Source organism: Micromonospora sagamiensis, assembly GCF_014680085.1.
In the GTDB taxonomy this organism is placed as follows: domain Bacteria; phylum Actinomycetota; class Actinomycetes; order Mycobacteriales; family Micromonosporaceae; genus Micromonospora; species Micromonospora inyonensis.
This window is the reverse complement of the sequence record NZ_AP023438.1, coordinates 5,440,172-5,555,514: the sequence shown is the minus strand read 5'-3', so window position 1 is coordinate 5,555,514 and position 115,343 is coordinate 5,440,172. Positions and strand designations below refer to the sequence as shown.

Annotated in this window: 95 protein-coding genes (2 of these 95 running past the window's edge); 34 read left to right on the top strand and 61 right to left on the bottom strand. The window is 74.3% G+C overall.

What is annotated here, in order from left to right; genetic code table 11:
• Together IGA62_RS24510 and IGA62_RS24505 are read left to right on the top strand one after the other, a co-directional pair.
• Window positions 1–499 carry the final stretch of an FtsK/SpoIIIE domain-containing protein gene (locus IGA62_RS24510; RefSeq protein WP_145818670.1) on the top strand. It extends 2,186 nt beyond the left edge of the window, so only the last 499 of its 2,685 coding nucleotides appear in the window; its start codon lies off the left edge, out of view; its stop codon occupies window positions 497–499.
• Window positions 496–1,161, top strand: a complete 666-nt coding sequence (locus IGA62_RS24505; protein ID WP_145818671.1) for a hypothetical protein — start codon at window positions 496–498, stop codon at window positions 1,159–1,161. The genes IGA62_RS24510 and IGA62_RS24505 overlap by 4 nt, the downstream gene beginning before the upstream one ends.
• A gap of 96 nt (window positions 1,162–1,257) precedes the next feature.
• On the opposite strand, the gene IGA62_RS24500 is transcribed toward IGA62_RS24505, so the two are convergent.
• The 11 genes from IGA62_RS24500 to IGA62_RS24450 form a co-directional block, all read right to left on the bottom strand.
• Window positions 1,258–2,532: a cupin domain-containing protein gene (locus IGA62_RS24500; RefSeq protein WP_145818672.1), complete on the bottom strand. Its 1,275-nt coding sequence runs from the start codon at window positions 2,530–2,532 to the stop codon at window positions 1,258–1,260.
• Window positions 2,533–2,538: 6 nt separating this feature from the next.
• Complete coding sequence (locus IGA62_RS24495; protein WP_091462515.1) at window positions 2,539–2,844, bottom strand: hypothetical protein; 306 nt, start codon at window positions 2,842–2,844, stop codon at window positions 2,539–2,541.
• A 209-nt stretch (window positions 2,845–3,053) separates the two neighbouring features.
• A complete protein-coding gene (locus IGA62_RS24490; RefSeq protein ID WP_145818673.1) occupies window positions 3,054–3,482 on the bottom strand; it encodes a DUF2267 domain-containing protein in 429 nt (142 codons plus the stop codon).
• Between the two features lie 166 nt (window positions 3,483–3,648).
• Window positions 3,649–4,521 carry a DUF72 domain-containing protein gene (locus IGA62_RS24485; protein ID WP_145822028.1) on the bottom strand — a complete coding sequence of 291 codons (873 nt, stop codon included), beginning with the start codon at window positions 4,519–4,521 and terminating at the stop codon, window positions 3,649–3,651.
• A 58-nt stretch (window positions 4,522–4,579) separates the two neighbouring features.
• A complete protein-coding gene (locus IGA62_RS24480) occupies window positions 4,580–4,978 on the bottom strand; it encodes a TraR/DksA family transcriptional regulator (protein ID WP_145818674.1) in 399 nt (132 codons plus the stop codon).
• 219 nt (window positions 4,979–5,197) lie between these two features.
• Window positions 5,198–5,836 carry a nucleoside/nucleotide kinase family protein gene (locus IGA62_RS24475; RefSeq protein ID WP_145818675.1) on the bottom strand — a complete coding sequence of 213 codons (639 nt, stop codon included), beginning with the start codon at window positions 5,834–5,836 and terminating at the stop codon, window positions 5,198–5,200.
• A 62-nt stretch (window positions 5,837–5,898) separates the two neighbouring features.
• The gene (locus tag IGA62_RS24470) at window positions 5,899–6,507 is read right to left on the bottom strand and encodes a winged helix-turn-helix domain-containing protein (protein WP_145818676.1); all 609 of its coding nucleotides are present in this window, start codon (window positions 6,505–6,507) and stop codon (window positions 5,899–5,901) included.
• Between the two features lie 262 nt (window positions 6,508–6,769).
• Window positions 6,770–7,255 carry a winged helix-turn-helix domain-containing protein gene (locus tag IGA62_RS30655; protein ID WP_332838477.1) on the bottom strand — a complete coding sequence of 162 codons (486 nt, stop codon included), beginning with the start codon at window positions 7,253–7,255 and terminating at the stop codon, window positions 6,770–6,772.
• A gap of 120 nt (window positions 7,256–7,375) precedes the next feature.
• Window positions 7,376–7,894 carry a rhodanese-like domain-containing protein gene (locus IGA62_RS24460; protein WP_145818678.1) on the bottom strand — a complete coding sequence of 173 codons (519 nt, stop codon included), beginning with the start codon at window positions 7,892–7,894 and terminating at the stop codon, window positions 7,376–7,378.
• Window positions 7,895–7,953: 59 nt separating this feature from the next.
• Complete coding sequence (locus IGA62_RS24455; RefSeq protein WP_145818679.1) at window positions 7,954–8,397, bottom strand: cysteine dioxygenase; 444 nt, start codon at window positions 8,395–8,397, stop codon at window positions 7,954–7,956.
• Window positions 8,398–8,509: 112 nt separating this feature from the next.
• Window positions 8,510–8,887 carry a cupin domain-containing protein gene (locus tag IGA62_RS24450; protein WP_145818680.1) on the bottom strand — a complete coding sequence of 126 codons (378 nt, stop codon included), beginning with the start codon at window positions 8,885–8,887 and terminating at the stop codon, window positions 8,510–8,512.
• 59 nt (window positions 8,888–8,946) lie between these two features.
• Here IGA62_RS24450 and IGA62_RS24445 point away from each other — a divergent pair, with 59 nt between their 5' ends.
• Together IGA62_RS24445 and IGA62_RS24440 are read left to right on the top strand one after the other, a co-directional pair.
• Window positions 8,947–9,339: an ankyrin repeat domain-containing protein gene (locus tag IGA62_RS24445; RefSeq protein WP_145818681.1), complete on the top strand. Its 393-nt coding sequence runs from the start codon at window positions 8,947–8,949 to the stop codon at window positions 9,337–9,339.
• A gap of 50 nt (window positions 9,340–9,389) precedes the next feature.
• Window positions 9,390–10,346: a DUF3500 domain-containing protein gene (locus tag IGA62_RS24440; RefSeq protein WP_186499895.1), complete on the top strand. Its 957-nt coding sequence runs from the start codon at window positions 9,390–9,392 to the stop codon at window positions 10,344–10,346.
• Between the two features lie 18 nt (window positions 10,347–10,364).
• Here IGA62_RS24440 and IGA62_RS24435 read toward each other — a convergent pair whose 3' ends face one another.
• From IGA62_RS24435 to IGA62_RS24405, 7 genes are all read right to left on the bottom strand, one after another.
• Window positions 10,365–11,117 (bottom strand): class I SAM-dependent methyltransferase, encoded by a 753-nt coding sequence (locus tag IGA62_RS24435; RefSeq protein ID WP_232625133.1) that lies wholly within the window; start codon window positions 11,115–11,117, stop codon window positions 10,365–10,367.
• 135 nt (window positions 11,118–11,252) lie between these two features.
• Window positions 11,253–11,768 (bottom strand): DUF2231 domain-containing protein, encoded by a 516-nt coding sequence (locus IGA62_RS24430; RefSeq protein ID WP_145818683.1) that lies wholly within the window; start codon window positions 11,766–11,768, stop codon window positions 11,253–11,255.
• Window positions 11,769–11,831: 63 nt separating this feature from the next.
• Complete coding sequence (locus tag IGA62_RS24425) at window positions 11,832–12,572, bottom strand: GAF and ANTAR domain-containing protein (RefSeq protein WP_145822030.1); 741 nt, start codon at window positions 12,570–12,572, stop codon at window positions 11,832–11,834.
• Window positions 12,573–12,781: 209 nt separating this feature from the next.
• Entirely contained in the window at window positions 12,782–15,076 is a 2,295-nt protein-coding gene (gene secA2 / locus IGA62_RS24420) for an accessory Sec system translocase SecA2 (protein ID WP_145818684.1), read from the bottom strand.
• A gap of 117 nt (window positions 15,077–15,193) precedes the next feature.
• A complete protein-coding gene (locus IGA62_RS24415; RefSeq protein WP_186499897.1) occupies window positions 15,194–17,086 on the bottom strand; it encodes an ABC transporter ATP-binding protein in 1,893 nt (630 codons plus the stop codon).
• A 200-nt stretch (window positions 17,087–17,286) separates the two neighbouring features.
• Window positions 17,287–18,375 carry a zinc-dependent alcohol dehydrogenase gene (locus IGA62_RS24410; RefSeq protein WP_145818686.1) on the bottom strand — a complete coding sequence of 363 codons (1,089 nt, stop codon included), beginning with the start codon at window positions 18,373–18,375 and terminating at the stop codon, window positions 17,287–17,289.
• Entirely contained in the window at window positions 18,368–19,363 is a 996-nt protein-coding gene (locus IGA62_RS24405) for a Gfo/Idh/MocA family protein (protein ID WP_145818687.1), read from the bottom strand. The genes IGA62_RS24410 and IGA62_RS24405 overlap by 8 nt, the downstream gene beginning before the upstream one ends.
• Before the next feature lie 206 nt (window positions 19,364–19,569).
• Here IGA62_RS24405 and IGA62_RS24400 point away from each other — a divergent pair, with 206 nt between their 5' ends.
• The 4 genes from IGA62_RS24400 to ctaD all read left to right on the top strand — a co-directional run bounded on the left by IGA62_RS24400 (window position 19,570) and on the right by ctaD (window position 24,729).
• Window positions 19,570–20,586: a glucosyl-3-phosphoglycerate synthase gene (locus IGA62_RS24400; protein WP_145818688.1), complete on the top strand. Its 1,017-nt coding sequence runs from the start codon at window positions 19,570–19,572 to the stop codon at window positions 20,584–20,586.
• Window positions 20,587–20,623: 37 nt separating this feature from the next.
• Window positions 20,624–21,778: a glycosyltransferase gene (locus tag IGA62_RS24395; protein WP_145818689.1), complete on the top strand. Its 1,155-nt coding sequence runs from the start codon at window positions 20,624–20,626 to the stop codon at window positions 21,776–21,778.
• 120 nt (window positions 21,779–21,898) lie between these two features.
• Window positions 21,899–22,627 (top strand): ATP-binding protein, encoded by a 729-nt coding sequence (locus IGA62_RS24390; protein ID WP_145818690.1) that lies wholly within the window; start codon window positions 21,899–21,901, stop codon window positions 22,625–22,627.
• A gap of 98 nt (window positions 22,628–22,725) precedes the next feature.
• Window positions 22,726–24,729, top strand: a complete 2,004-nt coding sequence (ctaD, locus tag IGA62_RS24385) for an aa3-type cytochrome oxidase subunit I (RefSeq protein ID WP_145818691.1) — start codon at window positions 22,726–22,728, stop codon at window positions 24,727–24,729.
• 95 nt (window positions 24,730–24,824) lie between these two features.
• Here the strand turns inward: ctaD and IGA62_RS24380 are convergent, their stop codons facing one another.
• Window positions 24,825–25,967 carry a SigB/SigF/SigG family RNA polymerase sigma factor gene (locus IGA62_RS24380; RefSeq protein WP_145818692.1) on the bottom strand — a complete coding sequence of 381 codons (1,143 nt, stop codon included), beginning with the start codon at window positions 25,965–25,967 and terminating at the stop codon, window positions 24,825–24,827.
• Between the two features lie 329 nt (window positions 25,968–26,296).
• Complete coding sequence (locus tag IGA62_RS24375) at window positions 26,297–27,688, bottom strand: hypothetical protein (protein ID WP_145822031.1); 1,392 nt, start codon at window positions 27,686–27,688, stop codon at window positions 26,297–26,299.
• Between the two features lie 229 nt (window positions 27,689–27,917).
• Here IGA62_RS24375 and IGA62_RS24370 point away from each other — a divergent pair, with 229 nt between their 5' ends.
• Window positions 27,918–28,136, top strand: coding sequence for a CDGSH iron-sulfur domain-containing protein (locus tag IGA62_RS24370; RefSeq protein WP_145818693.1), 219 nt, complete (start codon window positions 27,918–27,920; stop codon window positions 28,134–28,136).
• 99 nt (window positions 28,137–28,235) lie between these two features.
• Here IGA62_RS24370 and IGA62_RS24365 read toward each other — a convergent pair whose 3' ends face one another.
• A complete protein-coding gene (locus IGA62_RS24365; RefSeq protein WP_145818694.1) occupies window positions 28,236–29,279 on the bottom strand; it encodes an iron-containing redox enzyme family protein in 1,044 nt (347 codons plus the stop codon).
• A 154-nt stretch (window positions 29,280–29,433) separates the two neighbouring features.
• Complete coding sequence (locus IGA62_RS24360) at window positions 29,434–30,558, bottom strand: baeRF2 domain-containing protein (RefSeq protein WP_145818695.1); 1,125 nt, start codon at window positions 30,556–30,558, stop codon at window positions 29,434–29,436.
• Between the two features lie 153 nt (window positions 30,559–30,711).
• Here IGA62_RS24360 and IGA62_RS24355 point away from each other — a divergent pair, with 153 nt between their 5' ends.
• Window positions 30,712–31,263 (top strand): hypothetical protein, encoded by a 552-nt coding sequence (locus IGA62_RS24355; protein ID WP_186499899.1) that lies wholly within the window; start codon window positions 30,712–30,714, stop codon window positions 31,261–31,263.
• Window positions 31,264–31,389: 126 nt separating this feature from the next.
• Here the strand turns inward: IGA62_RS24355 and IGA62_RS30265 are convergent, their stop codons facing one another.
• Window positions 31,390–31,728, bottom strand: a complete 339-nt coding sequence (locus IGA62_RS30265) for a DUF3817 domain-containing protein (RefSeq protein ID WP_232624760.1) — start codon at window positions 31,726–31,728, stop codon at window positions 31,390–31,392.
• Between the two features lie 184 nt (window positions 31,729–31,912).
• Here IGA62_RS30265 and IGA62_RS24345 point away from each other — a divergent pair, with 184 nt between their 5' ends.
• On the top strand, window positions 31,913–33,391 hold the full coding sequence (locus tag IGA62_RS24345; protein WP_145818698.1) for a glutamate--cysteine ligase family protein: 1,479 nt from the start codon (window positions 31,913–31,915) through the stop codon (window positions 33,389–33,391).
• Window positions 33,392–33,469: 78 nt separating this feature from the next.
• Here IGA62_RS24345 and IGA62_RS24340 read toward each other — a convergent pair whose 3' ends face one another.
• From IGA62_RS24340 to glgX, 5 genes are read right to left on the bottom strand one after another with little or no spacing between them, the layout of a single operon-like run.
• Window positions 33,470–34,078: a GNAT family N-acetyltransferase gene (locus IGA62_RS24340; RefSeq protein ID WP_232624759.1), complete on the bottom strand. Its 609-nt coding sequence runs from the start codon at window positions 34,076–34,078 to the stop codon at window positions 33,470–33,472.
• A complete protein-coding gene (locus IGA62_RS30650) occupies window positions 34,075–34,200 on the bottom strand; it encodes a hypothetical protein (RefSeq protein ID WP_269780462.1) in 126 nt (41 codons plus the stop codon). The genes IGA62_RS24340 and IGA62_RS30650 overlap by 4 nt, the downstream gene beginning before the upstream one ends.
• Entirely contained in the window at window positions 34,197–35,930 is a 1,734-nt protein-coding gene (treZ, locus tag IGA62_RS24335; protein WP_145818699.1) for a malto-oligosyltrehalose trehalohydrolase, read from the bottom strand. Before treZ ends, IGA62_RS30650 begins: the two co-directional genes overlap by 4 nt.
• Window positions 35,930–38,272: a malto-oligosyltrehalose synthase gene (gene treY / locus IGA62_RS24330; RefSeq protein WP_145818700.1), complete on the bottom strand. Its 2,343-nt coding sequence runs from the start codon at window positions 38,270–38,272 to the stop codon at window positions 35,930–35,932. Before treY ends, treZ begins: the two co-directional genes overlap by 1 nt.
• Window positions 38,272–40,389 (bottom strand): glycogen debranching protein GlgX, encoded by a 2,118-nt coding sequence (gene glgX / locus IGA62_RS24325; RefSeq protein WP_145818701.1) that lies wholly within the window; start codon window positions 40,387–40,389, stop codon window positions 38,272–38,274. Before glgX ends, treY begins: the two co-directional genes overlap by 1 nt.
• A 322-nt stretch (window positions 40,390–40,711) precedes the next feature.
• Here glgX and IGA62_RS24320 point away from each other — a divergent pair, with 322 nt between their 5' ends.
• Complete coding sequence (locus IGA62_RS24320) at window positions 40,712–42,109, top strand: glycosyltransferase family 4 protein (RefSeq protein ID WP_145818702.1); 1,398 nt, start codon at window positions 40,712–40,714, stop codon at window positions 42,107–42,109.
• Between the two features lie 191 nt (window positions 42,110–42,300).
• On the opposite strand, the gene IGA62_RS24315 is transcribed toward IGA62_RS24320, so the two are convergent.
• The 4 genes from IGA62_RS24315 to IGA62_RS24300 form a co-directional block, all read right to left on the bottom strand.
• On the bottom strand, window positions 42,301–43,584 hold the full coding sequence (locus tag IGA62_RS24315) for a citrate synthase (RefSeq protein WP_145818703.1): 1,284 nt from the start codon (window positions 43,582–43,584) through the stop codon (window positions 42,301–42,303).
• A gap of 425 nt (window positions 43,585–44,009) precedes the next feature.
• Entirely contained in the window at window positions 44,010–46,037 is a 2,028-nt protein-coding gene (locus IGA62_RS24310) for a sulfatase-like hydrolase/transferase (protein WP_232625132.1), read from the bottom strand.
• Between the two features lie 7 nt (window positions 46,038–46,044).
• The gene (locus IGA62_RS24305) at window positions 46,045–47,460 is read right to left on the bottom strand and encodes a class I SAM-dependent methyltransferase (protein WP_145818705.1); all 1,416 of its coding nucleotides are present in this window, start codon (window positions 47,458–47,460) and stop codon (window positions 46,045–46,047) included.
• 5 nt (window positions 47,461–47,465) lie between these two features.
• Entirely contained in the window at window positions 47,466–47,615 is a 150-nt protein-coding gene (locus IGA62_RS24300; protein WP_176738118.1) for a hypothetical protein, read from the bottom strand.
• Window positions 47,616–47,877: 262 nt separating this feature from the next.
• Between IGA62_RS24300 and IGA62_RS24295 the strand changes: the two genes are divergently transcribed.
• Window positions 47,878–48,291, top strand: coding sequence for a VOC family protein (locus IGA62_RS24295; RefSeq protein WP_145818706.1), 414 nt, complete (start codon window positions 47,878–47,880; stop codon window positions 48,289–48,291).
• A gap of 22 nt (window positions 48,292–48,313) precedes the next feature.
• Here the strand turns inward: IGA62_RS24295 and IGA62_RS24290 are convergent, their stop codons facing one another.
• The 4 genes from IGA62_RS24290 to IGA62_RS24275 are packed head-to-tail and all read right to left on the bottom strand — an operon-like array spanning window position 48,314 to window position 53,992.
• A complete protein-coding gene (locus tag IGA62_RS24290; protein ID WP_145822033.1) occupies window positions 48,314–49,540 on the bottom strand; it encodes a dolichyl-phosphate beta-glucosyltransferase in 1,227 nt (408 codons plus the stop codon).
• Window positions 49,537–51,720 (bottom strand): glycosyltransferase family 39 protein, encoded by a 2,184-nt coding sequence (locus tag IGA62_RS24285; RefSeq protein ID WP_198501105.1) that lies wholly within the window; start codon window positions 51,718–51,720, stop codon window positions 49,537–49,539. Before IGA62_RS24285 ends, IGA62_RS24290 begins: the two co-directional genes overlap by 4 nt.
• A 45-nt stretch (window positions 51,721–51,765) precedes the next feature.
• Entirely contained in the window at window positions 51,766–53,268 is a 1,503-nt protein-coding gene (locus IGA62_RS24280) for a sensor histidine kinase (protein ID WP_145818707.1), read from the bottom strand.
• Window positions 53,246–53,992: a response regulator transcription factor gene (locus IGA62_RS24275; RefSeq protein WP_145818708.1), complete on the bottom strand. Its 747-nt coding sequence runs from the start codon at window positions 53,990–53,992 to the stop codon at window positions 53,246–53,248. Before IGA62_RS24275 ends, IGA62_RS24280 begins: the two co-directional genes overlap by 23 nt.
• Before the next feature lie 388 nt (window positions 53,993–54,380).
• Between IGA62_RS24275 and IGA62_RS24270 the strand changes: the two genes are divergently transcribed.
• The 6 genes from IGA62_RS24270 (at window position 54,381) to IGA62_RS24245 (ending at window position 60,204) form a co-directional block, all read left to right on the top strand.
• Complete coding sequence (locus tag IGA62_RS24270) at window positions 54,381–55,154, top strand: methyltransferase domain-containing protein (RefSeq protein ID WP_145818709.1); 774 nt, start codon at window positions 54,381–54,383, stop codon at window positions 55,152–55,154.
• 274 nt (window positions 55,155–55,428) lie between these two features.
• The gene (locus IGA62_RS24265; protein ID WP_232625131.1) at window positions 55,429–56,301 is read left to right on the top strand and encodes an FAD:protein FMN transferase; all 873 of its coding nucleotides are present in this window, start codon (window positions 55,429–55,431) and stop codon (window positions 56,299–56,301) included.
• A 76-nt stretch (window positions 56,302–56,377) separates the two neighbouring features.
• Window positions 56,378–57,328 carry an SDR family oxidoreductase gene (locus IGA62_RS24260; protein ID WP_145818711.1) on the top strand — a complete coding sequence of 317 codons (951 nt, stop codon included), beginning with the start codon at window positions 56,378–56,380 and terminating at the stop codon, window positions 57,326–57,328.
• Between the two features lie 185 nt (window positions 57,329–57,513).
• Window positions 57,514–58,464 carry a serine/threonine-protein kinase gene (locus tag IGA62_RS24255; RefSeq protein ID WP_145818712.1) on the top strand — a complete coding sequence of 317 codons (951 nt, stop codon included), beginning with the start codon at window positions 57,514–57,516 and terminating at the stop codon, window positions 58,462–58,464.
• A 187-nt stretch (window positions 58,465–58,651) separates the two neighbouring features.
• Entirely contained in the window at window positions 58,652–59,077 is a 426-nt protein-coding gene (locus tag IGA62_RS24250; protein ID WP_091462556.1) for an OsmC family protein, read from the top strand.
• A 296-nt stretch (window positions 59,078–59,373) separates the two neighbouring features.
• Entirely contained in the window at window positions 59,374–60,204 is an 831-nt protein-coding gene (locus IGA62_RS24245; protein WP_186499910.1) for a hypothetical protein, read from the top strand.
• 43 nt (window positions 60,205–60,247) lie between these two features.
• Here IGA62_RS24245 and IGA62_RS24240 read toward each other — a convergent pair whose 3' ends face one another.
• From IGA62_RS24240 to IGA62_RS24225, 4 genes are all read right to left on the bottom strand, one after another.
• The gene (locus IGA62_RS24240; RefSeq protein ID WP_145818713.1) at window positions 60,248–60,694 is read right to left on the bottom strand and encodes a response regulator; all 447 of its coding nucleotides are present in this window, start codon (window positions 60,692–60,694) and stop codon (window positions 60,248–60,250) included.
• Between the two features lie 70 nt (window positions 60,695–60,764).
• Window positions 60,765–61,109, bottom strand: coding sequence for an STAS domain-containing protein (locus IGA62_RS24235; RefSeq protein ID WP_145818714.1), 345 nt, complete (start codon window positions 61,107–61,109; stop codon window positions 60,765–60,767).
• An 87-nt stretch (window positions 61,110–61,196) separates the two neighbouring features.
• Window positions 61,197–62,246, bottom strand: coding sequence for a cobalamin B12-binding domain-containing protein (locus tag IGA62_RS24230; RefSeq protein ID WP_232624758.1), 1,050 nt, complete (start codon window positions 62,244–62,246; stop codon window positions 61,197–61,199).
• A 5-nt stretch (window positions 62,247–62,251) separates the two neighbouring features.
• Window positions 62,252–64,045: a SpoIIE family protein phosphatase gene (locus IGA62_RS24225; protein ID WP_145818716.1), complete on the bottom strand. Its 1,794-nt coding sequence runs from the start codon at window positions 64,043–64,045 to the stop codon at window positions 62,252–62,254.
• A gap of 239 nt (window positions 64,046–64,284) precedes the next feature.
• Here IGA62_RS24225 and IGA62_RS24220 point away from each other — a divergent pair, with 239 nt between their 5' ends.
• Window positions 64,285–64,623, top strand: a complete 339-nt coding sequence (locus IGA62_RS24220; protein ID WP_186499913.1) for an STAS domain-containing protein — start codon at window positions 64,285–64,287, stop codon at window positions 64,621–64,623.
• 49 nt (window positions 64,624–64,672) lie between these two features.
• Complete coding sequence (locus IGA62_RS24215; RefSeq protein ID WP_145818717.1) at window positions 64,673–65,044, top strand: STAS domain-containing protein; 372 nt, start codon at window positions 64,673–64,675, stop codon at window positions 65,042–65,044.
• Between the two features lie 21 nt (window positions 65,045–65,065).
• On the opposite strand, the gene IGA62_RS24210 is transcribed toward IGA62_RS24215, so the two are convergent.
• Complete coding sequence (locus IGA62_RS24210) at window positions 65,066–65,374, bottom strand: hypothetical protein (RefSeq protein ID WP_145818718.1); 309 nt, start codon at window positions 65,372–65,374, stop codon at window positions 65,066–65,068.
• Between the two features lie 197 nt (window positions 65,375–65,571).
• Here IGA62_RS24210 and IGA62_RS24205 point away from each other — a divergent pair, with 197 nt between their 5' ends.
• The 3 genes from IGA62_RS24205 to IGA62_RS24195 all read left to right on the top strand — a co-directional run bounded on the left by IGA62_RS24205 (window position 65,572) and on the right by IGA62_RS24195 (window position 68,493).
• On the top strand, window positions 65,572–66,546 hold the full coding sequence (locus IGA62_RS24205; RefSeq protein ID WP_145818719.1) for a DUF2267 domain-containing protein: 975 nt from the start codon (window positions 65,572–65,574) through the stop codon (window positions 66,544–66,546).
• An 80-nt stretch (window positions 66,547–66,626) separates the two neighbouring features.
• Complete coding sequence (locus IGA62_RS24200) at window positions 66,627–67,400, top strand: spermidine synthase (protein ID WP_145818720.1); 774 nt, start codon at window positions 66,627–66,629, stop codon at window positions 67,398–67,400.
• 43 nt (window positions 67,401–67,443) lie between these two features.
• A complete protein-coding gene (locus IGA62_RS24195; RefSeq protein ID WP_145818721.1) occupies window positions 67,444–68,493 on the top strand; it encodes an AI-2E family transporter in 1,050 nt (349 codons plus the stop codon).
• Between the two features lie 79 nt (window positions 68,494–68,572).
• Here the strand turns inward: IGA62_RS24195 and IGA62_RS24190 are convergent, their stop codons facing one another.
• Window positions 68,573–69,877: an NAD(P)/FAD-dependent oxidoreductase gene (locus IGA62_RS24190; protein WP_145818722.1), complete on the bottom strand. Its 1,305-nt coding sequence runs from the start codon at window positions 69,875–69,877 to the stop codon at window positions 68,573–68,575.
• A gap of 335 nt (window positions 69,878–70,212) precedes the next feature.
• Between IGA62_RS24190 and IGA62_RS24185 the strand changes: the two genes are divergently transcribed.
• The 4 genes from IGA62_RS24185 to IGA62_RS24170 all read left to right on the top strand — a co-directional run bounded on the left by IGA62_RS24185 (window position 70,213) and on the right by IGA62_RS24170 (window position 75,540).
• A complete protein-coding gene (locus IGA62_RS24185) occupies window positions 70,213–71,700 on the top strand; it encodes a glycosyltransferase family 2 protein (protein WP_190289305.1) in 1,488 nt (495 codons plus the stop codon).
• Window positions 71,701–71,829: 129 nt separating this feature from the next.
• Window positions 71,830–72,330, top strand: a complete 501-nt coding sequence (gene smpB, locus IGA62_RS24180) for an SsrA-binding protein SmpB (RefSeq protein ID WP_145818723.1) — start codon at window positions 71,830–71,832, stop codon at window positions 72,328–72,330.
• Between the two features lie 91 nt (window positions 72,331–72,421).
• A complete protein-coding gene (mtnA, locus tag IGA62_RS24175; RefSeq protein ID WP_145818724.1) occupies window positions 72,422–73,435 on the top strand; it encodes an S-methyl-5-thioribose-1-phosphate isomerase in 1,014 nt (337 codons plus the stop codon).
• A 137-nt stretch (window positions 73,436–73,572) separates the two neighbouring features.
• A complete protein-coding gene (locus IGA62_RS24170; protein WP_145818725.1) occupies window positions 73,573–75,540 on the top strand; it encodes a bifunctional aldolase/short-chain dehydrogenase in 1,968 nt (655 codons plus the stop codon).
• Window positions 75,541–75,587: 47 nt separating this feature from the next.
• Here IGA62_RS24170 and IGA62_RS24165 read toward each other — a convergent pair whose 3' ends face one another.
• The 3 genes from IGA62_RS24165 to IGA62_RS24155 form a co-directional block, all read right to left on the bottom strand.
• Entirely contained in the window at window positions 75,588–76,607 is a 1,020-nt protein-coding gene (locus IGA62_RS24165; RefSeq protein WP_145818726.1) for a TerC family protein, read from the bottom strand.
• Between the two features lie 138 nt (window positions 76,608–76,745).
• On the bottom strand, window positions 76,746–77,777 hold the full coding sequence (locus IGA62_RS24160; RefSeq protein ID WP_145818727.1) for a glycosyltransferase family 9 protein: 1,032 nt from the start codon (window positions 77,775–77,777) through the stop codon (window positions 76,746–76,748).
• On the bottom strand, window positions 77,770–78,960 hold the full coding sequence (locus IGA62_RS24155; protein ID WP_190289207.1) for a glycosyltransferase: 1,191 nt from the start codon (window positions 78,958–78,960) through the stop codon (window positions 77,770–77,772). Before IGA62_RS24155 ends, IGA62_RS24160 begins: the two co-directional genes overlap by 8 nt.
• Window positions 78,961–79,277: 317 nt before the next feature.
• Here IGA62_RS24155 and IGA62_RS24150 point away from each other — a divergent pair, with 317 nt between their 5' ends.
• The gene (locus IGA62_RS24150) at window positions 79,278–80,447 is read left to right on the top strand and encodes a CaiB/BaiF CoA transferase family protein (protein ID WP_145818730.1); all 1,170 of its coding nucleotides are present in this window, start codon (window positions 79,278–79,280) and stop codon (window positions 80,445–80,447) included.
• A 107-nt stretch (window positions 80,448–80,554) separates the two neighbouring features.
• On the opposite strand, the gene IGA62_RS24145 is transcribed toward IGA62_RS24150, so the two are convergent.
• Window positions 80,555–80,965, bottom strand: coding sequence for a DUF2267 domain-containing protein (locus IGA62_RS24145; RefSeq protein WP_145818731.1), 411 nt, complete (start codon window positions 80,963–80,965; stop codon window positions 80,555–80,557).
• A 227-nt stretch (window positions 80,966–81,192) separates the two neighbouring features.
• On the opposite strand from IGA62_RS24145, the gene IGA62_RS24140 reads away from it, so the two are divergent.
• Window positions 81,193–81,462, top strand: coding sequence for a DUF2795 domain-containing protein (locus IGA62_RS24140; RefSeq protein WP_145818732.1), 270 nt, complete (start codon window positions 81,193–81,195; stop codon window positions 81,460–81,462).
• Between the two features lie 51 nt (window positions 81,463–81,513).
• On the top strand, window positions 81,514–82,167 hold the full coding sequence (locus tag IGA62_RS24135) for a DUF1345 domain-containing protein (protein WP_145818733.1): 654 nt from the start codon (window positions 81,514–81,516) through the stop codon (window positions 82,165–82,167).
• A 290-nt stretch (window positions 82,168–82,457) separates the two neighbouring features.
• Here IGA62_RS24135 and IGA62_RS24130 read toward each other — a convergent pair whose 3' ends face one another.
• Complete coding sequence (locus IGA62_RS24130; RefSeq protein ID WP_145818734.1) at window positions 82,458–83,123, bottom strand: hypothetical protein; 666 nt, start codon at window positions 83,121–83,123, stop codon at window positions 82,458–82,460.
• A 53-nt stretch (window positions 83,124–83,176) separates the two neighbouring features.
• A complete protein-coding gene (locus IGA62_RS24125) occupies window positions 83,177–84,142 on the bottom strand; it encodes a pirin family protein (protein ID WP_145818735.1) in 966 nt (321 codons plus the stop codon).
• 142 nt (window positions 84,143–84,284) lie between these two features.
• Between IGA62_RS24125 and IGA62_RS24120 the strand changes: the two genes are divergently transcribed.
• On the top strand, window positions 84,285–85,595 hold the full coding sequence (locus tag IGA62_RS24120) for a sulfite oxidase (RefSeq protein ID WP_145818736.1): 1,311 nt from the start codon (window positions 84,285–84,287) through the stop codon (window positions 85,593–85,595).
• Window positions 85,596–85,681: 86 nt separating this feature from the next.
• Here the strand turns inward: IGA62_RS24120 and IGA62_RS24115 are convergent, their stop codons facing one another.
• Window positions 85,682–86,287: a hypothetical protein gene (locus tag IGA62_RS24115; RefSeq protein ID WP_145818737.1), complete on the bottom strand. Its 606-nt coding sequence runs from the start codon at window positions 86,285–86,287 to the stop codon at window positions 85,682–85,684.
• Window positions 86,288–86,655: 368 nt separating this feature from the next.
• On the opposite strand from IGA62_RS24115, the gene IGA62_RS24110 reads away from it, so the two are divergent.
• Window positions 86,656–87,564 carry an MOSC domain-containing protein gene (locus IGA62_RS24110; RefSeq protein ID WP_232624757.1) on the top strand — a complete coding sequence of 303 codons (909 nt, stop codon included), beginning with the start codon at window positions 86,656–86,658 and terminating at the stop codon, window positions 87,562–87,564.
• A gap of 18 nt (window positions 87,565–87,582) precedes the next feature.
• Here the strand turns inward: IGA62_RS24110 and IGA62_RS24105 are convergent, their stop codons facing one another.
• From IGA62_RS24105 to IGA62_RS24090, 4 genes are all read right to left on the bottom strand, one after another.
• A complete protein-coding gene (locus IGA62_RS24105) occupies window positions 87,583–89,130 on the bottom strand; it encodes a serine/threonine-protein kinase (protein WP_190289206.1) in 1,548 nt (515 codons plus the stop codon).
• 145 nt (window positions 89,131–89,275) lie between these two features.
• Entirely contained in the window at window positions 89,276–90,106 is an 831-nt protein-coding gene (locus tag IGA62_RS24100; RefSeq protein WP_232624756.1) for an SAM-dependent methyltransferase, read from the bottom strand.
• Window positions 90,107–90,251: 145 nt separating this feature from the next.
• Window positions 90,252–91,139, bottom strand: a complete 888-nt coding sequence (locus IGA62_RS24095; RefSeq protein WP_145818739.1) for a helix-turn-helix domain-containing protein — start codon at window positions 91,137–91,139, stop codon at window positions 90,252–90,254.
• A gap of 127 nt (window positions 91,140–91,266) precedes the next feature.
• Window positions 91,267–91,506 carry a DUF397 domain-containing protein gene (locus tag IGA62_RS24090; RefSeq protein WP_091462578.1) on the bottom strand — a complete coding sequence of 80 codons (240 nt, stop codon included), beginning with the start codon at window positions 91,504–91,506 and terminating at the stop codon, window positions 91,267–91,269.
• A 269-nt stretch (window positions 91,507–91,775) separates the two neighbouring features.
• On the opposite strand from IGA62_RS24090, the gene IGA62_RS24085 reads away from it, so the two are divergent.
• Window positions 91,776–92,459 carry a GGDEF domain-containing protein gene (locus IGA62_RS24085; RefSeq protein ID WP_145818740.1) on the top strand — a complete coding sequence of 228 codons (684 nt, stop codon included), beginning with the start codon at window positions 91,776–91,778 and terminating at the stop codon, window positions 92,457–92,459.
• Between the two features lie 121 nt (window positions 92,460–92,580).
• On the opposite strand, the gene IGA62_RS24080 is transcribed toward IGA62_RS24085, so the two are convergent.
• The 8 genes in view from IGA62_RS24080 to IGA62_RS24045 are tightly spaced (at most 24 nt apart) and all read right to left on the bottom strand, a layout consistent with a single transcriptional unit that may run on beyond the window.
• Window positions 92,581–98,097, bottom strand: a complete 5,517-nt coding sequence (locus IGA62_RS24080; RefSeq protein WP_145818741.1) for a non-ribosomal peptide synthetase/MFS transporter — start codon at window positions 98,095–98,097, stop codon at window positions 92,581–92,583.
• Window positions 98,097–101,216: a non-ribosomal peptide synthetase gene (locus tag IGA62_RS24075; protein WP_190289205.1), complete on the bottom strand. Its 3,120-nt coding sequence runs from the start codon at window positions 101,214–101,216 to the stop codon at window positions 98,097–98,099. Before IGA62_RS24075 ends, IGA62_RS24080 begins: the two co-directional genes overlap by 1 nt.
• On the bottom strand, window positions 101,213–101,404 hold the full coding sequence (locus IGA62_RS24070) for an MbtH family protein (RefSeq protein ID WP_145818742.1): 192 nt from the start codon (window positions 101,402–101,404) through the stop codon (window positions 101,213–101,215). The genes IGA62_RS24075 and IGA62_RS24070 overlap by 4 nt, the downstream gene beginning before the upstream one ends.
• Window positions 101,404–102,348: a TauD/TfdA family dioxygenase gene (locus IGA62_RS24065; protein WP_145818743.1), complete on the bottom strand. Its 945-nt coding sequence runs from the start codon at window positions 102,346–102,348 to the stop codon at window positions 101,404–101,406. Before IGA62_RS24065 ends, IGA62_RS24070 begins: the two co-directional genes overlap by 1 nt.
• A gap of 24 nt (window positions 102,349–102,372) precedes the next feature.
• Complete coding sequence (locus IGA62_RS24060; RefSeq protein WP_145818744.1) at window positions 102,373–107,862, bottom strand: type I polyketide synthase; 5,490 nt, start codon at window positions 107,860–107,862, stop codon at window positions 102,373–102,375.
• A gap of 8 nt (window positions 107,863–107,870) precedes the next feature.
• On the bottom strand, window positions 107,871–111,386 hold the full coding sequence (locus tag IGA62_RS24055) for a non-ribosomal peptide synthetase (protein ID WP_145818745.1): 3,516 nt from the start codon (window positions 111,384–111,386) through the stop codon (window positions 107,871–107,873).
• A complete protein-coding gene (locus tag IGA62_RS24050; protein WP_145818746.1) occupies window positions 111,383–114,541 on the bottom strand; it encodes a thioesterase domain-containing protein in 3,159 nt (1,052 codons plus the stop codon). The genes IGA62_RS24055 and IGA62_RS24050 overlap by 4 nt, the downstream gene beginning before the upstream one ends.
• A protein-coding gene (locus tag IGA62_RS24045) for a beta-ketoacyl synthase N-terminal-like domain-containing protein (RefSeq protein ID WP_145818747.1) crosses the window boundary here: on the bottom strand, window positions 114,538–115,343 show its 3' end. It continues 2,659 nt past the right edge of the window; the window shows 806 of its 3,465 coding nt (coding positions 2,660–3,465); the start codon falls outside the window, past its right edge — the gene reads right to left on this strand; the stop codon is at window positions 114,538–114,540. The genes IGA62_RS24050 and IGA62_RS24045 overlap by 4 nt, the downstream gene beginning before the upstream one ends.

Sequence of the window (115,343 nt, the reverse complement as noted above, 5' to 3'; positions counted from 1 at the left end):
GGACGCCGACCACGCCGCCCGCACCCTCTACTCCGACCTCGCCGACGACGCCGCCTGGTACGACGAGGAGACGGTGCCGGAGCTGATGGCCGAGACGGCCGAGGCGCTCACCGCGCCGGGCACCCCGGCCACCCCGCACTACCTGCTGCTCTACGCGGTCGACGCGGCGGCCGGCCGGCTGGGCGCGCGGGTCGGCCGGCGAACCGGGCTGGAGCACCTGCGGCAGATCCTGCACGACGGGCCGGAACGGCGTACCCATGTGCTGGCCTGGTGGCGGGGCGTGGCCCGGATGCGCATCGACCTGGGTGGGCCGGCGTCGCGGACCGACCAGATCGGGGCGTGGGTGGCGCTGGACGTGCAGGGCGGCGAGCTGGGGTCGTCGTTGTACCCGGGCACCGGTGGTCCGGACTGGTACCCGCGCCCGTGGCGGGGGCTCTTCTTCGACCGGGCGGTGCACCGTACCGGGCAGACGATCATCCCCTATGGACTCCCCCGATGAACGAACCGGTCACCAGTGAGTCGTACGCCGCCTGCCTCCGTCGGCTGGCGGAGCTGACCGCGCGGGCGGCGACGCAGCGCGCCGAGGCGGAGAGCTGGCACGAGCGGCAGTGCGCCGCCGCCGAACGGGCCGTCCGGGAGGCCGCCGAGCAGGTCCGGCGGGCCGAGGCAGAGGTCGCCGAGGCCACCGAACTGGTGGAGCGGGTCGACACCGAGGCGAACCACCTGTGGCAGGTGCTGCGCGGCCGGCTGGGTGCCGGGGCCCGGCGCCTGGGTGACCCGCCGGGGCCGGCGCGGGGTGCCTCGGGTGACCCGACGGTGCTGCTGGACCGGGCGCGCGAGCTGCTGGACCGCACCCGGCAGCCGGGGGACCTGCCCGGGTCGGTGAACCCGCTGCTGGCGCTCTGCGGGGTCCTGGGCGCGGTGGTGGCGTACGCGGTGGGGGCCGGCGCGCGGGTCGCGGGCGAGCGGTACGGCGGTGACCTGGCCGTGGGGCTGCCGGTGATCGCGTTGGTCCTCTCGCTGCTCGGGCCGTTGATCGGACTGGGGCCGGCGAAGCTGCTCGCCGACCGGCGACACGCCCTGCTCGGCCCCCGTCCGATGGCGATCGTGCTGGCAGCCGGCCTGGTCACCACCGCGCTCCTGTTCACCGTCGCCCGCTGACCCGGTCACCGGACGGCCGCACGACGCGGCGGGCCGGGCCGCGGTCGGGCCGGACGGTGGGGCCGGGCTGCGGCGGCGGGCCGGGCAGGTGGCCGGTCAGGCGGCGGGGACCAGGACGGCCTCGCGGAGCAGCCGCCGGGCGAGGACGAGCCGATCGGCGTCGTCGTCCAGGCCGGGCAGGTCGCCGGCGCGCCGGACGGCACCGGTGAGCAGGGCCCGTACCGCCTCGGCGCACTGCGCCGGCAGCGAGACGGTGCGGTCGAAGACGCGCAGCGCGACCCGCTCCGGGCCGTCCGGGACGAGCTGCCAGCGCAGTCCGGGCCGGACGGTGAGGGTGCTGTCGACGCTCAGCTCGCGGATCGCGGCGGCCTGGGCCAGCGGGCGGATCGGCGCGGGGCGGGCGGCGGGCCAGGCCCGCTGCCGGAGCCGGCCGGCGACCGCCGTCGGGTCGGCGCGCAGCAGCCAGTCCCGCAGCGCCTCCACCGTCTCGGTCAGTTCGGGTTCGATCGCGTCGGGGTCGGCCACGTCGACGCCGAACGGGAGGGTGGCCCGCAGGCGCGGGTCCTCGGCGGCGAGGGCGAGCAGCTCCTCGACGATCGCGTACCGGGTGAGCGCCCGGACGCCGATGGTCAGGTGCAGCGAGCTGGACTCCTGCGCCTGGGCGCTGTGCAGCCAGCCCCGGGGCAGGTAGAGCGCGTCGCCGGGGGCGAGCACCACGTCCAGCGCGGCCGGCCCCTCGGCGGTGGCCGAGACCTCGTCGGCCCGGCCGCCCCACGGTTGCCGCTCCAGCGGGTCGGGCAGCACCGGCGGGTGGATCCGCCAGCGCTTGCGGCCGTCGACCTGGAGCACGAAGACGTCGTGGGTGTCGTAGTGGGTGGCGAAGCCCTGGTTGCCCGGCGGGGTGAGGTAGGCGTTGACCTGCAACGGCTGCCCGACGGCGAGGCCCAGGTCGCGGGCCAGGTCGATCAACGCCGGCCAGGTGCGGTGCAGCCCCTGGAGGACCAGGGTGGCGCCGTCGGCGTACTGCTGGAGGACGCGTTCGTCGAGGACCTGGTCGCCGATCTCGGCGCCGGCCCCACCACCGCCGGTCCAGCGCGCCGCCGGCACGAGCTGGCCGTCGCGGGCGATCCGGAGGAAGGGGGTACGCAGCCCGCGCCGGCTGAGCAGTTCGTCGGCGTCGGCGGGGCTGAACAGGTCGGTGAAGCCGGCCGGGTTGGGCAGTTCGTCGGCGCGGGACAGCAGCGGGGTGCGTCCCCAGTGGGCGGCGGCGAACTTCGCCGGTTCGACGGCCACGCACCGGGCGAGCGCGGCGACGGCGGCGGACGGCACCGCCGGGCGGCCAGGGCCGCCCGGCGGGTCGATGGTCGTCACTGCCGGTTACCGGGCGCCGCCGTCGGCGCCGCCGTCCTGCTGGCCCGGGGTGGCCCCGCCGTCGGCCGGACCCTCCGCGCCGCCGTCGGCGCCGCCGTCCTGCTGGCCCGGGGTCGCGCCACCGTCGGCCGGACCCTCCGCGCCGCCGTCGGCGCCACCGTCCTGCTGGCCCGGAGTCGCGCCACCGTCGGCCGGACCCTCCGCGCCGCCGTCGGCACCGCCGTCCTGGTGACCGGGGGTGGCACCGCCGTCGGCCGGACCTTCCAGGCCGCCGCCGCTGGTCGTGTTGATGTCGTCGTCGTTCAGTGCCATCGGTGCTCCCTCGGAAGTCGCCGCCCCGTCCTGGGGACGGGGTCTCGTCGTGCAGCCGGTGGTACCCGCCGCGCGATCTTCTCTAACCACACGGTAGGTGGCTCCTCCCGGGCGTACCGGCGGTTCCGGTCAACCGGTCGGTGGTCCGGCACGGGATGCCCGGCCGCCCCGACGGCCCAACCGCGGGCCGTCGGGCCGGGCGAGCTGGCTCAGGGAATCATCCGGGCCAGGTCGCGGGGCATGGTGGCACGTACGTCGTCCCACTCGCCCTGGGTGACGTGCCGGCGCAGGGTGTCCAGCACCACCTGCACGACCCGTTCCGGGCCACCGTCCGTCTCGTACGGGAAGCCCTGCCGGACCTCGTAGAGGAAGTCGTCCCGGTTGAGCTTGACCGGCACGTTCGACGGGTCCCAGCCGTCGAAGTAGACCCCCCGGACCATCACCGGCAGCTGCGCGGAGAACTCCACGCTCTCCTGCACCGGCATCCGGTCGCGCAGCAGGTGCAGCACCGTGCGCAGGGCCGCGAAGGACTGGTTCCGGCGCTCCTTCGACCAGCCGTAGGCCTGCTCGATGTCCTTGAGGATCAGATTGGTCTTGTCCAGCGATGACTCGAACACCGAGTTCGGTTCGTTAGCCATGTGCCCACCCCCGTCCGTCGGTCTCCCACCGTCCATGGTCGTCGCGGCGTGCGCGGCGGTAACCGCACACCATCGCCACGATCGCCGGGGACCGGGTGAGGCAGCGTCACCCCCACCGGGTGAATCGGGCCGGTGGCCGGCGTCCGAGGTGCGCGGCCGGGGTGGTTCAGTCGACGTCGAGCAGCCGGGCCAGCGTGGCCGCGTTGGTCTGCGCGTAGTCGCGGTAGCAGTTGTTCAGGAGCACGTGCGTGCGCTCGACCCGCCCGGCCAGTTCGCGCAGCCTCGGCGCCCAGGCGCGCAGTTCCCGGTCCGAGTAGTGGTAGCCGAACTTCTCGTGGATGTCCTTGCTGGTCCACTTGTCACTGTGGCCGTGGAACCGGACCACGGCCAGGTCGGTGGTGGCCGCGAGCACCGGTGGGACCGACGAGCGGTGTCCCTGGGGCATGTCCACGCAGACGTACGTCAGCTCGTGCCGGCGCAGGAAGTCGAGGGTCTCGTCGGCGTTGTCCCCGGCGAACCACGAGGCGTGCCGGAACTCGAAGGCCGGACGCAGCGGGGCACACCGCCGCGCCACCTCCAGCAGGTACTGCTTGTTCTCCCGCCGGATGGTGAACCAGGGCGGGAACTGGAACAGCAGCGCGCCGAGCCGGCCTGCGGCGACCAGCGGGTCCAGGGCGGTGAGGAACCGGGTCCAGACCTCCTCGTACGCCTGGGCCGGCAGGTCGCCCGGGTAGAGGTGCCGCTTCTCCGTCTCCGGGCGCAGGTCCTTGTGCAGGGCGGCCACCCGGGTGGGGTGTCCGGTGAGGAGGCTGAACGCCTTGACGTTGAAGGTGAACCCGGCCGGGGTGCGCTCGGCCCAGAGCCGGGCGGTCCGCTCGGCCGGGGGCGCGTAGTAGGTGGCGTCCACCTCGACCAGCGGAAACCGGCTGGCGTAGTGGGCCAGCCGCTTCTCCGGGGTGTCCGCGTCCGGCGGGTACCACCCGGATTCGAGCAGGGTCGCGTCCGTCCAGGAGGCGGTGCCGACCAGGATCCGGCCCACGGCGGTCAACTCCACCGCCCCGGCGGTGCGACCGGGGCGGTGGGTGGCGTGACCGGACTCAGGCGGCCCGCCGTTCCCGGGACTGCTTGCAGCTGACGCACGTGGTGGCGGACGGGAAGATCTCCAGCCGCTCGACCGGGATCGGGTCGGAGCAGCCCTCGCAGTGGCCGTACGTGCCCTCCTCCAGCCGGGCCAGGGCGTGCTCGAACTGCGCCCGCCGGTCGAGGATGGTCCGCAGCAGGGACTGCGCGGTGTCCCGTTCGGCGGTCTTGGTGCCGCTGTCGGCCTGGTCGTCCCCGGCGGTGTCGCCGACCTCCACCAGCCGGAGCACCTGGCTCTCCTGCATGGTCTGCTCGTACTCCCCGGAGAGTTCGTCGTAGCGGGCCTGCAGGGCGAGGCGGATCCGGTCGATATCCTCCTGGGATCGCCCCGTTCCGACCGTGTCGTGGACGAGCATCGCTGTCTGCCTTTCCTCGGGCTCGTCGGACCCCGGACAACCGGGTGTACACCCGGCGACGGTCCGCTTGTGAGCCGGGCGATTACCCAGGCCCCGCGAGGATCAAACCGGCGACTCTCCGGCGGTCGGGCCGGCGTCGACCCGCCCGGTCCGCGCCCCGGCCGACGCGGTCCCCGCCGACGGCGGCCCCCCGGCCGCCGCGCCCCGGGTTCCGGCTGCTCACCGCGTCGGGGCGGGATCGACCAGTGCCGGGTGCCGGGGGTCGTCGACCCGGACCACCACGTCGGCGAAGGACTCCGGGGCGACCTCCTCGGTGTAGCGGGCGAAGGCGGGCAGGGTCCACGCCTGCTCGGGTTCGGTGCGGCGGCGCAGCGCGGCCGGCGAGAGCGCCAGGTGGACGGTGACGTCGAACGGGAGCCCGCCGCCGAGCAGCAGCGGGCCGCTGACCAGGACCACCCCGCCGGGCGGGAGACGCACGTACCCGACCCGGCTGGCCCGGTCCGTGCGGGCGTCCCAGAGCGAGGGCAGCAGTTGGCCGGTGCCGGCGGGACCGGCCGGGTCCAGGACCTCGCGGCGCAGCCCGGCCTCGTCGAACCAGCCCAGGTAGTACGCGTCGGGGTTGGTGCGGCCGTGTTCCAGGCGGACCGAGGCCGGGCGGAGGAAGTCGGCGGTGCGGACGTGCAGCACCGGACGGCCGGCGGCGCGCAGCGGGTCGACCAGCGCCCCGGCCAGGGCGTCCGGTTCGGCGGCGGGCGGGCCGTCCACCGCGACCCGCAACCGGCCGGCGACCGGGGTGCCGACCAGCCGGTCGGTCAACGCGACGACGAGCCGTTCGGGTGAGATCGGTCGGATCCGCATCCGCCCATGGTGCCGGACCGGGCCGAGGCACACCCCGGACCACGCGACGGAGCCGGACGGCGTCAGCCGGTGCGGTCGACGGTGACCCGCGCGTCGTCGGCGAGCCGGTAGCCGACGCCGTAGACCGTGGTGACCAGGGGGACGTCCACCCCGACCTTGCCGCGCAGCCGCCGGACGTGCACGTCGACGGTGCGCACCCCGGCGTGTTCGTACCCCCAGACGGCGTTGAGCAGTTGCAGCCGGGTGAAGACCCGCCGGGGGTGGACCACCAGGTGCAGCAGCAGGTCGAACTCCAACCGGGTCAGCGGCAACGGCTCCCCGTCGCGCAGCACCGACCGGGAGGCGGCGAGGATGTGCAGCGCCGGCACGGTCGGGGCGGCCGAGGGCCGGGACGGCGTCCGGCCGGCCGGAACGGGATCCGGGCGGCGCTCCTGGGCGGGGCCGGTGGTGACGATCCCCTCCCCCCGTTCCAGCAACTCCCGGGCCGCCTCGAGCAGCCGGCGGGCGGGCGGGGTGAGCGCCTCCTCGGAGGCCAACGGGATGGACAGGGTCACGGTGAGGACCGGGGCCGCTGTGCTGGAGGGTCGACGCTGACCGGCGGGAGGACGACCGGGAACCACGGGCTGGGACGTATGCCATCCGGCGCGCGACGAGGCGGGGCTGACCGACATGGTCCTCCTTGGCTGGTCCAGTGTCTCCCCACGGCCCGGGAACGCTCCTGTGATCGATATTTCCCGGTCCCTGTACGAGAATCAAGGGCGGCCGTGTTGCTGGAATGTGACAATCGGCGAACTCATCGGAGCCGACTGCTCGCTCTGCGTACGGCGCTTGATGATTACAGCAGAAGGGCCGGGATGATCCGATGCGGGGGTGCCTTGCGGCTTTCACATCCTTCTGACGGCGCTTGGGGGAGATCCGGGCCGGCCGGTGGCCTCAGTGGTCGCGGTCGATGAGCAGAGGGGCGTCGTCGGCGAGCCGGTAACCGACTCCGTGGACGGTGGTCACCAGCGGGACGTCCTCGCCGACCTTGGCGCGCAGCCGGCGGACGTGCACGTCCACCGTTCGCGTGACGGAGTGTTCGTGGCCCCAGACGCCGGCCAGCAGTTGCCGCCGGGTGAAGACCCGGCGTGGGTGCTCGGCGAGGAAGAGCAGCAGGTCGAACTCGATGCGGGTCAGGCCGAGGACCCGGGAGCCCCGGCGCACGTTCCGCGCGGCGACCGAGAGGACCAGCGTGCCCGGCCCGGACGGGCGGGGTCGGGGCGTCGGTTCCGGGCCGCGCACGGCGACGGGGACGGCAGCCGGCGGACGGTCCGCGCCGTGCACCCGCAGGACCCCCTCGCCGGTGGCGGCCAACTCGTTGAGCAGTTCGACCAGGCGGGGGGTCACCGCATCGGGCGCGACGTCGACGGTGATGGTCAGGACCGGGGTCGCCCGGGGCCGCGGCGGTGCGACCAGGCGGGGTGTCGGGTGCGCGGACGTGACGAAGACGGACATGCTGCCTCCCTGTTCGGGTGCCGCGCGACGCGCCGGGGTCGGCGGTCAGTACGGCGTGGGTCGGACGGCCACCGGCGCGAGGGTTGACGCGCTGGGCCGCAGGACGGTCGGGCCGAGCGTGGGTAGCCCGGCGATGGACCAGGCGGCGAAGCCGCCCACGACATCGGTGGCCCGGTGCAGGCCGATGTCCTGCAACGCGGCCGCGGCGAGCGACGAGGTGTAGCCCTCCTGGCACAGGATCACGACCCGCAGGTCGTAGTCGACGACCTGCGGCAGCCGCGCGGCGCAGCGCGGGTCGAAGCGCCACTCGAGGACGTTGCGTTCGATGGCGAGCGCACCCGGGACGCTGCCGTGCGCGGCCCGCTGGGCGGCCGGCCGGATGTCGACCAGCAGCGCGCCCCGCCGGTGGGCCAGGTGGGCCCGCTCCGGGTCGAGCCGGTGCAGCCGGGCCCGGGCGGCGGCGAGGATCTGGTCGATCCCCCGGGAGCCGGGAGGCGGCACGGCGGACGGGCCGGGAGGCGCGGTGACGGACGGGGTGGGCGGACAGTGGCGGGTCGGGTGCATCGTGGGTCCTCCGGGGCAACGGGGGTCGCGGACGCCAGGCGGGCGACGGGGTCGGGGCCTCACCAGGCGACGCCGGCGAGGGCGACCTCGGCGACCCGGAGTCGGCCGTCGGTGAGGTGGTAGCGGGTCATCCGGTGCAGGGCCGGGCGGTAGACGTGCAGGCTCACCGCCGGCCGGTCTCCCCGGTTGGTCACCCGGTGCACGTGTCGCGGGCCGAACCGGCGGCCGACTCCTGCGGCGAGCAGGTGGGGGCGCAACTGTCCACCGGCGACGACCTCCTCGGTCAGCGCGCCGGAGACCACCAGGAAGGCACCGGCGGAGCCGCCGTGGTCGTGCAGGTCGGTGCCCTGCCCGGGGAGCCAGGTGAGCAGCCAGACCTCGTGGTCCGGTCCGGACGCGAGCCGGGCGTACCACCGCTGCGCGGGGTCGAACCGCACCGGCAGGGACGGCACGGCGTGCCGGCGGGCGACGGCGAGCAGGTCCGGCTCGTACGGATGGTCCATGGCGGGGTCCTCGTGACGCGGGGCGACGGAAGCGGACCCAGAATAACCGCTAAAACCTAGCGGATTAGTATGCTTTCCCGAGTACTGGGACACCGATGGCGGGCACGTTGGCTCAGCGCCGGACCGGCGGCTCCACCCGGTAGCCGGGGACCGAGGGCCAGCGGACCGTGACCAGCACCGACTCCCGCTCGGCGTACCAGGAGTGGTCGACGCCCCGCCCCCAGAGCACGTAGTCACCGGGCTCGCTCAGGCGGACCGTCCGGTCCGGCAGCTCCACCCGGAACGCCCCACTGACCAGCACCAGCAGGGCGGTACGGCACTCGTCGGTGGCCCACCGGGACCGGCTCTCCCCCGCCCCGTGCACCCCCCACTTCACCTCCACGTCGGTGCTGTGGCGCGGGTCGTCGACGGGCATGAAGTGCCCCAGCAGCCAGCCACCGTTGCCGGCCCCGTCCGCCCCCGCGTTGCCCACGTACACGGTCTCGTCCATGTCCTCCCCTCCCCGTCGTGGCGCAGCAGGCTAACAGCCGCCGTGACTAGGCTGGCGGGGTGACCGACGAACTCGACGACGAGACCCTCGCCTTCGCCCACCGGATGTTCGACCTGGCCCGGGGCGGCGTCACGGAGGAGCTGGCCGGGCAGGTCGACGCCGGGCTGCCGGTCAACCTGACCAACGACAAGGGCGACACGCTGCTCATCCTCGCCGCGTACCACGCCCACCCGGAGACGGTCACCGCCCTGCTGGCCCGGGGCGCCGACCACGGCCGTACCAACGACCGGGGGCAGACCGCGCTCGCCGCCGCCGTGTTCCGCAAGAGCCTCCCCACCGTCCGGGCGCTGCTCGACGCCGGCGCGGACCCGGACCACGGCACACCGTCGGCGGCGGAGGTCGCCCGCTTCTTCGACCTGCCGGAGATGCTGGCGCTGCTCGCCCGGGACTGACCCGCCCCGACCGCGGTACGGCGGGGCCCGCAGCCGGTATACAGGAGACCGTGGAGGATCCCCTGCCCGAACAGATGCGCACCGCCGCCGGGGCGCTGCTGGCCGCCCTCGACGGCCCGACCCGCGCCCGCGCCGCGCACCTCTTCGACGACGACGCCCGACGCCACCTGGAGTACCGGCCGCGTCCCCGGCCCGGGGTCTGCCTGGCCGACCTGGACCGGGCCGCCCGCAAGGCCACCCACCGCCTGCTCGCCACCGCGCTGAGCCCGCACGCGTACGCCCAGGCCATGGCGATCATGGCCCTGGAGGAGGTGCTCGACCGGGCGGAGGGGTGGCGTCGGGGCCGACACAGCGACGACTACTGGGTCGCCGTCTTCGGCGATCCGGCGCACGACGACCGCTGGTCCTGGCGGGTGGAGGGACACCACCTGTCGGTCAGCATGACCGTGGTGGACGACCGGGTGGCCGCCGCCCCGGTCTTCCTCGGCGCGAACCCCGCCGCCGTCCGCCACGCCGGCCGTACGGTCTCCCGGCCGCTCGCCGCCGAGGAGGACCTGGCGCGGGCCCTGCTGGACGCGATGGGTGCGTCCGCCCGCGCCGCCGCCGTCGTGGACGCCCACGCCCCCGACGACATCATCAGCGCCACCCGCCCGAACGCGCCCGGACGGATCGACCCCCTCGGAGTGCCCGCCAGCCGGCTCGGGCCGACCGGCCGGGCGCTGCTCGACCAGTTGGTCGCTCTCTACCTGGACCGGCTCCCGCCGGAACTGGCCGCCCGGGAGGCCCGCCGGCTCGACGGTGGGGAGCTGCACTTCGCCTGGGCCGGCCCGACCGCGCCCGGGCAACGCCACTACTACCGGGTCCAGGGCGAGGACCTGCTGATCGAGTACGACAACACCGCCGCCGACGGCAACCACGCACACACCGTGCTGCGTCGCCCGTCGGCGGACTTCGGCGCGGACCTGCTCGCCGCGCACCACGCCGAGGCCCACCCCCGCGACCACTGAGCCAGCGGGGTCCCCCGGTCAGCCCGGCTTGACCGCCTCGACCAGGAAGCGCCGGGCGTGGGCGACGAACGCCCCCTCGGCCTCGATCCGCTCGTGCAGACGGCGCAGCTGCGGGCGGTACCGGTCCACGGTGAAGTCGGGGACCGTCCAGACCACCTTGCGGAGGAAGTAGACCACCGCCGCGATGTCGTGGAAGACCGTCCGCAGCGTGGCCGTCCGCAGGTCGACCACGCGCAGGCCGGCGGCCCCGGCCGCCGCGAGAGCCCACTGCGGTGTCTGGGTCTCCCGCCCCCGGCGCGGGCCGACGAGCGCCTCGGACAGCTCCCGGACCGTGCCGGCGCCGATCTGCTGGGAGAGGTACCGCCCGCCGGGGCGCAGCACCCGGGCGATCTCCGGCCACCAGGTGTGCACCGGATGCCGGCTGGTCACCAGGTCGAACGCGGCGTCCCGGAAGGGCAGCGGTGGCCGGTCGGCGACGGCGACCACTCCCGCGCCCAGCTTGCGCAGGGTACGGCGGGCGACCTCGACGTTCGGCGGCCACGCCTCGGTGGCGACCAGCAGGCGGGGTGCCCGGGGTATCCCGGCGAGCACCTCACCGCCGCCGGTGTCCACGTCGAGCGCGGCCCCGGCGCGCGCCATCCGGTCGGCCAGCAGCCCGGCGTAGCCCCAGGGGGCGCGTTCCTCGCTGGCCCGACCGTGCAACCAGGAGAAGTCCCACCCCTGGAGCGGAACGGCGGCACCCTCGGCCACCAGCGTGTCGAAGTCGGTGATGGACACCGGGGCAGTCTCGGCCATCCGGACGGCCCGGACAACCGGTTTCGCAGCCGGTGTCCCGGCCGGCACCGGGTTCACCGGCCGCTCACGGGCCACCGGCCGACGTCTGCCGTCACCGCCCCGCGCGGTGGCTCACCCGTTGACCGGAGGGACGGAGGAGCGGCGGAGTTCCACGGTGGACCCCGTCACCGCGCCGAGCGACTCCAGGCCGCCCGCCTCGACGCGACCACGGTCGAAGATCCGCACCAGGTGCGCGCCGAGGGCCACCCCGACCGCGCCCACCGCGATCGCGACCAGCTCGGTGACGAACAGCGCGGCGGAGGGCCCGCGCCGGGGTGCGTCGGCCCGGACCAGGCAGGTCACCACGAAGATCGCCGCCATCGCGACGTTGACCACGTTGAAGCTGATCGCGGTACGGCGGGTACGACCGGCCGGTACGTCCCACAGGTCGACCATTCCGGCGACCCCGGCCATCGCGGCGGCGACCAGCGCCGCCACCGACGTCCAGTAGCCCACCTCGCCGAGGAAGTCCGGCCCGCCGGCCAGCTCGAACAGGTCGAACAGGGTCGCGCAGACGAAGAGTCCGAACGGGAACGTCACCAGCATGGGTTGGATCGGGTGACCGTGCACCCGCAGTCGGCTCTGCATGTGCCCTCCCCCGGCTCGGCTGCGACCCGGGGTTGCTACCCGGGGCGCCACACGACGAAACGGTCAGGACCCCCGGGACCGGGAGACGGTGACCACCAGCCGCTCGGCGACCTCCCGCAACGGGATGGAGAGTGCCGAGGCGGCGCTGCGCAGCACCTGGAGCGCCTCCGGCGCGGGACAGCCCCGCTGGGTCATGATGACACCGATGGCCTGCCCGACCACACCCTCCTGGAGAAGAGTTTCGTCGATCTGTTCGACAAGCGCCGTCCGATGTGCCCGGCCCCGCACCCCGGCCAGCAACAGTCCGGCGTGCTCGGCCAGCAGCATGGCGGTGAGCTGACGTCGCGCGGTCAGGGCGTCCGGCCTGTCGGCGTACAGGTTGAGCACGCCGATGACGTGGTCGTCGACGTCCACCGGCGCGGCGAGCACCCCCCGGACGCCGAGGGCCCGGGCCCGCGCCGTCCAGGCCGGCCAGCGCTCCTCCGTCGCGAGGTCGGCGGAGAGGACCATCTCCCGACGGTGGACGGCGCTCATCGCGGGGGACTCGGGGCCGTGCCCCAGGTCGTCCAGTTCGGCCAGGCGCGGGTCCGAGGAGGCCACACCGGCCGGTTCGCCGGCCCGCAGCGCGGTGAACCCGCACCAGGTGACCCCGGGCACCGCGTCCCGGGCGACGGTGACCAGCCGGGTCAACGCCTCGTCGAAGTCGGTGGTGTCGAGCAGGACCGCGGTCAGCTCGCGCAGCAGTGCCGCGGTCTCCAGCACACCCAGGGTCTCCGCGACCGGTTCGTGCGTCTCCAGGTTCACCGCGATCGGTTTGTGCGTCTCGAGGTTCACCGGGGCGAAGCCTCCGTCGTCACCGCGTCGGACACGGCTCCCCGTACCGCCAGCATCCCCATGCTTCCTCGTCTCCCGCCGTTACGGACCCGCCGTTCTACCCCAGGGATCGCACCCCGAAACGGGGTGGAGCGGGCCCCTCCCGACAACGCGCGCACGCCGGGAGGGGCCCCGGACGATCAGCGGGAACCGCTGCTCAGCCGCCGTCCCACCGAGGCGATCAACCGGTCCAGCTCGGAGCCGAACGGGTTGTCGTGGACGAGGTACGTCCAGGTGGCGCTGGGCCGGACGAGCTGGCCCGCGTCCGGCTCCCAGTCCTCGTCGAACTCGGTCTCGGTGAAGGTGGCGATGGTCCGCGCCTCGATCTCGGGGATCAGCGCGTTGAACGCCGGTACGGCCGCCCGGTGGAACTCGTCGAGCGGGTCCAGCCGGCCCAGCGCCCGCAGGTGCACACCCTCGCGGACCTCGGAGAGCTCGGCGAGGTGCTCCGCCCAGAGCCGGTCGGTGTGGTAAAGGGCGATCGACCGGGCGGCCCGGGTGAGCAGGTCCTCGTCCATCTCGCCGGCCTTCTCCGGAACCCGGTCCAGCAGCATCAGCGCGGCGACCTCGGTGGTCAGCAGCCGCTCGCGCCGCTCGGCGAGCGCCTTGCGCTGCTGCTCGATCACCACGCTGTACCGCCAGGTGTTGCGGTGGATCTCGTGGTTGACACCCTCGGCGACCCGCTGGGCGTGCTCCACCGCGTAGTCGACCTGGGGATCGGTGACCAGGCCGTCGGCGTTCATCCGGGGCGACGGCGGGACGGCGTCACCGGCGTGCCGGACGACCAGGTCGTCCTCCAGGCTGACGAAGAAGACCGACCCGCCCGGGTCGCCCTGCCGACCGGCCCGGCCCCGGAGCTGGTCGTCGACCCGACGGCTGTCGTGCCGGCCGCTGCCGATGACGTACAGGCCGCCCAGCTCGGCGACCCGCTCCCGGTCGGACTGGTCGCTGCCGCCGAGGCGGATGTCGACGCCCCGGCCGGCCATCTGGGTGGAGACGGTGACCGCGCCGTACGCGCCGGCCTCGGCGATGATCGCCGCCTCCTCGTCGTCGTTCTTGGCGTTGAGCACCACGCACGGCACCCCGGCCGCGTTGAGCCCGGCGGCGAGCTGCTCGGACTCCTTGACGTCGAGGGTGCCGACCAGCACCGGGCGGCCCGCCTCGTGGCAGCGCGTGATCTCGTCGATCAGCGCCTCCTCCTTCTCCGCCCGGGTCGCGTAGATCCGGTCCGGCTCGTCCTCGCGCACGCACGGGGTGTTCGAGGGGATCACCGCGACCTCGAGGGAGAAGAACTCGCGGAGCTGGTCGCCGACGAGCACGGCGGTGGCGGTCATCCCGCAGACCTTCGGGTAGAGCCCGACGAACGCCTGCACGGTGACGGTGCCGAGCACCTCGCCCTCGGCCGTGGCGTCCAGCCCCTCCTTCGCCTCCACCGCGGCCTGGAGCCCGTCGGGCCAGCGGCGGCGCTGGGCGACCCGGCCGCGCATCTCGTCGATCAGCTCCACCGTGCCGTCGCGGACGATGTAGTCGACGTCCCGGTGCAGCAACGCGTGCGCGTGCAGCGCCACGTTCACCGCGGAGAGCTGGGCGACGTTCTCCTCGGCGTACAGGTCGATCCCGCCCATCCGGGCCTCCACCGCGGCCAGGCCGGCGCTGGTGAAGGCGGCGCTGCGGCCGTCCTCGGCGACCGTGTAGTGCTTGCCCCGGCGCAGGCCGCGCACGATCGCGGCGGCCGCGTGCACCGGGTCCTGCTCGCCCGGCACGGCGCCGGCGAGCACCATCGGAACCCGGGCCTCGTCGATCAGGATCGAGTCGGCCTCGTCCACGATCGCGGTCCGCAGCGGCGGCTGCACCCGGTCCTCGACGTCGGTGACCAGCTGGTCGCGCAGGTAGTCGAAGCCTGCCTCGCTGACCGAGACGTAGGTGACGTCCCGGGCGTAGGCCTCCCGCCGCTCCTCGGGCGTGGAGGCCTCGTTCACCCAGCCGACGGTGAGCCCGAGCAGGGTGTAGACGGGCTCCATCCACTGCGCGTCCCGGCGGGCCAGGTAGTCGTTGACGGTGAGCACGTGCACCGGGCCGTTGCCGAGCCGGACGTGGCCGTACGCGGCGACGGTCGCGGTGAGCGTCTTGCCCTCACCGGTGGCCATCTCGGCGACCTTGCCGGACAGCAGCGCCATCGCACCGAGCAGCTGCACGTCGTACGGACGCTGGTCGAGCCCCCGGCGGGCCGCCTCACGGCCGATCGCACAGATCTCGACGTACCCCGAGGCGGCCTGCGCGGCCTCGGTCAGCTCGCCGTCGTCGAGCGCGACGAGCTCCTCCTCACGCGCCTCGATCTGCGGCAGCAGCTTCTCCAGCGGAGCCAGCTCGACCGTGCTGCCCGGACGCTGGAGGAAGCGCCGGAACCTGCTCTTCAACCGTTGCGACACACCCATGAGCGGCAACGGTACGCGACCCGGCCCCGCTCGTGCGGCCCGGCCGCCGCGCCCGGCCCCGGTGTGTCGCCGCACCGAGGGCGGGACCGGACATCGACGCTGGTCGGCGCGGCCCGCTCAGCTCACCAGGAGCTGGTGGGCGGCCAACTCGCGGTAGAGCGGGCTGCTGCCGGTCAGCTCGTCGTGGGTGCCGACGGCGACCACCCGGCCGCCCTCCAGGACCACGATCTGGTCGGCGTCGACCACCGTCGAGAGCCGGTGCGCCACGATCAGCAGGGTACGCCGGACGGCGACCGCGTCGATGGCCCGGCGGAGCGCCGCCTCGTTGCGGGCGTCGAGGTTGCTGGTCGGCTCGTCGAGCAGCAGAACCGGTGGCCCGGCCAGCAGGGCCCGGGCGATGGCCAGCCGTTGCCGCTCCCCGCCGGAGAGAAGCACGCCGCCCTCCCCCACCTGCACGTCCAGTCCCTGCGCCGTCCGGGTCACCAGGTGCCCGAGGTTGACCTCGTCCAGGACGGCCAGCAGCCGCTCGTCGGTGGCGTCCGCGGCGGTGAGCAGCAGGTTCGCCCGCAGCGTGCCGGCGAGCACCGGGGCCTCCTGCTCGACGTAGCCGAGCCGGGACCGCAACGCGTCGCGGGGCAGGTCACGCACGTCCACCCCGTCCAGCCGCAGCGTGCCGGCGCTGACCTCGTAGAAGCGTTCGACCAGCGCCAGCAGGGTGGACTTGCCGGCGCCGGAGGGACCGACCAGCGCGGTCCGGGTCCCGGCGGGGACGGCGAAGCTGACCTCGTGCAACACCGGCGCTCCGTCCCCGGGGTAGCCGAAGCCGACCCGGTCGAACTCGATCGCCGCCGCAACCGGCCGGGGGCCGTCGGCCGCAACCGGCCGGGAACCGTCGGCCGCCACCGGCCGGGAACCGTCGGCGGTGACCGGGCGGCCCGCACCGCCGGCAGTCGGGCGCCGATCGCCGTCGAGGTCCGGGGCGTGCCCACCGGCGACGGCCGGACCCGCGCCCGACGCCCCCCGGCGGGGCGCGTCGGTGGCTCCCTCCGCCGGTACGGCGAGGATCTCCTCGATCCGCTGGAGCGCACCGAGACCGGTCTGGAGCTGGGTGAACGCGCTGAGCGCCTGGCCCAACGGCAGGACCAGGAAGAAGAGGAACATGATGAAGGCGACCAGGTCGCCGACGCTGAGCGCACCGGCGGCCACCCGGGCCCCGCCGACCCCGAGCACCAGCAGGAACGCCCCCTGGACCGTGATCGAGCCGGCCGGGCCGACCACCGCCTGCACCCGGGCGACCCGCAGTCCCGCCGCGTACGCCTGCTCGGCGCTGGCCACGACGGTGGTGGTCTCCCGATCCTCGGCCCGGCTGGCCCGGATGGTCCGGGCCGCGGAGATGGCGCGTTCGACCGCGGAGGTCATCTCGCCGATGCGCTCCTGGGCGGCGCGGGACAGGTCCCGCACCCGCCGGGCCACGGTCAGGACGAAGCCGAGTCCGAGCGCCACCCCGGCGAGGGTCACCCCGAACAGCAGCGGGTCCAGCAGGACCATCGCGACGGCCGCGCCGGCCACGGTGACCACCCCGGTCACCAGCTCGAACAACCCCGAGGTGACCACCGCCCGCAGCAGGGTGGTGTCCGAACCGACCCGGGAGAGCAGGTCACCGGTACGGCGCTGGTCGTACTCGGCGATCGGCAGCCGCAGCAGGTGGCCGGCGAGCCGGCGCCGGGTGGTGAGCACCAGCCCCTCGGCGGTGCGTTGCAGCAGGTAGTCGCGGAAACCGTAGAGGACAGCCCCGACCACGAGCGCGGCGACGAGCACGCCGACCAGCGGACCCACCGGCCGGGACGCGGAGACCGCGTCGAGCAGCGCCCGGGTGAGCAGCGGCTGGGCGAGCGCCGATCCGGCACCGAGCAGCGACAGCACCCCCACCACGACGAGGGTCCCCCGGTGGGTACGCAGATACGGCAGGAGGGCGGCGAGTCCGACGCGTGGGGCGGCTCCGGTGGTCACCGGACCACGGTAGCCGCCCTCCACATCCGACCGCGCCGCCCACCGCCCGCCGCTGCCGCCCCGCCGCCGACGCCGGCGCTGCCGGCCTGGGTGGTTGCAGGGGTCCCCTCCTCGTCAAAAAGCGGTAGGAAGGGGCCCCTGCAACCACCTCAGCCGCAGCAGCGGCGGCCGGCACCATGGCGGAAGCGGTGGGCGGGTGCTCAGCAGGTGAGCACGACCTGGAGTTCCTGGCGGCGTCGCTCGGCCAGGTCGGTCAGGAGGGTCGGGGCCTCCTCGAACGGGACCGTCGCCGAGACCAGGTGCTTGCGGATCACGTCGCCCTGCTCCCGCAGCAGGTCGACCGTCTCGGCGGAGAGCCGCTCCCGGTCCCAGGTCGGGGCGAGCCCGCGCGGCACCCGGCCGATCTGGGCGCAGCGCAACGAGAGCCCGTTGTGGTGGAACTCCTCGCCGAGTCGGACCTCGTCCGCCCCGGCCTGGTAGAAGGCCAGGTCGACGACCGTGCCCTGGGGGCGCAGCAGGCGCAGCGCGAGGTGCAGCGCCCAGGCCTGTCCCCGGCACTGGAACACCACGTCGGCACCCCGGTCCCCCGGGCCGTGCGCCCAGCGGGTCTTGAGCACGACCGCCGGGTCCTCGGCGTCCGGGTCGAGGGTCTCCAGGCCGAGCGCCTCGGCGACCCGCCGGCGCTGCGGCGTCGGGTCGAGCACCACCACCGAGGCGGCGCCGCCCCGCTGGGCGAACAGGGCGGTGAGCAGGGCCACCACTCCGCTACCGACCACCGCGACCCGCCGACCGGCCACTCCGTCGCCGAGCGACCGCACGTCGGTGCCGTGCAGGTCGGCGGCGGCGTGCAGCAGGCCGTTGGCGCAGATCGGGCCCATGTGGGCGACGTAGACGCCGAGCATCGGATCGAGGTCGTCGGGGAGCGGGACGAACCGCTCGGCGACCGGGTCGGCGACGTACCCGGTGCGGTGGCCGTAGGTCATCGCACCGACCGCGCCGACCTCGACCGCCGGGGTGGCGCTCTCCACGACCCGGCCGACCTGCATGTAACCCAGGCGACGCACCGGATACGGCGTGCTCGCCCCGCCGGGCTGGAACAGGCCGAGGTCGGCGTTCCAGGTGACGTGCAGGTACGGGTTGGTGCCCTTGACGTAGCTCAGCTCGGTGCCGGCCGAGACGCCACTGTAGAGCGTCTCGACGCGGAAGGTGCCGTCCCGCAGTTCCTCGGCGTCCTGCGCGACCAGCTCGACCCGCCCGGGGCCGTCGACCACCACGATCTTGTCACGCACCGACGGTCACCCCCATCCGGTCCGGCGTGGGCAGGGCCACCGGCCGGCCGGTGCGCGCGCTCTCCGCGACCGCGCAGGCGAGCCGCTGGGTGCCGAGCGCTTCGGCGTACGGGACGCGGATGTCGTCCCCGACGCCCCGGACCGCGTCGACGAAGGCCCGGTCGACGGCGACCCGGGCCCCGTCGGGATCGGCCTCGAACCGGCGTTCCCCGTCGGCGTCGCACACCACCAGGCCGTCCTCGGCCAGCGTCAGGGCCAGCCCGTCGGCGAGGATCTCCAGTCCGGCCCGGTGCTTCCAGCCGAGCACGCAGGCGGCGGTGAGGGTGCCGACCGCGCCGTCGGCGAAGCGCGCCGCCGCGACGGTGACCGAGTCGATGTCCGCCCCGTCGACCGGGGGCGGCGTGCCGTTGCCGTACGCGGTGACCTCGGTGATCTCACCGACCAGGACCCGGATCAGGTCGAGCACGTGTGCCGCCTGCTCGACGACCGGCCCGCCGGAGCGGTCCCGCCGCGCCCACCAGGCCACCGGCGGCACCTTGTCCAGCCAGCTGCCGCTGACCATCCGCACCGGGCGGTCGGCGAGCAGTTCGCGGGCCTGTTCCACCACGTGCAGATAGCGCCAGTGGTGGCCGACCGCGGTGAGCAGGCCGCGCTCGGCGACGCGCTCGGCGATCCGCTCGGCGGTGTCCAGGTCGACCGCCACCGGCTTCTCGACGAACATCGGCACCCCGGCGTCGATCACCGCCTCCTCCACCGGCCCGTGGGCGAACGGCGGCACACAGACGTACACCGCGTCGCATCCCGCGGCGAGCAGTTCCCCGACGTCGGCGAAGACCTGACCACCGTACCGACCGGCGAGGTCGCTCGCCGCCTCGTGGGCGACGTCGGTCACCCCGACCAGCTCGACGTCCTCGAAGCCGCTGAGCACCCGGGCGTGTCGCTGCGCGACCCCGCCCGCACCCACCAGTCCCACCCGACATCCGACCATGCGAACCCTCCCGACACGTGTCCGTGCCGCAGGGACTGCCCTGGTGGTCAGCGGTACAAACGTTCACCTGGGGGAAATCGGGGTGGTTGGGTCCTGAACGAGATCATTGCGGGAATGCGGTTAGCCGGCGGTGGTGATTGGGAAAACTCCTCGCCACGTCCCGCGCACGACCGGAGCGGACGGCGTCGACTGATGGGGGTGTGCCCGTGCGGGATACGGAAGCGGTGGTGTCACCGGTGGTCGAGGCGTGGGCCACGTACCGGACCACCTCGGCGCAGGAGTGGACGGCACAGCGACTCGTCCGCGCGAAGGGTGACTGCCGGGTCAGCGTGGTGCTGCCGGCACGCAACGAGGAGGCGACGGTCGGCGCGATCGTGTCGACCATCCGGGAACACCTGGTCGACCGGGTGCCGCTGGTCGACGAGTTGATCGTGGTGGACTCCCGGTCCACCGACCGGACCGCGCGGGTGGCCCGCGCCGCCGGCGCGGAGGTGGTCAGCCAGGACGAGATGACCCGGTCGCTGCCCCGGCTGACCGGCAAGGGGGACGCGCTCTGGGCGGGACTGGCCGCCGCGCGGGGGGACGTGGTGGCGTTCGTCGACGCCGACCTGCGGGAGTTCCGTCCGCACTTCGTGACCGGGCTGCTGGGGCCGCTGCTCACCGATCCCGGCATCGACTTCGTCAAGGGCTTCTACCACCGACCGCTGGTCGGCCAGGCGAGCATCGAGCCGGACGGGGGCGGCCGGGTCACCGAGTTGATGGCCCGTCCGGTGCTCAACCTGTTCTGGCCCGAGCTGGCCGGCTTCGTCCAGCCGCTGGCCGGGGAGTACGCCGGGCGTCGGGACGTGCTGTCCCGGGTGCCGTTCGTCTCCGGTTACGGCGTGGAGACGGCCATGCTGATCGACCTGCTGGACATGGTCGGCCTGGACGCGTTGGCCCAGGTCGACCTGGGTGAGCGCAAGCACCGCCACCAGGACACCGCCGCCCTCGGGCAGATGTCGGCGCAGATCATGCTCACCGTCTGGTCCCGGCTGCAACGCCGCGGCTGGGCCAACCCGGACGTCCGACCGGCCGAGCTGCTCACCCAGTTCCGACGGGGCGGCTCGGACGCCCTGCCGAACCTCGACCGCGAAATCGTGGTCAACGACGTCTCGATCGAGGAGCGACCGCCCCTGGCGGAGCTGCGCCACCTCGTCCCCCGTCGCCGCGTGGCCGCGGCGTGACCGCCGGCCGACCCGGCGCCCAGGAGAGGAACCCCGCATGAGCCTGACCGTCCTGATGAACGCCGGCCCCTGGCTGTCCGTGCCGCCGCCCGGATACGGCGGGATCGAGAACGTGATCGCCACGCTCGTACCGGAGCTGCGCCGGCTCGGCGTACGGGTGGTCCTCGCCTCGGTGGGCACCAGCACCCTGCCGGTCGACGAACGGGTCTCGGTCTTCCCCGACGGGCAGTTCTCCGCGCTGCAACGCCCGTACAACCAGGTGTGCGGGGTGGCCCAGGCGCACCTCGCCGGGGTGGCCCGCGAGCTGCACTCCCGCGACGACATCGACCTGGTGCACGACCACGTGGAGGCGGTCGGGCTGGCCACTCTGGCCGCGATGGGCCCCGACGCCCCACCGGCGCTGCACACCCTGCACTGGGACCTGGCCAAGCATCCGGCGCTCTACGGTCACCTCGACGGCGGCGACCGGGTCCGGGTCAACGGCGTCTCCGCCTCGCAGCTGGCCCGGGCTCCGCAGGCGCTGCGCGACCACTCGGTGGGGCACGTGCACCTGGCGACCCCGCTGGCGGTCGACGCCCACCGCCGGCCCCGTCCACCGAAGGGTCGTCACGTGGTCGTGCTGGGCCGGATCAACCCGGGCAAGGGGCAGGACGTCGCCGCCCGGCTGGCCCACCGGTGTCGTTTCCCGCTGGTGCTGGCCGGCCCGGTGGGGCCGTACCACCGGCCGGAGGACCTGGCGGCGGCGGGCGACGAGGCCCGGCAGAACCCGGACGTGCGGTTCTTCCTCGACGAGGTGGCCCCGCACGTCGACGGCGACCGGGTGCGCTGGGTGGGCACCGTGGCCGGTCAGGACCGTGACGACCTGGTGGCCTCCGCCCGCGTCACCCTCTTCCCGCTGCGGTGGGAGGAGCCGGGCGGCACGGCGGTGGTCGAGTCGCTGGCGCTCGGCACCCCGGTGGTCGCCACCGCGCGGGGCTGCCTGCCGGAACTGATCGACCACGGACGCACCGGGTTGCTGACCGACGACGAGGAGCAGCTCGGCGAGCTGGTGCTCGCGGCCGGTGGGATCGACCCGGCCCAGTGCCGACGGGAGGCCGCCACCCGGTTCACCCCTGCGGTGATGGCACAGCGGTACGTCGAGTTGTACGAGCGGGTCCGGCAGCTCGCCTCGGCCCGGTTGCAGCCGGTCTGATCCCGGCGCCGCCGACGACGGTCATGGCGGGTACCCCCGGCCACGCGTTTCGACGCGCCGGCCGGGGGTACTTGTCGATCAACCGAGCAACAGCCCCCAGGCAGGTACGGAGCGAGACCCATGTCGAGGCGGATCACCTTCCAGGTGCGCGAGAACTCGCCCGTGACCGAGGTCCGGCTCGCCGGCACCCTGGACGTGCAGACCATGCGGCCCGTGCACGCCGTGCTGCACCGGTGTCTCACCGCCCAGCCCGACGCGCTCGTCGTCGACCTGGCCGAACTGACCGTCTCCGACCCTCTGGCGCTGGCCGTCTTCGCTGCCGCCGCCCGTCAGGCCGCGGACTGGCCGGCGGTGCCGATGGTGCTCTGCGCCCCGCCGCCGGAGGCGGCGACCTGGCTCGCCGAGTCCACCGCCTGCCGGGTGCTGCCGGTCTGCCGGGACCGCGCCGAGGCCACCCGGGAGGTCGACGCGACCGCCGCGCCCCGCCTGCGGGCCCGGCTCCAGCCGGTCGCGGACGCCTGCCGTCGGGCCCGGGAACTGGCCCGGGACGCCTGCGGACGGTGGAACCTGCCGGAGCTGGTCGGTCCGACCACGGTGGTGCTCAGCGAACTGGTGGGCAACGTGGTCCGGCACGCCGGCACCCCGATGCAGGTCACGCTGACGTTGCGCCGGCCGTACCTGCACGTCGCGGTGGTGGACGGTAGCCGGGCCGCCGCCCGTCCCGCCGACCCGGACCACTGCGCCGAGGGCGGGCGTGGGCTGCTGCTGGTCCGGGAGCTGACCCAGCGCTGGGGCAGTTCGCCGGCCGGGGACGGCAAGGTGGTCTGGGCGATGCTTCCCGCCATGTAGCCTTACGCCCAATTTTTCCCTTCCCGCCTGGTTTCATAGGGAGAGCGACGGGTAGCCACGCCCGTCCTATCCGGCGTGCGGGCGGGGTGAGAAACGGCATGACGACATCGACCACCACGGGGCCGGGTCGGGACCGGGGACCGGCGATCCTCGCGCCAGCCCGGTTCGGCGGTTATCCCGGGCCGGTCCGACCGACGGTGCCGGGCGGGAAGCTGACCCGGTTCCTCGCCACCACCGACCACAAGCAGATCGGGCTGCTGTACCTGCTCACCTCGTTCGGCTTCTTCCTGGTCGCCGGGGTCCAGGCCATGCTGATCCGGGCCGAGCTGGCCCGGCCGGGAATGCAGTTCCTCGCCGCCGAGCAGTACAACCAGCTCTTCACCTCGCACGGCACGATCATGCTGCTGCTCTTCGCCACCCCGGCCGCGTTCGGGTTCGGCAACTACCTGGTGCCGATCCAGATCGGCGCGCCGGACGTGTCGTTCCCCCGGCTGAACGCGCTGGCCTACTGGCTCTACCTGCTGGGCGGGCTGATGGTCCTCGGCGGCTTCTTCAACCCCGGCGGCTCGGCGGACTTCGGCTGGACGGCGTACACGCCGTTGAGCCGGGTCGAGCACTCCCCCGGGGTCGGCGCGAACCTCTGGGTGATCGGCCTGGTGATCTCCGGCCTGGGCACCATCCTCGGCGCGGTCAACCTGATCACCACCGTGCTCACCCTGCGCGCCCCGGGCATGACCATGTTCCGGATGCCGATCTTCACGTGGAACATGCTGCTCACCAGCCTCCTGGTGATCCTGGTCTTCCCGCTGCTGGCCGCCGCGCTGCTCGCGCTCGCCGCGGACCGGTTGCTCGACGCGCACGTGTTCGACCCGGACACCGGTGGTCCGCTGCTCTGGCAGCACGTGTTCTGGTTCTTCGGCCACCCCGAGGTGTACATCATCGCGCTGCCGTTCTTCGGCATCATCACCGAGATCATCCCGGTCTTCGCCCGCAAGCCGATCTTCGGCTACAAGGGACTGGTCGGCGCGACCATCGCGATCACCGTCCTGTCGATGACCGTCTGGGCGCACCACATGTTCGGCACGGGTCAGGTGCTGCTGGCGTTCTTCAGCATCCTGAGCTACCTGATCGCGGTGCCCACGGGAGTGAAGTTCTTCAACTGGATCGGCACCATGTGGAAGGGGCAGCTCACCTTCGAGACGCCGATGCTGTTCGCGATCGGGTTCCTGGTGACGTTCCTGCTCGGCGGGCTGACCGGGGTGCTGGTGGCCTCCCCGCCGGCCGACTTCCACCTCACCGACACCTACTTCGTGGTGGCCCACTTCCACTACGTGCTCTTCGGCACGGTGGTCTTCGCGCTCTTCGGTGGCTTCTACTTCTGGTGGCCGAAGATGACCGGGCGCCTGATGGACGAGCGACTGGGCAAGGCGCACTTCTGGACGATGTTCGTCGGCTTCCACGGCACGTTCCTGGTGCAGCACTGGCTCGGCGCCGAGGGCATGCCCCGCCGGTACGCCGACTACCTGCCCACCGACGGCTTCACCGTCCTGAACACGGTGTCGACGATCTTCTCCTTCGTCCTCGGCGTCTCCACCCTGTTCTTCGTCTGGAACGCCTGGAAGTCCTGGCGGTACGGGGCGATGGTGACCGTCGACGACCCGTGGGGCTTCGGCAACTCGCTGGAGTGGGCCACCACCTGCCCGCCCCCGCTGCGCAACTTCGACCGGATGCCCCGGATCCGCTCCGAACGTCCCGCCTTCGACGCCAAGTACGGCCCGCTCGTGGCCGACCTCGGCCGTGACCTGCCGCAGCGCTCCACCCGCCCGCCACAGACGTTCGGCGAGGAGATGCACCACGAACGGCACGTGCCGGAGTCGCCGAGCGCCGCGGGTGCGCACGGGGCGCGGGAGGCGACTGCGTACCACCCGGCACCGCAGTCCGGTGCCCGGCCGGTGGACGTGCCGGACCCGGACGAGGTGCTCCGCCCGAGCTTCGAGGAGACCGACGAGCCGGAGAACCCGTTCGGCTCGGAACGGGGACCGGACAACAACGACCGCTGGCAGCACCCGCACGGACCGGGCGACCACCCACCGGAGCGCTGACGGGTTGGTTGGTTGGTTGCAGGGGCCCCTTCCTCACGGAAAACGATGAGGAAGGGGCCCCTGCAAACCAACCGACCACGCCAGGCGCAGGGCCCTCAGCGTCGCGGGGCGGTGGCGGGCGCGAAACCGGCGGCGGTGAGCGAGCGCCGCACGGCCGGCTGCGCCCCGGTCAGCCGCAACGGCACCCCGCTGCGCTCGGCGGCGTCCCGGCCGGCCATCAGCGCGGCGACCCCGCCGGCGTCGACGCCCCCCGCACGGTCCAGCTCCACCACCACCTCACGGGGCTGGCCGGTCAACGCTCCCAGCACGGCCCGACGCAGCTGGTCCGCGCCGTCCCGGTCCACCTCGCCGCCGACCTCCACCACCACCCGGTCACCGGCGTGCCGCACCGCGATGCGGGTCCGCCCGCTCTCCGCCTCCGCGCCGTTCTGCCACGGCGGCGGGGCGTCGGCGAGCATCGCCTGACGCAGCCAGGTCAGAGCCCGGGACAGCAGGCGGGAGACGTGCATCTGGGAGATGCCGAACCGCGCGGCGATCTCGGCCTGGGTCTGGTTGCCGTAGAAGCGCATGGCCAGGATCCGCCGCTCCCGCCAGGGCAGCCGGTGCAGCAGGCCGCTGACCGTGACCCGGTCGTCGACCGACTCCAGCGCGTTGTCCGACTCCCCCACCAGGTCGCCGAACTCGGCCGAGCTCTCACCGCCGACCGGCGCGTTCAGCGAGGCGGGGCTGTACCCGGCCGCCGACTCGAGGGCGGCGAGGATCTCCTCCTGCGGCGTCTCCAGCCGCTCGGCCAGCTCCGCCACCGTCGGCGCGCGGGACAGTTCGCTGGTCAGCGCGGAGGTGGCCTGACCGACCTCGAGGATCAGGTCGCGCAACCGTCGGGGCACGTGCACCCCCCAGGTCCGGTCCCGGAAGTGCCGCTTGATCTCTCCCACGATGGTGATCGCCGCGTACGCGGTGAACGAACCGCGCTCCGGGTCGTACCGGTCGACGGCGTTCACCAGCCCCAGCCGGGCGACCTGCTCCAGGTCCTCCAGCGGCTCCCCCCGTCCCCGGTACCGCCGGGCCAGCCGGCCGGCGAACGGCAGGGCGAACCGGACCAGGTCGTCCCGGGCCTCCTGCCGCCGTTCGGGCGGAAGGCCCTCGATACGTGCCGCGTAGGCCAGCGCCGCCGCGTCGAGGTCCTCCAGTCCCCGATCGGTCGGTGACGGGGTGGTTGTGGTGGGCTGTCCGAACATCCGCGCCTCCCTCGAAAGATCCCCGCCCCGCCCGCACGACGGTCACGGGCGCGACGAGGCGCCCGCACCGGGTGCGGGAAGGACGGAAGGTGGGGAATGCCGACGAGCGACAACAGCATGCCGCGCGGCCGGTGCCGGCCGGGCCGTCGCAGCCAGCGGTGTTCCCGCTCTGTAGGTACTCAACCACGGCACCACGGGGTCACGAGGATGTTTCGTCAGGCTGGCCCGGCCCGGCCCGGGTCAGCGGGACGACCGGCACCGGCGGGCGTGGCGCACGTGGCCGCCGGAGACCGGCGGGACGCGGGAGACGGGCGGGAGCTGGCGCTCCGTCAGCCCACCAGCAGGCCCTGGGCGGTGCCGCTGGCGCGCAACGCGGCCAGCGCCGCGTCCACCGCCAGTGGTGGCGGGACCGGAAGGTCGTACGGCTGGTTGCGGAGCACCTCGGTGGCCCGGCGGGTGGGCACCGAGGTGACCGGGTAGCCGCGCGCGGCGGTGCGGTCCAGCGCCCGCCGACGGCGGCCGAACGCGGCGACCGCGAGCCACTGCGGCAAGCCGGCCCACGCCGGAGAGGGCACGCCCGGCGGCTCCGGCAGGACGTCCACCGAGGTGAACGGCTCGCTGCCGGCAAGCCACCACTCGGCGGCGGAGACGCCGCGCCGGGTCGCGTTCTCGCACCAGTACGGCACCAGCCCGGCCCGGACCACCTGCCACGGGTCGAGCAGCCGGCCGCACTCCACCACCAGCCGGTCACCGGTCTTGCCGGCGGAGCGCAGCCAGCCCCGGTACAGGTCGGCGGTCGCCGCGCTGAGCACCTCGGGCTGTGGGAACAGCACCCGGTGCAGCGGATGGCCCCGGCGCCCGGTCCATTCCCGGGCACCGAGTTCGAATCCGGCCTCGACGCCGTTCTCGGCCAGGGCGCGGGCGGATGACACGTCCGGCGGATCCCAGTGGGAACAGTCACCCCCCGCGGAGCGGAGCACCTGCCGCAGCGCCGGGCTGTCCGGGTGGAAGTCGACCGGGTCGAGGCCGCTTGCCGGGCAGCCCACCTGGAAGCTGTGCCCGCCGCCGTCGTCGCGGACCGGCCAGGTGCGGGCGTCCCGCAGCAGCAGCACGGGCGCGTCCGGTTCGAGCCGGGCGGCCAGGAACCGGGCGTACGCGCGCGGCAGGCGCTGCCAGCGCACCGCGAGCGTCACCGTCTCCCCGGCCAGCGCGCCCCGGCTGGCCGGGCAGTGGACCTGGCGGACGTGGACGTCGGCGTTGCCGCGCTGCAACCGACCGGCCAGGTTCGCCCCGTGCTCCCGGGCCGCGCGCGGGTGGTCCACCGCGCCGTCGGTCCAGCGCACGGTCATCTCGAAGCCGGCGGGCAGCCACGGCACGCCCAGCGCGACCGCGAGGTGCACGGCCGCGCCGTGTGCCGAGCCGAGCACCGCGCCCGGGTACCGGCGCCGGGGGTACTGGTCGACGAACCAGCGGGCGACCCGCTCGGCGTCCACCTCGGCGGCCTGATCCACCGACAGCGCCACCCGGCCGGCGGCCCGTGCCACGGCCGCCCGGCGCACCGCTTCCGGTGCGCCGGGGAACCGCGCCAGCGTGGGCGGGTGACTGAGGTCGGCGCAGTCCACCCCGCGCAGCGCCCGGGCGGTGGCCGCCACCAGGACCCGGGCGGTGCTGCCGCTCGTCACCACCCGCTCACCGGCGGGACCGGCGCCGTCGGCCGTGATCCCGGTCCGCGTTCCGCGTCCCGGCCCGACCGTTCCTCGTTCGCTCACCACGCGGCCCGGCTTCCCGTCCGGATGGGGTTCAAACGGGGCGTCCACCACCGGGCGGGACGAATCAACGGGTGCTGGTCCTTTGCGGGTCGGCCGCCCCCGGACGGGTGCCCCGCACCCGCCGTCCCGGCTGGTCCCCGGCGGGGGTTTCGGCCCATCGCGCCGGGGCATCCTGCGTCCCATGTCGCAGGACGAGCAGCCCACCACCACGGCAGGCGCCACCATCACCGCCTACCCGGACGGGCCGTTGCTGGTGCGGGGTGACTTCGTCCTGCTCACCCCCGACGGACGACCCATCGAGACGCGACGGGGGACGGTGGCGCTGTGCCGGTGCGGACGCTCGGCGTCGAAGCCGTTCTGCGACGGCACCCACAAGGTGGTCGGCTTCCGCACCGGATGACCCCGCAAGGCACCGGCTGACGTCGGAGACCTCGCCCACGACGGTCCACCCCGACCGGGGGCGGGGGACGAGCGGTCCGGCGGGCGGGCCCGGCGGCGGTCAGGCCGCCACGGGCAGCGACCCGACCGACGCCGCGCGCAGCGAACTGCGTCCGGCCGCCCAGCTCGTCAACAGGTGGGTGGCGAAGATCCGGTCCACGGCCAGGCAGGCCGCCGCGCCGAAGAGCACGTCGGCGGTGAGGGCCGGCTCGGCCCGGACCAGCCCGCCACAGAGGTCGTACGCGGCGATCTGCTCGTGCACGGCGTCCGCCTCGACGTGCTCGTCGTAGAAGTCGGTGGCCACCTCGTCGAAGCCGAGCCGGCGCAGCCCGTTGCCGTACCGGCGGTTCGGCAGCGACGAGGTCATCTCGAAGGCGGCGAGGTGCCCCACCAGCGCCCCACGCAGCCGACGGTGCAGGCCGAACAGGGAGATCACGTTGCTGGTCGCCAGGGTCACCGCGGGCACCGCGTCGAGGTGCGCGGCGTACCCGGTGTCCAGCCCGAGCCGGCCGAGGGTGCGGCGGAACAGTTCGGCGTGCATGCGTTCCGGCCGGCCGCCGCCGTACTCGTCCATCTGGATCTCCACCAGGGCGGCCTTGACCGCGCCACCCAGCCGGGGGATGGCCCAGGAGTGCGGGTCGGCCTCCTTGAGGTGGTAGATCGAGCGGTGCGTGACGAACTCCCGGAACTGCGCCAGGGTGGCCCGCCGGTGCAGGGCGGCGGCCAGCGACGGGCCGTCGTCGGCCCGGGCCAGCGCGGCCAGTGCCGCCGGCAGGTCGACCGGTCGCACCGCCGGCAGCGGACCGACCAGCTGGCGCAGCGCCGCCTCGAACCGTCGCTCGACGCGGGCCCGCAGGGCCAGCAGCGACGGCTGCCACTCCCACGCCTCGTCCACCCCGGTCCAGCCCCGGTAGTGCGGCTCGTAGCAGAGGAAGAGGGTCAGTTGCAGGTCCTCGTCGGTGAGCGGGTCCACCGGATCGCAGTCGAGGTGCGCCGGAAGGTCGTGCGGCGGCTCACGCAACGCGACGACGAGGGCGGCCGAGACCGGGCCGCGCGGTCGGGGCAGCGGCGCGGGCCCGTGTGCGCGCGCGGCCGGATCTGACATGGCGCCTCCCTGGTCGACTGCGCCGGTAGATGCCCCGGCCACCCCCGCCTAAACGGCCGGCCCGCCCCGGCGGGCCGCGTGCTCTCCGAGCCCCGGCCACGGGTCGCGTGCGGGACCTTCCACGAGGTGGCCGGTGGACCGGCAGCGGTGCGCCTCAGCCCCCACCGCGCCCCGGCGTGCCGGCGTCGGCGTAGCGCAGCACCGCGCCGACGCCGTCGGTCAGCTCCGGCGCCTCGTCCGGCCCCAGCACGGTCACCCCGGCGTCGGTGCCGACCAGGGCCCGTACCAGCGCCGCGTCGGCGCGTACCCGCTGGGGGTGGTCGACGGCCATGGCGGTGAGCTGCCCCGGGTCGGTGGCGATCTCCGTCGGTTCCGGGCCGATCCAGAGTTCGTCGGTGGAGGACGGGTCGTCGACGATCAGCATCGTGTCGACCTGGTTGCGTTGCAGCGCGCCGACCACCGCGTCCAGGCCCGCGCCGACGTCCTCCTGGACGCCGAACCGGTCCAGCGTCTGCTGGATCCGCCGGTCGGCCACCTCGGCGACGGCCTGCACCGTGACGTCCTCCATGGCCGCGAGATCCGCACCACCGGCCCGTTTGCCGGCGTCGGTGCGGACCAGCCGGTCCTGCCAGCGTGGTGGCAGCTGGGCGGCGATCACCCCGGTGGCCCGGACGTCCCCGGCGAGGACCACCACCTCCGCGCCGACCCGCTCGGCCAGCGCGACCGTGGCCGCCGCCGCGTCACCCGCGTTGTGGTGCCAGGCCTCGGTGGCCGCGCGCTGGTAGCGGGACTGGGACCAGCCGCCCGGCTGCACCCGTCGGAGTGGGTGACTCTCCCGACCCCGCACGTGGGCGCGCCGTGGCACCCCACCGGCGTCGACCGCCACGACGTCGGCACCGGTCCGGTCGGCCAGCACCCGCACCCAGGCGACCTCCTCGCCCCGCTGGGCGACAAGCGGCATGGTGTGGGGCAACGGACCATACGCGGCCAGGTCCCGGAGCGGGGGCGCGGAGAGGTACTCGGTGAGCGCGACCCGGCCCCGGTTGGCGAAGAGGGCCAGTCCGTAGTCCCCGGGCAGCGGGGCGTGGCCCCGGACCATCCGGTCCAGTGCCGCGACGGTCTCCGGGTCCGCCCCCTGTTCGGTGAGGCGACCCGCCAGGGCCCGCCACCGCAGGTCCAGGGCGGGGCGTGCGTCCTGGGTGTCCCGGGAGGCGTCCAGGTAGACCGAACACCACGGCCCGGGACGTTCGTAGAGCGGGCGCAGGAAGGACAGCTCCATGCTCGACCCCTTTCCGGCTCGGCCCCGCGCTTACCCGTACCGGTCGCGTTGTCACCTCGCTCGTCGTGCGGTGGCGGACGCGCCGTGAGCGTGTTCACTCATGTCGCTCAACCCACCCGGCCGATACCATCGGTGCACAGAACAGAACTTTCGGTGGTGATGATGGACAGCGACCTCCAACGCCCGCGGATCCTCCGCCCGACCGGCAGGGTCTTCACCGGGCGGGTGGTCCGCTTCATGGACGGCTACACCCGCGAGATGCGGGTGGGACAGCCGATCCTGGTGGCGGTGATGACCGCGGCCGGTCTGACCCAGGTGCTGACCCTGCTGGTCCGGACACTGCTCAGGACCGGTGCGGGCGGGCCCGCCCGGCGCAGCTTCAAGGAACTCAAGAAGGGGCCGGAGTTCCTGGTCACACCGATGCGCCTGCGCGACGCCGACGGTCAGCTCTTCGAGGTCGAACTGCACGGCCACCTGGCGCAGAGCGCGGTGCACCCCGGCGACCACGTCCAGCTCACCCTCCGCGACCAGGGCGACCCGGACCTGCCACCGCGGATCGAGCGGATCGTCAACATCACCACCACCCAGTGGCTGACTCCGCGTCCGCCGACGGTCTGGTCCCACCTCGGGCCGCCGCTGCTGCTCCAGGCGTTCGTCGGGGCGTTGGTGCTGGTGCTGGTGCTGGCCTGGGCGATCACGATCTGAGCCGGACGGGTCTGCCGGCCGGGGCCCCCGGGCAGGCACCCGGAGCATGTTTCCCGGCTTCACCCTGACCGAGGCCGACCTCGTTCCGGTGCGCCGGCTGAGCGCGCGGCCGGGTCACGACCGGGGTCAGCCCACCGGGGCCGGGGTACGGGTCGGCGCGACAGCCGGCGCGAGCCTGCCCCGGCGGTGGGCCCACCGCTCGAAGGCCAGCGTCGCGAACGGCGGGACCGCGCAGGCCAGGGCCACCAGCGTGATCCCCCAGCCCCACCGCTGCCGGCGGGCGACCAGCAGCGCCAGCAGGCCGTACGCCATGAAGAGCGCGCCGTGGACGGGCCCGAAGATCTGCACGCCGATCTCGTTGCCGGGTGGCCCGTACTTGACCGCCATCCCGACCAGCAGGCCCAGCCAGGAGCACGCCTCGGCGATGGCCACCACCACGAACCACCGGGTCACCTTGTCGCGCACGTGCTCTCCCCTCTCGTGTCGGGCAATGTTAGGGGCCGCAGTGGGTACAACGAACCACGGGTGACCGGCGGCGCGAGCCGGATCACGTCGAACGACGGTGGACGGGAAAGGGACCTCCGACCTCTTCCCCGCGCCGCCGGCACGTGCGAGGTTGAAGACACCAGCGGTGACAGGGTGGTGACCCATGGGAGAGGACGTCGGGGTACGGAACTTCACGCGGGAGGACCGGGCCCGGTACCGGGAGAAGGTCCGTCGCTGTCTCGACGTCTTCGCCGAGATGCTCCGGGAGTCCCGGTTCGAGTCAGAGCGCCCGACGACCGGGCTGGAGATCGAGCTGAACCTGGTGGACGACCGGTCGATGCCGGCGATGCGCAACGCCGACGTGCTCGCCGCCATCGCCGACCCGAGCTTCCAGACCGAACTGGGCCAGTTCAACGTGGAGATCAACGTCCCGCCCCGACGGCTCGCCGGCAACGGCACCGCCGAGTTCGAGGAGACCGTCCGGGCCAGCCTGAACGCGGCGGAGGAGAAGGCCCGGACGGTCGGCGCGCACATGGTGATGATCGGGATCCTCCCGACGCTGCGGCCGGAGCACCTCACCGGCGAGGCCCTCTCCGCGAACCCCCGCTACCGGCTGCTCAACGAGCAGATCTTCGCCGCCCGGGGCGAGGACCTGCCGATCGCGATCAGCGGCGTGGAGCGGCTGGCGACCACCGCCGACACCATCACCCCGGAGGCCGCCTGCACCAGCACCCAGTTCCACCTCCAGGTCAGCCCGGCCCGGTTCGCCGACTACTGGAACGCCGCCCAGGCCGTCGCCGGGGTGCAGGTGGCCCTCGGGGCCAACGCGCCGCTGCTGTTCGGCCGGGAACTGTGGCGGGAGACCCGGATCCCGCTGTTCGAGCAGGCCACCGACACCCGGGCCGAGGAGATCAAGGCCCAGGGCGTACGCCCCCGCGTCTGGTTCGGGGAACGCTGGATCACCAGCGTCTTCGACCTGTTCGAGGAGAACGTGCGCTACTACCCCGCGCTGCTGCCGATCTGCGACCCGGAGGACCCGGCCGAGGCGCTCGCCGCCGGGGAGGTGCCCAAGCTGGCCGAGCTGCGGCTGCACAACGGCACCATCTACCGCTGGAACCGACCGGTCTACGACGTGTTCCGGGGCCGGCCCCACCTGCGGGTGGAGAACCGCGTCCTGCCCGCCGGGCCGACCGTGCTGGACACCGTCGCCAACGGCGCGTTCTACTTCGGACTGGTCCGGGCGCTCGCCGAGTCGGACCGGCCGCTGTGGTCGCAGATGTCGTTCAGCGCGGCCGAGGAGAACTTCCAGAGCTGTGCCCGGCACGGCATCGACGCGCAGGTGTTCTGGCCGGGGCTGGGCTACCTCCCGGTCACCGAGCTGGTGCTGCGCCGGTTGCTGCCCCTGGCCCACCACGGCCTGGACCTGTGGGGGCTGGAGCCGGCGGAGCGGGACCGGCTGCTCGGCGTCATCGAGGGCCGCTGCCTGACCGGACGCAACGGCGCCACCTGGCAGGTGGCCACCCTGCACCGGTTCGAGGCCGAGGACCACGTGGACCGGCCGGAGGCGCTGCGCCGGATGCTCGGCCACTACGTCGACCTGATGCACAGCAACCGGCCCGTCCACGAGTGGCCGCTGCCCTGAGCACGCCCGGAGCGGGGGTACGCGACGAGAGACGGACGACCCGGACGCCGCAGGGTGGACGACCGGGGACGGCCGGCGTCACCAGGGGGACGGGTCGTCGCGGAGCCGGCTGTAGAGATATCCGTCGCGCCACTGGCCGGCCCGGAACTCACAGGCCCGGACGACGCCCTCGAACTGGAAACCCGCCCTGGTCAGAGCCGCCTGCTCGGCGACGTTCTCCGGCTGGGTGCCGGCCTGGACGCGCTGGACCGGAGTGTGGCTGAACAGGTAGTCGCAGAGCATCGCCTGCGCCCGCCAGCCCACGCCACGCCCCCGCCACTCGGGCAGCAGGGCGATGCCGATCTCCCAGTGCCGGGCGGACCCTCCGTAGGAGCCGGCCAGGAAACTGACGAACCCGGCCGCCACCCGTCCCCCGTCGCCGGCCCCGCCGGCGTCCGCCGGCTGGTCGTCCGACGCGTCGTCGGGTTCCCTGCCCGGCCGTCCACGGTCGACCTCGACCGTCAGCCGGCCGTCGTCCGCGCCGAGGTAGCCGTCGGCGGCGAACCGCCGGGCCGGCTCTCCGGCGTCCCGGAACCCGGCCCAGTCCGGGCCGATCAGCCCCGGCTCGGTGAGGAACCGGCGGAACATGGCCAGGTCGGCCTCGACGACCGGGCGGAGCCGGACGCCGAGCCAGCCGGAGCCGCTCACCGGGCGTGACCGTCGGCCGCCTGGAGCACCTGACCGGTGCTCCGGCGCGCCTGACGGGAGGCGGGGAAGACCATGCCGCCCATCCTCGCATCCGGCAGGGCCGGGCCGGGACCGGTGGTCACAGGGCGACGATCGCCGCCGTCTCGGGGGGCAGTTCCACGCCGTCCCGCATCACGGTGACGCCGGTGCCGGTGGCGAGCAGCACCTGCCGGACCACGCCGGGCAGGTTGACCCGCTGTGCCTTGTCGGCCAGGTTCGCCACCACCAGGCACTCCCCCCGCCGTACGACCAGGAACCGGTCGCCGTGGCGGACGTCGACCCGGTCCAGGCGGGGGTCGGAGAGGTCGGGCCGGGCCTTGCGCAGCGCGATCAGCCGGCGGTGGAACTCCAGCATCTCCCGGTGCTCGGGCTTGTCCAGTTCCGCCCAGTCGAGCCGGGACCGGGCGAAGGTCTCCGGATCCTGCGGGTCGGGGACCTCCCCCTCCGGCCAGCCGTGGGCGGCGAACTCCCGCCGCCGGCCGGTGGCGACCGCGGCAGCCAGCTCCGGCTCCGGGTGGCTGGTGAAGAACTGCCACGGGGTCCGGGCGCCCCACTCCTCTCCCATGAACAGCATCGGGGTGAACGGCGCGGTGAGCAGCAGCGTCGCGCCGACCCGCAGCAGCGCCGGGGAGAGCGTGGTGGAGATCCGGTCACCGGTGGCGCGGTTGCCGATCTGGTCGTGGTTCTGCAGGTACGCGACGAACCGGTGCCCCGGCACCCGCTGCCGGTCGACCGGCCGCCCGTGGGTGCGGTCACGGAAGCTGGACCAGGTGCCGGCGTGGAAGAACGCCCCGGTGAGTACCGCCTCCAGGCAGTCCAGCGAGCCGAAGTCGGCGTAGTAGCCCTGCCGTTCCCCGGTGAGCAGGGTGTGCAGGGCGTGGTGGGCGTCGTCGTTCCACTGCGCGTGCAGCCCCGTGCCGCCCGCCTCGCGCGGGGTGATCAGCCGGGGGTCGTTCAGGTCGGACTCGGCGATCAGCGACAGCGGTCGCCCCAGGTGGGTGGCGAGCGACTCCACCTCGACGGCCAGGTCCTCCAGCAGCGGCACCGCCCGGTCGTCGGCGAACGCGTGCACCGCGTCCAGCCGCAGCCCGTCGACGTGGTAGTCGCGCAGCCACATCCGCACGCTGTCGACGATGTAGCGGCGTACCTCGTCGGAGTGCGGCCCGTCCAGGTTGACCGAGCGCCCCCAGGTGTTGCTGCCCTCGGACAGGTACGGCCCGAACAGCGGCGCGTACGCCCCGGAGGGGCCGAAATGGTTGTAGACGACGTCGAGGATCACCCCCAGTCCCCGGCGGTGCGCCGCGTCGACCAGCCGCTTCAGCCCGTCCGGGCCGCCGTAGGCGTGATGCGGCGCATACCAGCACACGCCGTCGTAGCCCCAGTTGTACTCGCCGTTGAAGGCGTTGACCGGGAGCAGTTCGATCAGGTCCACGCCGAGGTCGACCAGGTGGTCCAGGCGGTCGATCACCGCGTCGAACGTGCCCTCCGGGGTGAACGTGCCGACGTGCAGCTCGTAGAGGACGCTGCCGGGCAGCTGCCGGCCGGTCCACGCCTGGTCCCGCCACTCGAAGGCGGCGTGGTCGTAGACCCGGCTCGGGCCGTGCACCCCCGCCGGCTGCCAGGGCGACCGCGGGTCGGGCAGGGCGCGGTCGTCGTCGTCGAGCAGGAACGCGTAGTCGGTGCCCGGACCGGCGTCGGGCACCTCGGTCCGCCACCAGCCGCCCGGCGCGGCGGCCATCTCCTGGTCGCCGCCACCGTCGACCCGCAGCCGGACCCGCTCGGCCTGCGGTGCCCACACCGTGAACTCGGTCATCACGCCTCCCCGGACCCGGTGGGAGCCAGCAACGCGACGGGATAGGTGCCGAGCAGGTCGCTCAGGGACACCCGAGGACCAGCGTAGACCCGCCCGGTGAACAGCTCGGTCATCTCGTGAACGGAAAGCGACACGCTCGTGTCCCCCCAACCGCCCCGCCGGCCCAGCCCGACCGGAAGCCGGGTGGCCACCGCGAGCGCGCCGCCGGTGTCGAAGCAGACGGCGTGCGCGGCGGCCGGCCCGTGTGCCGGCACCGGCCGGTGGTCCCCGAAGCACTCCGGCCGGTCCCGGCGCAGCCGCAGGGTCCGGGAGACCACCAGCAGCTTCGCCGCGCCGCCCGCGTCGACCGGGGGCCGCCAGCCGGCGTCGAGGCGGGCCAGCAGGTCCCGGCGGACGGCGAAGTCGACCGGACGACGGTTGTCCGGGTCGACCAGGGAGTTGTCCCACAGCTCGGTGCCCTGGTACGTGTCGGGGACACCGGGCATGGCGAGCTGGACGAGCTTCTGCCCCAGCGCGTTCGACCAGCCGGGCCAGGTGATCTCCTCGGCGAACCCGCTGATCGAGGCGTGCAGTCCCGGGTCGTCGTACATCCGGTCGACCAGGGCGTGCAGGGTCCGCTCGAAGACCGGGTCCGGGTCGGCCCAGCTGGTCGAGGCGGCGGCTTCCCGGGCGGCCTTCTCCACGTACGCGTGCAGCCGCTCGCGTTCGATCGGCCAGGCGCCGACCACGGTCTGCCAGAGCAGGTGGGCGAAGGCCGGGTCGGGCAGCGGCGCCTCGGTCATCCACCGGTCGACCTGCTCGGCCCAGCGGTGCGGCAGCTCGGCCAGGACGGCGAGCCGGGCCCGCACGTCCTCGCCGCGCTTGGTGTCGTGGGTGGAGAGCGTGGTCATCGCGGCGGGCCAGCGGCGCTGCCGGTCGACGGCGAAGCGGTGGAACTCCTCCGGCGGGGTGCCGAAGTGGACCGGGCTGCCGCCCACCTCGTTGAGCGCGACGAACCGGCTCCACCGGTAGTAGGCGGTGTCCTCCACCCCCTTGGCCATCACCGCCCCGGTGAGCTGCGGGAAGCGTTGGCCGAGTTCGTCGTCCGGGTCGCGCAGCCGGGCGGTGAGCGCGTCCAGGGCGGCGGTCAGGTCGGGTCGGCGACGGCCGGCCTCGGCGCGGGCGGCGGCGAGGTGCCGGGCGCCCTCGGGCGGGTAGCCCCGGTAGACCGGGAAGCAGGCGGTCAGTTCGGCCAGGGCGGCGCGGGCGTCCGTCGGGTCGACCTCGGGGGCGAGCGCGGCCAGCCGGGTCAGCTCGGCGGCGAGCAGCCGGGTGGCGGCGGCCAGCTTGGTGGCGTGGATCAGCTCGGGCCAGGAGGTCGTGGTGCCGGTCAGCCGGGTGTCCAGGGCGGTGAAGTCGCCTTCGGCCCGCCCGTCGACGAAGAGACCGCAGACCGGGGCGAGCGCCTCGTAGCCGGTGGTGCCGTCGACCGGCCACTCCGGCAGTTCCTCGCCGTACTCGAGGATCTTCTCCACCACGAGCCAGGCTGCGGGGGCGGCGGCCCGGAGCCGGGCCAGGTAGGCGGCCGGGTCGCGCAGCCCGTCCGGATGGTCGACCCGGATGCCGTCGACCTCCCCGGCCGCGACCCAGCGGAGGACCTCGGCGTGGGTGGCGTCGAAGACCTCCGGGTCCTCCACCCGCAGCCCGGCCAGGTCGGAGACGGCGAAGAAGCGCCGGTACGTCAGCTCCGCGTCGCCGCGCCGCCAGGAGACCAGCTCGTAGTGCTGCCGGTCGTGGGCCTCGCGCGGGCTCCCGTCGCCGGTGCCGTCGGCGATCGGGAAGCGGTGCTCGTGGTAGCGCAGCTCCCCATCGACGAGCTTGAGGTCGCCGAGGGCGTCCGGGGTGTCGGCGAGCACCGGCAGCAGCAGCCGGCCGGCGTCCCAGTCGATGTCGAACCAGCGTGCGTACGCCGAGTCGCGTCCGCGCCGCAGCACGTCCCACCAGGCCGGGTTCGCCTCCGGCCGGGCCACCCCGGCGTGGTTGGGGACGATGTCCACGACCAGACCGAGCCCGGCGTCGCGCAGCGCGGCCACCAGCCGCCGCCGGGCGGCCTCACCGCCGAGTTCGGGGTTGACCGCGCGGTGGTCGACCACGTCGTAGCCGTGCGCGGAGCCCGGCGTGGCGGTCAGCAGCGGCGCGCTGTAGAGGTGGGTGACGCCCAGGTCGGCGAGGTAGCCGGCGAGGCCGGCGGTGGCGTCCAGGTCGAAACCGGGGCGGACCTGCACGCGGTAGGTGGCGCCGACGCGACGGCCGGGCGGCGCGCCCTCCGGCGACGTCGCGGGGCGTTCGGGGGTCAGCGACATCAGACTGTCCTCTCCAGGACCACCAGGGAACGGTCCGGCACCCGCAGGGTGCCGGCCGCGCCGACCACCGTCGTGCCGTCCGGGAACGGAGCGGCGGTGCTGATCACGCACTGCCACTTCTGGCCGAACTCCCCTCCGGGGAGGGTGAAGTCCAGCGGGGCGTCGTGGGCGTTGAAGCAGAGCAGGAAGGAGTCGTCGCGGTGGCGCTGGCCGTACTGGCCGCGCTCCCGGATGCCCTCGCCGTTGACGAAGAGGGTGACCGCGCGGCCGAAGTCGTTGCCCCAGTCGTCGCCGTTCATCTCCCGTCCGTCCGGGGTGTACCAGGCCAGGTCGGGCAGGGGCTGTTCGGCGGTCCGACCGCCGACCGGCAGCCCGGTGAAGAACCGGCGGCGGCGGAACACCTGGTGCCGGGCCCGGAAGTCGGTGAGCGTCCGGACGAAGTCCAGCAGCTGCTCGTCGACGTTCTCCCAGTCCACCCAGGCCAGCTCGCTGTCCTGGCAGTAGGCGTTGTTGTTGCCGTGCTGGGTGCGGCCCAGCTCGTCGCCGTGGCCGATCATCGGCACGCCCTGGGAGAGCATCAGGGTGGCCAGGAAGTTGCGCCGCTGCCGGGCCCGCAGGGCGAGCACGCCCTCGTCGTCGGTGGGGCCCTCGACGCCGCAGTTCCAGGACCGGTTGTGGCTCTCGCCGTCCCGGTTCTCCTCGCCGTTGGCCTCGTTGTGCTTGTCGTTGTACGCCACCAGGTCGGCGAGGGTGAACCCGTCGTGGCAGGTGACGAAGTTGATGCTGTGGAACGGCTTGCGCCCGTCGTCCTGGTAGAGGTCGGCGGAGCCGGAGATCCGGGAGGCGAACTCGGCCAGGGTGGCCGGCTCGCCGCGCCAGAAGTCCCGGACGGTGTCCCGGTACTTGCCGTTCCACTCGGTCCAGACCGGCGGGAAGTTGCCGACCTGGTAGCCGCCGGGGCCGACGTCCCACGGCTCGGCGATCAGCTTGACCTGGCTGACCACCGGGTCCTGCTGGACCACCTCGAAGAAGGTGGAGAGGCGGTCCACCTCGTAGAACTCCCGGGCCAGGGTGGCCGCGAGGTCGAAGCGGAAGCCGTCGACGTGCATCTCGGTCACCCAGTACCGCAGCGAGTCCATGATCAGCTGGAGTGAGTGCGGGCTGCGGACGTTGAGGCTGTTGCCGGTGCCGGTGTAGTCGACGTAGTAGCGCCGGTCCTCCTCCGAGAGGCGGTAGTAGCTGGGGTTGTCCACGCCCTTGAAGCTCAGCGACGGCCCGAGGTGGTTGCCCTCGGCGGTGTGGTTGTAGACCACGTCGAGGATCACCTCGATGCCGGCGGCGTGCAGCGCCCGCACCATGCCCCGGAACTCCTGCACCTGCTGGCCGAGGTGGCCGAGCGCGGAGTAGCCGTGGTGCGGGGCGAAGAAGCCGATGGTGTTGTAGCCCCAGTAGTTGCGCAGGCCCATGTCGACCAGGCGGTGGTCGTGCACGAACTGGTGCACCGGCATCAGCTCGATCGCGGTCACCCCGAGGCGGGTCAGGTGCTCGATCATCGGCGGGGAGGCGATCCCGGCGTACGTGCCGCGCAGTTCCTCGGGGATGTCCGGGTGCCGCATGGTCAGGCCGCGCACGTGCGCCTCGTAGATCACCGAGTGGTGGTACGGGGTGCGGGGCGGCCGGTCGTTGCCCCAGTCGAAGTACGGGTTGACCACCACCGACTTGGGCATGAACGGCGCCGAGTCCGCCTCGGACATCCGGTCCGGCTCACCCAGCTCGTAGTCGTAGATCGAGGCGTCCCACCGCACGTTTCCGTCGATCGCCTTGGCGTACGGGTCGAGCAGCAGCTTGTGCGGGTTGCAGCGCAGCCCGTTCCCCGGGTCGTACGGCCCGTGGACGCGGTAGCCGTACCGCTGCCCCGGCTCGATGCCCGGGAGGTACGCGTGCCAGACGTGGGCGTCGACCTCGCGCAGCCGGACCCGCCGCTCGGCGCCGGTGTCCCACTCGTCGAAGAGGCAGAGGTCGACCGCCTCGGCCACCTCCGAGAAGATCGCGAAGTTGGTGCCCATCCCGTCGTAGGTGGCCCCCAGCGGATAGCGGTCACCCGGCCAGACCTGCATGTCGCTCCTTCGGGCATGGTTCGTCGGCGGCGTCGCAGGCGGAGCCTGTCGGCGCGCACGCCGGTATTGCCCCGCCGCACCCCGCGCCAATCCACCCGGTCAGCCGAGTGTCCCGAATACACCCGGACTGCGCGGCTTAAACCGTCAGGTGTCCCTCGTCACCTTCTGCCCGCTCGGGATGCGAGTTCCCGGTCCATGCCTTTTCCTTGGTGCGGGCGCGCGCGACCCGCGCGTCCGCACCCGGCCGTTCGGCCCCACCACCATCCGCCTTCCGCCGCCATCGACGTCGGCGTGTGCCCTCCTGCCTGGACGGAGAACCACTGTGACGACCCCGCGGGTCGGCGACCTCGCGAGCCCCTCGGACCGGCCCTGCCGACCCACCCTCACCTCCCGCCCTGCGATCCCGCAGCCCGCCGGCTCGACATCCCGTCCACGCCGGATCCTGATGCTCTCCTGGGAGTACCCGCCGGTGCTCGTCGGCGGCCTCGGCCGCCACGTGCACGCCCTGTCGGTGGCCCTGGTCGCCGCCGGGCACGAGGTCACCGTCGTCACCCGCCACGCCGAGGGCGCGCCGCTGGAGGAGTACGCCGACGGGGTGCGGATCGTCCGGGCGGCCGAGGACCCGGTGACCTTCCCGCTGGCCACCGGTTCGCTGCTGGCCTGGACGATGGCGTTCAACCACACCCTCACCCGGGCCGCGCTGCGCGCCGCCGAGTCCGGCGACTACGACGTCGTCCACGCCCACGACTGGCTGGTCGCACACACCGCGATGACCCTACGCGAGCACCTGGACGTGCCGCTGGTGAGCACGATCCACGCCACCGAGGCGGGACGGCACCAGGGCTGGCTGCCGGAGGAGATGAACCGCACCATCCACGCGGTCGAGCACTGGCTCAGCAACGAGTCCGGCCGGGTGATCGTCTGCTCCGGGTACATGCGCGACGAGGTGACCGGGCTGTTCGGCGTACCGGTCGGACGGGTCGACGTGGTGCCCAACGGGGTCGAGCCGCACCGCTGGAAGGCCCCGGTGGCGGCGGTGGCCGCCGCCCGCCGGCGGTTCGCCGGGGACGGCCCGCTGGTCACCTTCGCCGGCCGGCTGGTCTACGAGAAGGGCGTGCAGCACCTCCTCGCCGGCCTGCCCCGGCTGCGGGACCGGCATCCGGGCCTGCGGGCGGTGATCGTCGGCGACGGCCCCTACCGGGGTGAGCTGGAGGCCGAGGTGCACCGGCTCGGCCTGGGCGGCACGGTCAGCCTGCCGGGCTTCCTCGGCGGCACCGACCTGCCCGCGGTGATGGCCGCCTCGGACTGCTTCGCGGTGCCCAGCATCTACGAGCCGTTCGGCATGGTGGCGCTGGAGGGGGCGGCGGCCGGCGCGCCGCTGGCGGTCGCCGCGACCGGTGGCCTCGCCGAGATCGTCGAGCCGGGGGTCACCGGCATGACCTTCCGCCCGCAGGACCCGGAGGGGCTCAGCGAGGCGGTGCACGCGCTGCTGTCGGACACCGAGCGCGCGCGGGTCCTGGCCCGCCGCGCCCGGGCCATGGTGCACGAGCAGTACGGCTGGGCGGCGATCGCCCAGCGGACCGCCGCCACCTACGCCACCGCCATCGCCGGGTCGTCGTCCTTCACCACCGAGCAGGCCGGCCTGCGGATGGCGATCGGCCGCCCGGCCGCGCCGCCGGTGCACGAGGGCAACCTGCTCGTCGCCGCCGGCCTGCGCTGAGGTGGATGCAGGGGTCCCCTGCTACCGCTTTTTGGCGAGCAGGGGACCCCTGCAACCACCCACCCCAACCACCCACCCCAACCACCCACCGCAACCACCCACCGCAACCACCCACCGCGAGCGCAGAGAACGCGACGGGCCGCCAGCCCCCGGAAGGGGGTGGCGGCCCGTCGCGTGCGGGGTCGGAAACGTCAGCGCTCGTCGCGCGGCACGTAGGCGCGCTCCTCGGCACCGGTGTAGAGCTGCCGCGGGCGGCCGATCTTGGTCTCCGGGTCGCCGATCATCTCGCGCCACTGGGCGATCCAGCCGGGCAGCCGACCGAGCGCGAAGAGCACGGTGAACATCTTGGTCGGGAAGCCCATGGCCTTGTAGATCAGGCCGGTGTAGAAGTCCACGTTCGGGTAGAGCCTGCGGGAGACGAAGAAGTCGTCGGCGAGGGCGATCTCCTCGAGCTGCATCGCGAGGTCGAGCAGCGGGTCCGGCTTGGCCATCCGGCCGAGCACGTCCTGGGCGGCCTTCTTCACGATGGCGGCACGCGGGTCGTAGTTCTTGTAGACCCGGTGACCGAAGCCCATCAGCTTGACGCCGTCGGCCTTGTCCTTGACCTTCCGCACGAAAGACTGCACGTCGCCGCCGTCGGCCTGGATGCGCTGGAGCATCTCCAGCACCGCCTGGTTGGCACCGCCGTGCAGCGGGCCGAAGAGCGCGTTCACGCCGGCCGAGACCGAGGCGAACAGGTTGGCGTTGCTGGAGCCGACCAGGCGGACCGTCGAGGTCGAGCAGTTCTGCTCGTGGTCGGCGTGCAGCACGAAGAGCATGTCCAGCACGCGGGCCATCACCGGGTCGACGTCGTACGGTTCGGCCGGCACGCCGAAGGTCATCCGGAGGAAGTTCTCCACGTACCCGAGCGAGTTGTCCGGGTAGAGCATGGCCTGTCCGATGGACTTCTTGTACGCGTACGAGGCGATGGTGGGGACCTTGGCCATCAGCCGGACGGTGGACATCTCCACGTGCTCGGCGTCGAACGGGTCCAGGCTGTCCTGGTAGAAGGTGGAGATCGCGCTCACCGCCGAGGAGAGCACCGCCATCGGGTGCGCGTCGCGCGGGAAGCCGTCGAAGAAGCGCCGCATCTCCTCGTGCAGCAGCGAGTGCCGGCGGATCCGCTGGTCGAACTCCTCGAGCTGGGTCGCGGTCGGCAGCTCACCGTAGATGAGCAGGTAGGAGACCTCCAGGAAGGAGGACTTCTCGGCCAGTTGCTCGATGGGGTAGCCCCGGTACCGCAGGATGCCCGCGTCACCGTCGATGTAGGTGATCGCCGAGGAGCAGGCCGCCGTGTTGACGAACCCGGGATCGTAGGTGACGAGCCCGGTCTCGTTCAGCAGTTTGCCCACCCGGATTCCGGCGGGGCCTTCGACCGCGGACTGCACCGGCATCGAAAGCTGCCCACCGGGGTGATCGAGCTTGACTTCCGTCATCTGTCCCTCGCTTCGCCGGCAGAATCTACGTTGAAGAAGCCTCCGCTTTTTGACGAAGGTGCCTTCGCTTTTACCGTAAACGCGTTCCCTGTGACACCGCCCGTCGTGGCTGAGCGGTGAGGGATGCGTCACCCGATTCCCTATCGGCCGACTCGGAAACCCCGTCGTGCAGGGGCGAAGGGGACGAGCGGCGGCGATCGGGCGGGTTGCGGCAGTGACGACGGATGATGAGTGGAAATCATCCGAAACCATCCCGACATCGACGGTGATCAGCCCTCCACGCGTTGCGGTCCCACCGCCGGCGGTCCGGGTTGGGTATCGATGGCCGCGACAGCGGCAGGCGACGACACGTGGGCGAAATCACTCGACCGCATCGGCCTACGCCCCCGCCGCAGGGCGGTTCGCGGGCGCGACCGCGGGCCCGTTCAGTCGACGGGGGTGAGCCGGCGCAGCGACCCGTCCGGAGCCACCCGGTGAACGTCGAGCCGGTTCGGTCCGGCCCGGAAGAGCGCGTCGTCGGTCAGCAGCGCGGCGAAGCGCCGTCCCTGCGGATCGGGTGGCACCACGGGCACGACCGCGCCGACCCGGCCGTTGACCGCCACGGCCAGCAGCGTGCCGTCGGGCACCCGGTCCCGCACGGTTCCCCAGACCATCGCGGGCAACCGGCCGGCAGCCGGGTCCACGGCGCGGAACGCGTCGAGGTTGGCCACCCGGACCGTGCCGCCGGTCGGCCGGTCGCCGACCGTGGTGCCCACCAGCGGGTGGGGCGCGGGCGGCGCCGGCGCGGGTACCCCGCCGGACAGGGTCAGGGGCTGCCCCGGCCGGTCGTAGAAGCGCTTGTCGGCGCGTTCGCGGGGCCCCTGGCGTGCCGACCGCCCGTCGACCCGCCAGGGCAACCGGACCCGGGCCAGGTCGGCCATGGTCGGCAGCAGGTCGACGTGCTCCCAGTTCCGGTCGTCGACCCGTCCGGCCCGCTGGCCGGGCTCCTTGACGAACGTCGGCACCCAGGCCACCTCGCCCGGGGACCGGCGGAGCGCGTCCAGGCCCCGGCCCTGGTAGCCGGTGGTGAAGCTGACCCCGTGGTCGGCGGTGACCACCAGCAGCGCCTGGTCGTAGAGACCGGTGGCGCGCAGCGTCCGCAGCGTCTCGCCGATCAGCCGGTCGGTGTAGCCCAGCTGGGCCAGGTGCCGCTGCCGGCCCAGGTCGGCCCAGCCGGCGCCGTCGTCCGGCAGGTCGTCCGGGGCCTCGTACCGCGCCCCGGAGGGCAGGTACGCCCACGGGCTGTGCGGCATGAGCAGGTGCAGGAAGTGCAGCGTGGGCCGCGCGGCGGGGCGCAGGCCGGCCAGGAAGCTGGTGAACCGGGCCGGCTGGTGGTCGTCCAGGCTGTCCCAGCGGAACTTCGGGTCGGACGGGGGCGGCTCGGCCGCGTCCAGTCCCGCCTCGGCGGCGGTCGGCTCCCGGTAACTCGCCTCCGGGTCGACCCGGCTCTCCACCGGTGCGACGAGCTGGCGCAGCAGGTCGACGCTGGACCGGACCAGCACCCCGAGCCCCTGCTCCGGGCCGACCGGCTGGTCGCACCGGCTCGGCGGGCAGAGTCGGGTGATGCTCTCCTGCGCGCGGACGTCGTAGAGGCCGCCGAATGCGGTGAAGAGGTTCTCCGGGTACCGGGAGTGGTGCGGGGCGTCCGGCCGGGCCGGGTACCGGCCGGTCAGCATCGCCGGCAGGGCGTAGGGGGTCCAGCCGCTGACGCCGGTGGCGTTGCGGTACCAGGTCGACCCGGCCGCCAGTTCGGCGAAGTGCGGGAACCGGGTCGCGTCGATCCGCCCGTCCGGGCCGAGCAGCGAGACCAGCGGCAGTTCGTCGAGGACGAGCAGCACCACCGGCGGGTGCCCGCCCGGTCCGGCGGCCATCCCCGCGCCCGCGTCGTCGGCGCGGGGGAGCACCACCGCCGAGGCGGGCGAGACGAGGACGAACAGGGCGACGAAGACCGGTGGCCCGACCGCCGCCGCCCGGAGCACCCGGCCGGGCGCGTGCCAGCGCCGGTGCGCCACCGCGCCCGCCACCCCCGCCGCGCCGGCCACCAGCAGCAGCGGTACGCCCCGCAGCGGGGTGACCTCCCGCCCCACCTGGACGGCGAGGAGCCCGAGCAGCAGGGTGACGAGCAGCCGGTGCACCGCCAGCCGGGCCCGGTGACCGGCCAGCCGGGCCAGCGCGCCGAGCCCGGCCAGCGCGACGGTGGGCCCCAGGACGACCAGGGCGAGCAGCGTCCCGACCTGACCGGGGGTGGCCCGGTGGAACAGGAAGAAGTCGGGGCTGCGACCGAGTGAGTCCAGCAGCGGCTGGGTGACGGCCAGGCCGACCAGGGCGGCCACCTCCAGCACCAGGCCACCCTCGGCCCGCCAGGGCGACGGCGTGCGCGCGGGTGCCGGGGCGGCGACGGCCGGGGGCGCGATCGTCCGCTCAGCCACCCACGATCCCGAGGTACAGCGTCCGGGTGCCGGAGGGCAGATCGAGCCGGCGGGCGATCCGGCACCGCGCGCCGAGCAGCCGCTCGAAGACCTCCGGACGGTAGTCCGGGAAGAGGCCCACCGGCTTGTTCGCCAGCAGCCGCCGCGCCATCGGGTCGCGGGGGTGCACGAACTCCACCACGATCCGTCCACCTGGACGGGTCAGCCCGACCAGGGCGTCGACCACCTCCGGCAGGGGCACGTTGCGCCCGATGGCCAGGTGGTGCACGACCGCGAGGGCGAGCACGGCGTCAGCGGTGGCCCGGGCCGTGAACGAGGCCCGCTCGACCCCGCGCCAGCCGCCACCCGGCGACGGGTCGGCGAGGTCCATGACCAGGGGGAGGATCCGTCGTTCCCGCTCGGCGCGCAGCCGCCGGTAGAGCCGGTCGACCACCGCCGGGTCCTCTTCGACGGCGACCACCTGGTCGGTGTGCCGGGCGGCGACGAGGGCGTACCGGCCGTCGTTGGCCCCCAGGTCGAGCACGAGCCGGGGGCGCGGCCCGGCCGCCAGCGCGGTCTCGACGAAGCGTTCCTTTCCGGCCCGGTCCTCCGCGGAGTAGCCGCAGGTGCGCTGGTAGTCGGCCCAGTGGCTCTCCGGCGGCCGGCGGTCCAGCCGGCCGACCAGCCGCTCGATGCCCCGGACGGTGGCCAGCGCCAGGTCCCGGGAGTACCCGGCGGCCCGGAGCTGGTCACGGACGTCGGTGGTGGTGGCGGTGGCGTGCCGCCGCTGCATCGCCCCGTGCAGGTGCACGTGGGTCGGTACGCCGGGCAGCAGGCGGCGTACGCCCTTGAACAGCGGCCGGAGCTGGTCGGCCTCGATGCCGTCCACGCGGGAGCGCAGCCAGGGCTGGAAGTCCACGCCAAGGTGCGCCTGGAGCAGCAGCGGATAGAGCAGCGTCTGGCAGAACTGTCGGTAGCCCGCCCAGGGTTCGCCCTCGCGGGCCGGCTCGAACGAACCCACGTCGATGAAGACCGGGGCGACGCCGCGCCACTGCACGTTGTAGGCCGATCCGTCCTTGAGGGTGAACCCGTGGGTCAGGGCGGTGCGCAGGATCTCCAGGTGCAGCAGCGCGGCGTCGCGCAGCATGCCGAACGACCACTCGTACGGGTGGGAGACGAAGGGGATCCGCTCGTGCCGCAGCACGACCGTCCAGGGCGTGCCGGGCACCGGCTCGACCGGTGCGGTGCCGCAGACCTTGCCGGCGGCGAGCAGGGCGCGGAAGAACTCCGTGTCGGCCAGCGCCCGGTAGTCGCGGGCGGCCTGCTCGTCGAGACCGCGCAGGACGTCGCCGTCGCGGTGGAACACCTGGTTCGCCGGGTCGCGGAACGAGCCCGGCTCGGCCCGGAGCCCGGTGTCGGGGATCGTCATGCCGGTCAGCTCCGGTCGGTGCGCTGCCGCCGGAACCGGTCGGTCAGCCGGCGCCAGTAGAGTTTGGCGGCCACCGCCGCCCCGGCCACGCCGCCCACCACCGCCTGCACGATCAGGCTGCCGGATCCCGCGTCCAGGTAGGCCAGGTGCATCACCGACCCGCTCCCTTCCCTCGCCGTCGTGACGTACGCCCGGCCGATCCACCTGGGTGATTCATCCCGTAAAGCCGGACTTGTCTTCAGCCACCGTACGCCGTGATCCGCCCGTGCGGGGCCACACCGGGCAGCCGGTCGGATGCGGTGCCCCGGCCCCGGATTCCGGGGACGTCCATCCGCTCGGACCGGCCCCGGCACCCGCACGGGGCAGGGTCCGATCGGTCCAAGACGACCGGCGGGAGGGCCGTCTACGGTCGCGGGTATGACACCTCGTTTCGACCTGGTCGGGATGGTCGCCACGGACCTGCCCCGGACCCTGGACTTCTACCGCCGCCTCGGGGTCGACGTGCCGGCCGGCGCGGAGCACGAACCGCACGTGGAGGTGGCCCTGCCGGGCGGTCTCCGGCTGGCCTGGGACACCGTGGAGACCATCCGCTCGTTCGACCCGGACTGGCAGCCGGGCAGCGGTGGGCCACGGGTCAGCCTGGCGTTCCGGTGCGCCGACCCGGCCGAGGTCGACCGGTACTACGCCGAGCTGACCGGTGCGGGTTTCGCCGGGCACCGCCCGCCGTGGGACGCCTTCTGGGGACAGCGGTACGCCGTCCTGCACGACCCGGAGGGCAACGGCGTCGACCTCTACGCCCCGCTCCCGGAACGGCCGTCACCCCCGGGCTGACCCACGCCGGCCGCTGCCACGGTCAGCGTCGGTGGTGCAGCGCCGCGCGGAGCAGCACGAACCGCAGCACCGTGGCCGCCAGGTTCGCCGCGATCAGGACCACCAGTTCCACCGGCCGGGCCGGGGCGGCGGTCACCGCGTGCAGCGTGGCGAGCGACCCGCTGGTCAGCGCCAGCCCCAACGCGAAGGCGGCCAGGCCCTGGAGGTGGTGCCGACCGGCGTGCCGACGACCGCTGATCCCGAAGGTCAGCCGCCGGTTCGCCGCCGTGTTCGCGACCGCCGTGAGCAGCAGGGCGAGCAGGTTCGCCGGCTGGGCGCCGAGCGCGCCCCGAGCGAGCATGAAGATCACCAGATAGGCGAGGGTGCTGGCCACCCCGACCGCGGCGAACCGGGCGAGTTGCCGGGGCAGCCCGGCCGGCACCCGCTCCGGCGGCGGGCGCAGTGGGGCCCGACCGAGCTGTTCGCGCAGTTCGGCCAGGGGCAGCGCGCCGGTGAGCAGCGCCCGACCGAGCCGCCCGATGCCGCGCAGGTCGGCCACGGCGGTGGACACGATGTCCACCCGGCTGTCCGGATCGTCGATCCAGTCCACCGGCACCTCGTGGATGCGCAGCCCGGCCCGTTCGGCGAGCACCAGCAGCTCGGTGTCGAAGAACCAGCCGGTGTCCTCGACCAGCGGCAGCAGCCGCTCCGCGACGTCGGACCGGATGGCCTTGAACCCGCACTGCGCGTCGGAGAACCGGGCCGCCAACGTGCCACGCAGCAGCAGGTTGTAGCCCCGGGAGATGACCTCCCGCTTCGGACCCCGGACCACCCGCGAGCCCCGCGCCAGCCGGGTGCCGACCGCCAGGTCGGAGTGCCCCGAGACCAGCGGCGCGACCAGCGGCAGCAGCGCGGCCAGGTCGGTGGAGAGGTCCACGTCCAGGTAGGCCAGGACCGAGCCGGGCGAGGCGGACCAGGCGGCCCGCAGAGCCCGACCGCGCCCCTTGGCGTCCAGGTGCCGCACCACGACGTGGGGCAGTTCGGCGGCGAGCCGTTCGGCCACCGCCAGGGTGCCGTCGGAACTGGCGTTGTCCGCGATGGTGATCCGGAACGGGTACGGCACGTGCGCGGTGAGGTGGGCGTGCAGCCGCCGGACGCAGGGACCGAGGTCGGCCTCCTCGTTGTGGACGGGAACGACCACGTCGAGGAGGGTCGGTGGGGCGTCCGGGCGGGCCGACGCGACCGGTCCGGCCTGCGGGGAGTACGTCATGCCGGGCCCTGCCTTCCGCTGCTCAGGTCGTAGACGGTGACCCCGTCCACGGTTCGTGACTCGAAGGTCTCGGCCACCCAGGTGGCGATCTCCCGGGAGGCGTCGCTGCCGCCGTTGGCCCGGAGACCGCCGCCGCCGACGAACCAGTGGATCCGCCCGTCGGCGACGTACCGCTGGAACTGGGCGAGGGTGGGCGACGGGTCGCTGCCGTTGAAACCGCCGACCGCCATCACCGGCTCGCCGGTGGCGAGCTGGTAGCCGGAGGCGTTGTTGGAACCGACCGTGGCGGCGACCCAGGTGTACGCCTCGCTGTCGCTCTCCAGCAGGGCGCGCAGCTCGGCGCTCGGCTCGCGGGCGTCGAGCAGCCCCGCCACGCCGCCCAGCCTGTTCCCGCCACCGGGAAGCCGGCCGCCGCCTCGGAGACCCGGAAGCTGGCCGAGGGCCGGTCCGGTCCGGTCGTCGGTCCCCGCACCGGGGAGGTTGGGGACCAGGCCCCCGCCGGGCAGTTCGGCGCCGGCGCGCAGCCGGGTCCGGAGGCCGCCACCGCCGAGCCCGCCCTGGACCGCCGGACCCGCGCTCGGGATGGCGCCGGTGTGCGGTGTGGCGGCGGTCTGCACCGAGTACGCCAGCGGACCGGCGAGCCCGACCAGCACGCCCACGGCCAGCGCCACCGCCGCCAGCGGCCCACGCCGGAACCGTCCGGCGAGCCCCACCAACAGCGCGCCGGCCAGCCCGGCGACCAGCACCACCGTGCGCAGCCACGGGTACCAGTCGGGGCTGCGGCCGAGCAGCCGCCACGACCACCAGGCGGTGACGCCGAGCGCCAGGGCCAGCGCGCCGGTGGCGAACCAGCCCCACCGGTCCGGGGGCCCTCCCCCCGGCTGGCCGGCCACGCCGGAGGCGGCACCGGCGCGGCGCTGCCAGAGCAGGGTGGCCCCGATGCCGACCAGTGCGCCGACCGCCGGGGCGAGGGCGACCGTGTAGTACGCGTGGAAGATCCCGCTCATGAAGCTGAACACGACGCCGGTGACCACCAGCCAGCCGCCCCAGAGCAGCAGGCCGGCGCGGGTCCGGTCGGTACGCGCCGCCCGACCGGCCAGCACCAGGCCGGCGACCAGCAGGATCAGCGCGGCCGGGAGCAGCCAGGAGACCTGCCCACCGACCTCGGTGCCGAACATCCGCAGCGGGCCGCTCTGAGCGGAGAACGGACCGCCGCCACGCGGACCGACGCTGCCCACCTCGTCGCCGGTGAGCCGGCCGAGGCCGTTGTAGCCGAGGGTCAGCTCCAGGACGCTGTTGGTCTGCGAGCCGCCGACGTACGGGCGCGCGCCGGCCGGGACCAGTTCGACGATCGCCACCCACCAGCCGGCGGCGGCCACCAGACCCGCCCCGGCGAGCAGGAGCTGCCGGATCCGCCGCCACAGCCCGGTGGGAGCGGCGACGAGGTACACCCCGGCGAGGACCGGCACCACCAGGAACGCCTGGAGCATCTTGGTCAGGAAGCCGAAGCCGACCAGCACCCCGGCCAGCACGATCCACCGGGTCGAGGCGGTCTCCAGGGCCCGCACGGTGGCGTACGCGGCAGCGGTGAGCAGGAGCGCCAGCAGGGCGTCCGGGTTGTTGAACCGGAACATCAGGGTGGCGACCGGGGTGAGCGCGAGCACCGCCCCGGCGACCAGCCCGGCGGCCGGGCCGTGCCAGCGGCGGACGGTCGCGTACAGCACACCGACCGTCGCGACGCCGAGCAGCGCCTGCGGCACGAGGATCGACCACGAGGTGAGACCGAACACGCGGACGGAGAGCGCCATCAGCCAGAGCGAGGCGGGGGTCTTGTCCACGGTGATCGAGTTGGCCGCGTCGGAGGAGCCGTAGAAGAAGGCCGTCCAGTTCTCCGAGCCGGCCTGCGCGGCTGCCGAGTAGTAGGCGTTGGCCCAGCCCGACCCGCCGAGCCCCCACAGGTAGAGCAACCCGGTGCCGAGCAGCAGCACCGCCAGCGCCGGCCGGACCCACCCGGGCCGGTCCGGATCGGGGCGGGGCGGTGGCCGGCGGTCGGCGGGAACGTCGGCAGCCGGCCCGGAGCCCGCAGGGACTTCCGCGGGCGGCCCGGAGCCGGCGGGAACGTCGGCGGTCGGGCCGGATCCGGGGTCGGACGGGGTCGGCAGGGTCTCGGTTCTCTCCATGCCGGCAAGCCTGGACGGCGTCGCTGGCCCGGCCCCGTGAGACGGCTATGCGTCCGCTGTGTGCCTGGTGTGACGCGGCAGACGGACGGTGAACACGGTCCGCCCGGGTCGGCTGTCCACGTCGACCCGGCCGTGGTGGGCGTCCACCACGGCGACCACGATGGCCAGGCCGAGTCCGGTGCTCCCCTGCGCCCGGGAGCGCGAGCTGTCCCCCCGGGCGAACCGCTCGAAGACCTCCGGCAGCAGCTCGGCCGGGATGCCCGGCCCGTCGTCGGCGACGGTGAGGACGGCGTCGTCCGGGCCGGCCCGCAACGTGGTGGTGACCGTACGGCCGGCCGGGGTGTGCACCCGCGCGTTGGTCAGCAGGTTCGTCACCACCTGGTGCAGCCGAGCGGCGTCGCCCGGCACCTCGACCGCCTCGTCGGGCAGGTCGAGCTGCCAGCGGTGCTCCGCGCCGGCGACGTGTGCGTCGCTGACCGCGTCGACCACCAGCGCCGACAGGTCCACCGGTTCGGCCACCAGCGGTCGGCCCGAGTCGAGCCGGGCCAGCAGCAGCAGGTCGTCGACGAGGCTGGTCATCCGGATGCTCTCCGACTCCACGCGGCGCAGCGCGTGCGCCACGTCGGGCGGGGCCTGCGCCCGTCCCCGGCGGGCCACCTCCGCGTACCCCCGGATGGCGGCGAGCGGGGTACGCAGCTCGTGGCTGGCGTCGGCGACGAACTGGCGTACCCGGGTCTCGCTGGCCTGGCGGGCGGCGAGTGCGGCGGCGACGTGCCCGAGCATCCGGTTGAGCGCGGCACCGACCTGGCCGACCTCGGTGCGCGGGTCGGTGTCGGTGGCCGGCACCCGGACCGACAGGGCGACCTCGCCCCGGTCCAGCGGCAGCTCGGTGACCCGGGTGGCGGTGGCGGCGACCCGGCGCAGCGGGCGCAACGTCGCCTGGACGATCAGCGCGCCGGCCGAGCCGGCGAGCAGGAGCCCGACGGCGGCGATGCCGGCCTGCGCGGCGATCATCCACCAGACGGTCTCCTGCACGTCGGCCAGTGGCAGACCGAGCACCCGGACGGTGCCGTCCGGGTAACCCCGGCCCACGAACCGGTAGTCCCCCCGCTCGCCGAGGTCGACGGTGCGGGGGCGGTTGTCGGCGGTCAGCCCCGCCACCGGGACGACGTCGGCCGGGGCGACCGCCTCCTCGGTCCGGCCGGTGGTCAGCGTCCGGGCGGCGACGACCCGCCCGTCGGTGACCTGCGCGACGATCGTGCCGGTCGGGAACCCGGGCGGGATCCGCAGGGACCGCAGGTCGGGTGGGTCGGGCCCCGGGGCCAGCGCGCCGGACCACCACCGGGGCTGGTACGTCGGCACCAACTGGTCGTCGACCTGGGCGATCAGGAAGTGCCGCAGCGCCACCGTGGTCACCCCGCCGACCCCGACGCTGACCAGGGCGAGCAGCGCCACCACGGTGGTCACCAGCCGGGCCCGCAGCGACCGGCCGGCCAGCCAGCGGCGCACCGAGCCGCGGCCGGGATCAGTCGGCCGGCTTGAGGACATACCCCGCCCCGCGCAACGTGTGGATCATCGGTGTCCGCCCGACGTCGATCTTCTTCCGCAGGTACGAGATGTACAGCTCGACCACGTTCGCCTGGCCGCCGAAGTCGTAGTTCCAGACATGGTCGAGGATCTGCGCCTTGCTCAGCACCCGACGCGGGTTGCGCATCAGGTAGCGGAGCAGCTCGAACTCGGTGGCGGTGAGGGTGACCAGGTCGCCGGCCCGGCGCACCTCGTGACTCTCCTCGTCCAGGGTGAGGTCGCCGACGGTGAGCACGGCCTCCTCGCGGGCGGCCACGGCCAGCCCGGCGCGCCGCAGCAGCGCACGCAGCCGGGCGATCACCTCCTCCAGGCTGAACGGCTTCGTGACGTAGTCGTCGCCGCCGACGGTCAGCCCGGCGATCCGGTCCTGCACCGCGTCCCGGGCGGTCAGGAACAGCACCGGTACGGTCGGGGCCAGCTCCCGCAGACGCCGCAGCACCTGGAAACCGTCCACGTCGGGCAGCATGACGTCGAGCACCACCACGTCGGGGCGCACCTGCCGAGCGCTGCTCAGCGCGGCCATCCCGTTCCCGGCGGTGGCCACCTGCCACCCCTCGTACCGCAGGGCCATCGCGAGCAGGTCGGTCAGGGTCGGCTCGTCGTCGACCACCAGCACCCGGACCGGCCCGCCGTCCGGGCGGCGCAGCTCGATCCGGCCCGGCAGCGCGTGCCCGTCGGTCACCATGCACCCATCCTGGCCCCCGGTGCTGTGTCGCGTCTCGGTGTTCCCTGTGCGCCAGCTGTGCGCCGCCGCGATCCACGCCGGTCGCCCCCGCCTGGGTGGTAGCAGGGGCCCCCTGCTACCGCTTTCTGTCGAGGAGGGGGCCCCTGCAACCACCTCCGACCGGGCATCCGCCCGGCGCGACGCGCGTCCGGTTCCCTGTCGTGCCGTCCACGGTGGGCGGGTACGGCGGTGGCTGCGGCAGGACGACCCTCCCGGCGTACGCGACAGCCCGGCCGCGCCCGGCCGGTTCTCCCTCGCCCCGCCTGACGGGCCGACGTCGCCCGGGACGGCCACCCCACGAACAGTCCCCTGTGGACGGCGCTCGACCGGTATCTGGTTGGCTGAAGCGATGACTGACCCCGCAGTGGCCACCGCCGCGCCCGACCAGATCGCGTACATGGACACCGCTGCCGGCACCCGGGTGGGTCTCGACTACAAGCGGCGCCTCGTCGACGCGCTCGATCTACGCCCCGGGCAGGTGACGGTCGACCTCGGCTGCGGCCCCGGCACCGACCTGGCCCGGCTGGCCGACGCGGTCGGGCCGGACGGCTCGGTGCTCGGGATCGACCACGAGCCCCGGATGGTCACCGAGGCAGCCCGGCGGTTCGCCGACCGGCCGAACGTCAGCGTGCGGACCGGCGACCTCCACGACCTGCCGTTGGCCGACGCCAGCGTGGACCGGGCCCGGGTGGACCGGGTGCTGCAACACGTGTCGACGCCGGAGCGGGCCCTCGCGGAGGCCCGGCGGGTACTGCGGCCGGGTGGCCTCCTCGGCATGGCCGAGCCGGACTGGGACACCCTGGCCGTCGCGGACGAGGACGTGCACACCAGCCGCCGGTTCGCGCACTTCAGCGCCGGCCGGGTCCGCAACGCGACCATCGGCCGTCAGCTCGTCCGGTTGGCGACCGACGTCGGCTTCCGGATCCGCTCGGTCGAGCCGGTGGCGGTGATGTTCCGCGACTTCGGTACGGCCGACCAGATCCTCGGGCTGCGTCGCAACTCGGCACGCGCGGTGCAGGCGGGTGAGCTGACCGAGGCGGATGTCCAGGCGTGGCTGCACCGGCTGGAGACCGGCCCGGTCCTCGCCGGCTTCACCTTCTACCTGGTCACCGTCGAAGCCTGACCCCGAGCACCCGCCTCGCGTGCCGGCAAGGGCACCCTCCTCGCGTGCCGGCAAGAGCACCCTCCTCGCGTGCCGGCAGGGGCATCCTCCTCGGCAAATGGCGGAGGGGGTGCAGCGGCGCTGCCCACACCTGAAGGCGAACCTGGTAGGAGGGGTCCCCTGCTACCGCCACGTCGGGCGGCGGCGTCCCGGCAGGCCACCAGCCACAGCGGGCGCACAGCTACGACCTGATGTCCTCCCAGCCGTACCGGGCAGGGTCGGCGCCGTGGACACCATGGATCGGGTACGCGAGACGCACTGGTCACACCGGGGGCTACCGGTCCGGGTGGCGGTGGCCGGGGCGCGGCGGCCGACGGCGGCGCGGCGGGTGGTCGCCGGGGCGCTGGCCGGCCTGGACCGGGTCACCGCTCCAGGGCGGGGTGAGCTGGCCCGGGTGCACCGGGCGGCGGGCCGTCCGGTTCCGGTCGGGCCGCTGCTGCGCGACCTGGTGGCGGTCGCGCTGGACGCGGCACGGGCCAGTGACGGCGACTGCGACCCTACGATCGGCGCGTCCCGGATCCGGCTGGCCGCGCGGGGCGGCCTGCTACCCGTCTGCGGCTTCGGCACCGGGGTGCCACTGCCGGCCGACGACTGGCGGGCGGTGTCGCTTCGCGGCGACCGGTTGACCGTGCCGCCGACCTTGCTGCTGGTCCTCGGTGGCACGGCGACGGCGTACCTGGCGCAGCGCTGCGCCGCGCGGATCGCCGAGCGCTCGGCGGGCGGGGTGCTGGTCGCGATCGGGTCCCGGGTGGCGGCAGCCGGCCCGGTGCCGCGCGGCGGCTGGCCGGTGCCGGTGGGCGGGCGCACGATCCGGCTCCGCAGCGGTGGACTGGCCACCGCCTCCGCGTGCCGGCCGGACGGTGGGGGCGTGCTCGATCCACCCTCCGGCCGGGCACCTGACCTGCCCCGATCGGCGGTGACCGTGGCGGCCCCGGACACGGTCCGGGCGGCCACCCTCGCCATCACCGCCCTGGTCCGGGGCACCGATGGCCCCGGCTGGCTCGCCGGGCAGGACTGCGCCTGGTGGATCGACCCGGACCGGCCCGACGTGTCGCTCCGCCCCCGGTCGGGTGGTTGCAGGGGTCCCCTCCTCGACAAAAAGCGGTAACAAGGGGCCCCTGCTTCCACCCCACCCGGAACGGACACGACCCCGCCGAACGGTTACCGGGTGGTAGTTTGCGGTGATGCGGCAGCAGCGCGGCGGTACGGCGAGCCCTCTGGCCGGCAGGGTCGTCCTGGTGACCGGGGCAGCCCGGGGCATCGGCGAGCACACCGCCCGGATCGCCGCCGCCCGGGGTGCCCGACTCTCCCTGGTCGGCCTGGAACCGGAGCGCCTGGCCGCACTCGCGGCCGACCTCGGCCCCGGACACGTCTGGTTCGCCGCCGACGTCACCGACCAGGCGAGCCTCCGGGCAGCCGTGGACGGCACGGTGTCCACGCTGGGCGGCATCGACGCGGTGGTGGCGAACGCGGGCGTGGCGAACCGGGGCACCCTCGCGGTCGGGGATGTCGAGGCGATGGTGCGGACCGTAGAGGTGAACCTGGTCGGGGTGATGCGGACGGCGGCGGCGACGGTCGACGCGCTGATCGCCCGCCGGGGCTACCTGTTGCTCGTCTCCTCGGCGGCGGCGTTCGCCGCGCCGCCCGGGATGGCCGCGTACTGCGCGTCGAAGGCCGGGGTCGAGCAGTTCGGCACGTCGATCCGGTTGGAGCTGGCCCACCACGGGGTGGGGGTGGGTACCGCGCATCCGTCCTGGATCGACACGGACCTGGTCCGGGACGCCCGTTCCGACCTGCCGGCCGCCGCCGGGATGCTGGCGAAGCTGCCCTGGCCGATGCGGAGGACCACGTCGGTGCGGGAGTGCGCGGAGGCGTTCGTCCGGGCCGTCGAGCGGCGGCAGCGGCGGGTGTACGTACCCCGGGCCGTGGGCCTGGTGCAGGCCGGGCGTGCCGTACTGGTCAGCCCGCTGGCCGACCTGGTGATGGCCCGACCCGCGCGGCGGGCCGTACCCGAGTTGGAGGAGCAGATCCGGGCCCTGGGACGCGGCTTCGGCGCGACCACGGCGCTGCCCGGCGTCGCGGGTCCCGCCGGAGACCGTCCCGACCCGGCGGTGGATGACCCCGGCGGTGGATGACCCCGGCGGTGGATGACCCCAGGCGCTGACGGTCCACCCCGCACCGCCGGAGCGAACCGGTGACCCCGCACGAAGATCGTCGGCTGCGGTTTGTCCTGCTCCGACGTCGGGTACCGCCCTGAGAACGGCATGGCCGGTGGGCATGTCATGCCGGCGGGCACCGGACGAGGGCGAGGAGCGGCGCGATGAGGACGCTGGACGGGCGGTACCGGCTCGAACAGCGAATCGGCGTCGGCGGCATGTCGGAGGTCTGGCGGGCCCACGACGTGGTGCTGGACCGGACGGTGGCGGTGAAACTGATCTCCCCCGGCCAGGACGACGATGCGACCTCGGTGGAGCGGATCCGCGCCGAGGCCCGGTCGGCGGCCCGACTGGTGCACCCGAACGTGGCGAGCGTGCACGATTTCGGCACTTCCCCGACGATCACCGGGCAGCAGGTGCCCTACATCGTGATGGAACTGGCCGAGGGGGAGACCCTCGCCGTGCACGTCCGCGCCGGGCCGCTGGACTGGCGGATCGCCGTCCGGGTCTGCGCCGAGGTGAGTGCCGCGCTGGCCGCCGCGCACGCGCACGGCATCGTGCACCGGGACGTGAAGCCGGCGAACGTGGTGCTCACCCCGGCCGGCGTCAAGGTGCTGGACTTCGGCATCGCCACCCCCAGCGGATCGCCCGACCCGCTGCCGGAGGGCATGGTGGTCGGCACTCCCGCGTACCTGGCCCCGGAGCAGCTGGCGCAGCGGCCGGCCACCACCGCCGCCGACATGTACGCCCTCGGCGTGCTCCTCTACTACTGCCTGACCGGCAGGCTGCCGTACCCGGCGGCCACCACGACACAACTGCTGGGGGCCCGCCGCCAGCAGCCGCCCGCACCGCTGCCCCCGATCGACGGGCTGCCCGCCGAGGTGACCGACCTCTGCCGACGCTGCCTGGCCGAGGACCCGCTGGCCCGCCCCACCAGCCTGGTCGCCGCGCTGGTGCTGGCCGAGGCGGTGGACGCCCGGGTCTACGTGCCGCTGGCCGCGCTGCCGCCCCGGCCCCGCTCGGCGGACACGGTGTCGCCGTGGAGCGACCGGGCCGCGGCCGAGCCCACCGAGGTGGCGATGGTGGCGGAGCCGGGCGGCACGGCACAGCGCTGACCGGTCCCCCGCACACCGGCGCGACGGATGTCCGCCCCCCTCACACCGGCGCGACGGATGTCCGCCCCCTCGCACGGCGCCACGGCCGGCGCGGCGCGGGCGACCCGGCCCCGCGTCGGTCGGTCTGCGGTAGCGGTTTCGCCGGGCGGGTGCCGGGTAGCCGTGGCGGGATGACGGGAGGGACGCGATGTCGGATCCGAGTTCCTGGTTCCACGAGGCCATGGCGACCGCCGAGGGGGGTCACGTACGCACCGAAGACGGCGGGCTCTCCACGGCGCTGGCCTCCCCGCTCGCACCGCACTGTTCCGGGCTGACGCCGGAACAGCTGCTCGCGGCGGCCTTCGCCTCCTGCCTGCACCACGCGGCCGTGGAGGCGGCCAAGGACATCACCGACGAGGCGCACACCGTGCAGGTCCGCGCCGAGGTCAGGTTGGGTCGCGGCGACGACGGTCGCTACCAGGCGGACGTGCACGCCTCGATCGCGTCGACCGGGCTGAGTCGCGACCAGCTCGCCGGCCTGGTGGCGCAGGCGGACCGGCTGTGGCCGTTCTCCAGCGACGACCTGAGCCGGCACCGGCTGACCGTCACGGCGGCGGAGAACGGCCGGCACTGAGCGGCCTGCCCCCACAGCGGTGGCCCGAGCCCTCCCCCGGACGGCGGGGGACGGCTCGGGTGGAGGGCGGACTCCACCCGACCCGATCGGAGGAGGGCCGAACTGGGTCATGTCGCCCGCTCTCCGGCGCGTGAATAATCCCACCGACGACGCCTTCGAGGCATTTGTCACGAATGTCGATCTCGATCGATCTGATGGTATTTAAGGGCAAATGACCGGCGCGACTCCGGCAAATTGTGGTTCATGCCACTATTCACGCCGATGGCAACGGACCCGATCCTTTCTAGCCTCGGCGGGTGCCCCACGACGACTCCGCTGACCAGAAGCTGACCCACACCCCGCCGGAGCGCCGTTCGGCGGAGACAGCCTCCCCCGAACGACGCGTCGGCCGGCACCGCGCCGAGGACCGCCGGCCCCGGGGCCGGACGTGGCACGCCAGCACCGGTGTCCGGGTGGCACTCGCCGCCGGGGTGACCTGCTGCCTCGGTGTCGGCGTCGTCGTCGGGACGCAGACCGGCAGTGGCGACGAGGAGCCGCTGCGCGAGTCCCTGGCCGACCGGGCGGTCAGCGCCGCCGAGGCGGACCGGCGGGCATCCCGCTCGTACCAGCGGGGTTCGGTGCCCTCACCGGGTGCCAGCACCAGCGCCTCCGCCAGCGGGCAACCGACGGTCCCGCCGCGGCGACCCGTCCGGCCGACGCCGGTGGCCGGACTGACCCAGCGTCAGATGGACAACGCGAAGACGATCGTGGACGTCGGCGTCGGACTGCGCCTGCCCCGCCGGGCGCTGGTGGTGGCCGTCGCCACCGCGATGCAGGAGAGCGACCTGCACAACCTGGCCAACGACCGGATCGCCGAGTCGTCCCGGTACCCGCACCAGGGCAGCGGCACCGACCACGACTCGCTCGGGCTCTTTCAGCAGCGCCCGAGCAGCGGCTGGGGCAGCGTCCGGGAGCTGATGCAGCCCGCCTACGCCGCCCGCGTCTTCTACCGGGCGCTGCGCGAGGTGCCGGGATGGCAGGAGCTGAGCGTCACGGCCGCCGCGCAGGCGGTGCAGCGGTCGGCGTACCCGGGCGCGTACGCGAAACACGAGCGCCGGGCCACCACCGTGGTCGACGCGCTGACCTGACCGTCCGCCGAGGCGGTCAAGGTCGACGCGACCGCCGGGGCCGTCAGGAGCGCTTGGGCAGCACCACGACGCGACCGAAGAACTCGTCGATGCGCCGGACCACGTCGTTGAAGTCGTCGAGGTCGATCGGCTTGGTCACGTACGCGTTGGCCTGGAGGGTGTAGCTGCCCACGATGTCGGTGTCCGCGTTGGAGGTGGTCAGCACGACGATCGGGATGGTGCGCAGGTCGTCGTCGCTCTTGACCGCGCTGAGCACCTGCCGGCCGTCCATCCGGGGCATGTTCAGGTCGAGCAGGATGACGTCCGGACGCTGGGCCTCGGTGTGGCGGCCCTCCTGACGGAGGAACTCCATCGCCTCCTGACCGTCGCCGACGACGTCGATGACCTTCTCGACGTCGGAGTCCTCCAGCGCCTCCTCGATCATCAGGACGTCACCCGGGTCGTCGTCCACCACGAGGATGCGGACCGGTCCGGACCTGTCTGCGCCCATGACTACCTACCTCTGTGTGGTGGTGGAACGATGACCGGATGATCACCTGCCGGCGGGGAAATCTAACCGATCAGCGGTAGGCGTGCGACGCCGGGTCGGCGGTGGGGTCGTACCGGAACACGTCGGCCAGACCGGTCATCCGCAGCACCCGTTCGACCCGTCCGGTGGCCCCGGTGAGCCGCAGCCAGCCGCCGACCGCGGCGCACGCGTTGTCACCCCGGACGAAGGCGGCGATCCCGGTGGAGTCGCAGAAGGTCAGGTCACTCAGGTCGACCAGGAGCTGGACCTGCCCGTCAGCGAGGAGATGATCGATCGCCGTGGCCAGTTGGGGCGCGGTGTTCAGGTCGAGTTCACCGGCGAGCCGCAGCCGGACTCCCCCGCCATCCCGCTGGGCGTGCGTGACGGTGAACGTCAACGTGTTCCCTCTCGATCCGGCCACAGGCGGATGCTTGCGGTGGAGCAAGTATAAGCAGGTCCGGGGTGCGGGACGCCACCGACGGGTTCAGCGTCGGCTGACCGCCGGGGAGGCGGCCGCCACGGCACGTCCCGCGTCGAGGAACCGGCCCGCCCGGGGGAAGTCCCGCAGCGACTGCTGGAAGTAGGCCAGCGTCAGCTCCACCGAGGCAGCCGGAACGCCCCGGCTGGTGAGGATCATCGCCAGCCAGTCGACGAACTCGGTGAAGAGGTCGCCGTCGTCGACGTAGACCGCGGCGGCGAGGAAGTCGACGATGTAGCCGAGGTCGCTGATGGTGGAGTCGAGCTGGACGGCGGTGTAGCCGGCCATCTGCGGAAACCGGTCCCGCAGGTGGGCCAGGGCCGAGTCGATCAGCTCGGCGCGCCGCCGCAGCAGGCCGGCGTACTCGTCGTCGGCCAGGTGGGCCAGGTCGGCGGCGGGCACCCGCCGCAGTGCGCGCTCGTCGGCGATGAGCTCCGCGGCCGCCGGGGCGTCCGGCGCCCACGCCACTCCCAGCCGCCGGGCCCACCGCCCGCCCGCCCCGAAGCCGCGACCGCCGACCAGCACCGGCACGTCGGAGCGGCGACAGGTCTCGATCATGCGGTGCGCGTACGGGAGCCGCATCGGCAGCGCACAGGCCAGGGCGACCGCGTGCGCGTCGTACCGCTGGAGGTACGCCACCAGGTGCGCGGCGGGCACGCTCGCGCCGAGGAAGGTGACCTGCCAGCCGCGCAGTCGCAGGACCTCGGCCACCAGCCGGGCCGGCAGGCCGTGCCACTCCCCGTCCATGCAGGCCACCACGACGTGACCGTGGGCCGGGCGGGGGCTGGCCGACGAGGAGACCGCGGCGACCACCCGCTCACTGATGTGCGTCGCGGCGTGTTCCTGCGCCACGCTCCACTCGTTGCGCGCCCAGCGCTCCCCCACCTCCGCCTGGGCCGGAGCGACCAGGTCGAGCAGGATCCGCTCGGCGGGCACCCCGTCGGCGAGCAGGTCCATCGCCACGTCCACCGCCGCGTACTCGTCGGCGCCCTCCAGACAGTGGAGGTACGCCGGGTAGCCGGCGGTCAGGTCGGCGCGGGCGGGGGCGCTGGTCACGATCGTCACGTCCTCGGGTCTCGGTGTCCCGAGCCGACCGGCTGTGGGACGGCAGCGGCGCCGGCCAGGTCGGGTACGGCGTGCAGGTGCCGGGAGACACGCCCGGTGGCGCCGAGCGCCCGCATCGCCAGCACCGCGATGTCGTCGTGGTCACCGTGGGCGAGCCAGTCCCCGGTGACCTGCTCGATCCGTTCGGCGAGCGCGGGCGCCGGCATCCGCTGGCACCCGGTGATGGCGTGCACCAGCCGGTCCACGCCGAACAGTTCGTCGCCCCGCCGACCGCCCCGGGCCTCGGTGACGCCGTCGCTGTAGAGCAGGCAGGTCTCGCCGGGGGCGAGCCGGACCGTCACCTCGCCGATCCGGGGGTCGGGCACCACGCCGATCAGCATGCCGCTGAGGGCTGCCGGCTCCACCTCACCGGAGGCGCGCAGCAGCAGCGGCGGCAGGTGGCCGCCGCCGGCCATGGTGAGCGACAGGCCCCCGTCGCGCAGCGGCCGGACCACTCCGAGCACCATGGTGGCGAACCGGCCCTGTCCGTTGGCGAGGGTGGTTTCCAGCAGCGCGTCGTTGAGCAGTCGCAGCAACCGGGCGGGCTGGAACTCCACCCGGTGCAACGCCTGGAGGCACTGGCGGAGCTGACCGGTGAAGACGGCCGCCTCCACGCCCTTGCCGGAGACGTCACCGAGATAGAAGAGGCAACCTCCGTCGGGCAGCCGGTGGGCGCCGTAGAAGTCCCCGCCGATACGGAGTCCGGCCTGGGCCGGGCGGTAGGCGGTACCCCACTGGACCCCGGTCGCCTCGATCGGTTCGACCGGCAGCAGGCTCGCCTGGAGGGTGTCGGCCACCTCGGCCTGGTCGCGATAGAGCACCGCCGAGGTCAGTGCCGCACCGGCCCGGGAGGCGAAGGCGCGGACCAGGTCCACGTCGGCCTCGTCGTAGAAGCGGGTCGCCCGGCGGGCGACGAGCAGCACGCCCGTCGGCGTGCCCCGGCCGGGCAGCGGCACCAGTCGGGCGCAGACGTCCGGCACCGCCAGCCCCGGCAGCCAGCCGGCCTCCGCCGCCTGTTCGACGAGCCAGTCGACCGTGTGCGGCTCGACCCCGGCGAGTCCCTCGTCGATCGCGGGCGGCAGTTCGGCGGCGCCGAGGACGCCGCTGTCCACGGTGGGCACGTCCTCGTCCGTGCGGGCGGCCCGCCACCAGCGGATCCGACCGGCACGTGGCGCGAGGACCAGCACCGCCACGTCACCCAGGGTGGGTACGGCGAGCCGGACGGTGGCCGCCGCCGCCCGGTCGGGGTGCAGCGGGTTACCGAGCTTCTCGCCGGCGGTGGCCAGGAACGCCGACCGGGCCCGTTCGGCCAGCAGGGCGTCCGCCCGGCTGACACTCTCGGTGACGTCCTCGACGTACCGGCAGCAGCGGCCGCCGGTGAGCGGCACCTGACGGACCCGCAGCCGCCGGCCGTGGTGGGTGAACTCGACCGGATCGTCGGCGGCGACGAACGCCGCCACCCCGGCGGCGGCCAGCACCTCACCGAGGGTGACCTCGGGAAGCAGCCGCTCGGCGACCGGGCTGAGGTGGCGCACCACCCCGGCGGAGTCACAGACGACGAAACCCTCCCGGAAGTGTTCGACGACCTCGGACCAGTCGGGCTCGGTGGCCGCGTGGTCCGGGTCCAGGGAGGGCAGGGGCTGCGCAGGGTGGTGCGAGACGTCGGCGGCCCATGCCGGAGTCCGCGCGGCACCCGGTGTGGAGATCCGTCCGTCGCCCGGGTCGCAGTCCCTGACGTCGGCAGCAGTCACCAGCTAGGCCCCACTCCTTCTCGACACCCTCGCTCCGCCGGCCATGGCATGTGTGATCCAATCTCTTCGCCCCAGCCTACGCCGGTATGCCGGTAACGCCACCCGTAGGCGGTGTCGGCGTACCGCGCGGACGACTCCGGGGGTTGTTACGATTCCGGGAAACTGCCTGACCGGCAGCCCTGCGGAGAGGCGTGGTACCGGTGCCCCAGCGGAGGAAACCCGAATCGACACCACTGACGATGTCGATCGACGACTCCGACTCCGTGGCGCCCCTGGTCACCGTCGCGGGCGACCTGGACTTCACCACCGCCCTGCCGCTGCGCACCGCTCTCGACCACCTGCTGGCCGCCCGTCCACCGACCATCGTGCTGGACTTCGGTGGCCTGCTCTTCATCGACAGCACCGGACTCGCCGTGATCGTGCACGCCTGGCGTGAGGGGCGCCAGAACGACACCGTCATCCGGCTCCGCGCCGTCCCCCGGTTCCTGGAGACCATCCTCGACATCACCGGGGTCAGCGGACTGCTGGCCCGGACGACCCGCGAGGACGAGTGCGAACGGCCCACCGCACCGGCCTGACCTGGCCCCCGGGGTTTCCCGGCCGACACCACCTGGGAACATGGTGCAGATGCCACGCCAGCTGTTGACTATCGAGGTCAGCCGGGCCGCAGCCCGGCACGCAGTGCTGCGGCTGACCGGCGAACTCGACTTCGACACCGCGCCGGAGCTGATCCGGGCGGCCAACCAGGTCCGGGCCGAGGGGCACGACGAGCTCACCGTCGACCTGACCCACGTCGCGCTCTGCGACTCCTCCGGGCTGAGCGCCATCGTCGTGCTCTACCGCAACACGGCGTGGTCGGTCCGGCTCACCGGCATGAACCGACAGGTCCAGCAACTACTGACCCGGACGGGTCTGGCCGAACTGCTGGCCGGATCGCGCCCCGGTGAGGACGAGAGGGCGGGCCTCGGTCCCGACGGCCAGGTCCGCGAGGTCGGCTGACCGACCCCGACCGGAGCCGGGTCAACCCACGGTGACGGCCTGCGACGCGACCGGGAGGCGCCGCCCCTCGGGCTCGGGCAGGAGGTCGTCCGGTCGTCCGGCCTCGGGAGCAAGGAAGAGGTAGCGGACGAACTCCGCACCCGCCTCGTTGTCCTCCGCCCCCGGCCACTGCCCCGCGCAGTCGACGCCGATCACCTCACGACCGGCGCCGTCGGCCTCCTCGAGCAGCGCCCAGACGGTCACCGGATAGCAGCGGGTGGCGTCCGGGGCGAGTTGCCAGCGGGCGTACCACCCGGGTCGCGCGGGGACGATCTCGACGATTCGCTTCATGACGACCTTCCCTTCCGCGTACCTCGGAAGTTCTCACGGTCCGCTCCCGATGGTGCGCCCCAGCGGGGTGAGCGCCCGTCACCCCGGCGAGATGAACCCGGCGACGGCGGCCCGCCGCCGGCCGCCGGCCCGGTTTCGGGTCGTGCGGGGCCGGGAAGCCGCCGGAAGCGAGCCGACACAGGAAGTGAGGTCAGCGGATGAGGAAGCAGATGGAGGGGGACAACCAGCGGCGCCGGGTCCTCGCCCGGCAGGCCCGGGAACGCGGCCGGCAGCCCAGCAGCGACGCCGCCACCCTCGGCGCCTCCAAGCAGCTCACCCACCTGGACCGGGGCAAGCGGGCGGGTCCACCGCCGGCCGGCGTCCACAAACCGGACAGCAGCCGGGGCGGTCCGATGCCGCCGCCGGCCGGTCGCCCACCCGCCGCGCGGCCGGCACCCCGCCCGGGTCCGGGCACGCCCGGAACCATCGGCCTGGGGTACCGGGAACTGGTCGGCGACGTCAGTCGCCGGACCGGCGTGGACTTCCGCGAGGCCAAGGTCGGCGCGGAGGCGACCGTGCTGGTGCTGGCCCGGGCCCTGGCGGAGGCGGACCGGCAACGACTGCTGCGCGCGGTGCCGGTGTCGCTGCACGACGTGACCCCGATCGACGGGGTCGAACCGCACCGCGACCTGCCGGGCTTCCTGACCGAGGTGGCCCGGATCAGTGGCCGGACCCCGGAACAGGCCCGCTACCAGGCCGAGGCGACCATGGCCGCGCTGGCCGCTCGGGACGGACGTCTGGTGGCGTCGTTGCGCGTACCGGAAGGGCTGCGTGACCTGCTCGAACCGCCTGCGGCCGGGGGCGGCCTGGTCGGGACCACCGGAGCGAACGCGCCGCTGACCGCGGACGAACTGCGTGCCGCCCTGGCCGACCTGCCCTACTGGTCGGCGCGGGGCCCGGCGCTGTCGCGGAACATCGCGCTGCCCCCGTCGAACCTGGACCGGGTCCTCGACCGGATCGACCAGCTGCGCCGGGACACCGGGCGGGGACCGACGATCGCCCGGGAGACCAGCTCCAGCGCGGTGCTCACCGTGCGGAGCCGGCAGACGGACGCGGTCACCGCGCGCGACGTCGACCTGGCCCACCAGGTCGACGGCGCGATCGAGGAGGCGGGCGCGGGCATGGCCGGTTGAGCCGTCCCGCGCGCGGGTGGGCGGAGCGGTCGCTCCGCCCGGCCGTCCGCGCGCCCGTCGGGTCGGCTACCGTGCCCGTCGTGGGCGGGGACGACGGACCGGTGCTGGTGGTGGACCCGACCCGCCGGACCGGGCGCACCCTGCTCGCGGCGGGCGTCGAGCAGTCGTACGTCGACGTCGCCGACCCGACCCACCTGCGGTTCGAGTACGTGCGGCGGATGGCGGCGGTGCTCGACCTCGCGGCCCCGTCCGGCGTACCGCTGCGGGCGCTGCACCTCGGCGGCGGCGCACTGACCCTGCCCCGCTACCTGGCCGCCACCCGACCCGGGTCGACGCAGCTGGTGGTGGAGCGGGATCCGACCCTGCTCGACCTGGTCGTACGGGAGCTGCCCCCGCCACCGGGGGTCCGGACCGAGGTCGGCGACGCGCGGGCCGCCCTGGCCGGGCAACCGGCCGGCGGGTACGACGTGGTGCTCGCCGACGTCTACTCCGGGGCCCGGATGCCGGCGCACGTGTGCACCGTCGAGTTCGTCGCCGAGGTGGCCCGCGCCCTGCACCCGGACGGGATCTACCTGGTCAACCTGACCGACCTGCCACCGCTGGTCTTCTCCCGGGTGCAGGCGGCCACCCTGGGCACGGTCTTCGCCGAGGTCTGCCTGGTCGCCGCCCGACGGATGCTGGGCGGCCGGCGGTACGGCAACGTCGTGCTCGCCGCCGCCGCGCGGCCCGGCCGCCTCCCGGTACGCCGGCTCGCCGCCCGGGTGGCCCGGGATCCGCTGCCCGGCGCCGTGCGGCACGGCCCGGGGCTGGCCGCCTTCGTGGCCGGCGCGGCACCGGCCACCGACGCCGGCTGAGCGTCGGTCGTTTCCCTGCGCCGGGATCGGGTAGCCGCGCCGGATGAGCAGCCCGGACGACCGGCTCACCGTCCGCCGGGTGGCCATCGTCATCGGTCTGGTGCTGGCCACCCTGCTCGGGCTGGCGCTGCTCTGGGCCGTCCGCCGGGTACTGGTCTGGATCCTGCTGGCCGCCTTCTTCGCCGCTGCCCTGAAGCCGGCGGTGGACCACCTGCAACGTCGGTTCGTCCGACGACGGACAGTCGCCACGCTGCTGGTGTTCCTCGCCGCGTTCGTGCTGATCGCCGCCGTCGGAGCACTGATCGTGGTGCCGCTGGTGGACGAGGTGGCCCGGTTCGTCGAGCGGGTACCGGAGTTCGTCCGGGACACCCGCGCGGGACGGGGGCGGCTCGGTGAGCTGGTCGACCGGTTCGGACTGCGCCGGTACGCCGAAACCCACGGCGGGCAGCTTCAGGAGTACGGCGACCGGTTACGGCAACCGGCCCTGGGCCTGGTGCGCGGGGTGCTGGAGGCGGTGGTAGGGGCGATCACCGTGGGGGTGCTGGCGTACCTGATGGTGCTGGAGTCACCCCGGATGGGTGCCGCGCTGCTCGCTCTGACCGGGGACCGGGTCGGCGACCGGTGGTGTCTCGTCGGCCGGGAGTGCGCCCGTACGGTCACCGGGTACGTCACCGGGAACCTGGTGATCAGTCTCGTCTGTGGCAGCCTGACCTTCGTCGTCCTGGCGGCGCTGGGCGTCCCGTTCGCCGCCGTGATCGCCCTGGTGGTCGCGGTCGCGGACCTGGTGCCGTTGGTGGGGGCGACGATCGGCGCGCTGGTGGCCGCCGGGGCGGCGTTCGTGCACTCCCCCACCGCCGGCATCGTCACGGTGGTCTTCTTCGTGCTCTACCAGCAGGTGGAGAACCATCTGCTGCAACCGGTGGTCATGAGCCGGGCGGTCCGGCTGAACCCGCTGACGGTGCTGGTCAGCGTGCTGCTCGCGGCCGAACTCGCCGGCCTGGTCGGTGCGCTGCTGGCGATCCCGGCGGCCGGGATCCTCCAGGTCCTGCTCCGGGCGGCCGACCTTCCCCGGTTGCTCCACCGAGGGAGGTAGGTAGATGAGCGGGCGACAGCACCCACAGCGGGGTGCCGCCGCCCGTCGACGAGAGCACGGTGTCCGTCCTCCACCCGGCTCACGGACGCCGGAGCGCCACCTCGGGTGACGAACTCTCCAGTGGCACGGCGTTCGCCGGCACCAGGCCGAGTTGCACGGCGGGACGGGGCAGGGCGGCGTCGAGCATCCAGTCGGCACCGACCCGGGCCCGGTTGCCGGGCATGGCGAACAGGTGGTATCCCCGGGTCACCGCCTTCGCCGGCAGCCCGGACAGGGACACCTTGAGCGGGTTCGCCGCCGCGTCCCAGCCCCCCAGGTCGACCACCCAGCCCAGGTCGTGGTGCTTGTACGGCTTGCGCCGTCCCTGCCCGTACGAGGCGGCGATGTTGTGGGCGACCAGTTTGCCCTGCCGCTGGGCGTGCTGCGCGGTCATCGCGCAGATGCCGCCGGGCCGGGTCAGGTCGGGCACGGCAGCGGCGTCACCGCACGCGTAGACCTCGGGGAACCCGGGGACGCCGAGGTACTCGTCGACCACCAGCCGGCCCTTCTCGGTGCGCAGCCCCAGGTCGGCGACGAAGGGGTCCGGCCGGACGCCGACGCACCAGACCAGCGTGCAGGTGGGTACGTAGTCGCCGTCGGTGAGCCGTACCCCGTCGGCGGTGGCCTCGGCCACCGAGGTGCCCATCCGCACGTCGACCCCGCGTCGGGTGAGCACCCGCTGGGCGGTCTCGGACATCCGCTGGTCCAGCTCGGGCAGGACCCGTTCGGCGACGTCCAGCAGCAGCCAGCGGGGCCGGACGGTCAGCCCGGCGGCCCGCGTGGCGGCGAGCTGGTCGGTGAAGAGCTGGCCGTGCGCGGCGACCTCGGTGCCGGTGTAGCCGGCCCCGACCACGACGAAGGTGGCGCGGCTCTGCTGCTCGGCCGGGTCGGCGGCCTGCTCGGCCAGTTCGATCTGGCGGACCACGTGGTCGTGCAGGAAGAGCGCCTCCGGCAGGCCACGGAAGCCGTGCGCGTACTCGGTCACCCCGGGGATCGGCAGCAGCTTGTTGACGCTGCCGACGGCGAGCACCAGGCGGTCGTAGGCCAGTTGCCCCCGGTCCCCCTCGGGCTGGGTGAAGCCGACCCAGCGGTTGTGCAGGTCCACCTGGTCGGCCTCGCCGATGATCACGCGGACCCCGTCGAGGGTGCCGTTGAGCGGCACCGAGACCCGCCTCGGCTCCACCACCCCGGCGGCCACCTCGGGCAGCAGCGGGAGGTAGAGGAAGTAGTCCGTGGAGTTCAGCACCACGATCTCGGCCCGGCCCCGGGCGAGCCGGGACAGGGTCTTCGCCGCGTGGTAACCGGCGAACCCGGCTCCCACGATCACCACACGAGGTTTCGTCATGTCCGCTGCCCTTCCCGCCGTCGAGGCGGACAAACGTGGCAGGTCGCCGTCGGCACCGGACCGTCGGCTGCCGGTCACCCGCCCGTCGCCCGGTGGACAGCGACACCGGCCATCGTCGTCACCGCAGGGCGCGGCCACGGCGCCGACAGCGGTCCGCCCGACCGGATGAACCGCACACCGAGCCGCCTGACCTGCGGGAAGCTGGATTCGGGCCACGTCGGGGCGTCCGGCGGACGTCCGCTGCCCGTACCCGGCGCGGTCGCCGACCGCCCCGGCGCCAGAAGGAGGGCACCGTGCAACCCGACGTCAGCGTCGTCGTCCCGGTCTACGACACCATGCCGTACCTGCGGGCGTGCCTGGCGTCGCTGCTCGGTCAGACGATCGGCCACCGGCGGATGGAGATCGTCGCGGTCGACGACGGCTCCACCGACGGCGGCGGGCGGCTGCTGGACCAGCTCGCCGCGCGGTACCCGGACACCGTGCGGGTGCGGCACCAGGCCAACTCGGGCGGCCCGGCGAACCCCTGCAACCGGGGTCTGGAGCTGGCCACCGGACGGTACGTGTTCTTCGTCGGCTCCGACGACCGGCTCGGCCCGGAGGCACTGGAACGCCTGGTCACGGCAGCCGACCGGTACACCTCGGACGTGGTGGCGGGCCGGGCGGTGGGGGTCAACAGCCGACACATGTTCCAGGAGATCTTCGCCGAGAGCCGGGTCGACGTCGACCTGTTCGACTCGGCGCTGCCCTGGTCGCTGGCGAACATCAAGCTGTTCCGCCGGGACCTGGTCGAACGCCACCACCTGCGCTTCCACGAGGACATGCCGATCCTCAGCGACCAGCCGTTCACGCTGGAGGCCTGCTACCGCGCCCGGCGCGTCTCGGTGCTCGCCGACTACGACTACTACCACGCGGTACGCCGGCTGGACGCCCGCAACATCACCTACCGCAGCCGGCTGGAGCAACGGTTGCGCTGCGTGGAACTGCTGGTCGACCGGGTGGCCGAGCTGATTCCGGCGGGCAAGCAGCGTGACGCGGTGCTGCGCCGGCACTTCGGCCTGGAGGTGGCCCACCTGGTCGGCGACGACCTGCCCCGGCTGGACGACCCGACCCGGGAGCGGGTGTACGGGGTGGTGCGGCGGCTGGTCGACCGTTACCTCACCGACGACCTGCGCGACGGGCTCGACATCGAGACCCGGCTGCGGCTGTCCGCCGTCGCCGGGGGCGGGTTGGACGACCTGCTCGCCGTGATCGGGCAGGACGCCGAGCGGGGTGTCCCGCCGACCGTCGTGGCCGGGAACCGCTGGCACGCCGGCTACCCCGGGGTGGGGTTGCCCGCCTGGACCGACGTGACCGGGGTCCGCGCCGACTGGCTGGCCCGCCTGGACGCGGTCGCGGTGGGCTGGGAGGGCAACCGGAGCCTGACGGTCACCGCCCGCAGCCCCCAGCCCGACCTGGGCCGACTCGTCGGCGGGCCGATCCGCGTACGCGCCGGCCGGATCCCCGGCGACACCCTCGACGTGACGCCCGACGCGCGGGGCACTCTGGTGCGGGTTCGCTTCCCGGTGGACCGGCTGCTCGCCGGCAGCGCCACGACCGGGCAGCGCCACCCGCTGCGGGTCGAGGTCGACGGGACGGACGGTCGGGGTACCGCCGCGCTGCGCGCTCCCGGGCTGACCCCGGCACGCCCCCGGATCCGCCGGCACGGCACCCGGCTGTACGCGGTCACCACCAGCCTCGACGCCCGGACCGGGCACCTGGTGCTGGCGGTGGTGCCGGTGACCGCGGCCCGGCTGGCCGCCCGGCTGCGCCGCGGGGGTCGCTGAGCGGGACGGCCGGGGTGGGCCGGCCGGGGTGGGCCGGCCGGGGTGGGCCGGCCGGGGTGGGCCGGCCGGGGTGGGCCGGGCGCCGGGTCGGGCGGTACCGTCGGGCCCGGACAGTGGAGTTCACCGACGGTGGAGGCGGCCACGGCCAGGGAGCAGGGACGCACGCTCATCGCGTCCAACAGGAAGGCACGCCACGACTACGCGATCCTCAAGACGTACGAGGCGGGCATCGTGCTGGTCGGCACGGAGGTCAAGTCGCTGCGGGCCGGGCGGGCGTCGCTGGTCGACGCGTTCGCCCAGGAACGCGACGGCGAGATCCTGCTGTACGGTCTGCACATCGCCGAGTACGGCTTCGGCTCGTGGACCAACCACGCGCCCCGGCGCACCCGCAAGCTGCTGCTGCACCGGGTGGAGATCGCCCGGATCCTGGAGAAGCTCCGCGACGGCGGGCTGACCCTCGTGCCGCTGTCGATGTACTTCGAGAACGGCTGGGCGAAGGTCGAACTGGCCCTGGCACGCGGGAAGAAGTCCTACGACAAGCGCCAGGCGCTGGCCGAGCGGGACGCCAACCGGGAGATCGCCCGCGAGCTGGGCCGGCACCTCAAGGGCCGGGGCCGGGGCCGAAGCTGAGCCGGTGGTGAAGATCCCGCCCGCGCGCCCGGCCCGTTGATCTGGAACGGGTTCCCGCCGTAGATTTGGGCACCAGCAGTGAGGAGCGTGGATGCGGACCATCGACTGGCGGGACGGGCGGATCGTCGCGATCGACCAGACCCGACTGCCGCACGAGGTCGAGTTCCTGGAGATCGAGACCATCGAGGCGCTGGTCGCCGCGATCCGGTCGCTCGCGATCCGGGGGGCACCGGCGATCGGCGTCGCCGGGGCACTGGGGGTCGCCCTCGCCGCCCGCCTCCACGGTGACGACCCGGCCGAACTGCGCCGGGCCGTCGACGCGGTCCGGGCGGCCCGTCCCACCGCGGTCAACCTCGCCTGGGGCGTGGACCGGGTGCGCGCGCGGCTGGACGCCGATGGCACGGAGGCCGCGCTGACCGAGGCGCTGGCCGTGCTGGAGGAGGACGCCCGCTGCTGCCGGGAACTCAGCGAGCGGGGTGCCCGCTGGCTGGTCGAGACGGTGGGGCCGACCGTGGCGGTGCAGACCCACTGCAACGCCGGGGCGCTGGCCACCGTCGAGTGGGGCACCGCGCTGGGCGTGGTGCGCTCCCTCCAGCAGCACGGCGCGCTGGGCCACGTCTACGCCTCGGAGACCCGTCCCCTGCTCCAGGGGGCGCGACTGACCGTGTGGGAGCTGGCGCAGATCGGCGCGCCGCACACCCTGGTGGTGGACTCCGCCGCCGCGTCCGTGCTGGCCCAGGGGCTGGTCGACGCGGTGGTGGTCGGCGCGGACCGGATCACCGCCAACGGCGACGTGATCAACAAGGTGGGGACGTACCCGCTGGCCCTGGCGGCGGCCCGGGCCGGAGTGCCGATGGTGGTGGCCGCCCCGGAGTCGACGGTGGACCTCGCCACGCCCTCCGGCCGGGACGTCACCATCGAGGTGCGCGCGCCCGAGGAGATCACCGCTCTGGGCGCGGCGGCGCTGGCCCCCCGGGGCACCGAGACGCTCAACTACGCCTTCGACGTGACCCCGGCCGACCTGGTCACCGCGATCGTCACCGAGCGCCGGGTCATCCTGCCGGCCGCCGGTGGCCGTCCCGACGACCCGACCGACCGGCCCTGACCGGGCGTTCCACCCCGCCGACCGGCACCGACCCGCCCGGCCCCCGTCCGACCGGGCGGGACCCGGCCGCCGGCCCCACTTCCGTCGACCGGCCGCGACCGGCCGGTCCGACCCCGTCCCGCGAGGAGCCACCGCCCATGCTCAACCGCTGGTCCGCCGCCGACGCCCCGGACCGGTCCGACCCGGTCGCGCAGCTCGTGTACGCCTCCCGGCTACTCGGTGCCGACACCGGTCTGGTGCTGCACGGCGGAGGCAACACCTCGGTCAAGACCACGGTCACCGACCTCACCGGGGAACCGGTGGAGGTGCTCCACGTCAAGGGCAGTGGCTCCGACCTCGCCACCATGGACGCCTCCGGGTTCACCGCGCTGCGGCTGGCCCGGCTGCGGGCACTGCTGCGGCTGGAGCGGCTGCGCGACACCGAGATGATGAACGAGCTGCGCTGCGCGCGCCTCGACGCGACCGCCCCGGACCCGAGCGTCGAGTCGCTGCTGCACGCCCTGCTGCCGCACCCGGCGGTGCTGCACAGCCACGCCGACGCGGTGCTCACCCTGACCAACCAGCCCGAGGGCCGCCGGCTCGTCGAGGAGGTCTACGGCGACAGCGTGGTCGTCGTCCCGTACGTGATGCCCGGTTTCGACCTCGCCCGGCTCTGCGCGGAACTCTTCCCGGCGCAGGTCCACCCGGGGACCGTCGGCATGGTCCTGCTCAACCACGGCCTGTTCACCTTCGGCGCGGACGCCGAGGAGGCTTACCACCGGCACATCGAGCTGGTCGGGCGGGCCGAGGAACGGCTGGCCCGCCGGAGCACCCCGACCCGGGCCGTCGCGTCGGCCGGCTCTCCCCCGGTCGACCGGGTCCGCCTGGCCCGGCTGCGCCGGGAGATCTCCACGGTGGCGGGGACCCCGATGGTGCTCAGCCGGTACGACGACCCGACGGTCCGCGCGTTCCTCGCGCGTCCCGACCTGGCGACGGTCGCCACCCGCGGCCCGGTCACCCCGGACCACGTGCTGCGGACCAAGCGCGTCCCGCTGGTCGGCACCGACGTGGCCGGGTACGCCGAGGAGTACCGCCGGTACGTCGACGAGCACCGGGAGCGGGTCCGTGCGGCGCTGACCGTGCTCGACCCCGCGCCCCGGGTGGTCCTCGACCCCGAGCTGGGGCTGCTCACCGCCGGCCGGCGGGCGGTCGACGCCCGGATGGCGCAGGACATCTACCGGCACACCGTCGACGTCATCGAGGCGGCCGAGGCGATCGGCGGCTACCAGGCACTGCCGGCCGGCGACATCTTCGACGTCGAGTACTGGGAACTGGAGCAGGCGAAGCTGCGGCGCGGCGGCCCGGTGCCGGAGTTCGCCGGCGAGGTGGCGGTGGTGACCGGGTCCGCCTCGGGCATCGGCCGGGCCTGCGCCGAGGCGCTCCAGGCGCGCGGGGCGTGCGTGGTCGCCCTGGACCGCGACCCGTCGGTCACCGAACCCGGTGGGGTGGCCCGCCTCGGTATCCAGGTCGACGTCACCGACCGGGCCGCGGTGGACGCCGCGCTCGACACGGCCGTGGAGCGCTTCGGCGGGGTGGACATCGTCGTCGCCGCCGCCGGGATCTTCCCGGCCAGCCAGGAGATCGCCGGACTGGACCCGGACGCGTGGCACCGGACCATGGCGGTGAACGCGGAGTCGGTCGCGTACCTCTTCTCCCGGACCCACCCGCTGCTGGCCCTGGCGCCCCGGGGTGGCCGGGTCGTCGTGGTCGCCTCGCGCAACGCGCTGGCCCCCGGACCCGGAGCGGTCTCCTACTCCGCCTCGAAGGCCGCCGTGGTGCAGGTGGCCCGGGTGGCCGCGTTGGAGTGGGCCGCCGACGGCATCCGGGTGAACGTCGTGCACCCCGACGCGGTCTTCGACACCGGGCTCTGGAGCCCGGAGGTGCTCGAGGCCCGCGCCCGGCACTACGGGCTGACCGTGGCGGAGTACAAGCGACGCAACCTGCTCGGTACGGAGATCACCAGCGCCCGGGTGGCCGACCTGACCGCCGCCCTGTGCGGCGAGACGTTCGCGGCCACCACCGGGGCGCAGATCCCCGTCGACGGCGGGAACGAGCGGGTGATCTGACGGCGGGTCACCGGAGCGGGCGGGACACCGCCCGCTCCGGATGGCGGTCACCGCCGCTCGATGACCTCCCGGTGGCCCGGCCCGGCCTTGCGGGTGGCCCGCAGGCTGGTCAGTGTGACGATCACCAGCACGCCGATGATCACGCCGAGCGAGGCGAGCGTCGGGATCTCCGGCACTCCCGACCAGATGCCGTGCGCCCAGTGCAGGCCGAGCTTGACGCCGATGAAGGCGAGGATGACCGCCAGGCCGTAGCTGAGGTGCACCAGCCGGGCGAGCGCCGCGTGCAGCACGAAGTAGAGCGCCCGGAGCCCGAGCAGGGCGAAGGCGTTGGTGGCGAAGACCAGGTACGGGTCCTCGGTGATGCCGTACACCGCGGGCACCGAGTCGACGGCGAAGACCACGTCGGTGGCGAGGACGGCGACCACGACCAGGGCCATCGGGGTGAGCGCCCGCCGCCCGTTCTTCAGCCGGACGGTCAGGTGGGGGCCGTGGTACTCGTCGGTGACCGGCATGAACTTGCGCAGCAGCCGCACCGACCGCATGGTGGCGATGTCGACCTCCTGCTCGTGGCCGGAGAGCGCGTCACGCAGCAGCTTGACCGCGGTGGCGAGCAGGATGATCGCGAAGAGCAGGAAGGCGAAGTCGAGGGTCTGCAGGGCCGCCGCGCCGAGGGCGATGAACACGCCGCGCAGCACCAGCGCGCCGGCGATGCCGTAGAGCAGCACCCGCTGGGCCAGCGCCGACGGCACCGCGAAGGCGGCCAGCAGGAGCATGAAGACGAAGAGGTTGTCGACCGACAGCGACTTCTCGACCAGGTAGCCGGTGAGGTACTCGACGCCCTGCTGGGAGCCGTAGCGGGCCCAGACCCAGCCACCGAAGGCCAGCGGCAGGGCGACGTAGAACACCGACCAGCCCAGCGCCTCTCTCATCGTCACCTCGTGCGGACGACGGGTGACGATGAAGTCGAGCACCAGCAGGACGAGGACGCCGACGATGGTGACCGCCCAGAGGGTCGGCGTACCGACCGAGGACAGCCCGGCGGCGGACAGGTACGTGAAATCGCTCATGGAGCCTCCTCGAACACCATTCCATGTTCGAGGTCTCCTTCACCCACCGTTCGTGGGCAACCACCCGAGGCCGCTCCGGGCGGCCGTACTGACCGGAATGGTTCGTGGGAAGTACTCCCCTCGCCAGGCAAGGTTAGGTCAGCCTGTCGGCACCTGCCACACCAGAGACGGACGGCGTGTCGCGGCGCGCACGGCGTCGGTGACCAGGTTCACGCCCAGGTCGGCCATGCAGGCCGGACCGGCGGCGTCGAGCGGGCAGCGCGCCTCCCACCAGCAGGGCTGTTCGGTGATCGCGGTGGGCCGGCGGTGCGGGCACTGCGGCAGTCCCTGGAGGCCGAGGCCGCCCACCCCGTAGCGACGGGCGTCGGTGGGCCCGAAGAGCCCCACCGTCGTCGCGCCCGCCGCGGCGGCGAGTCGCACCGGCCCGGTGTCCGGGCCGACCACCACGCCGCCCCGGCGGGCCACGGCGGCGAACTGCCCGGCGAGGGTGGGCAGGTCGCCCGGAGGTAGTGGCACGCCGGGCGGGTCGTCGTCCGCGCCGACGGTCAGCACCGGGTGGCCGGCGGCGGCGAGGCGGCCGGCGAGGGCGCGCCAGGAGCCGTCCGGCCAGCGCTTCACCGCCATGCCGGCGGCGGTTACCAGCACCACCGGCGGGGCGGTCGACCGCCGGGCCGCGGCCACCAGGCGGTCGACGTCCCCCTCCCCGGCGGCGCGCGCCGACGCGGGCAGGCGCACCCGGGGCCGGGCGGTCAGGTCCCCCCGGGTGAGCAGCCCCTCGGCGTGCAGCAGGCGCAGGTAGCGGGCGCCGACCGGCTCGTCCGGCGGCGGTCGCCGCCACAGGTCGGTGACGCACCGGGCACCGGAGGCGAGCAGCAGGTCCGGGATGCCGTCGTAGCGGGTGGTGGTGACCGCGAGGTCCGGCCGCCGCGCGGCGAGCGCCTCGACCACCGCCGCCCGCTCCGCGCCGGGCCGCCCGTGCCGGGGGGTGCGGACCTCGGCCACCGCCGGGTCGGGGCGGACCAGCTCGGCACCGGGCTCGTGGGTGAGCACCCGCAGGCGGGCGGCCGGGTGACGCCGGGCCAGCCCGTGGATCGCCGGCAGCAACATGATCAGGTCACCGATCCCGCCGAGCAGGTCGACCACGAGGATCTCCGCGTACCGGTCAGCCATCGTGCCGTCCGAGCAGCCGCCGGTAGAGGTCGCGGTGGGCGGCGGCGACGCGTGGCCAGGCGTAACCGGCGGCGAGCGTCCGGCCCCGCTCGGCGAGCCGGCGACGCAGCACCGGGTCGGCCAGCACCCGCCCGACGGTGGCGGCCAGCGCCGCGCTGTCCCGGCGCTCCGGGACCACCGCCACCGCTCCGCTGCGGTGCAGCTCGTCACCGCCGTCGTCGGGCGCGGTGACCACGGTCGGCCGACCGTGGGCCAGCGCGGCGAGCAGCGCCCCGCTCTTGAGGGTCACGCCCGCGGTGAACGGCAGCACCACCACGTCGGCGGCGTGCAGGGCCGCCGAGGCGCGCTCCGGGGTCAGGTACCCGGTGAAGGTGACCGCGTCGGCCACCCCGTGCCGGTGGGTCAGCGCGGTCAGCTCGTCCCGGAACGCGCGGGCCTCCGCCTCCGGCAGCGCCTGGGAGGTGAACCCGCCGGCCACCAGCAGGCGCAGGTCCGGGTGGGCACGGCGGAGCGCGGGCAGGGCCCCGATCAGGTGGCGGATCCCCTTGACCGGGTGGACGAAGCCGAAGAAGACCAGCAGCGGCGCGTCGCCGGGCAGACCGATCTGCGCCCGCAGCAGCCGGCCGGCAGTGGTCGCACCGGCGTGGTCGGTCACGTTCGGGGCCAGCGGGACGTGCGCGGTCGCCACCCCGGTACGGGCCCGCACCGCCCCGGCGTGCCCGTCGTTGGTGACGATCACCGCCGCGCTGGCCGGCACCAGCCGGCCGGTCTCCCGGTCCCAGAGCCGGGCGCGTTCCAGCAACGACCAGAGCGGCCCGGGCAGCCAGCCGGGCACCGCCCAGCCGCCGTACTCGTGCACCGTGGTGACCAGGGGGACGCTTCGGGGAAGCCGCAGCGGCAGCAGACCGGGCATCCCGGAGAACCGGTACGCCGAGGGGGCGAACTGGACGTGCACCAGGTCGGCACCGAGGCGGCGGACCCGCTCGGCGGCCCGGGCGGTGGCGGTGAGCCAGCGCAGGGGTGAGCGCCCGTCGGCGGGGCGGACCGGCACGGGGGTGACCGTCACCCCGGCGTCGTCCAGCGCGCGGACCAGGTGCGCGACGTAGTCGCTGACCCCGTCGCGCTCCACCGGCGCCGGGCCGTGCGGCATCGCCACCCGGATCCGGTCACTGCCGGCCACCACGCCGCCTCCCCGTCGCTCGATGCCGCCCCCGGGGCCTGTCGAATCCCGGGCCGCTGCCCCAGGCGGTGCGTCGCCGGGGCAGGCTGTCTTCCCGGGGCGGTGGCGCGAAAACCCGCCGCCGGGCGCTCCCGAGGTGGTTGCAGGGGACCCCTCCTACCGCTTTTTGGGGAGGAGGGGTCCCCTGCAACCAACCAACCAACCAACCGACCCAGCCAGCAACCGGCCGAGGAAGCAAGGAAGCAACCGAGCCGGACGCGAGCGGTAGCCGCGCCCGCGCCCGCCCCCTACCGGGGACGGTGGTGACCTATCGTGTGCCGGTGACCGACGAGACTGCGCCCGCCGGCCCGCTCGCCGGGCTGCGGGTGGTGGAGCTGGCCGGCATCGGCCCCGGGCCGTTCGCCGCGATGATGCTCGCCGACCTCGGCGCGGACGTGGTCCGGGTGGACCGGACGGCCGAGGTCGACCCCGCCGCCTTCGGCACCCCGCACCCGGATCTGCTGAACCGGGGACGCCGCTCGGTGGCGGTGGACCTGAAGTCGTCCGCCGGGCGCGAGGTGGTGCTGGCGCTGGTCCGGGACGCGGACGCGCTGATCGAGGGTTTCCGGCCCGGGGTGACCGAACGCCTCGGCGTCGGCCCGGCCGACTGTCTGGCGGTCAACCCCCGGCTGGTGTACGGGCGGATGACCGGGTGGGGGCAGGACGGCCCGAACGCCCCGCACGCCGGGCACGACCTCGGCTACCTGGCGCTGACCGGCGCGCTGCACGGGATCGGCCGGGCCGGGGAACGTCCGGTGCCGCCGCTGAACCTCCTCGGCGACTTCGGCGGGGGCGGGATGATGCTGGCGCTGGGCATCGTCTCCGCGCTCCACGCCGTCCGGTCCGGTGCCCGGGGGCAGGTGGTGGACGCCGCCATCGTCGACGGCGTGGCGGTGCTGAGCACCCAGATCCACGGGCTGCGCCGGATGGGGATGTGGCAGGACCCGCGCGGGGTGAACCTGCTCGACGGTGGTGCGCCCTTCTACGACACGTACGAGTGCGCCGACGGTCGGTACGTCGCGGTGGGTGCGCTCGAACCGCGCTTCTACGACGAGCTGGTCCGGCGCACCGGTTTCCCGCTGCCGCCGGACGAGCCGCTGGACCGTAACGACCCGGCGAACTGGCCGGAACTGCGGCGGGCCTGGGCCCGGCTGTTCCGGACCCGCACCCGGGACGAGTGGACCGCGCTCGCCGGCGACTCCGACGCCTGCCTCGCCCCGGTGCTCGACTGGGCCGAGGCGCCGGCGCACCCGCACATGGCCGCCCGGGAGACCTTCGTCCGGCACGCCGGCGTGGAGCAGCCGGCCCCCGCACCACGTTTCTCCGGCACCCCGACCGCGCTGCGCCGCCCACCGCCCCACCCCGGGGAGCACACCGACGAGGTCCTCGCCGAGCTGGGCTACCCGCCCGACCGGATCGACGCGCTGCGCGCCGACGCCGCCGTCGCCTGAGGCGGCCCGGCCGGGCCGGTCGCGGGGCGGGTGTCGCCGTCGTGGCTGCGGCCGGACCGGTCGCGGCGCGGGCGGTGGCGCCACGGGCGGGTGTCGTGGTGGCCGCCTCAGGCGCGGCGGAGGGCCGCGCCGGTGGTGGTGGCCGCCTCGACGAGGTCCCGGTAGTCGCGGGGCAGCTGGGCCGCCACGTCGTCGAACTCGCCGCCGGAGATCGCCTCGCGCAGGGTGGTGAAGACCGCCCGGATGCCGGCCCGGGTGGCCACCGGGTCCGCGTCGGCGCGCTGGCCGACCCGGGCCACGAACTCGGCCGCGCCGAACCGTTGCGCGTGCTCGGTGCTCGGGGTCTTCCTCAGCAGCAGCTGCAACGGCTTGGGCAGCTGCGCGGCGAGGTCGAGGGCTTCTCCCCCGGTCAGCCGTTCGGCCAGGGTCTCCAGCGTGGCGCGGGTCAGCTCGACCGCGCGGGTGGAGGGCACCCCGGCCCGCTGGGCGACCTGGTCGACGAAGGTGTCGTAGTTCATGCGGCACTCCCCTCGGGTGCGACGGACCCGCCGGGCGTACCCGGCGCAGGGTCCGGGAAACGGCGGCGGCCGATGGCGCGTCGCCGCCCGCCGGATCTCCGGGTCGCCGCCGCCGGATCTCCGCGTCCGCGCCGGCGGTTTTTCCGGGTACGCCACGAGTGACCGCCGGGTGGACGGGTATCCGCGGCCGGTCGTGGACCGACGAGAGGCGGCGGAGGATTCCTGCCATGGTGAGTGACACCGACGTGCTGCGGTACCTGTCGAGCCTGGACTACCCGGCGGGCAAGGACGACGTGGTACGCCAGGCCGAACGGGAGGGCGCGCCCCCGGAGGTGCTGCGGGCGCTGCGGGCGCTCCCGCCGGTGGACTACGCCAACGGCAACGAGGTCGCCCGCTCGGCCGGTACGGAGGCCGCGCCGGAACTCGACGCCGCCCAGCGGGCCGCCCAGGCCCGCGAACCGCACACCCGCGTCGCGCAGCACCTGCGCCGGATCTGAGCGCCGGGGCGGGCGGCACCGGGGACGGCGGGCGGCGCACCGGTGTGGCAGTTGACGGCACGTCATCCGGACCGGCCCACGCCGGCCTCGGTGCAGCTCACCGTGATGGGGCTGATCGGGGTCTGCACCGGGATCCTGTTCGGGGTGCTCGTCTCGGCACGGCTCGCCCCGCTCTTCGGCTGGGACGTGGCCGCGCTGACGTACCTGGTCCTGGCCTGGCGTGCCCTCTGGCCGATGAACGCGGAACGGACCGCCCGGCTCGCCATCCACGAGGACCCGAACCGGGCGGTCCGCGACGTCCTGCTGCTGACCGCCTGCGTGGCGAGCCTGGTGGCGGTGGGGGTCATCATGAGCACCGCCCGGGACATGCGGTCCGGGCTGCCCCGGGACCTCTACAGCGCGCTCGGCATGGCGAGCGTGCTGCTGTCCTGGCTGGTGGTGCACACCGTCTTCACCACCCGGTACGCCCGGATCTACTACACCGGTCCGGACGGCGGGATCGACTTCCATCAGGACGTGCCGCCCTGTTACGTGGACTTCGCGTACGTGGCGTTCACCGTCGGGGCCACCTTCCAGATCTCGGACACCGACCTGTGCAGCCACGAGATGCGCCGGACCGTGCTCTGGCACATGCTGGTGTCGTACCTGTTCGGGGCGATCATCATCGCCGCGACGGTGAACCTGGTCGCCGGCTTCGCCCGCTGACCGCACCGGACGGCGGGACGGGTGCCACCCCCCCGGGCCCGGCCCCGGTCGGCGGCGGGCGGTCCACCTCTCGGGCGGAAAGCCGGGTGGACAGGCGGGCGCCCGGGCCACGAACCGCGACCCGGGCGCCACACGAAAACACCACCGGCGGTCTCCGCCACCCGTGTCGGGGTGGCACCACCAGGCGGCCGGCATCCGCCCGAACCGGGCGGCCAGCTCTGCCACGACCAGCGTACGGTGCCAAGTCCTCCGAAAGGCTAGTTATCGGGAAACTGTGGGACAGGGCACGGTCAGCGGACCAGCTCGGCGTACCGTTTCTCCAGGTCGACCCGGGCCAGCGCCCCGACCAGCCAGGCCAGCCGCTCCGACTCGCCACTGCCGGCGAGTCCGGCCAGATCACCGGCGGACCGTCCCAGGCCGAGGCGGCGGGCGGCGGCGAGGGCCCGGCGGTCGGCGACCGGGGCAACCTCCCGCCACAGCACCTGGGCCTCGCGCAGGAAGAGCTCCACCACCGGGGCATCCACGCCGGGCAACCCGGCCAGCAGGTCCCGCTCGCGGGCCGGGTTGCGGTGGGCGAGGGCCCGGAGCCGCCGCAGGTCGCCCCGGTAGCGATCGACGACGGTGAGGGCGAGATCACCGAGGGTGTCGGCGAGCCCTTCCGGATCCGTACGGAACCCGCTGTCGCGCAGCAGCCGGGTGCGGTGCTCGTGCCGGGACCGGGACATCCGGCCGGCGCTGTCCCAGCCGGCGTCCCGGAACGCACCGGTGGCGGCCAGGGCACGCCGGAAGTCGCCCGGCCGGGCGAGCAGCACCGAGAGCACCAACACCTGGAAGAGACTGCCCGGGTTGTTGGTGACCCGGAAGCCGTACTCCTCGGCGAAGCCCCGGCCTCCGGCCGCCAGCCGGCGGACCAGCCGTTTCTTCTCCTCGATGGTCGAGGTCGCAGTCGTCGCCATGACCGCGACTACCCGCGCCCGGGCACGCCACGCCTGCCCGTCGGGGGCGTCGCTCAGTCGCGGAGCCGTCCGTGCCGGTCGCGGGCCTTGAGCCGGACCGTGGGCATGGTCGGCACGGGCAGCGGCGGGTCGGGGTCGTCCACCACGACGCCGAACCGGCGCCCGGCCGCCCAGTCCTCGGACGCCGCCACGATCTCCTCGTGCGAACGGCCGACGAAGTTCCACCACATCACCAGCGGATCCTCGAACGGCGCTCCGCCGAGCAGCAGCAGTCGGGCGTCCCGTGCGCTCTCGACGGTCAGGGTCCTGCGTCCCGGTGGCACGTAGAGCAACGCACCGGGTGCCAGCCGGATCCCGTCCACCTCGGCGGAGCCGGACATGGCCAGCAGGCCGTGCTCGAAGTCGGGGCGCAGCGGCACCCGGACCGGTGCCGACCCCCGGGGTTCCAGCTGCGCGCCGAGCAGCGGCGTGTGCACGACCGCCGGGGAGCGGACGCCGGCCAACTCCCCGACGAGCAGGGTCACGTCGAGGTCCCCGTCGCGCCATTGGGGCAGCTCAGCGTGGTGGTGGAAGTCGGGCGCGCCCGAACGCGCCCCGTCGGGCAGCGCGACCCACAGTTGGACGCCGTGCATCGTCCTCGGCCGCTGGGGCGGGGACTTCTCCGAGTGGGCGATGCCGTGACCGGAGGTCATCACGTTGAGGTGACCCGGGCGGATCGCCTGCACGTTGCCGAGGCTGTCCCGGTGGAGGATCTCCCCCTCCACCAGCCAGGTGACCGTCTGCAGCCCGGTGTGCGGGTGGGGTGGCACCTGCATGCCCGGCCGCTCGCCGATGTCGTCCGGCCCGAAGTGGTCGACGAAGCACCACGCCCCGACCATCCGCCGGGCGCGTTGCGGCAGCAACCGGCGGACGGTGGTGTACCGGCCCAACGGTACGTCGTGCCCGGGCAGCAGCACGCTCTCCGGGTCGGCGGGTACGACCCCCGGGGGCCGGGTCTGCGCCGGCATGGCCTGCTCCATCCCACCGACCATACGTCACCGGCCGGGGACACGCCGGTGCGTCGACCCACGTGTGGCGGGCCCGGGACCCGCCGGGCTGGCTCCGCCGCAAGGCCTACTGTTCTAATAGGAATGCCAGCCGCCGACCCGGAGGGGGACCAGGATGACGCGCCCCCTTCCCCGGGACGAGGCCGCGCACGATGCCCGCCGCGCGGGCCAGTGGTTGGCCGGGCGGGCGCGGGGCGAGGGCGTGCACCGGGAGCAGATGATCGCGCTGGGCACCGCGATGGGCGCGCTCGCCGCCGCAGCCGGTGCGGGCGACTCCACCGGGCGCGCGGAGCCGTCCGCAACGGGTGCGACCCAGGGGCCGCCCGCCGGGCCCGACGCGGCGATGGTCAAACCGCTCGATCCGGGACTGCTCACCCGCCTCGACGGCAACGCCGAGATGCGCTGGGAGGCCATGTCCGGGCAGGGGTACGTCGTCCCGACCGACCGGTTCTTCGTGCGCAACCACACCCACACCCCGCGCCTGGACCGCGACACGTGGCGGTTGCGCCTGTTCGGCAGCGGCCTGCGCGGTACGCCGACGCGGGACGACCCGGTCGAGTTCGGGTACGACGATCTGACCGCGATGCCCGCCGAGGAGGTCACCGCCCTGCTGGAGTGCGCGGGTAACGGCCGCCGCTTCTTCGCCTCCCAGCAGGACCAGCCGACGCCGGGAGTGCCGTGGGGTCTCGGCGCGGTGGGGGTGGCGCGCTGGCGTGGCGTACGGCTGTCCACCGTGCTCCGGCACGCCGGCCTGACCGGTGCCGCCGTCGACGTCATGCCCGAGGGGCTGGATCCGGACTACGTCACCGGCGGGGTGAACCTCGGCCGGGTACGCCGGCCGATACCGATCGCCAAGGCCCTCGACGACGTGCTGCTGGCCTACGAGATGAACGGCCGTACGCTGCCGGCCGACCACGGCTTCCCGGTGCGGTTGGTGGTACCCGGCTGGATCGGCATCTCCTCGATCAAGTGGGTCGGCCCGGTCGAGGTCTCCGCCACCGCCCTCTTCTCCCCGTGGAACACCCAGTTCTACCGGATGTTCGGTCCCGGCCATCCGGCCGACGGCGGGCTCATGACGACGCAGGTCGTCAAGAGCGCCTTCGAGCTGCCCTGGGGCGCTCGCCTGCCCGCCGGGGTGGAGGTGGTGCTGCGCGGCCGGTCCTGGTCGGGCAACGGTCCGATCCGCATGGTCGAGATCTGCACCGACGATCGCGACGGCTGGCGGCCGGCGACCCTCGACCCGCACGACGAGGGTTGCGCCTGGCGGCGGTGGACGGCCGTGTGGCGTCCGCCGGGTCCCGGCCGGTGGACGCTGCGCGCCCGGGCCACCGACGTCACCGGGGCCGTCCAGCTGGAACAGGCCGCACCGAACGCCCTGGGCTACCTGTTCGACGGCATCGTCCGGCATCCGGTGACCGTCGCCTGAGCCGGCCCGCACGCCACCTCTGATCCGGCGGGGACGCGTGTGGGCCGGCACCCCGGGTTCGGGGTGCCGGCCCATCAGCATGTGGGTCAGCTGGTCCAGTGCTCGGCAACGAGGTCGGCGGCCTGGGTCTCCCACTGGGCGTAGTGGTCCGGGTACGCCGACACCTGCACGGTCTGGGCGGCCTTCGTCAGGGGCATGTCCTGCCACCCGTCGACCTGCTTCAGACCCTTCAGGAACGCCGTCGTGGAGTACTCCGGGTCGGTGATCTGCTCGACCGTGCCCCACCCACTCGACGGGCGCTGCTGGAACAGACCCTGCGAGTCGTGGTCGTTGCGGTCACCCAGATGACCCAGGTTCTCCAGCTTCGACTCCTGCAAGCTCGTCGCGATCGCCACCACGGCGGCCCGCTCGTCCATCCCGGCCTTCTTCGTCGCCGCGATGATCGCCTTCACGTTGCCGGTCTGCTCGGCATCCAGAGGAATCCGGGACTGCTCACCCCGCACACCATGCGGCATCAACCTGCCCGTGTCCGGCTTGTCGCCCTGCACCGCCACCGCCACCGGAGTAGCGGCCCGCGCCGGGGACTCCACCGTCGCCGCAGCGACCGGACCGGCGACCACACCAGCGGCGAACGCCACACCGGCCACACCCAGCACACCCTTACGCAGCATCGACAGATTCAACGTGTTCATGGGGGAACTCCCATCAGGGGGTCGACACCCCGGCACCCCAGGGGGAAAACAACACAGTGCCAGGGGATACGAGCACCATCACGGCACCCGCCACACAACAAGGGGGAAAGACTCACCACCGGCGGAAAGCTCAACCACCGCCCGTCCACGCCGGTGAACCATGTACAACGACCCGCCACCCGCCGGCATTCCACCGACCGGGCCCGCATACCAGCCCCACCAGCAGCAGGGCGGCTCCTCGGCCGTCGACCCGGTACAACCACCCGCCCACCCCCACCATTCCCCGGGCGGGGGCGGCCCCGATCCGGTCATCTGGGACGATCGGGCCGACCGGTGACGCCCCGTCGCCGGTACGGTGGTCGGGTGCTGTGGAACGTCACACCGTCGGGGTCGGTCGCCCGTACCGGGCGGAGCCGGCCGGATCGGCACCCGGTGACCCGCGCGGGGCGGATGGCGTGATCGTCGAGGCGATCCGGCGCTATCCGGTCAAGTCGATGCTCGGTGAGGAACTACCCCGGGTCGACGTCACCCCCGCCGGGGTCGAGGGCGACCGTCGGCTGGCCCTGCTGGACCGTACGACCGGCCGGGTGGTCAGTGCGAAACACCCGCAACGGTGGCGGGCCATGCTGGCCCTCCGGGCCACGGGCGGTCCTCCCGGCCCGGTCCGGATCAGCCTGCCGGACGGACGGGACGTCGGGGACGACGTGGACACCGTCCTCACCGAACTGCTCGGCGCGCCGGTCTCGCTGATCGCGACCGTGCCACCCGGCGCGACCCTGGACCGGGCCCGCCCGGACGAGGTCCTGGCAGCCGGCGTGACGGCACCGGTGACCGTCGACGAAACGCCGCTCGGCGACGGAGGCGACGCGAAGACCTTCGTGGACTTCGCCCCGCTCCACCTGGTCACCACCGCCACCCTGGACCGGATCACCGAGGCCGCCGGCGCGGGGCGACCGGTCGACGCCATCCGGTACCGACCGAACCTGGTGCTCCGGACCACCGACGTCCCCGGTTTCGCCGAGAACGGCTGGGTCGGCCGGGAACTGCGCGTGGGACCGGAACTGGTGCTGCGGGTGCTGGCACCGACGCCACGCTGTGCGGTGCCGACCCTGGCCCACGGCGACCTGCCGGCCGAGCCGGACGCGCTCCGAGTGCCGGCCCGGTTGAACCGGGTCGCCCCGGTGCCGCAGCTCGGTCCGCTGCCCTGCGTCGGCGCGTACGCCCGGGTCGTCCGCCCCGGCCCGGTCGAGGTCGGCGATCGGGTCCGGCTCGCCTGACCCAGCGGAGCCGGGGAGTCAGTCGTCGTCCCCGTCCTCGTCGTCGTCCGTCCGGGCGTCGACGCGCGCGGCCGGGAACCGCTCCAGCATGGTCAGCAACCGGGCGGTCGTGACGCCGTCGATCTGCTGCCGCTGGGCCGCCTCGCCGAGGTGTTCCCGCAGTTCCCGGAGCCGCTTGGCCCGGTCCTTCGGCTTTCCCGACTCCAGTTCGTCCACCTTGTCGCGCAACCGGTCGGCGGTGCGCGCCTCGATGGCGCCCCGCGCCTCCGCCTCGTCGACCACGGCCGTGAACTGGTCTCTCAGTTCCCGCAGCGTTTTCGGCTGGGTGCGCGGGGCGGCGGGGGTGGTACGCGGAGCCTCGGTGGAGGCCGGTGCACCGGTCGCCGGGTCGGCCTGTGCGCCGGTGGCGCCACGGTCCACGGTGGACGGGCCGGGCCGGTCGTCGCCGAGGGCGAACACCCCGACCAGTCCGGCGAGCAGCGCGACTCCGGTCGCGACCAGGACACCGAGCAACCGGTGGGACCGGCCCGACGGCATCGTCCCCGGCGGCCGGGGCGCCACCCGGGTCGGCTCGGGGCCGGGGGACCAGCCGGGCCGGGCCGGCGGGCCGGCGGGGGCCCGGTCGACGAGGGTGGGCGGGCTCGCGACGAGGGTGGGGGGCGACGCGACGGGTGTGGGCGGGACGGACGACAGCGTGGGCAGGATCGTGGTGGGCGGGTGCGCCGGCCGGCCCGCGCCCAGCCGGTCGGCGACGGCGGCGGCCCCGGGCCGGCGGGCGGGCTCGGCAGCCAGGCAGGACATCACCAGGCGGTCGACGTCGGCGGGCAGCTCGGGGATGCCCAGCGGCGGCGCGGGGGTGCCCCGACCGTGCACCGCCAGAGCGTCCTCCCAGGTCCGCACGGGCAGCGGCGCGCGGCCGGTGAGCGTCCGGTAGAGCAGCGCGCCGAGCGCGTAGACGTCGCTGGCCGGGTCGGGCGGGCCGGCGGCGAGCCGCTCGGGGGCGATGTAGGCGGGAGTTCCCATCAGGGGTTCTCCCCCGCCGCGACCAGCAAGCGGATGGTGCGGCCCGGCCAGCGCGGCGATGCCGAAGTCGAGCACCTTCGCCCCGGTGTCGGTGAGCATGACGTTGCCGGGTTTGATGTCGTGGTGCACCACCCCGATCCGGTGTGCGGCGGCGAGGGCGGCCGCGACCTGCCCGCCGAGGCGGACGGCGTCGGGCCAGGCGAGCGGCCCACGGGTCAGCCGGTCGGCGAGGTTCTCCCCCTCGACGAGTTCCATCACCAGGTACGGCACCACGACGCCACCGGCGAGGGTCGCCTCGCCGTAGTCGTACACCTGGGTCACGTGGGGGTGGGTCAGCCGGGCCGCCGCGCGGGCCTCGCGCCCGATGGTGGCGCGCAGCTCCGGGTCGGCGGCGAGCTGTCCGGCGAGGGCCTTGACCGCGACCGGGCGGTGCAGCACCTCGTCGTCGGCGCGCCAGACCTCGGACATCCCACCGAGGCCAATGCGCTCGCGCAGGACGAACCGGTCGTGCAGCCGGAGGCCGGGCGTGAACGGCGGCGACATGGTGCTCCAGTCTGCCCTCCCCGGGCCGGCGGCACCACCCGCTCCCCGCCGGCTGGTGCGGGCGGCCGGTGGCTGACGTCCGGGGGTGGACGGTCGGAAAGGGGACCTCGGGACCGGCGACCGGGCGGCGGTCGCGGCGGTGCGGTCAGGGCTTGCGGCCGACCGCGGCGTACATGCTGACCTCGGCGGCGGTGGGGCGGGGTCGCGGCTCGTGCTCGGCCCGCCACTCGGCCACCGACGAGATGCCCGGCTCGATCAGCTCCAGGCCGGCGAAGAACCGGGCGAACTCCGCCCGGCTGCGCAGGACCACCAGGCCGTTCGGGTCGCCGTCGTGCCGCGCGCCCACCGGGCGGGGTGGGAGCGGCAGATGGTCGCCGGTGGCGTGCGAGGCGACGAGGTAGCTGCCGGCGGGTAGTTCGTCCAGCAGCCGCGCGACCGCGCCGTACGGGTCCTCGTCGTCGACGACGAAGTGCAGCACCGCCACCAGCATCAGCGCGACCGGTCGGGTCAGGTCCAGGGTGCGGCGCAGGTCGGGGTGGCCGAGGATGCGCTCCGGCTCGCGCAGGTCGGCGTCGAGGTAGGCGGTCGCCCCCTCGGCGGTGCTGGTGAGCAGGGCGCGGGCGTGCGCCAGCACGATCGGGTCGTTGTCGACGTAGACCACCCGGCACTGCGGGGCGATCGACTGGGCGACCTCGTGCGTGTTGTCCGCGGTGGGGATGCCGGTGCCGATGTCCAGGAACTGCCGGACGCCGGTTTCCCGGGTCAGATGTGCCACCGCCCGCTGGAGGAAGCGGCGGTTCTCCCGGGCGCTGGTGCGGACGGTGGGGAACTGGGCCGCCCAGGCGTCGCCGGAATCCCGGTCGGCCTGGAAGTTGTCCTTGCCGCCGAGCCAGTAGTTGTACCGGCGGGCGGGATGGGCCACCGAGGTGTCGATCCGCGCGCTGGGGTGGGTGGGTCCGGGGAACCCGCTGGTCACGACTGCCTCCACGACTCCACGTACCGCGCCGACGCAGTGGGCGCGGCCGGCCTCCCGCGACCGTCCACTGTCACCGGTCGCGAACCATCGTAGTCGGTGCCGCTCGTGACCCGGACGACGCCGCGCCCGCCCGGCGTCCTGCCCGTCACGGCCGGTACAGGTCGTCGAGGATGCGGGTGAGGATGTCCGGGGTCCGCTCCGGCGGCTCGGCCTCCACACAGAGTCGCTCCATCGCGGCGGCGTAGTGGTCGACGTCGTCCCGCTTGTCGAGGTAGAGCGCGCTGGTGAGCTGTTCGATGTAGACGATGTCGGGCAGGTCCTGGTCGCCGAAACGCAGGATGGTGAAGGCCCCGCCGGCGGCGGCGTGTCCACCGGCGTCGAAGGGGACGATCTGGAGCCGGATGTTGGGCACCTTGGTCGCCTCGACCAGCGCGGCGACCTGGCCCCGCATCACCTCCGGCCCGCCGATCGGCCGACGCAGGGCGGCCTCGTCGACCACCGCCCAGAGGTGCGGCGCGTCCGGGCGGTACAGCAGCTGCTGGCGCTGCATCCGCAGGCCGACCCGGCGGTCGATCTCGGCCGCGCCGGCCGCGCCGTGCCCCAGCATGACCACCGCGCGGGCGTACTCGCGGGTCTGGAGCAGGCCGGGGACGAACTGGACCTCGTAGCTGCGGATCAGGGCCGCCGCGGCCTCCAGCCCGAGGTACGACTGGAACCAGCCGGGCAGGACGTCGCCGTAGCGGTGCCACCAACCGGGGTTGTTGGCGTCGCGGGCCAGTTTGAGCAGCGCGTCCCGCTCCCCCGGCTCGGTGACACCGTAGAGGGTGAGCAGGTCGGCGACGTCCCGTTCCTTGAAGCCGACCCGGCCCAGCTCCATGCGGCTGATCTTGGATTCGGAGGCGCGGATCTCCCAGGCGGCGTTCTCGCGGGTGACCCCGCCGCTCTCCCGCAACCGACGGAGCTGCGCGCCGAGCAGCATGCGCAGCACCGTCGGCCCACTGGCCGGTCCCCCCTCGGCTGGACCCGTCGTCACGTGGTGACCTCCGCCTGCCCGCTCTTCCCGCCGGACGCCCCCGACCGGCTGACGTGTAAGCATGCCATGAACCCAGAGTCAGGCGTAGTCAGCCGGACGGCCTGCCGGTCCCGTTGCCGGGACACGCTCAGGTGATCAGATGGTCGAAGTCCCCGTCCCGGGCACCGAGCACGAAGGCGGCGATCTCGTCGACCGTGTAGATCAGTGCCGGCCCCTCCGGATGGCGCGAGTTGCGCATCGCGATCCCGGCCCCGCCCGGCAATTCGGCCAACTCGACGCAGTTGCCGCTGGGGTTGCTCCGGCGGCTCTTCTGCCACTTCAGCGGAGGCAGGTCACGGGTGGGAACGCCGTTCTGTGGCTGCTGCATGGGGCGTCTCTCGTTCGGTTGGCCGCCCGCCACCGCGTGCAGCGGGACGACGACGAAGGGTGCGCGAAATATCGACTCGTGGGCAGATGCACGTGCATCTGCTATTGCATCTGCATTGGACAGCGAGCATGATATCGCACGTGAGCGGTACCCAGCCGTTCACTTTGAGTTACTCAGACCTGGGGTGCGACCAGGGGAAACGGGGCCGGACACGGGGTGGTGTCGGGCCGCTGCACGGCGCACCGCGACGCGATGACGGGGGGACGCCGGTGCCAGATCCGTTCACCATCGTGTCCGGCATCTGCGCCGCCGGAGCCGTCGCCGCCGGCATTCAGCTCCGGCAGCGGGCGGTCCGCGCCGAGGCGCGGATCGAGACGCTCCAGGCGGAACTCACCGCCGAGCGACACGCCGCCAGTCACGACCCGCTGACCGGGCTGCCGAACCGCCGGGCGTTCTACCGCCTCGCCGCCAGCCTGCTCACCGACGCCGCCGGGAGACCGCTGGTCGCCGTCGTCCTCGACCTGGACGACTTCAAGCAGGTCAACGACCGGTACGGCCACGCCGCAGGCGACCAGGTGCTGGTCAGCGTCGCGGAGCGGTTCGCTGCCTTCGCCGGGGACAACCTGGTGGCCCGCCTCGGCGGTGACGAGTTCGCCGGGCTGCTGGCCAGCCCCACCGTGGACCGGCGGTGGATGGAACACGCCGCCCACCGGCTCAGCGACGCACTCGCCGCACCCATCCAGCACGGCACGGTCAGCCTCCGGGTCACCGCCTCGGTCGGCCTGGCACCGGTACGCGGTCCGGCCCAGCTCGCCGACGCGCTCTGCCGCGCCGACGCGGCGATGTACCGGGCCAAGAGCCTCGGGGCGGCCCGCCAACTGCTCGACACCCACCCCGTCGACACCCACCACTTCGGGCCCCACCAGGACGACCCGCTGACGGTCCACCGCTGACCTGTCGACCGTCCACCGCTGACCCGTCGACCGTCCACCGCTGGCCCGCGGGCGGACCCCGGAGGAACGGACGAACCCCCGGCACGCCGCTCGCGTGCCGGGGGTTCGTCGCCACCGGTACCTAGACGGCGACCGGCACCCGGTCCTCCTCCTGCTGCTCCGCCGCGCGGGCGGCCCGCTCGACCCGGCGACGCTCCCGCTCCTGCGCGCCGATCAGGTCGTCCGGCAGCGAGTCCTCGACCTCCAGGTCGAAGCGGCGCAGCAGCCGGATCGCGAAGCCACCGAGCGTCACCAGGACCAGCGCGGCCCCGAAGACGACGTACGCGAAGCCGATCCCCCGGCCCTCGCCGGTGCCGATCACCGCGCCCACCGACCCGGCCAGCGCCCCGCCCGGGGCGAGCATCGGCTCGAACCAGGCGGTCGCGCCCGGAGCGAGCAGGGCGAAGCCGATCGGCAGGGTCGACCAGGTGATGGTCTGGTTCAGGCTGAACACCCGACCGTGGTACCGCTGCGGCACCTTCACCTGGACGATGGTGGCGTAGATGCTCTGCGCGGTGGTCATCGACATGGCCAGCCAGAACGCCCCGGCGGCGATCACCACCACGGAGGCGTCCAGCCCGACGATCACACAGCCCACGGCGGTGCCGAGGTTGCCGACCAGCACGCCGATCATCCGGCGGTGCCGGGGCCCACCCCAGAGCGACATGAGCACGCCGCCGGCGACCGCGCCGAGTGCCTCCGCCAGCGCCACCTGGGCCACCTCGGTGGCGGTGGCGAACGAGAGCACCAGCGGCGTGGTCAGCACCAGCGCCGGGGCCAGGAAGACGTTGCCCAGCGCGAAGTACCCGAGCATCAGCCGGAAGCCCCGGTGGTTCCACGAGTAGCGCAGGCCGTTGACGATCGCCACCAGCAGCCGCTCCCGGGGGCGCCAGCCGAGCAGATCCGGGAAGCGCACCACGGCCAGGGTCGCCACCGCCAGCACGTAGCTGGCCACGTCGATCAGGAGGATGCCCTTCAGCTCGATCGCGGCGAGCAGGCCGGCGGCGAAGACCGGCATCAGCAGCATCGCGAAGCCGTTGGAGAGCTGGGCGATGCCCATCGCGTGCCCCAGGTAGCGCTTCGGCACCAGTTGCGGCACCGACGACTGGTACGCGATCCGCTGGAACGACCCGGCCACCTGGCTCAGCGCCACCAGCAGGTAGATGTGCCAGAGGGCGAGGTTCTCGGTCCAGAGCAGGGTGGCCAGGACGACCTGCACCGTGCCCGCCGCCGAACTGGCGATCATCATGATCCGGCGCCGGCTGATCCGGTCGGTGACCGCGCCGGCCACCGGCAGCATCAGCACGCCGCAGATCAGCGCGAGGGCCCAGAGCAGGCCGAGGTTGGCCACCGACCCGGTCTCGGTGAACAGCCAGATCGGCAGGGCGAACGCGGTCAGCGCGCTGCCGGTGGTGGAGATGAGCTGCCCGACGGTCACCGCGAGGAACCGGGCCATGCTCGGCCGGACCACGTCCTTCGCCGGCCGGTCGTCCACCCCGACCCGCTGCCGGTCGCGCAGCGTCCAGGCGGCGTCCTCGCCCTTGGCGGCGGGTTCCAGGGCGCGGGTGTCCCCGGTGGCCATCGCCCGGTGCGTGGTGGTGACCACCTCGGCCAGCTCGTCGGCCCGGTACTTGAGGAAGAAGTGACCGGCCTGGTCCAGCACGACCAGCCCGAGGGTGTCGCTGAGGAACTGCCACTCGGCGTACCGCTCGGTGTAGTAGTCGGTGACCGGGTCCTCGGAGCCGACCACCGAGATGATCGGCGCGCGCAGCTTCGTCGCCCGCCGGTCGAGCAGCCCGGTGAAGTACTCCTCCGAGGCGCGCGAGTCGGCCCGCATGTTGCTGAGGATCCGGTCCGCCTGCTCCGGCTCCAGCTCGTCGGTGTCCACGCCCATCGACTTGAGCCAGCTCGCGTAGTGCCGGTTGCTGCGCAGCTTCTCCAGCCGGGTCCGCAGCCGGGCGATCGGGCCCTTCGGGCGGGCGAACGGGAACATCGCCCCGATGTAGAGGGCCTCCAGCTCCCGGCCGGCCGCCTCGACCTTGCGGGCCACGTCGGCGGCGATCGCGCTGCCGACGCCGCAGTGCCCGTAGAGGGCGATCGGTCCCTCGACCCGCTCCAGGATCTCGTCGGCGACCCGGGTGGTCAGCTCGTCGAAGGGCAGCGCCTCCTCGTCCAGCCCGACGTCGTGGCCGGGGATGGCCAGCGACCAGAGCGCGTGTCCGGCCGGCAGGGCGTCGGCGAGCGGCTGGTAGACGATGGCGCTGCCACCGCCGTACGGGACGCAGACGTAGGTCAGCGTGCGCTGGGCGGCCGGGATCGGCTTGGTCAGCTCGTAGAGGAGCCGACGCGGGCCGTCGGACTCCGCGCCGCCGGTCATGAAGCCGGCCAGGTCCCGGATGGTGCGCTTCTGGAAGAGGTCCATCACGCCGACCGGACGGGTGTCCAGGTCCGCCTTGCGGATCTTCGCGACCACCTGGGTGGCGAGCATGGAGTGCCCGCCCAGGTCGAAGAAGTCGTCGTCGATGCCGAGCGTGGGGACGCCGAGCACCTCCGACCAGATGCCGGCGAGCAGGCGTTCGGTGTCGTCACGCGGCTCGACCAGAGCCACCGACGCCTCCCGGCTGACCACCGGGGCGGGCAGCGCCTTCCGGTCCAGCTTGCCGTTGGGGCTCAGCGGGAAGGCGTCCAGGGTGACGAAGGCGTTCGGCACCATGTACTCGGGCAGGCTCTCCTTGAGTGCCGCCTTCAGCGCCGCCGCCTCCGCCGTGCCGACCAGGTACGCGGTGAGCCGCTTGTCGCCCGGGGTGTCCTCGCGGACGACCACCGCCGCCTCGGTCACCCCCGGCTGCTCGCGCAGCGCGCTCTCGATCTCGCCGAGTTCGATCCGCAGGCCGCGCAGCTTCACCTGGTGGTCGATCCGGCCGAGGAACTCGATCACCCCGGTCCCGTCCGGTTGGGTCCGCCAGCGGGCCAGGTCACCGGTGCGGTAGAGCCGGGCACCCGGCTCGCCGGAGAACGGATCCGGCACGAACCGCTCGGCGGTCAGCGCCGGCCGCCGGTGGTAGCCGCGGGCCAGGCCGACCCCGCCGATGTGCAGCTCACCGGCCACCCCGACCGGGCACTCGTTTCCGGCGGGGTCGAGCACGTGCAGCCGTAGGTTGGCGATCGGGGCCCCGATCGGCACACTGGTCAGCCCGGCCAGCGCGGCCGGCTCGCAGGGCCAGGCGCTGACGTCGATCGCGGCCTCGGTGGGGCCGTACAGGTTGTGCAGGCCGCACCAGGGCAGCCGGGCGGTGAACTCCACCGCCGAGGCCAGCGGCAGCTCCTCGCCGGAGCAGATCACCCGGCGCAGCGCGGTGGCCGCCTCGACGCCCTCCTCGGCGAGGAAGACGGTCAGCATCGACGGGACGAAGTGGGCGGTGGTGATCCGCTCACCGATCAGCAGGTCCCGCAGGTAGCCGGCGTCCTTCTGCCCGCCGGGCTTCGCGAGCACCAGTCGCGCGCCGGTCTGCAACGGCCAGAAGAACTCCCAGACCGAGACGTCGAAGCTGGCCGGGGTCTTCTGGAGCACCGCGTCGTCGCCGCCGAGGCGGTACGTCCGCTGCATCCAGTCCAGCCGGTTGACGATGCCCCGGTGGGTGTTCGGCACCCCCTTCGGGCGGCCGGTGGAGCCGGAGGTGTAGATGACGTACGCCAGGTTGCCGCAAGCGGCGGTCGGGGCCGGGTCGTCGGCGGGCTGGTCGGCCCAGAGCGCGGCGTCGTCGAGGGCGAGGACGGTGGCGGCGGTGGCCGGCAGCACGTCGCGCAGGTGTTCCTGGACCAGCACCACCGGCGCTGCCGCGTCGGTGACCATGAAGGCCAGCCGGTCGGCCGGGTACTCCGGGTCGAGGGGGAGGTACGCCCCACCGGCCTTGAGTACGCCGAGCAGCCCGGCGACCAGCTCGAAGGAGCGTTCCGCGCAGACCCCGACCAGGGTCTCCGGGCCGACGCCGGCCGTCCGCAGCCGGTGGGCGATCCGGTTGGCCGCCGCGTTCAGCTCCGCGTACGACCAGGTACGCCCCTCGAAGGTCACCGCCGGGGCGGTGGGGGTGCGGGCCACCTGCTCCTCGACCAGCCCGTGCAGGGTGGCCGTGGCGGGGAAGTCGGCGGCGGTGTCGTTCCAGCCGGCCAGCAGGGCCCGCTCGTCCGGGGCGGCCAACTCCAGCGCGGAGACCCGGGTGTCGGGGGCGGCCACGACCGACCGGAGCAGGCCGGTGAACCGCTCGGCCATCCGCTCGACGGTGGACCGGGTGAACAGGTCGGTGTTGAAGACCAGCTTCCCCCAGAGCCCGGAGTCGACCTCCACCACGTGCAGCTCGAAGTCGAACCGGGTGGCGCGCAGCTCCATCGGCTGCCACTCGAAGGTGACCTCGGCGTCGTCGGCGGTGGACCGGAAGCGGCCCATCTCGTAGTTCTGGAGGACGAACATCGACTGGAACACCGGGGAGCGGCTGACGTCCCGGGGCAGGCCCATCTCCTGCACGACCCGGGCGAACGGCACCTCGGCGTGCTCGAAGCCGTCGAGAACGCCGCGCCGGGTGCGGTCCAGCAGCTCGGTGAAGGTGGGGTCGCCGGCCAGTTCGGCGCGCATCGGCAGCATGTTGATGAACATGCCGACCACGTCCTCCAGCTCCGGCGCGGACCGACCGGCCACGGAGGCGCCGACGGCGAAGTCCTCCTGACCGGCGTGCCGGGACAGGAAGACCTGGTACGCGGCGAGCAGCGTCATGAACAGGGTGCCGCCCGCGTCCCGGGTCAGCGCGTTCAACGCGTCGGTGACCTCGCGGTCGACGGTGAACTCCACGAAGTCGCCGTGGTAGGTCTGGGTGGCCGGACGGGGCAGGTCCAGCGGCAGCTCCAGCGGGGTGATCCCGGCCAGCCGCTGCTTCCAGTAGTCGAGGTGCGTCCTCGCCTGGGGACCGTCGAGCTGGGCGGCCTCCCAGACGGCGAAGTCGCCGTACTGGACGGGCAGGACGGGCAGCTCGCCACCCCGGTAGAGGGTGATCAGGTCGCGCAGCAGCACGTCGACCGACCAACCGTCGCCGACGATGTGGTGCTTGCCGAGGAAGAGCACGTGGTCGTCGTCGGCCAGCCGGATCAGCGTGGCCCGCAGCAGCGGCCCGTCCGCCAGGTCGAACGGCTCGGTGGCGGCCCGGTCGACCAGTTCCTGCGCGGCGGTCTCGTCGGGGGCGTCCACGATGGTCAACGGCACCTCGACGTGGTCGGCGACGACCACGGTCGGGCGACCGTCGGCGTCGGCCGGGAAGCGGGTGCGCAGCGACTCGTGGCGGTCGGTCAACGCGGCCAGGGCGGCCCGCAGCGCCGGCACGTCGAGCGCGCCACGCACCCGCAGCGGCACCGCGATGTGGTAGGCCGCCTCGCCCGGGGCGAGCTGGTCCATGAACCAGACCCGCTCCTGGGCGTAGGACAGCGGCACCGTCGCCTCCGGCGGCCGGGGGGTGATCCCGGCCGCCGGGGTGGCACGACGCCGGCGGAGCCGGGACGCGATCAGCGCCTGGCGGGCGGCTTCCCGGGTCGCGGCATCCTTCAGGTCTGTCATCAGGGTGTTCCCTTTTCCGCCGCGAGCAGCGCGGCGACCTCGGCTTCGGAGAGTTCGTCGACCTCGGCGGCGATCAGCGCCTCGATCTGGGTGGCCAGGTCGGCGACCACCGGGGCACCGAACAGGGCCCGCATGGGCAGGTCCACGTCGACCTCGGCGCGGATCCGGGACATCGCCCGCATGCCGCGCAGCGAGTTGCCGCCGAGGGCGAAGAAGTCGTCGTACGCGCCGACCTTCTCCACCCCGAGGATGTCGGCGAAGACCTCGGCGACCAGCGCCTCGGCGTCGGTGCGCGGGGCCACGTAGGACCCGACGGCCTCGGTGGCGGCCGGAGCGGGCAGTGCGGCGCGGTCCACCTTGCCGTTCGCGGTCAGCGGCAGCGCGTCGAGACGGACGAACGCGGCCGGCACCAGGTGGGCGGGGAGCTGCCGGGCCGCCTCGGCGGAGACCTCGGCCTCGTCGGCGGTGCCGACCAGGTACGCCACCAGGGTCGGCTCGCCCGAGTCGGTGCGCACGGCGACCACGGCCTCCCGGACGCCCGCGTGGGCGAGCAGGGTCGACTCGATCTCACCCAGCTCGATCCGCATACCCCGCACCTTGACCTGGTGGTCGCGGCGGCCCAGGTACTCCAGCGTCCCGTCGGCCCGCCAGCGGGCCAGGTCCCCGGTGTGGTACATCCGCTCCCCCGGTGCCCCGAACGGGCAGGGCAGGAAGCGCTCGGCGGTCAGGCCCGGCCGGCGCAGGTAGCCCCGGGCGAGCTGGACCCCGGCGACGTACAGCTCGCCGGCCACCCCCGGTGGCACCGGGTTGAGGTGCGCGTCGAGCAGGTAGGCGCGCATGTTCCAGGTGGGCCGGCCGATCGGCACCGGCCCGGCCGGCACCGCCTGGCCGGGGGCGATCCGGGCCGCCACGCAGCCCACGGTCGCCTCGGTCGGACCGTACTCGTTGACCACCGCGACACCCTCGTGTCCGGCCCGCCAGGCGGCGAGCTGTTCCCCGGTGAGCGCCTCGCCGCCGATGACCAGGTCGCCGGTGGGCGACAGGTCGGCGTCGAGCAGCGGCAGGTGACTCGGGGTGACCTTGAGGAAGGCCGGCGGCCCGCCGGCGCGGGCGGCGGCCTCGTCGATCCCGGCCAGCCGCACCGTGCCGCCCGCGGTGAGCGGGCCGAGCAGGCCGGTGACGGTCAGGTCGAAGGAGACCGGCGAGTGCAGCAGCGCGGTGCCGGCCAGCCCCGGATAGGTGTCCCGGGCCCAGGCCAGGTACGCGTGCACCGCCCGGTGCTCGACCACCACGCCCTTGGGGCGGCCGGTGGAGCCGGAGGTGTAGAGCACGTACGCCGGGTGGGCGGGCAGCAGCGGGGCGGTCCGCTCGGCGTCGGTGAGGTCGGCGTCGTTGCCCCCGACCTCACCGTCGAGCACCAGCGCGCCGGGCGGCACCAGCGCGGCGGTCTCCGGGGTGGCCAGCACCAGGACCGGTTCGGCGTCGCCGAGCAGGTAGGCGATCCGCCCGGCCGGGTAACCGGTGTCCACCGGCAGGTACGCCGCACCGGACTTGAGCACGGCGAGGATCGCCACCAGCAGCTCCGCCGAGCGGGGCAGCGCCAGCGCGACCAGCGCGCCCGGCCCGACGCCCCGGGACACCAGCATCCGGGCGAGCCGGTTGGCCCGGCCGTTCAGCTCGGCGTACGTCAGCGACCGCCCGTCGGCGACCAGGGCGGTCGCGGTCGGGGTGGCCGCCACCTGCCGTTCGACCTCGGCGACCAGGGTGGACGGTGGCACCTGGCGGGCGGTGTCGTTCCACCCGTGCAGGACGAGGTCCCGCTCGGCGGCGTCGAGCAGCGGCAGCGCCGATACCCGGGTGGCCGGCTCGGCCACGGCGGCGTCGAGCAGCCGGACGTAGCGGGCCACCACGGCCTCGGCGGTGCCCCGGTCGAACAGCGCGGTCCGGTAGAGCAGCCGGCTGGTCGTGGCGGTGATGTCGAAGGCCAGGTCGTCCTTCGTGGTGCCGAGGGCGACCGGGTCCAGACCGGAGTCCGGGATGAAGTTGAACGCGGTCTGGAAGACCGGCTGCACCGACGGGTCCCGCTGCGGGGCGACCGCCTCGACGATCCGCTGGAACGGCGTCTGGCCGTGTTCCATCGCGTCGACCAGCCCGTCCCGGGTGCGCGCGACCAGGTCGGCGAAGGTCGGGTCGCCGGCCAGGTCGCAGCGCAGCGCCACCGGGTTGACGAACATGCCGATCACCGGGGCCAGTTCGGGGTTGTCCCGACCCGCCGTGGAGACCCCGACGACCAGGTCCTCGTCGCCGGAGATCCGGTGCAGCAGGGCGGTGAAGGCGGCCAGCAGCACCATGAACGGGGTGGCCGTCGACCCGGTGGCCAGCCGGCCGACCCGGTCGAGCAGCCCGTCGGGAAGGGTGAAGTGCACCTCGTCCCCGGCGTAGCCCAGCTCGGCGGGGCGGGGCCGGTCCAGCGGCAGGGTGGTCGCCGCCGGGGCACCGCCCAGGTGCTCCCGCCAGAAGCCCAGCTGCCGCTCCAGCTCCGCGCCGGTGAGCTGGTCGCGCTGCCAGACCGCGAAGTCGGCGTACTGAATGGGCAGCTCGGGCAGCGCGGCGGGGGCGCCGGTCAGCGCGGCCGTGCCCAGCGCGGTCAGTTCCCCGGCGAGGACCACCGCGGACCGGGCGTCGAAGACCGCGTGGTGCACCACGAACTGGAGGATGACCCGGGTGTCGGCCATGCGGACCAGACGGGCCCGCCACAGCGGCGCGGTGTCCACCGGGATCGGGGTCCGGGCCAGCTCGGCGAGGAGGTCGTCGAAGCGGGGCCGCCGCTGCGCCTCGGGCAGGTCGCGCAGGTCGACCACCTCCAGCTCGACCGGCTCGACCGCCCGGACCACCTGGCTCAGCGTGCCGTCGTCGGCGTGCAGGCGGGTCCGCAGCGACTCGTGCCGGGCGATGATCTCACCCACGATCCGGTTCGCCTGCGCGACGGTCACCCCCTCGGGGAACGACCACAGGTTGGAGACGTTGTAGACCGGGGAACCGGCGTCGAGCTGGTTGGCGATCCAGATCCGCTCCTGCGCGTACGACGCCGGGAAGGTCCACTCCTTCACGTCGCTCATGACGCCGCGGCCTCCCGGACGGAACGGGGCCGCATGTCCGTCCACACGGTGTCGATGTGGGCCAGGCACTCCTCCCGGGTGCCGGCGAAGCCGGCGTCCTGCCAGCCGGCGGGGAGCTCCCGGTCGGCCGCCCAGATCGAGTACTGCTCCTCGTCGTTGCGCACGACCAGGAATCGGGGGTCGGACATCACTTCTCTCCAGGGGTGTGCGGTTCGGCCATGGCGACAGCGATCTTGCGGGGTCCGGTGAACGGCTCACGGCCGTGCGCGGCGGTCATGTTGTCCACCACCAACACGTCGTCACGCTGGTAGTCGAAACGGACGCTGGCGGCACGATACGCGTCGCGCAGGTGGTCCATGACATCGGTGGGGATCTCCGCCCCGTCGCCGTAGTACGTGTTCGACGGCAGCCCCTCCGGGCCGAAGAGTTCCAGCAGCCCCTCCTGGAGGTCCTTGGCCAGCGTGCTGACGTGGAAGAACGTGGCGTGGTTGAACCAGCGCGGGGTGTCCGAACCGGGCCGGCGGTGCACCACGTCCCGCACCGACCGGGTGCGCAGCCCGTCGGCGCCGATCCACTCCAGTTCGATCCGGTTCGCCGCCGCGTACGCCTCGACCTCGGCCCGGTCGTCGGTGTTGAACACGTGCTGCCACGGGGTGCCGAAGTCGGCGTGGAAGTTCCGGACCAGCATCCAGCGCCGCCGGACGAACTCCTCGCGCACCGCCGGGTCGATGTTCTCGTAGACCCGGCGCACGTCGGCCAGGGGCGTCGCGCCGAGGGTCTCCGGCGCGGTGATGCAGTAGAAGAACAGCGTCAACGGCCAACGCGCCTGGTACGAGTTCTCGTTGTGCAGGAAGATCTCCTCGTCGGCCGGGTAGTCGGTGGACGTGTAGACCTTCCCCTTGATGGCGTGCCGGGGCGAGGAGCGTTCGGTGTAGGTCAGCGGTTCACCGGCCAGGGCCCGGACCACCCGGTCGAAGCCGTCCACCCCGCCGACGTCGAAGCCGCGGAACAGCAGCCCGCCGTGCTCGACCAGGGTCGCCCGCAGTTCCGCCCGACGTCGGTCGATCAGCTCGGTGAGCGCGGTGCCGTCGTTCTCGACGACCACCGGCAACGTGGCGATCGTGTCGCTCATCTGCTCAGGTCTCCTTTCCCCGGCTCAGGCGCGGGGCAGTCGGGGGATGGTCGGGGTCGCCGACGGGGCCGGGGGTTCCTCGGCCGGGGCGCTGGCGCGCAGTTCCTCGATCCGGGCCGCCAGGCCCGCCACGGTGGGCGTCTCGAAGAGGCTGCGCATCGGCAGGCGGACGCCGGTGGCCTTGCGCATCGCCGCGATGAGCTGCACCGCGACCAGCGAGTTGCCGCCGAGGGCGAAGAAGTCGTCGTCCACGCCGACGACGTCCACGCCGAGGTTGTCCCGCCAGACGGCGGCGATGACCGCCTCCAACTCGGTGCGGGGCGGGGCGGAGGTGCCGGCGACGGCGGCGGTGGCCGTGGTCGGCTCCGCCTCGGTCTCCAGGCTCTCCGTGGTGACCCGGCCGGCGCGCTGCCGGATGTCGGCGACCGTCCGGGTGGCGATGACGACCTGCGCGCCGAGGCCGGCGGCGAGGCTGCGGCGGAACGCCTCCGCCCCGTCGACCGGGCGGATGTCCTCGGTCGACCCGTCCGACACCGGTTCCGTCCCGGTCGCGACCGGCCCGGCGAGCCCGCCGGTGACCGCGTCCTGGTCGACCCGGCGCAGCACGAAGTCGCTGATGGACACCAGCTCCCGGCCGTCCGGGTCGAGCAGGGACAGGTCGGCGGCCACCACCTCGTCGGTGGCACCGTCGCGGTAGCGCAGGTGGCTCGCGAAGGTCGCCGGCAGCGGACCGCGCACCACGATCCGCCCGTACGACAGCGGCAGGTAGGTGCCGGAGCCACGGCCCCGACCGAAGGCGGTCGCCACGTCCAGCAGCGCCGGGTGCAGACCCCACGCGGCCAGGTCGTCGCGGGCCGCCGCCGGGGCCTCGATCCGGGCCACCTCCTCGCCGGCGCCGAGGTGGTGCTCGCGCAGCGAGTTCCACCGGGGTCCGAAGGTGAGCATGCTGGTGCGGCCCCGCCCGAAGGACGAGTCGTCGTCGATCCGCCGGCAGCCGGCGGTCACCTCGGCCAGGTCCCGGGCCGGCGGCGCGGGCTCGGTGGTCCATCCGGCCGAACCCCGCACGTGGGTGCGCGACTCACCGGCGGCGAGGCTGCGGACCGCGAAGTCCACCCCCTCGTCGGTGCCGGTCAGCTCGACCCGGTACTGGGCGACCGTGCCGTCGGGCACCGAGAACGGCTCGAGGAAGACCACGTCCCGCAACTCGACCAGCGCGTCCGGCCCGGGGGCGGGTACGGCGGCGGCCACGGCGGCGCGGACCGACTCCAGGTGGGCGGTGCCGGGCACCACCGGCACCCCGCCGATGCGGTGCTCGTCGAGCACCCAGTGGGTGCCGGCGGAGACCAGGCCGTGCAGCACGGTCTCCGTCGCGCCGGTGACCCGGGTGGTGAGCACCGGGTGGTCGACTCCGGTGCTGACCGTCTCACGGGCCACCGTCCGGAACCCGGCCGGCACGTTCGTCTCGACGGCCATGCCGACCTCGGCCCAGCCACCCCAGTTCTGCGACAGCACCGGGGCCCGCCAGCCCAGCCCGGAGCGGGCGTACGCGTCCAGCGCGTTGTTGGCCGCGCAGTAGTCGACCTGGCCGAAGCCGCCGACCACGGCGGTGATCGACGAGCAGAGCACCACGAAGTCCATCGGCAGGTCACCGAAGACCTGGGCCAGCGCCAGGGTGCCGGCGACCTTCGGGGCGAGCACCCGCTCCGCCTCGGCCCGCTCCTTGATCTCGGCCATGCCCCCGCCGGGCAGGCCGGCGGCGTGCACGATGCCGTCGATCCCGCCGTACGCCTCCTCGGCGGCGGCGCGGACCCGACGCAGGTCGGCCGGGTCGGTGACGTCGGCGGCGAGGACGAGGACCTGCGCGCCGGCCGCCTCCATGCGGCGGATCGCCGCGATGGCCCGACCGGCCCGGTCGTCGCCGTGCACGGCGAGGTGGTCGTCCCACGCCTCGCGCGCCGGCAGGCCGGAGCGGGCCAGCAGCACCAGTCGCGCGCGGGCGCGGCGGGCGAAGTCCTCGGCCAGGGTGATGCCGATGCCGCCGAGACCGCCGGTGATCACGTACCGGCCGCCCTCGCGGAGCACACCGGCCTCGTCCCCGGCGGACGCCGGTTCGGCGTCGAGGGTGACCTGCTCGTAGTCGGTGACCCAGCGCCGCTTGCCGCGCAGCGCCACCTCGGCGACCGCGCCGACCGGGCGGTTCAGCTCGGCGGCGAGCGCGGTGGCGTCGGTGGTCGCCGGGTCCGCGTCGACCAGCCGGACGGTCAGGCCCGGCAGCTCGACCGGGAGCACCCGGGCCAGGCCGACCAGCGTGGCGTGCTCGGGCCGGGTCAGGTCGGCACCGGTCACGTCCCCGATGCCGGCGGTGACCAGGTCGAGGGTGCGGGGGTGCTCCTCGGTGGTCGTCCCGGCCCCGGCGAGCGCCTGCACCAGGTGCAGGGCGTCGAAGAAGCCCCGGTCCAGCGCGACGGAGGTGGCGGCGAGGTCGGTGCCGGTCGGTTCACCGTCCAGCGCGAACGCGTGCACCAGCCGCTCGGGCAGGTCCGCGCCGAGCGCGGCGACCAGCGCGTCGTGGTCGGCGCGGACGCCGGGACGCAGCCGGTACCCGTCGGCGGTGGCGGCGAAGTCGTCCCCGGCGCGGACCACGACCGGGTCGGCCCCGCCGGCCCGCAGCGTCGCGAGCAGTTCCTCCCCGCGTGGGCCGTCGACCAGGACCAGGCAGCGGCCGAGCGGGGCACGGCGCGGCTCCGGGGCGGCCTGCCGCCACACCGGGACGGCGAACCACTCCGGCAGCGGACGGGGCCCGGACGGGGTCTCCGCCGCGGCGGCCGGCTGCACCGGGTCCGCGTCGATCCAGTAGCGCTTCCGCTCGAACGGGTACGTCGGCAGCGGCACCCGCCGGGCGGCCGGGTCGACGTCGAGGCGCACCCCGACACCGGTGCACCAGAGCGCGCCGGCGGTGGCGAGGAAGGTGGCCAGGTCACCGGTGTCCTCGGTGGGCCCGGGGAGGCTGCCCAGCGGGGTGAGCGCCCGCTGCTCCGGTGACGCCTTGGCGACCTGCATCCGGGCCAGGTTCGCCAGCTGCTTCCCGGGCCCGCACTCCACCAGGGACCAGACGCCCTCGGCGAGCAGGGTGGCCACGCACGCGCCGAAGCGGACCGGCTGACGCAGGTGCGCCGCCCAGTACGCCGGGTCGGTGGCCTGCGCGTCGGTGATCCAGGTGCCGGTGACGTTGCTCAGGAACGGCACGGTCGGCGGGCGCAGGTCCACCGTGGCCATCAGCGCGGTGAACTCGCCGAGGATGGGCTCCATCATCGGCGAGTGGAAGGCGTGCGAGGTGCGCAGCGGCTTGCACTTGCCCCGGCGGGTCTCGGCGTACGCGGCGACCGCGTCGGCCGGGCCGGCGACCACGCAGGTGCCGGGGCCGTTGACGGTGGCCACGGACAGCCCGTCGGGGAGGGTCTCGGCGACCACCGACTCGTCCAGGTTCACGGCGAGCATCGCGCCGGCGGGCAGCGACTGCATCAGTCGTCCCCGGGCGGCGACCACGCGCAGCGCGTCGGGGAGGCTGAGCACCCCGGCCACGGTGGCGGCGGCGTACTCGCCGATGGAGTGGCCGACCATCGCCGCCGGCCGGACCCCGGCGCCCTGCCAGAGCAGGGCCAGGGCGTACTCGACGACGAACAGGGCCGGCTGGGTGTAGCGGGTCTCGGTGAGCTTCTCCCCCGCTGCCGGGTCCCGGCCGAGGATCAGGTCCCGCAGGTCCAGGCCCAGCTCGGGGCGGAGCAGGTCGGCGCACTCGTCCACCACGGCGGCGAAGGCCGGCTCCTCGGCGTAGAGCTGCGCGCCCATGCCGGCGTACTGGGAGCCCTGGCCGGAGAAGAGGAACGCCACCCGGGGCGCGGGGCCGTCGGCCATGCCGCCCTGCCGGCGGCGCGGGGTGCGCAGGGCGGTCACCGCGTCGGGCAGGTCGGTGGCGACCACGGTGGCCCGGTGCGGGTACTCCTTCCGGCCGACGCGCAGGGTGTGCGCGACGTCGGCGAGCAGCTCCGGACCGCCGTCGGTGGTGGTCGCCAGGTGGTCGGCGAGCCGGGTGAGTGCGGTGTCCAGCGCGGTCGGGGTCTTCGCCGACACGTGCAGCAGGTGGGCCGGGCGGTTCCGCCGGTCGACCCGGGCCGCCGCCGGGGCCTGCTCCAGCACCACGTGCGCGTTGGTGCCGCCGATGCCGAACGAGCTGACCCCGGCCCGGCGCGGGCCGGCGTCGTTGTCCCACTTGGTGAGCGTGTTCGTCACGTAGAACGGGGTGTCGGCGAAGTCGATCGCCGGGTTCGGGGTCTCGTAGTTGATGGTGGGCGGGATCAGCCCGTGCTCCATGGCCAGCACCGCCTTGATCACGCTGACAATGCCGGAGGGCTGGCTGAGGTGGCCGATGTTGGACTTGACCGAGCCGATGCCGCACCAGCCACGCTCGTCGGTGTCCCGGCCGTAGACCGCGGAGAGGGCGGCGACCTCGATCGGGTCGCCCATCGCGGTGCCGGTGCCGTGCGCCTCGACGTAGGTGATGGTGCGCGGGTCGACGCCGGCCAGCTCGACGGCCTGGGCGACGGCCTCCATCTGCCCGTCGACGCTGGGCGCGGTGAAGCCGACCTTGCCGGCCCCGTCGTTGTTGATCGCGTTGCCCCGGACCACCGCGCGGATGGTGTCGCCGTCGGCGACGGCGTCGGAGAGGCGCTTGAGGACGGTGACCCCGACGCCGCTGCCCCAGACCGTGCCGTTGGCGGCCGCGTCGAACGGCCGGCACCGCCCGTCCGGCGAGGTGAAGCCCTCCATGCCCATGAAGCCGACGCCGTGCGGCATCTCGACGTTGACCCCGCCGGCCAGGGCCATGTCGCACTCGCCGTTGCGCAGCGACTCGCAGGCCAGGTGGAACGCGACCAGCGAGGTGGAGCAGGCGGTGTGCACGGTCAGGCTCGGCCCGCGCAGGTCCAGCCGGTACGACACGTTCGTCGCCACGTAGTTCGGCGAGTTGCCGGTGGCCACCGACACCGCTGAGTGCAGCGCCCCGCCGACCCGCTTGTTCTTCGACACGTGCAGTTGCAGGTAGAGGTTGCCGCCGGTGCCGGCGTACACGCCGACCGCGCCGTCGTAGCGGCCCGGGTCGTAGCCGGCGTCCTGCAACGCGGTGTAGCAGGACTCCAGGAAGATCCGGTGCTGCGGGTCGGTGATCTCGGTCTCGCGGGCGGTCATGCCGAACAGCCCGGCGTCGAACTCGTCGAACGCCTCCAGCACCGGGGCCTTGTGCACCCAGCTCGGGTCGTCGACCTCGTCGACCGTGGCGCCCCGGGCGAGCTGCTCCTCGCGGGTGAAGGTCGTCACCGACTCCACGCCGTCGACCAGGTTGCGCCAGAACTCGTGCACGTCGGCCGCGCCGGGCAGGCGGGCGGCCAGGCCGACGATCGCGATCGGCTCGACGCCGTCGTCCTCGCCGGGAAGGGCGGATGTGAGCGGGTTGTCCATGGTTTCCTTCATTCCGCTGCGCCGCCGGGGCGACGGGGTGGGATTCGGCGGGTACGACTGCGTCGGGCGGCCGCGCGGAGCGCGGCCCGGGCCAGCTCCGGCCGGTCCACGGCGCCGTCGAGGTGGGCGGCGAGCGCCCGGATGGTGGGGTGACGGAAGAGGTCGAGCATCGCCAGGGACCGTCCGGTGGCGGCGGTCAGCCGGGCGTGCACGGCGGCCAGGGCCAGCGAGTGCCCGCCGATGTCGAAGAAGTTGTCGGTCACCCCGACCCGGTCGCGTTCCAGCACCTCCCGCCAGATCCCGGCGATCAGCTCCTCGGTGTCGGTCAGCGCGTCCGGCCCGGCGGGCAGCAGCCCGCGCGGCGCCTCACCGGCCGCGACGGTCATCGCGCCGAGCCGCGCCACCCGGACGACCGCCCGGGGCAGGTCGACGGCGACCGTGTCGACCGGCTCGTGCGGGGCATCGGCCAGCGCGCCGACGAGGGTGGCCAGGTCGGCCAGGAGCGCGTCGATCCGCCCGGCGTCGAACAGGTCCGGGTTGTACACCACCTCGACACCGAACCGCCCGTCGTGCTCGACGACGTAGACGGTGACGTCGAACGGGGAGCCCGGCTTGTCCACCCGGACCGGTTCGCCGGTCAGCCCGGCCAGCGTCAGCCGGGGCGGCGCGAAGTTGAGCACGTTGAACAGCACCTGCACCAGCGGGGCGTGGGAGGTGTCCCGGGTGAGGCCGAGCGCCTCGACGATCCGGTCCAACGGCGCGCCGGAGTGGGCGGTGGCCTCGTGCAGTTCGGTCGCGCACCGGTCGACCAGGTCGGCGAAGCCCACCGACCCGCCGGTACGGACCCGGACCGGGACGGTGTCGATGAGGAAGCCGATCACGTCGTCGAAGGCGGCCAGCCGCCGGTCGGCGACCACCGCGCCCAGGACGTGGTCGTCGCCCCCGGTGAGCCGGCCGAGCAGGACGCCGAAGCCGGCCAGCAACACCGCCGCGCTGGTGGTGCCCCGCGCCGCGGCGAGTACCCGGACCGCCCGGTCCGCCTCGGCGGAGAGGGTCACCCCGGCCTCCGCGCCCAGGTAGGTCTGCACCGCCGGGCGGGGCCGGTCCCGGGGCAGTTCCAGCAGGGTCGGCGCGCCGTGCAGGTGCGTGGTCCACCAGGCCACGTCGGCCGCGCCGCGCCGCCGGTCCCGCTCGACCCGCCAGACCGCGTAGTCGGCGTACGAGACGGCCAGCGGCGGCAGGGCGGGGACCGTCCCGGTGACCGCCTGGGCGTACGCGGCGGCGAGGTCGTCGTAGAGCACCGCCTCGGACCAGCCGTCGAAGACCGCGTGGTGCAGGGTGATCGCCACCACGTGCTCCCGCTCGCCGAGCCGGTACACGGTGACCTGCCAGGACGGTCCGGTGGCCAGGTCGAAGGAGTGCGCCGCCCCGGCGGCGAGCATGGTGCGCAGCTCCGCCTCGACGTCGGCGGCCCCGGTCAGGTCGACCACCGGCACCGCCACGTCGGTCGGTTCGGCGCACACCGCGTACGGCACCCCGCCGGTCTGGAGGATCCGCCAGCGCAGCACGTCGTGCCGTTCGGCGACCGCCCGCAGCGCCGCCCCCAGGGCCGCGGTGTCCAGCGCGCCGTGCAGCCGTTGCGCCAGCGCGATGTTGTACGGGGCGCTGGACGAGGCGATCTGGTCGACGAACCAGAGCCGGCGCTGCGGCGCGGACAGCGTCGGCGGGTTGCCGGTGGTGAGCCCGTCGGACTCGGCCGGGGCGGCGGCGCGGACCGCGTCGACCAGCGCGGCGAAGGTGCGGGCGGCGACCACGTCCCGTGCGTCGACCTGCCGTCCCAGCTCGGCGCGGAGCGCGGCGACCAGACGCATCGCGGCGACCGAGTTGCCACCGGCGGCGAGGAAGTCGGTGTCCGGGCCGGGGGCCGCGCCGAGCAGTCGGGCCCAGAGCCGGGCCACCGTCGTGGTGACCGGATCGGTGGAGGCGACCACCCCGTCGGCCGGGTCCGGACGACCGGCGGCGGCCCGCTCGCGCAGGGCGGCCCGGTCGATCTTGCCGGTGGTCGGGCTGACCGGCAGCACGGGCAGCCGCAGCAGCCGGGCCGGCTGCATGGCCGGGGTGAGCCGGTCGGCGACCCAGTCCCGGATCTCCTCGTCGCCGGGGGCGTCGGCGGGGGTCAGGAAGGCGACCAGCTCGGTGCCGGTCGGGCCGTCGACGGCCTCCACCACCACCCGGTCGATCACCGGGTGGTCGCCGAGCACCGCCTCGACCTCGCCCAGCTCGACGCGCTGGCCCCGGACCTTCACCTGGCGGTCGATCCGTCCCAGGTAGACCAACCGGCCGTCCGGGCCCTGCCGGACCAGGTCACCGGTGCGGTAGAGCCGCTCGCCGGGCAGGCCGGAGAACGGGTCGGGGACGAAGGCGGCGGCGGTCAGCGCGGGCCGGTCGAGGTAGCCGTCGGCCAGGCCGGGTCCGCCGACGAGCAGTTCCCCGCTCTCGCCCGGGTCGACCGGACGCAGGTCGGCGTCGACCACGTACACCCGGTGGTTGGGCAGCGGCAGCCCGATCGGCACCGGGTCGGCCTCGTCGCCGGTGAGGTCGCCGGCCACCACCGCGACGGTCGCCTCGGTCGGGCCGTAGGCGTTGACGAACCGCCGCCCCGGCGACCAGCGGGCGGCCAGCTCGGCCGGGACCGCCTCGGCACCGCAGAGCACCGTCCGCCAGCCGGGCAGGGCGGCCGGGTCGAGCAGGGCGAGCACGGTCGGGGTGAGCAGCCCCCAGTTCACGTCGTGCGCGGCGGCGAAGCGCTGCAACCGGACCGGGTCGGTCCGGTCGTCGGCCCCGACCAGCTGCACCGCGCCGCCGTGCGCCAGCGGCACGAACAGGTCGATGACGGCGGCGTCGAAGCTGAGCGAGGCGCTGGCCAGGCTCCGGGTGCCGGCGTCGACCCCGGTGCGCGCCGCCCAGCCGGTGACGAACTCGGCCAGGCCCCGGTGGGTGACCCGGACGCCCTTGGGACGGCCGGTGGACCCGGAGGTGAACAGCACGTACGCGGTGTCGCCGGGGCGCGCCGGGCAGGGCGTCAGCGGGGCCGCACCGGGCAGCCCGAGGGTCTCGATGCCGGCGACGTCGCCGAACTCCGCCTCGGCGGCGTCGCCCACCACGATCCGCACGCCCGCGTCCCGGGCGATCTCCCGCAGCCGCGCGCGCGGGCCGCCCGGGTCCAGCGGCACGTACGCCGCACCGGCGAGCAGCACACCGAGCACGGTGACCACCAGGTCCGGGCGTCGGGTGGCGCACACCCCGACCCGGCCTCCCGGGCCCACGCCCCGCTCCCGCAGCGCGGCGGCCACCCCGGCGGCCCGTTCCACCAGGTCGCGGTAGCTGAGCCGGTCGTCCCACTGGCGTACCGCGGTGGCGTCGGGGGTGCGCACGGCCTGTTCCCGGACCAGGTCGGCGAGGGTCGCGTCCGGCCAGGGCAGCTCGGGGCCGTGGGCGGCGGCCGGGTGCGGGGTGAGGGTCATCGGTGCGCTCCGGATCCGGTGGGGAGGGCTTCGCCGTCGACGATGTGCAGCCGCAGCTCGCTGAAGTAGCGCCGGCCGGCACGGTCGGGCACCCAGGCCTGTTCGGGGGTGGGCAGCATCTCGGTGAGGGTCACCGCCACCGGGTCACCGCCCACACCCCGGGCGGTCCGCAGCATCGAGCAGAACGTCGAGGCGTAGAACGGGCTGCTCAGGTCGAGGAAGCAGGGCTTGGTCTCGGTGGCGAGCTTGACGTACACCTGCTCGGGCAGGCCCAGCTCGCGCCGCCACCGCCGGACGGCGAGGAACCGCTCGCGTTCGCCGGTGACGTCCGCCAGACCGGTCTCGCCGAGCGTGGTCCGCCAGGTCTCCCGGGCCACCACCAGCCGGTCCAGGGTGATCCGGGGGGTGTGCGCGGCGGCGGCGACCAGTTTGAAGCCGTCGACGGCGTGCATGGTGAGCGGGCCGGCGAAGATCTCGTCCAGGGTCCAGGTGCGCCCGTCGGAGGCGACCGCGACCAGTTCGCCGTCGCGGTCGACGACGGTCAGGTCCACGGTGGGCAGCACCCGGTCCGGGTCGGCCCCGGCGGCGGGAGCGAACGCCAACTGCCGGTCGGCGGGGCCGACCAGGCTCTCCGCGACCCGGCTGGTCCGGCGCGGCCACTCGTCCGGCACCAGCAGCCGGACCCGACGGCCGCCCAGGTCCTCGTCGAGGGCGGCGCGCAGCCGCGCCACGTCCGGGTGGGACGGGGTGAACACCTCGCAGTCGAAGGACGCCCAGGCGGCGTGCAGCTCGCCGAGGACCACGGTGTACTCGCCCCGGGCCAGCGCCTCGGTGTCCCGGGCGCAGATTTGCAGGTCGGGGCTGTGCAGCCGGGCGTTGCCCCAGGTCGGCGGGGCGGCCGGGAAGACCTCGGCGACCCGCTCGGCGAGCCCGGCCACGTCGACGTCGACCCGGCGGGTGCCGGCCGGCAGGGTGTCCAGCCCGAACAGCCCGGCCCAGCGGCGGGCGAACTCGGCGGCCACCGCGTCGACCGGCCGGTCGCCGGTGCCCCAGAACAGGCCCTGGGCCAGGAACCACAGGTCGGCCAGGGACACCCCGCCACCGCGCGCGTCGGCGCGCAGCTCGTCGTAGAGCTGCCGGAACGCGTCGGCGTACGCGCGCCGCAGCGCCTCGACCAGCCACCGGGCCGCCTGGAGCAGCACCGCCATCGGCGCGGCGATCTCCCGCAGCAGTGGTCCGCCGACCACCGCGTCGAGGTCGCGGCTGGTGTCCTCGTAGCAGAGGGTCCGGCCGGCGTACATCTGCCCGTCCCGGCGGCGGGGCGACTGCCCGGTCAGCTCGGTGAAGAGGGCGTCCAGCTCGGCCAGGGCGCCCCGGAGCCGGTCCGGGTCGCCGGCCGCGGCGGCCACCGCCTCCCGGCCGGCGCGCAGCCGGTCCAGGCCGGCGCGGGCCCGGACCCGTACCGCCTCGTCGCCGATGGCGTCGATCCGCTCACCGAGCACCCGCTCGGCGGAGGGGCTGACCGGCAGCAGCGCGTCCCAGGTGATCAGTTCCCGTTCGACGAAGCGCTCCAGCAGGGCGTAACCGTCGTCGGGACGCCGCAACCCGAGCCCGGGGTCGGCGACCACGTGCGCGGCGGGACGCCGGCCGTCGCAGGCGGCCAGCAGCGCCGCCTCGACGGTGGAGAGTTCCAGCGGCGGGCGGCCCGGCCGGCGCACCGTCCGGCCGTCCAGGCCGAGGTGGGCGGCGAGCATCGGCGGCCACCAGCGCCGCACCACCGGGTCCCGGCCGAGCGCGTCGGCGTACGCGGCCATCGCCCAGGACTCGAAGGCCACCCACCGGCGGCGGGTCAGCTGCTCACCCGGTCGCGCGGTCAGCGGCGTCGCGGCGTCCGGGTCGACGGTCACCCAGCAGCTCGGCCCGAAGAAGCCGACCGTCTCGTTCTTGCCGCAGTAGCGCTGCCAGTAGCGCAGCAGCGCCTTCTCCCGGTCCCGGCGGCGGACGTTGCGGGGCGCGTCCGGCCCGGCCGCCACCAGGCCGTCCAGGGCGGTGAGGACATTCGGGTTCTGCCAGGTGACAGCCTCGCGCACCAGCGGGTCGGCGGCGATGCCGCGCAGCGTCTCGCCGCCGTCGCGCAGCGCCTCGGCGAACGCGGTGTCGAAGAGGTCCGCCGGGCCGCCGTCGAGCAGGTCGTCGGCCGCGGCGGCGGCCTTCGGGGCGGCGAGCGCGGTCAGGCCGTCGGCCGGGAACCCGGTGGTGCGCAGCAGCGCGTCCCGCCAGACCGACCAGTGCGTGTCGCCCAGCGGCACCCGGTGCCCACCCGGCCCGGCGGCCGGGCCGTCGTCCGCCCGATGTCCGCCGGTCGGCCCGGCGGCCACTGCGGCGGATCCGACCGGCGCGACGGACGCCGGGGCCACCGGCGCGGTGGTCGCCGGGAGCAGGTCGGCGCGGATCACGGCCAGCACATCGGCGAGGCGGTCGTGCAGGAAGAAGTGCCCGCCGTCGATGTCGTGCAGGGTGAAGCCGGCGCTGGTGTGCCGCTCCCACGCGGCGCTCTGCTCCCGGGTCACCGCCAGGTCGGTACGACCGCTGAACGCCACGATCGGCACCGGCAGCGGCTCCTCGGGCGTGTACCGGTAGCCGTCCACCCGGCTGAAGTCGGCCCGCAGCAGGGGCAGCAGCAGTTCGACCAGCTCCGGATGCTCGAGGATCTCCTCGGGGAGGCCGCCGCCGGTCCGGAGCCGGGCCAACAGCTCCTCGTCGTCGGCCCGGGAGAGCCCGTCGAAGTGGCTGGTGTCGGTGACGTGCGGGGCACGGGCGCCGCCGACGTAGAGCCGCACCGGCAGCGTCCGGCCGGTGCGGCGCAACTCCCGCACCACGTCGAAGCCGAGCCGTCCGCCCATCGAGTGGCCGTAGATCGCGTACGGGCGGTCGGCCCGCGCGGCGATGGCCGCGGCGACCTCCGCGACGGCGAAGTCCGGGTCCTCGGCGATGCGCACCTCCCGGCCGGGCAGTTGCACCGGCTGCACCTCGACGTCGGAGCCGATGGCGTCCCGCCAGCGGCGGAACGCGCTTGCCCCGGCTCCGGCGTAGGGCAGGCAGAACAATTGCACCGGCGCGTGGGGACGACGTCCGGTGGAGGCGAACCAGGTCACCGCTGGCCTTTCTGAGGAGGATCGATCCAGTACCGCCGCCGCTGGAACGGATAGGTGGGCAGGCCGGTACGGTGGCCGCCCCCGTCGGGGTGCAGCGCCGTCCAGTCGACGTCCCCGCCGGCCAGCCACCCGGCGGCCCGGTCCAGCAGGTCGGCCGGGGCCCCGGCCACCCGGTCACCGGTGGCGAGCAGGTCGTCCAGCGCGGCCACCGCGCCGGCCGCGTCGGTCGCCGCGACCACGGCCCGGCAGCCGAAGGCCCGCCGGCCGGTGGCCAGGGTCCAGGCCACGTCCGCCAGCGGCGCGGCGGTGCCGGCCAGGTGGGTCCGGAGCCGGGTGACCACCGCCCGCAGCACCTCGGGGGTACGCGCCGACAGCGGCAGCAGGTACGCCGCACCGGACGGTTCGTCGGCGGGCTCGTCCGGCGGCGGCTGTTCCACCACGACGTGCGCGTTGGTGCCGCCGAGGCCGAACGAGCTGACCCCGGCCACCCGACGCGGGGCCTGCGGCCAGTCCCGGGCCTTGGTCGGCACGTAGAACGGGCCGCCGGCCAGGTCGATCTCCGGATGCGGGCGGGTGAAGTGCAGGTTCGGCGGGATGACCCCGTGCTGCACGGCGAGCACCGCCTTGATCAGCGAGGCGATGCCGGCCCCGGCGTCCAGGTGGCCGATGTTGGTCTTGACCGAGCCGAGCGCGCAGGTCTCGGCGGGGGCCGCACCGGAGTAGACCTCGTGCAGCGCGGCCACCTCGATCGCGTCGCCCAGCGGGGTGCCGCTGCCGTGCGCCTCGATGAAGCGGACCTCAC

Coding starts and splice junctions, on each gene's coding strand:
- IGA62_RS24505 (WP_145818671.1), top strand. CDS start 496: ATGAACGAACCGGTCACCAGTGAGTCGTACGCCGCCTGCCTCCGTCGG.
- IGA62_RS24495 (WP_091462515.1), bottom strand. CDS start 2,844: ATGGCACTGAACGACGACGACATCAACACGACCAGCGGCGGCGGCCTG.
- IGA62_RS24490 (WP_145818673.1), bottom strand. CDS start 3,482: ATGGCTAACGAACCGAACTCGGTGTTCGAGTCATCGCTGGACAAGACC.
- IGA62_RS24480 (WP_145818674.1), bottom strand. CDS start 4,978: ATGCTCGTCCACGACACGGTCGGAACGGGGCGATCCCAGGAGGATATC.
- IGA62_RS24475 (WP_145818675.1), bottom strand. CDS start 5,836: ATGCGGATCCGACCGATCTCACCCGAACGGCTCGTCGTCGCGTTGACC.
- IGA62_RS24470 (WP_145818676.1), bottom strand. CDS start 6,507: ATGTCGGTCAGCCCCGCCTCGTCGCGCGCCGGATGGCATACGTCCCAG.
- IGA62_RS24460 (WP_145818678.1), bottom strand. CDS start 7,894: ATGCACCCGACCCGCCACTGTCCGCCCACCCCGTCCGTCACCGCGCCT.
- IGA62_RS24455 (WP_145818679.1), bottom strand. CDS start 8,397: ATGGACCATCCGTACGAGCCGGACCTGCTCGCCGTCGCCCGCCGGCAC.
- IGA62_RS24450 (WP_145818680.1), bottom strand. CDS start 8,887: ATGGACGAGACCGTGTACGTGGGCAACGCGGGGGCGGACGGGGCCGGC.
- IGA62_RS24430 (WP_145818683.1), bottom strand. CDS start 11,768: ATGCAGAGCCGACTGCGGGTGCACGGTCACCCGATCCAACCCATGCTG.
- secA2 (WP_145818684.1), bottom strand. CDS start 15,076: ATGGGTGTGTCGCAACGGTTGAAGAGCAGGTTCCGGCGCTTCCTCCAG.
- IGA62_RS24405 (WP_145818687.1), bottom strand. CDS start 19,363: ATGGTCGGATGTCGGGTGGGACTGGTGGGTGCGGGCGGGGTCGCGCAG.
- IGA62_RS24395 (WP_145818689.1), top strand. CDS start 20,624: ATGAGCCTGACCGTCCTGATGAACGCCGGCCCCTGGCTGTCCGTGCCG.
- IGA62_RS24390 (WP_145818690.1), top strand. CDS start 21,899: ATGTCGAGGCGGATCACCTTCCAGGTGCGCGAGAACTCGCCCGTGACC.
- ctaD (WP_145818691.1), top strand. CDS start 22,726: ATGACGACATCGACCACCACGGGGCCGGGTCGGGACCGGGGACCGGCG.
- IGA62_RS24380 (WP_145818692.1), bottom strand. CDS start 25,967: ATGTTCGGACAGCCCACCACAACCACCCCGTCACCGACCGATCGGGGA.
- IGA62_RS24370 (WP_145818693.1), top strand. CDS start 27,918: ATGTCGCAGGACGAGCAGCCCACCACCACGGCAGGCGCCACCATCACC.
- IGA62_RS24365 (WP_145818694.1), bottom strand. CDS start 29,279: ATGTCAGATCCGGCCGCGCGCGCACACGGGCCCGCGCCGCTGCCCCGA.
- IGA62_RS24360 (WP_145818695.1), bottom strand. CDS start 30,558: ATGGAGCTGTCCTTCCTGCGCCCGCTCTACGAACGTCCCGGGCCGTGG.
- IGA62_RS24345 (WP_145818698.1), top strand. CDS start 31,913: ATGGGAGAGGACGTCGGGGTACGGAACTTCACGCGGGAGGACCGGGCC.
- treZ (WP_145818699.1), bottom strand. CDS start 35,930: ATGACCGAGTTCACGGTGTGGGCACCGCAGGCCGAGCGGGTCCGGCTG.
- treY (WP_145818700.1), bottom strand. CDS start 38,272: ATGTCGCTGACCCCCGAACGCCCCGCGACGTCGCCGGAGGGCGCGCCG.
- glgX (WP_145818701.1), bottom strand. CDS start 40,389: ATGCAGGTCTGGCCGGGTGACCGCTATCCGCTGGGGGCCACCTACGAC.
- IGA62_RS24315 (WP_145818703.1), bottom strand. CDS start 43,584: ATGACGGAAGTCAAGCTCGATCACCCCGGTGGGCAGCTTTCGATGCCG.
- IGA62_RS24305 (WP_145818705.1), bottom strand. CDS start 47,460: ATGACGATCCCCGACACCGGGCTCCGGGCCGAGCCGGGCTCGTTCCGC.
- IGA62_RS24295 (WP_145818706.1), top strand. CDS start 47,878: ATGACACCTCGTTTCGACCTGGTCGGGATGGTCGCCACGGACCTGCCC.
- IGA62_RS24290 (WP_145822033.1), bottom strand. CDS start 49,540: ATGACGTACTCCCCGCAGGCCGGACCGGTCGCGTCGGCCCGCCCGGAC.
- IGA62_RS24285 (WP_198501105.1), bottom strand. CDS start 51,720: ATGGAGAGAACCGAGACCCTGCCGACCCCGTCCGACCCCGGATCCGGC.
- IGA62_RS24280 (WP_145818707.1), bottom strand. CDS start 53,268: ATGTCCTCAAGCCGGCCGACTGATCCCGGCCGCGGCTCGGTGCGCCGC.
- IGA62_RS24275 (WP_145818708.1), bottom strand. CDS start 53,992: ATGGTGACCGACGGGCACGCGCTGCCGGGCCGGATCGAGCTGCGCCGC.
- IGA62_RS24270 (WP_145818709.1), top strand. CDS start 54,381: ATGACTGACCCCGCAGTGGCCACCGCCGCGCCCGACCAGATCGCGTAC.
- IGA62_RS24265 (WP_232625131.1), top strand. CDS start 55,429: ATGGATCGGGTACGCGAGACGCACTGGTCACACCGGGGGCTACCGGTC.
- IGA62_RS24260 (WP_145818711.1), top strand. CDS start 56,378: ATGCGGCAGCAGCGCGGCGGTACGGCGAGCCCTCTGGCCGGCAGGGTC.
- IGA62_RS24255 (WP_145818712.1), top strand. CDS start 57,514: ATGAGGACGCTGGACGGGCGGTACCGGCTCGAACAGCGAATCGGCGTC.
- IGA62_RS24250 (WP_091462556.1), top strand. CDS start 58,652: ATGTCGGATCCGAGTTCCTGGTTCCACGAGGCCATGGCGACCGCCGAG.
- IGA62_RS24240 (WP_145818713.1), bottom strand. CDS start 60,694: ATGGGCGCAGACAGGTCCGGACCGGTCCGCATCCTCGTGGTGGACGAC.
- IGA62_RS24220 (WP_186499913.1), top strand. CDS start 64,285: ATGTCGATCGACGACTCCGACTCCGTGGCGCCCCTGGTCACCGTCGCG.
- IGA62_RS24215 (WP_145818717.1), top strand. CDS start 64,673: ATGCCACGCCAGCTGTTGACTATCGAGGTCAGCCGGGCCGCAGCCCGG.
- IGA62_RS24210 (WP_145818718.1), bottom strand. CDS start 65,374: ATGAAGCGAATCGTCGAGATCGTCCCCGCGCGACCCGGGTGGTACGCC.
- IGA62_RS24205 (WP_145818719.1), top strand. CDS start 65,572: ATGAGGAAGCAGATGGAGGGGGACAACCAGCGGCGCCGGGTCCTCGCC.
- IGA62_RS24195 (WP_145818721.1), top strand. CDS start 67,444: ATGAGCAGCCCGGACGACCGGCTCACCGTCCGCCGGGTGGCCATCGTC.
- IGA62_RS24190 (WP_145818722.1), bottom strand. CDS start 69,877: ATGACGAAACCTCGTGTGGTGATCGTGGGAGCCGGGTTCGCCGGTTAC.
- IGA62_RS24185 (WP_190289305.1), top strand. CDS start 70,213: ATGCCGTACCTGCGGGCGTGCCTGGCGTCGCTGCTCGGTCAGACGATC.
- mtnA (WP_145818724.1), top strand. CDS start 72,422: ATGCGGACCATCGACTGGCGGGACGGGCGGATCGTCGCGATCGACCAG.
- IGA62_RS24170 (WP_145818725.1), top strand. CDS start 73,573: ATGCTCAACCGCTGGTCCGCCGCCGACGCCCCGGACCGGTCCGACCCG.
- IGA62_RS24165 (WP_145818726.1), bottom strand. CDS start 76,607: ATGAGCGATTTCACGTACCTGTCCGCCGCCGGGCTGTCCTCGGTCGGT.
- IGA62_RS24160 (WP_145818727.1), bottom strand. CDS start 77,777: ATGGCTGACCGGTACGCGGAGATCCTCGTGGTCGACCTGCTCGGCGGG.
- IGA62_RS24145 (WP_145818731.1), bottom strand. CDS start 80,965: ATGAACTACGACACCTTCGTCGACCAGGTCGCCCAGCGGGCCGGGGTG.
- IGA62_RS24140 (WP_145818732.1), top strand. CDS start 81,193: ATGGTGAGTGACACCGACGTGCTGCGGTACCTGTCGAGCCTGGACTAC.
- IGA62_RS24130 (WP_145818734.1), bottom strand. CDS start 83,123: ATGGCGACGACTGCGACCTCGACCATCGAGGAGAAGAAACGGCTGGTC.
- IGA62_RS24125 (WP_145818735.1), bottom strand. CDS start 84,142: ATGGAGCAGGCCATGCCGGCGCAGACCCGGCCCCCGGGGGTCGTACCC.
- IGA62_RS24120 (WP_145818736.1), top strand. CDS start 84,285: ATGACGCGCCCCCTTCCCCGGGACGAGGCCGCGCACGATGCCCGCCGC.
- IGA62_RS24115 (WP_145818737.1), bottom strand. CDS start 86,287: ATGAACACGTTGAATCTGTCGATGCTGCGTAAGGGTGTGCTGGGTGTG.
- IGA62_RS24105 (WP_190289206.1), bottom strand. CDS start 89,130: ATGTCGCCGCCGTTCACGCCCGGCCTCCGGCTGCACGACCGGTTCGTC.
- IGA62_RS24090 (WP_091462578.1), bottom strand. CDS start 91,506: ATGCAGCAGCCACAGAACGGCGTTCCCACCCGTGACCTGCCTCCGCTG.
- IGA62_RS24080 (WP_145818741.1), bottom strand. CDS start 98,097: ATGACAGACCTGAAGGATGCCGCGACCCGGGAAGCCGCCCGCCAGGCG.
- IGA62_RS24075 (WP_190289205.1), bottom strand. CDS start 101,216: ATGAGCGACGTGAAGGAGTGGACCTTCCCGGCGTCGTACGCGCAGGAG.
- IGA62_RS24070 (WP_145818742.1), bottom strand. CDS start 101,404: ATGTCCGACCCCCGATTCCTGGTCGTGCGCAACGACGAGGAGCAGTAC.
- IGA62_RS24065 (WP_145818743.1), bottom strand. CDS start 102,348: ATGAGCGACACGATCGCCACGTTGCCGGTGGTCGTCGAGAACGACGGC.
- IGA62_RS24060 (WP_145818744.1), bottom strand. CDS start 107,862: ATGGACAACCCGCTCACATCCGCCCTTCCCGGCGAGGACGACGGCGTC.
- IGA62_RS24055 (WP_145818745.1), bottom strand. CDS start 111,386: ATGACCCTCACCCCGCACCCGGCCGCCGCCCACGGCCCCGAGCTGCCC.